The sequence below is a fragment of the Bacillus sp. FSL W8-0102 genome, assembly GCF_038007225.1.
Lineage (GTDB): Bacteria > Bacillota > Bacilli > Bacillales > DSM-4216 > Bacillus_O > Bacillus_O smithii.
The window spans coordinates 3237030-3352372 of record NZ_JBBOWT010000001.1; the positions used below are offsets into that span (position 1 = coordinate 3237030).

Genomic DNA, 115343 nt, shown 5'->3' on the forward strand with positions numbered 1-115343 from the left:
AAGACGCAGTGAAGATGTTCCGATGTCATCGGCTGATCGGCTTTCCAAGCGAGCAGCACCACGGCATCATCGAGACCTTTGAGAGAGCCTTCGTAGCGATAAACCCGATAACGCTCTTCTCCCACCGTGACGAGGTGAGTGTCTTTCGGTTCGATGTAGCGGGCAAACTCCCTCACCTGAACCGCAATGCCTTTTGGATAAAGAAGCCGATTGGCCTTGAGCATTGCGATTACGTGGAATCCCTTTTTCAGACAAGCTTCCACGAGCGTTTGCGATGGATACCAAGAGTCCATCAGCACATAAACAGGACGGTGTACATCCAAAGAAGAAAGCATCTCGATCGCGAGTTCCCCCTTGCTTTTCCCAGCCGCCTTGTCGTAGAGGCGGAACGCAAAGGGAAAAGCCTGGGTCATCGTATGAACCATGAGCCAAACGAGAGAATGTCCCCAGATCGACTTTTTCTCTGTGTGAGAATAGTGCCAATCACACCCTTGAATGGCGTGCGTTGCCTGTGACGAAGGCTTGGTTTTTTGGCAAATCGTATCATCGATCGAAACAAAAAGGGGTTGATTCTCCTGTTTGGCGATGCGTTCGACACGACGAAGCATCCACTGTTGAAGTTTGCGAAGCAGCGTCTCTTCATCCCAAGGGCTTTTCGTGAAAAAATGGCTGAGTGTCGTGCGGTGGTTCGGATGAAAGCTCCAATGATGAAGATCGGTCAATGTTCCCGCAAATCCTTTGGTGGTCAGCGCATCCACGATATGAACGAGATGCTTCATGACAGGTTTTGAAAAATAAAGTGCCAACCCCAACATCGTGAAAAACTTGTGGATTCCTTGATGATGTGCTAATCTATTCATGAGACATGAACCTCCTTGTGAATAGTTTTGGTGACACATCTATTCTAATCAAGGAATCGGGTTCATGTCTCTTTTTTTGTTTGGTTGTAAATTTATGTTAGCGAATTTGCTCATCTATAGCTATTATTTGCATTGGGATGTTGCCGGTTATGTGTTCAATATCATGGTGGTTTTGGCAGCAGGTATTGCACTAATGGGATTTTGCATCGGCTGCTTTATTCGTTATCAATTACATGATGTGGAAACATCGCCGAACAAGCAGAACATAACTTTCCGAATTAAAAAAAGGTCTAACCGCGCCATCACAGCCATTTTTCATAACATTTCTCTCCAAAAAAAAGGCATGTTTTCGCAATTGGAAAACATGCCTTTTTCTTTTACCTCTTTTTTCATGCACTCTTTTCTGTTGGAACACCGCATCCAGCCAGCTTCTAAACTTAGCGATTTCATAAATCATTTATTTCTGTTTGCCAAACAGTCATCAGCAAACTTTATCCCTTTAAAACACAAAAGGGGTCAGGCCCCTTTTATGCACTGGTGTACGACCGGAGCGCATATCGCCAAAACCGGCGAGACAGCCATAAGAACAGTCCGGCAAGGATAATGGATACAATGGTGGTCATCCCGTTCCATTTTCCCAATAAAGACAATGCCGGCGTACTGGTAATAAAAGCGGCAGGCAAAACGTATGTCAACACGATGCGAAGCCAGCTGCGATACATGCTGATGGGAAACCTTGTTGTTTCAAAAAATGAATTAAAAACAAAAGATAAATCATCGATGCGAATGACCCAAAAAGAGGTGGTCATCAACATCATCCATAGCGCGTAAATCAAGACGAGAGCAGCCCCGATACTAACGATAAACATCGCTGCATCCAACACGGACGGCATATAATGTTTCTCTATCAACGCATAGATCATCAAACCGATGCCGAGCAACACATCGATCAAGCGCCAAAAAACTAAATGACGGAAGCTGACATAAAACATACTGTCCACCGGCTTTGTCAATATATGATCAAACGTGCCCGTGCGAATATGCTGCAGCAGCCGGGACATGTTCGGGCGCAAGGCAAAATCGATCAATCCTTGAAGCACATTGAAGATACCAAGAAGCAGCAACACATCTGCGTATCCCCAACCGCCGAGATGGTCTGTTTGGTAAAAAAACACCTTGATCGTCAAAATGGCCATCCCGATGCCAAACAAACTAGACAGGAAATTTCCCATAAATTCGCTTCGATATTCAAGTTCTTCTACTAAGCAAGTTCGAAAAAATTCTCGAAAAACGCGCCAATACCGTCGCACATTATCCCCCCACCGCTTGGTTTTTCCTGAGTCCGGCCTTCCAAAGCAACATTATTGCGAGCATAAAAATCAGGCTCCACGTAACCGCCCATCCGAATCCAAACACGATATCCAGCCCTCGGATATCTCCATTCAATATTTCGATCGGAAACCCGACCATATATCGAAACGGCAAATACAAGCTGAGCGTTTTTACAGACGGCGGCAGCAGCGACAGCGGGGCAATGCGGCCCGATAAAAAGAGAGACACCGCTTCGAACATTCCATACATGGCTGACACTTTTGTGATCCAAAATCCTAAGAGACCGAATATATAACTGAATAAAAAGCGAATCACCGCTCCCAATAACAGCGCACAAAAAAAGAGCAGCCATTGCGTCCCGTTTATTTGCCCCAGCCGCAGCGCCGGAACAAAGATCGCCAGGATACTCCATACCGGAACTAAAATCACGAAAAATAACGCTTTGTACACAATATTCTCAGCAATTGCCCAATGAATGGGGTGAAACGGACGGACAATTTGATAAAAATAGGTTCCCTCCCGAATTTCCCGCTCCATCTCCCAAACATCCCAAGCACTTGTCATCCGTTCAACGAAAATCAATGCCGCAAAATAAAAAATAAACGCATTCTCATGATGAGGATCGATATTCATCCATACCATCATCGTAATCAGCGGCTGAACCATGGCTCCCGTCATCCAGACAATTGTTGCCAGCCGATAAGCAAACATCTCCACATATTTCATCCGAAGAAGAACGACGTATTTACGAAACATGAGACTCCTCCTGAAACGCTCGCGTTATTACTTCTTCCATCGGCGGTTCTTGTATGTTTAAATCACGGACGTCAAACCGCTGCAAAAATTGCGAAGACACCTCCGGAATGCGCTCCCTCGGCACACGAAGCGTGACTTTTCCCTCTTTGGCATCGACCAATTCGCCGTATGCCTCCCATGAAATATCAGGAATGGAGGCAAGACGAACTTCCAGCAATTTGTACGGCGTCAATTTCTCCGTTAACCTATCCAGTCCGCCGTCATACAACAGCTTCCCGTGATTAATAATAAGCACCCGGTCGCATAGTGCAGTCACATCGCCCATATAATGCGACGTCAGCAATACGGTTGTGCCGTGCTGGCGATTATATTCGCCGATAAAGCGGCGAACCTTTTCCTGCGTATGGACATCCAAGCCGATCGTCGGCTCGTCGAGAAATAAAACTTGCGGCCGATGCAAAAGCGCTGCGGCCAATTCGCATTTCATCCGCTGTCCGAGCGATAAACTTCTAGTCGGCTTCGTTAACAGCGGCTCCAACTCCAACAGCTCGACAAGTTCGTCCAATGTTTGCCGAAACACACGGTCTTCTATTTCATAGATCGCTTTATTGACGAGAAACGTCTCCATCGGCGGAATATCCCATATGAGCTGGCTTTTCTGCCCCATCACTAAACTTATGATCTTCTTAAATTCCGGCTTCTGCTCAAACGGAACATATCCCGCCACTTGAATGTGCCCGGCGCTTGGATAAAGCAGCCCGGCCAGCATTTTAATCGTCGTTGTTTTCCCCGCTCCGTTCGGCCCTAAAAATCCGACAATTTCTCCGGAAGGAATGGTAAAGGAAATATCCCGCACCGCTTCCACCGTACGATATTCCCGCTTAAACAAACTGCGTACCGCATCCATCCAACCCGGCTGCCGAACGTGGACGCGAAACCGCTTGTACAAATGCTCTACTTGAATCGACATATGGCCTCCCTCTGTTCCTTCCCGCACCGTCTTGTATGCTGACCCTTTTTTAAATCGCCTCAACCAACTCCAACCGAAAATCGCCAACCTGATTTTCTTTATACAAATTCGTCACAGAGGTGGAATAATTTTGAATCGTCCCCCTAAAATTCAGATCTTTTTCAGGAACCGAAACATCAAATGTTTTCTGATACAGCAACGTCGTAATATCATGATATTCATCGCTTCTCACCTTAAAAGCAAAACGAATTTTATGTAAAGGAACGCCGTTTTGGCGGATCACTTCCTCTTCAAACTCCTCTGCTTGAATAGCAACACCGTTCAACACTACTTTCGTCACCATGCCATCCATTCCTCCTTGTCTGTCGTTTACCCAAAATCATAGCACGAATGCTCCCCCGTCACAAACATTCAGGCTCGAATGCAGCCAGCCCTTTCCGTTTGCCATACTTTAAATTGCCAAAATTTAACGCTTTAAAGCATCATTGGGGTCAGGCCCCTTTATGGAATGAAAGGGGCATTTTGATAAAGAGGTGTCATCGTCGTGCAAGAAATATTGTTTCCATTCATAATTGTCTTCATATCCATATTGGTTTAGGTTTGGATGTGCCGGAATGGAGTCATAGTTTTCCAGTCTTTTACGAATCTTGGACCTTATTTTATTAGCCAATGTTGGGGAAGCATTGAATTCTTTCAGCACCCATCTTGGTGTGACGGCTAACATAAAATAAGGAAAATACCGGCTTTTTCTTCTAGTATGTGATGGGGTGGCACAGTACATAAAATACGGTTCATTGTGAAAACAGAATTCCCATAACGAATCATGAGGATCTTTTGGGATATGGCTAGGCCAATCAAACGGGTCCATATCACTTAAACCGTTCAACAAGTTCCAAAATAGCTGTTCAAATTGTTCCACACTATAAGAACGAATCCATTCCATAGGCGTTTCGAAAAATATAATAAGAGAGGTATATTTTCCAAGCTCTTTAGAAGCTTGGTTGAATTCTGTTAGTAATGAGGCAAGTTCTTGAATAGAAGAAATTTTTCTAGGGTCTCCCACAAACCCGTAGCGCAAATGATTGAGGGAATATCCTTGCGTCGCAGGGATACACGGGAATGGCTTTTATCTTTGCTTCAAATTTCTCCAATGCATCCCTTTTCCATGGCTGCAAAAGAATCCTATTTGTTTTTTCGTCTTTGAATAATCCCATTATATCTCCACCTCCGCATTCCACCACATTGTATTCAGAGTGAAAATATAGGTGAATGTCCTATCTTAAATCAGGACAAAGCAATAAGATATAGATGCTGAATTTAAAAGCGGAGAGAGAGTTGACTTGGGTTCAATGGTTTTCACAATAAAAACAAATTTCCTCTAAAATGCAGCTCCTTTCCAAAAGATTTCTTGTCCATATTAGAATAGCCGCAAGAAGAAAGGAGCAACAGAATTTAAAGAATGACTCACGCATTGACATCCACAGTTTCGCAAAATAAGAAAAGCTCCGTTTTTCGTTTGGTGAAATAAGTTCAGGCAGAAAAGCAGCGTATTTGAGCGCTTTTCATTGTTCTTCCAAAAGTTGAGAATTGAAGGAGTGAAAATTGAGAGGTTCGCTTTCTGACGACGACAGCATAGCGAATTGACGCTCACCATAAAACCATCATGTTGCTCTTCCCGTTATTTTTTACCTAAAAAATAAGAAACCCCTATAATCCGAGCATATTTCTTTTAATTTTTTCCGTCTTTCAGTATTATAAAATCTGAGTCTAACAGGTAAGGAGGCAAGATCATGAGCAAAAAACTATTGATTGTAACAGGAGATGCGGTAGAAGCTCTTGAGGTATATTATCCATACTATCGCTTATTAGAAGAAGGATATGATGTCACGATTGCCGCGCCGAAGAAAAAGAAATTACATACGGTTGCGCATGATTTTACCGGCTGGGATACATTTGAAGAAAAACAAGCCTACCTTCTTGAAGCGCATGCAGCATTTGCTGACATCGATCCAACGCAATACGACGGAATCGTCATTCCAGGAGGACGCGCACCTGAGTATATCCGTCTTGATGCAGACCTTCAACGCATCGTTAGACATTTCTTTGAAGCAAATAAACCAATCGCTGCAATCTGCCATGCGTCTCTCATTTTTGAAACAATGCCAGATTTATTAAAAGGACGCAGCTTGACTGCTTACATCGCTTGCAGACCAGGTGTAGAAGCATTAGGAGCAACGTATGTATCCGACAGCAACGTACATGTCGACCAAAACCTTGTTTCTGCACATGCTTGGCCAGACCTCCCTGGTTTCATGCGCGAATTCATTCGCTTGCTTCAAAAATAAGAAGCCAATCCCCTCAAGTTGACTTGAGGGGATCTTTTATGTGCGCCCGGCATGTACATGAACTATAGGGTGTAAGTCCCGAACCCGAAGTAGAGGTTAGCCAAGAGCAAGGGTGTCCGTGGTGACGCGGAATCTGAAGGAAGCTGGAGGCAAAACACCGGTCCGAGGAACACGAACCTCATATAAGGCTAGGTATGATTGAGTGAGTTTGCATAACAAAACAAAGCTCTTTCTGTCGAAGGTCATATCGAGTAAATGAGGCGGATAGATGGTGTGAAAGTGCATGTACTTACCCGGGGAGGTCTGGCGGATATGTGAAGTACTCTTCATAACCTACTTAGTGATAAGTAGCTGAACCGTCAGAAGTCAGCAGAGGTCATAGTATTAGTTGGTCTAGAACAACTAAGAAGGACCGAACAATTAAGAGAGAATAGCCCTTGGTATTCAGTGAGTCATGATGAACACAGAAAACGTAGTACCTCACTTGAGGGAGGAAGCGGTGAATCCCGTGGGAGACCTCTTGGAGGGTGGAGTGACCACTGGCATAAAGAGAACAGCTATTCACGGAAGTTATAAAGACTTGCGTCAATTATCTTAATTGAACCGCCGTATACGGAACCGTACGTACGGTGGTGTGAGAGGACGGGAGTTAATCGCTCCCTCCTACTCGATTTACTGCTTTTTATTGATTTCTTCATACTTGCCCCATTCGATTGCCGAAATCGCTGTCCATTTGAATTTTGCCTTTTTAACAGAACCCCTTTTATCCCCACATCTTCAAAAAAGTTTCCACCCATTGCTTGCATTCAACGAAACATCACCATCAACCCCCTTACTCTTTCTTTGTTGTGTTGCAGAGCTTACTAATGCCGATTTAAAGGTTGTTGCACCCATTTGGCATATATCAAGGCTTTTGGAATTTCACGAACCACATTTTTTCATATTTTATTAAAAAGTGGTTCTAGGGGGTGTCATTTTGCATAGGGATCCAAGAAGAAAAAGATCACCAGGATTTTGTATTTTCCCGGGATATAGATGGTGCGGGCCGGGATGCAGCGGACCAGGTGCGCCCGTGAACGATGTAGATGCTTGCTGTATGAAGCACGACCTGTGTCTAAGAAGTGGTAAACCTGCTTGCCAGTGCGATTATGAATTTATGGATTGCCTCCGTTCTAAAATGAATCCACATACCCAAAAAGGAAGACATGCCATTCTTATGTATCGATTTATGCAATTAAAAACACTCGGATGCGGCAGAAATGATAGATTCAGAAAGTAGCTTGAACTACTCCCAGTTCGGTATGGGAGTAGTTTTACTATTTGCTGCAAGCATGTCGGTTTTTATCAGGAAGCCCTCATGATTGGATTCATCATACTTGTTGAATGTTTCCTTCAATCTCTGTTCAAAAAATGAATTTGTTCCTTGCATCTTACATAAATGATCAATCCATTAACAAAACTTCTTTCCTCCCTCTCCTATAGTCAAACGACGCTGATCTTCCTCACTTTTTCCGGATACTCATTTATTTTTCTGATACAAAATCTTCACGTTTTTGATCAATCAACAGCTTGCTGATCTTTATATTCAAATAAAAATTCTTTTGCAGAATAACCGGATTCGTCTAAAATATAAGTTGACAAGTTTATTTATATAAAATTAATATAATATGCAAACCTTTTATTGCCAAACACTACATTTCTTAAATGCCTTTAACAATGTGATTCATGACTATATTTTCGAATGTGCCGCTCTTTTTGAACTTTGGGGGCAGAGACCCCGTTCGTAAACAATGATATTTAGGTTTTGTTTTCGTTGTTCACGTAAACTCTTGGCACTCTTTTGCCAATGAGGCAGACTGTTTCATAGTGGATCGTATTCATTTGTTCCGCTACTTCGCCTAATGAAATATAGCCATGATCTGGATCTCCAAAAATAGTGACGATGTCATCTTCATTCACAGCTCCAACACCTGTTACATCAATCATCGACTGGTCCATGCAGATTCTGCCCACAATAGGCGCCCTTTTTCCTTTTACAGTAACATTGCCCTTATTGGATATGGATCTGGATAACCCATCTGCATAGCCGACAGGAATCGTTGCAATCGTTGATACTCTGTTAGTTGTAAATGTACAGCCGTAGCTGATTGATTCACCGGCATTCACCATTTTGACCAGAACCGGCTTTGTTTTAAAACTCATCGCTTGTCTCAAGGAAATTTTGTCTCGCAAATGTTCACTTGGATAAAGCCCATACAGACTGACACCAACCCTGACCATATCCAAATGCTTTTCCGGATATGCGATCGTTGCGGCACTATTGCAGCAATGTTTTATTGGGATATGTACATCATGTTGTTCCAAGTAATCAACAATTGCTTGAAAATGGGAAAATTGTTTTTCTGTAAAGGATGAATCTGGATCATCCGCTTGTGCAAAATGAGTGAATATCCCTTCCACCGTTACAAAAGAAGAAGTATTGGAATGAATCAGTTTCAGAGCTTCTTCTTTATTTTTAATGCCGATCCGGTTCATCCCGCTGTCAATTTTGATATGAATATGGGTGTTTTTTTCAGTTCCTCTGCAGTCTGTATCACTTGATCTAACACATCCTGCGTAAAAACAGTTAGTGTAATATTATGTTGTATTGCAGTTTTTACGGCATTTGGGGAGGTATAACCCAAAATTAAAATTGGAGCCTTAATATTTGCCTCCCTTAGGGAAATTGCTTCATCAAGGATGGCAACCGCTAAATAGTCAGCACCGGCTCCAATTGCAGCTTTTGCCACTTCGATGGCACCGTGTCCATATCCGTCCGCTTTCACGACAGCCATCAGCTTACATTCATTATGAATATGTTCTTTAAAGGACTTTACATTATGCTGGATCGCTCCCAAATCCACTTCAACCCATGTGTCTCGATAACTTCCATGATTCATTGCGTTTTCCCCCTTGGTGAAATGAACAACAATATGCTTTTTAGGATATATACAATTCAAACAGCAAAAAGTTGTTTGCGTAATATCACTGATTATTGGCCAAATCCTAATTATTAACTGTAGTTGAGCAATTTTAATTACAATAATTACCATGTAAAAGAGACAAACAGGGTACCCCTTATGCCACGTGGAGCTGTTTTTTCACGGTATCAATGGGAATATTTTGTTTCGCTGCACGGTAAATGAACTCCACGAGGCTATGTCCTTTTCTCTTGCGCAGAAGATCGAGCCCATCAGAAAAATCGCTGTTCGACTCGAACATGCTGTACACGTAAGCAAGCTGCACCAAGATCCAGTAGCGTTTCACCGCCCGACGTCCGCGAACGCGGTATCCATCGAGTTTCAGCTGGTCTTTCGCTTGACGGAAAAAACATTCGATCGACCAACGCTGGGCATAGTAGCGCAAGATCTCTTCATCGCTTAGATCCCGGTCGGTGCTCAAGACGCAGTGAAGATGTTCCGATGTCATCGGCTGATCGGCTTTCCAAGCGAGCAGCACCACGGCATCATCGAGACCTTTGAGAGAGCCTTCGTAGCGATAAACCCGATAACGCTCTTCTCCCACCGTGACGAGGTGAGTGTCTTTCGGTTCGATGTAGCGGGCAAACTCCCTCACCTGAACCGCAATGCCTTTTGGATAAAGAAGCCGATTGGCCTTGAGCATTGCGATTACGTGGAATCCCTTTTTCAGACAAGCTTCCACGAGCGTTTGCGATGGATACCAAGAGTCCATCAGCACATAAACAGGACGGTGTACATCCAAAGAAGAAAGCATCTCGATCGCGAGTTCCCCCTTGCTTTTCCCAGCCGCCTTGTCGTAGAGGCGGAACGCAAAGGGAAAAGCCTGGGTCATCGTATGAACCATGAGCCAAACGAGAGAATGTCCCCAGATCGACTTTTTCTCTGTGTGAGAATAGTGCCAATCACACCCTTGAATGGCGTGCGTTGCCTGTGACGAAGGCTTGGTTTTTTGGCAAATCGTATCATCGATCGAAACAAAAAGGGGTTGATTCTCCTGTTTGGCGATGCGTTCGACACGACGAAGCATCCACTGTTGAAGTTTGCGAAGCAGCGTCTCTTCATCCCAAGGGCTTTTCGTGAAAAAATGGCTGAGTGTCGTGCGGTGGTTCGGATGAAAGCTCCAATGATGAAGATCGGTCAATGTTCCCGCAAATCCTTTGGTGGTCAGCGCATCCACGATATGAACGAGATGCTTCATGACAGGTTTTGAAAAATAAAGTGCCAACCCCAACATCGTGAAAAACTTGTGGATTCCTTGATGATGTGCTAATCTATTCATGAGACATGAACCTCCTTGTGAATAGTTTTGGTGACACATCTATTCTAATCAAGGAATCGGGTTCATGTCTCTTTTTTTGTTTGGTTGTAAATTTATGTTAGCGAATTTGCTCATCTATAGTTATTAAGTAAAATCTCACATCCAACCCAACGAACCGAACCTAGATTCCGCTTTACACAAAGTTCAGGATTTACTCTTGTATAAAATGCATTTTTATTAACTAATGGATAAACACAAGTTTTTTCCGTCTAAAAAATCATGATAAAATTGCCTTGGTGTCCCAACTATGGAGAAAAGATTACCAGATTACAACAAAATCTTCGATAAGAGTACCTGATAAAATGGTTTTTTCTAAATGAATTCATGCAGGGGACAGCTTGGCAGATTCTCAATTTCTAATCTTGGAACACATAGTTTGAAATATTTTTCAAAAGGCTTTAATCCTTCTAAACTTCATGGAAACAACAATGCAATGTTTCGGCAAAGTCATTTGAGGCATTTTCATTTAAGGATTCTTTAGTTTTTCCATTTAGAAATAGTTTCTGCTATATGAGAGTAAAGATTATTGAACGTATTCACATCAAAAATTTTGCTATGACCACAGTTTCTAATTTCAAGTATTTGTTATAAACCCAGCATTTTTTGAAATGCTGGGTCAAGTGATTCACTTACATAAAAGTTGAGAACCAGTTGCCGAGAATTGTGCCAACATAGTTTCCAATAATATAGCCGAATGTTCCGACTATTAATATCGGTCCAATTAAATTTTTCCAACCTTTCGCAATGGCCAATGCAGCTGCAGTTGTTGGCCCTCCAATATTAGCGTTGCTTGCTAAAAGTATATCTTCAAGATCATATTTAAATATTTTTCCGGCAACTAAAGAAATGATTAAATTAATGATGACAATAATAAAAGCGAACAATAACAACAATGGTGCATTTTGAATAATGAGTGGTATGGACGCCGGGATGCCGATAACAACGAAAAATATATGAACCAAAAATGTTCCAACTTCCTGACTCCCGTTAATATTTTCAAAGTATTTCGGAAATAACGTCAGTGCCATGAACGTCATCGTTGTCAGCATAATATATCCATCACCGAAAAGTCCATTCAGTAAATTCATAAAGAACGAAACATCTTCCCCAGATGGAATCAACTGGTCAAAATATTTGGCGATCTTAAATGATACAATGACAAACAAAAAGGCTGTCCCAACAGAAAGTGCAATATCTTTTAAAGAAATATCCTTTCTTTTCCAAAAGCTTTCCGCCAATGTTTTTCCATCTTCTATTGCACCCTCACGCTCTACTTCCAATATGTGGGGAGTACTGTAACGTCTCTTGAAAAATGAAAGAGTTGGAATAATCATTAGAATAATAAAGAGTATGGCCATCATTAAATTATCGGCAACTACCGCAGAAGAGACTAGTTCACCAGGTGTTTTAAACTTAGCGGCCATTGCGGCAAAATTCACTCCGCCGCCAATATAGCTTGCACTGAACATAGCACCTAGTCTGTCAAGCATTGGAATATAATCTTTTAATAAAAAGAAACTGACAATGGTGCCGGCAATTGTCCCTATCGAGCTTAATAGGAAGATAATAAGCAATCTTCCGGTTTCCTTAAATATTTTTTTAATGTTAACATGGAAAAGCAACAATGGTATCGCTACTGGAACAATAACAGTCCAAACTGCATCATACACTGGAGATGCTGTAGGAATGATTCCAGTATTTGATAAAACGATCGCCCCAATGAGTGCAATGATGGCTCCTGTTATTTTGGATGCCCAAATGTAACGCTGTTCTAGATAAATACTTATCGAAGCCAAAACTACAATAATGCCCCACAAAGTTATATAGTCATCCGCTTGAATAAGTGTCTTCTCCAATTTAATCATCTCCTATCTTTTTCTTTTGAAAATAATTTTTTTATATAATGATCAGCATTGTTGAAGCTGATGGATTCTAACTCTTCAGGTGTGAACCCTCTTTTGCTCATTTTCTCCAAAAGATATGGAATTTTTGTCGCATCCTCCAGATCTCTTGTGTATACATTAAATTCTGTACCTAAATCATAGGATTCTAAGTAATTTACAAAATCAAACCCAAAGGCGACATGCTCCGGACCAACTAGATCAGCTATATAAATCGCATGATCAATGAATTTATCAATCGTTGGATTTTCGTGATCTACAAACAAACCATAAGTATTTAAACCGATGATTCCACCTCTTTCCGCAATCGCTTTTATTTGTTCATCTGTTAAATTTCTCTCATGGGGACAAAGAGCTCTTGCATTGCTATGAGAAGCTATAACTGGAAGTTCGCTGGCATTATACATATCCCAAAAAGATGTTTCATCTAAATGAGAAACATCAAGAATCCAGTTTTTCTTATTTGCCATCTGAACGGCAATTTTCCCATAGTCTGTGAGACCTTTGATCTTAGAATCTTCTGCGCCAGTACCGGTTGCCAAAAAGTTGCGCTCATTCCATGCAAAGATCAAATGAATAAATTTATTTTCATGAAGGAAATTGAATGCATTTTCGATTTTGGCTTCAATTGTTTCCCCTTTCCAATCCTTCATAAAAGTAAGGCCTTCAACCCCAAAAAAGATTTTGATTTTTTCCGAATCAGGGTTATTCCGTTGATCAGACAAAGGATGACCAATCATTGCGTATTTAGAATCCATTAAATCACTCATTACATATTGAAATAATGTTTGAAACCTGTCATATGGATGATTACGGAATTTTGGCTCTACCCAAAACACACAAATGATAGAATCGACTCCGCCTTCTTTCAGTTTAGGATAATGAAATCGATCAAATATATTCTTTTCGCCACGGCTTTTCCGCCATGCAATATCAGTAAACAGGTCAGAATGCAGATCAAAAACTTTCATGATAAACTCCCCCATAACAAACAGATTCAGGTTTTTGTAAGTTGGCGGTATGCATCAGATAATAAATGAATAATTTATTTACTTTCATCATTCTAAAAATAAGATTAAAAATTCAGGAAGTTCAGTCAAAATAGATGATGTATAAAATTTTGTGTCAAGCATTTAGTTAGACCAAAAGAAAAAGGTAGGGTATTCTCTGATTTGGCAAAAATCTTAGAGAAAGGAGTATCCTACCTATGTCTAAAAGTATATCGAATATAGATTGGATGAATCAACTGGAAAACGTTATTCGTGAGTTTGTAAAGGAAAAATTAGAGCTGATCATGAAGGAAGAAATCCAGACTTTCCTCGAAATGGAACAAGAGGGAACGTCGAATAGAAGAAACGGCTATTACCATCGAAACCTAGACACGCAGTATGGTCGTATCGAAGGACTTTCTGTTCCAAGAGACCGAAACGGGGAATTTCAAACGCAGCTGTTTGCCCCTTACCAACGCCATACCGGCTGGCTCGAGGAAGCCGTCATCAAGATGTATCAAAGTGGGATGAGTACGCGTGAAATTGGCAAGTTTATCGAACGAATTTTAGGAAATGCCTACTCACCAACAACGATTAGCCATATCACGGATGTGGTAAGGGAAGACATCGAGAAATGGCATAATCGCCCCCTACCCAAGCGTTATTCGGTCTTATATTTGGATGGGTTGTACGTGAAACTTCGTCGAGATACGGTAGAAAAAGAGGTCATTTATGTCGTGTTAGGTGTAAACGAAGAAGGGTATCGTGAAATTCTCGACTTCTTCGTAGGAGGACAAGAAAGTGCCTATGGGTGGCAAGAGATTCTCCACAATCTCTACAAGAGAGGATTACAGGAAGTACTTCTTGGTGTATTCGATGGCCTTCCGGGACTGGAGGAAGCCTTTAAAGCCGTTTATCCGAAAGCCGATGTGCAGCGCTGTGTCGTTCACAAAGTACGTAATACCTTAAATCGTGTTCGGAAAAAAGATCAATTTGAAGTGGCAGAGGATCTCAAACTGATTTATCGCGCACCGAATAAGGAGATGGCGTTACAGATGTTTCAACAGTTTGAGTCGAAATGGTCGAACAAGTATCCGAGAGAAGTTCAATCTTGGGCCAATGAGTTGGATGTCCTCCTTACATTTATGGATTATCCAAGCAGTATTCGAAGTGTGATTTACACGACCAATGCCATTGAACGAACGATCAAAGAGATTCGGAAACGTCTAAAGCCGATGAACAGTTTGAGTAGTTTAGAAGCCGCTGAAAAAGTCGTGTATTTGACCATCCAAGATTTTAATGAGAAATGGGCAGGGCGAAAGTTGCGAGGATTTGCCGAAGCACATGAAGCCCTTCAACGAATGTTTGAAGAACGTTATAATTAACCAAATAATGTAAATCAATGAGATAAGGGGGATTCTCTCTTTCCATACAGGAGACTGAATATTCAGTCTCCTGTATGGAGGAAACCAGTCTTCCCCTCTATTCTAAATCTATTTCAGAGATACCCTATCTATCTTACATTACACAAAATTCTTGACGGTACCTCAAAATATAATAACGAAGAGATTCTTTCCAAACTTTTAACAAGCTTTTTGGAATTTTTATCTTATTTTGTAGATGAAAGAGTGATTAGATCTCTTTCTTCAAACGAATGTTGAAGTACTTTATCGGCAGCGGAAAATTTGTTTGGAAAGAAAATCTGATAAAAGCTTGCCTTTTCAGTTAATCTGGAAATTTGTTTTAAACAAACTTTTGATTGTCCATTTGATTGATATAAAATTCTGAAAAATAATCGTATTTGCTGGCTCTATTCAAAAAGGTTCTCCTGCGGAGCCAGCGTTTCCTGTTAATCTATTTCGGTTTACGATTTGATATTCAATTGTTCAACTCCCATTTTCATCAAGGCGCTTTCATATTTATTTTTTCCGGTTTTTTCAGAAAGATGAGCAATGAATGCCATTTCTTTATTTAAATCAACCTTTTCCATCTTCAACTTTTTGCGGTTTCGAACTTTTATTAATGTCAATGAAGGTTGTTTAAGGAACCTTTTATTTTAAAACACCCTTCATAGCTAAGCTAGAAGGGTGTTTTTATGATGTTGAATACAATCGTTCGGAGATCACCTCATCAACCGGAACATAGTAATAGCCAAGGTCATCTGCAACTGCTTTAAATGTTACTTTTCCATTCATTACATTCACACCTGTTTTAATCGGTTCACTTTCTTTTATTGCTTTGACAACGCCTTTGGAAGCAATTTGCACAGCATATGGAATCGTGACATTTGTAAGACTTATTGTTGAGGTTCTTGGAACCGCACCGGGAATGTTAGCAACTGCATAATGCAGCACTCCATGCTTTTCGATAATTGGATTGTCATGAGTGGTTGCATGTTCAACCGTTTCAAAATTTCCACCCTGATCAATAGCAACATCGATGATAACCGAACCAGGCTGCATGGATTTTATCATTTCTTCTGTTACAAGTTTAGGCGCTTTTGCGCCAGGGATCAGTACCGAACCGATCACTAAATCGGAGTCTTGGACAGATTCTGCAATATTAAACGGATTCGACATTAATGTCTGCACATTTGAACCAAAAATGTCTTCCAATTGACGCAGGCGCGCAGGATTTAAGTCTATAATCGTTACATCTGCACCAAGACCTTGTGCAATTTTTGCCGCATTGGTTCCAACCACACCACCGCCAATAATCGTTACTTTCCCGCGTTTGACACCAGGAACACCGCTTAGCAGAATCCCTTTCCCTCCTTTAGATTTTTCAAGATATTGCGCACCGAGTTGAACTGCCATTCGACCGGCCACTTCGCTCATTGGTGTCAACAATGGCAATGAATTATTTACGGTAATCGTTTCATATGCAATGGCGGTTACTTCATTTTCCACTAAAGCTTGAGTCAATTCAGGTTCATTTGCCAAATGGAGATAAGTAAATAAAATCAGTCCTTTTCGGAAATAACCATATTCAGACGGGAGTGGTTCTTTTACTTTCAGAATCATTTCTGCTTTTTCCCAAACCTCTGAAGCTCTTTCCAGAATCTCAGCCCCAGCCTGTTTATACTCTTCATCGGTAAAACCACTTCCGATTCCAGCGTTTGCCTCAATAAGAACTTTATGTCCTGCGTTAACTAAATGAATAACCCCTGCAGGTGTGATAGCCACACGATTTTCATTATTTTTAATTTCTTTCGGTACCCCGATGATCATCCTTACCATCTCCTTAAAATAACATCTGCACCATTATCATATATCTTTTATTTGAACCATACTTTATTAAAAAATCAGAAAATATCAAAAGTAATTTGTGTAAATCCACAAATTACTCGACCTTCATGCTCTCAAGTTTTAAATCCAGATATAATATTATCTTCTGGTTTGGATCTTTCAGGTTTACTTCTGTTAATTCTACTACTCTTTTCAAACGGTAATTTAACGTATTCGGATGAATATGTAATAATTGCGATGCTTGATAAACATTGCTGTCACATTCCAAATAAGTTTTAAGGGTAAGCAACAAATCGGTGCGATGCTTGAGGTCATACTCTCTTAATTTTGTAATGGCCTCACTCTGATAGTGATCACGTACTCGGATTTGATAAAGTTCATCTAAAAACTGATAGATGCCGATCTCCTGAAAACTATAAGTTTGCTGTAATTCATCGGGGAATTTTTCTTTAAGTCTTAATACCTTCAATGCTTGTTTATAGCTGTATTGAACATGCTCCGGAGAATTATAAACGGAGCCAAAAGAACCAGTTATTTTCCGAATTTGTAAACGCATACTTATTTTGTGGATAAAATCTTTAATAAAGCTGGAAAGGGCGCTTCTCGACTCTTGTTCTGTTCTGAGCCGGGTGAGCAATATTAATTGATTTTGATCAAATAGCCGGCCGACGACTTGGACATGCTGCAATGTCTCAGCTAAATAATAGGCATGTTTTTCAATAGCTTGCGATATATCATCATCAAATTCAATGATGGCAACAGCAAGCCTTCCATCCAGATTGACTCCGGCCCGTTTAGCCTGGCGTTTAATTTTAGACACATCGTTCAGATGGCCTGTTAATAGCTGCCATAGAAATTCTTGATGACTCTCTTCCTCTTTTCGATTTCTCATTCGCTGAAGAAGGAGATGATTTTTCACAAATTTTGCGGCTTCCTTGAGCAAACGCATTTGATCGTCGCCCATTGTTTTATCATTGATTTGTGCCCATATAAAACCTAAGACCTCATTATGTTTTCGGATCGAGACGGCAACACGGTTGCCAAGTCCAACTTCTTCGATTGCAGGGACAATAACGGGTTCATCGCTTTCAAACAGTTTTGCCATAATACCATTTTTCCAAAGACTATTAATGATTTTATCTGGCACTTTTCTACTTATGATCGTGGCTATTCTTGCTTCATCTACATTTTCTTTATGTCTGCTGTAGGAAATAATCTGGTGAGTGGAATCCTCTATTGTAATTGGACATTCAAGCATTTCACCAATTCGATCTGCCAAAAGATCTAGGGAATTGGAATTGTCTTGGTGTAGTTGCGAAAGTAATTCTGGATAGTCTAGTGAATTCTTCATTAACGCTTCCCCCTTTGCATTCTCCCAAAACTTCCTAAAGCAAGGATCAACCAAAATGAACAAGAATCAGCCATTTCGTTATTTGAATGATCTTCATCTATCTTTAATGAGAAAATTTTCGAACAATTGGAAGAACATAAACAAAATTCGTACTAAAATCTTTTTCAACAGAAGCTTGTATCGCCAAAAATGAACGTAAAGAGTAATATGGCAAATTTTAAATGAATTCCTGAACGGTAAGTCAAAACACCGATTCAAGAAAAAATCAGGCAATATATTATTTGGTGCTGTAAATACAGTCCATTCTCTAAGAATGTTAAGTTAGTAATAGTTTCTTTTTCATTTATGTATTTTGCTAATTCCGTGATCTTAATTTCATAAATAAGGCGTGCCTTTCCTTTTTGGTTGATCAATTCTTTGCCGCTTATTTTTGCAAGATTTTTTTACATAAACCTTTTTAAAATTCCTGTTGCACACCGCACGCTTATGTTTATGCCAATGCTGATGTCTCCAGCAATTACTATTTTTGCATCATAGAAAACCAAGCATAAAATTTATGGAGAGTTAAAGAGCTTTGATTGCCTCCAAACCATTTTTTATTTCATTTCTTTTAAAAAAAGATCATTATGTCTTTAAACAGATTACTTTCTAAAATGCAGCATTCTCAATATTATTGTAAGGAAATCTAACAAATTTTAATAAGAAAACGTTTTAGAAATGTCTATTCGGTGAGCAATGAATAAGTCCTTTGCAAAATACGAAGACACGTTTTCCTATAATTCCCATTCTGCATTAGTCAGCATAAACTTTTGTGTAACAGGTATATGTTGAGATGGTATTCTGTGGCAACAGGACTTATATGTTATTTTAAATCATTTCAATGTGTATGAAGCTAAAAGTATCATCGTAACCACAAATTTACAATTCGAACAATGAACCATATATTGGTGATCTAATATTAACAAAAGCAGTAATTAATAGACTGATACATCACTCCCATTTAATCATTTTTAAAGGCGATAGTCATCGCTATAAAGATTCAATCTCACTCAACCAATAACGGAATTTGGCAAGTTTCATTTTTAATTGCCATTTCATGCATTTTTTACTTGCCAAAAACACCTTTCCCAACAAAAACAGCCAATAATTTTCAAAGACGTATTAGACGAAGTAAAAATATTGTGTAAGCAATTTTTTTGTTAGATAAAAAGAAAAAGGCAGGGTATTTTCAAATTTGCAACAAAACAAAACTGAATGGAAATACCCTACCTCATGAATAACAGTGCACTCAATTCAGATTTCTTTTTAACAGAAAAGGGCAAAAAATTGTTAAAGAGCAAAATTTTAAAGATGCCCTTAATAAAGTTTAAGACAACTCCCGCTTTTTAGTATTTACCATTAATCTTCCAACCACCTACGATGTGCAGGATTTTCTAAGTCTACTTCAACTACACCTTCTGAATTAGCATATACTACTGAAATATTTTCCATGGAGAGTAATTTATCAATATCTATACTCTTACTGCGCTTTTCATTTTCCTTTTGTAATCGACGATAATAAGATATTTTTCGTTTAGTATATTGGTCTCTAAAACCGTAATCAAATCTCCTTTTTGATTTGAATTTGTTTTTATTTTTCATTTTTTCACTTCCTTGTAAAAGCGCCCTACAGTTTAATTTTCATATTTAGTTAAATTCTGAATGAAGGTAGTAAGTTGTTCAAATGAAGCATTTTTAGGATATTCATGTAAGTCAATGAAATTAGCATTGAAAAACATTTCATAATAAGCCTCAATAGATCTTCGAGGAACTTTACAAAGATGCGAGTCCAAGAATGATTTATGTGTTTCATAATGGTGGGAAAAGATAAACTCACTCCACGTATTTGCTAATTCCTCATCATCTTTAATATCAATAATCTCAATCTGCTCCATACTTCTATCTTCAATTTTTCCCCATGCTTTTTTCATTAAATTAACAGCCTCGATATCTGATTTCGGTGCACCATATCCAAAAATAGTTAACGCATATGCTTGATCAATTGCTTGCCCCAAAATATTCCATTGATCTTTGATAAAAGGGTTACTATTATAGTTTTTTTCACTTATGGGATATAGTAATTTAGTTGGAACTAATTGTTCACCACAATAAGAACAATTATTACCTATCTTTCCAATCAATTTACACCTTTCACAAGTAGCAACTCTTACATTTCCATGTAAAAATAATAGATGAGGTAAGTTTGTAGTAATTTTATGACATCTTTCCCAAGCATCACATAATAGAGGATCCCAATTGAATGTTGCAATAACATCCTTCCTCCTCAGCGAGAGAACAAGATAATCATAAATTGTAGGTTCGTCAGGCAATTCCAAGGAGCTAAAATAATCGTACACACTTTTCTCAATGGTCTCTAATACCTCTGTATAATCTCTTTTTGAATACAGTTCACTATATATATCTTCAAAATTATCACTTTTAAAATCTATATCAATTTGGTGTACAAGGTCTTCTATACCTATTACCTTAATAAGATTATTCATTATTGGGAGCCTTTTACCATTTCTATCACCATTTGTTGGTATTGTTGTAGCCAGACTTGCTCCCGCACCCAAAATAACCACATGTCTTTTAATTTCCTTTGGATTTTCAATTAAATTTGCAACCATTTCAACTCTCCTTAGGTAACGTTTTCAAATGTATTAAAGTATTAGGGTTAATTGCTTGCATGAAGAATTCCATCAATTCCATCCGCACCATTAAAAATAAAAATACCATCTTCTTTTTTAAGTTTTGTTTTTCGACCTAATTCTAAAGCCTTATTTACATCTTCTATAAACTTATCTTGTTCTTCCTCAGTCAATTTATAATCTACTATTACAAACCTTTTAAGTGGGATCCCATCTCTTTTTCTGTGTATTTTCAAACGCTCACTAATTGCCTCATTAATATGTTCATCTCTAAAACTGTAACCAATAATGTATAATTCTTCGCAAAGATTTTCTGGGTCCACCATCTTTTCTTTAAACTTCCCATAGTAGAAACTGAATGGTAAACTTTGAATCTTCTTACTCTTAAATCCTCCCGTAATTATGGAAGGGAAGAGCTCGTTTGCATCTAACTTTTTATACAAATCAGATAATCTTATATCCTCAGTTCTTAGTTTAAAAATTCTCCCATCAGAAAGCCGTTTAAATGATGAAAGAGAACCATGTAAATGGTGAAGCCGTATTCTTCTATAACCAAAATCATTTAAAGTCTGCTGTGGATCAAAGTTAAACTTATCATGGCCATCTGGAGTTTTACCACGTTTAACATGAAAATCTGTAAATTCATCAGTTCCAACAATTCTTAGTAAAATAGTTTCTAATAATAAGTCAAAATTCAAAGTAAATAAATCAATTTCATCATTACCTTGAAGCTCTGCTTGTAACCAATTGATGAATCCTGATAGTCTATCACCTATTTGTTCCCAGTGTACATTTCCATCTATAATTTCAACTATTGAAGAAGTATAAGAAATGATTATTTCCTACCCGTGGTGCTAGATAAACTTGAGCAAGCATAAAAATAGCCCTTGCTGGCGAATCTCCTGTAGAATGAAAGTGCGACCTACCATTCGAAAGGAGAATCCCCATGCAAGAGCACTTTCATTTTACTACAGATCGGGCCAAGATTCAAAAGCAATATGCCGCCATTTTCGTTTTTGTTTCTGCTCAACTTTCATGCATTCAGGTGCATCTTCATCGTCGAAATCGCCATTTGGTCAAGCAAGAGGACGCTGTCATCATCGCCATTCATCTTTTAGGAAAGCTGCTCGGTTTTACTTCTGAACGGGCGTGGCATCGTTTTGTCACGGGAAATTTGTTCACAAACGGCTCGTTTCTTGAACGCTCCCGATACAACCGCCGTTGCCGGGCGCTTGGTTTCGCCATCAAATGGATCCGTCATGAGCTGGCAAAACGCGGTCAACATCATGCCTATGCCGTCGTTGACAGCTTGCCGCTCCCGTTGTGCCATACGGCAAGAATGCATCGCGTCAAACGGTTTCAAGAGATCGCCGACATCGGGTATTGCGCTTCCAAAAAGCAATGGTACTACGGGTTGAAGCTGCACCTTCAAGTGACCGATCAAGGGCTGCCAATGGGGTATGTGGTGACGGAAGCATCTTGCCACGATCGAATCGCAGCCGAAAGCGTGATGACTCAAATTCCTCATCCCTATAACTTTGGGGACAAAGGATTCATTAGCCGTGACTTGCAAAAAAGGCTGTACGAAGAATACCAAATGGCGCTTTGGACTCCGTCTCGAAAAAACCAGAAACATCGTGCGTCTGAGACATGGGAGCAGTGGATCCAACAAAAACGCAAAGTGATCGAGACGGTGTTCTCGGTTCTGGTTGACCACTATCGCATCACGGGGATCCGAGCCAATTCGATTATCGGATTTGAAGTGGCACTAGACGGTATATTGTTAGCTTATTCCCTGGTTACACTTGGGCTAGTTGAGCGCTAAAGCTCAACTAGCACCACGGGTTATTTCCTTTATTTTAGTTAGATGACTCTGTAATTCTTCAACGCCAAGGCCTTCCGATTCTAGATATTTTTTACCTTCTTCCTCATTTATTAAAAAATTCACATAGCTATCTATATAAATTGAAATAAAGGTTTTCTCCCGTTCCACGGCGAATAAATACAAAGAGAAAATAAGGGAACGGAGAGAAAATATGATGCCAAATCACAAAGACGAGATCGAAAAGTTGTCCACTGCCATGAAAGAAGCAAAAAGTAAACGAGCATATGAACGCTACCAAGCGATTTATCTTCATTTGCAGGGATATACCAAAGGAGAAATCGCAACGATTATTGGTCGATCCAAGAAAACTATTTATAACTATATTCATGCCTACGCCCAGCGCGGTCTTGATGGACTGGAGATGAAATACTCACCTGGCGCCCCACGTCGATTGACCCCTGAGCAGGAAAAAGAGCTGGCTTTGATCATTGAACATCAGCTCCCCGTAGATGTGGGATTCGAAGCAAAATATAATTGGACGCTTGCGATAATCGCTGAACTCATTCAACAAAAGTGGGGGCCAACATACACGCTTCGCGGAACAATTGACATTCTGCATCGGTTAGGGCTAAGCTATACGAAACCGACCTATACACTAGCCAATGCCGATGAAGAGAAACAAAAAGAATTCGTCGAAATCACCTTCCCTGAAGTAAAAAAAACTGGTAGATGGGAACATCGCCCATGTCCTCTTTCAAGATGAGTCGATGATTCGTGATTACCAAGCGATTCAAAAAACATGGTTTGTCAAAGGAAAACAACGAATCATTCCGACGTTTGGAAAACATCAAGGGCTGAAGCTGATTGGCACGTTGAACTACGAAACAGGGGAAGTGTTTTGCATCGAAGAAGAACGCTATGACGCGGAAACATTTCTTCGATTTCTTCAACTTGTGTTAGAACGCTATCCCACAGGCAAAATAGTGATGATTTTAGATAACGCTCGAATTCACCATGCCAAACTCATTCAGCCATTTTTAAAAGAACACGAAGATCGGTTAGAGCTCGTCTTTTTGCCACCATACAGTCCGCAATTGAACTTGATTGAAGGGCTATGGAAATGGCTGAAATCAGACGTGATTTACAACGTGTTCTATTCGAGTGTGCAAGAAATTAGAAAGAATGTCCAAGCCTTTATTCAGCGAATCAACCAGAAACCAGAACAAACGATCGATCGTTTGTGTGTTCAGTTGTAAATCTTTAATTCAACTTATATAGTGCATCATGAACTTGCTCTATACTTGCAATAGCCTCTTCAAAATCAACTTGAATATACTCATCCTTTTGAATTCTTTCCATGTGATGCTGAATAAACTTTTGATGTTCTGGGGTTAATTTATTGTAAAAAGTCTGAGTAATATTTTGTAATGCAAATGCTCTATTTAAACCAACAGATAAGCCATTACCAGTTAAAACAACTTTTTTCAATTAGAACACTCTCCTCATAATGTAATCTAAAAATTCATGATTAAATGACGGAAAAAGGCAGCTCCATAATTAGTTAATATACGTCGGAACTGCCTTCTGTTGTTATATCTAGTTGTTATTAAACCGAGTAGTTCACTTCTATAAATCTTTCACTATTTCTTCATCCAATATTGCCTTTCTCTTTTCCCAATCGGGCATTAGAGAATACAGCATTTTATAAAAGTTGTCGCTATGGTCGTTGTATTTAAAATGAATCAACTCATGCAGTACAACATAATCGATACAGTATTTTGGAGCTTTTATCAACTCGGTGTTTAATAAAATAATGTTTTTTTCTGTCAAAGCTGAGCCCCATCGTGCTTTCATTGAACGCAAATCAATATTTGGCTTTTCGACTCCATATTTTTGAACCAATGGAAACATTTTATCAAGGGATTCATGGAATATTTTTTGAGCTTTTTCACGATACCATTCATCAATTAGTTTGGCTTTACGATTGACATTTTCTGTGTCTTTAACGTAAAGATAGATAAACCCCCGAAAATATTTCACCTTCTCTTCCTCTTCTTGCATGACCCGTAAGCGATATTGCTTTCCTAAATACTTAAAGGTTTCGCCGCTAACATATTCTCTTTCACTTTGCCTATATGGCTGAACATCTTTAAATGTCTTGACATTCTTTAATATCCATGCGCCCTTTGTTTTAACAAAATCACAAATAAAGTCTAGCGGCACTCTGTCATTTGCAGTGACTTCAATCGTCATATCCGGTTTGATATTAAGATTAACATTTTTCACTTTTTTCCGCTTCACGACGAAGTCAATGATTTTATTGGCGTACTCGATTTGATGCTTTTCCATGCTGTTCCCGCCCTTAGTAACGTCTTAAAGCAACCGTTTTAATTTGTTCAATGATTTTGTCAATCGTATCAAAGTCGATATCCAAATTATGCTTTTCTTTAAAATCAAAGAGTAGATCATCCAACTCTTGGGCAATTCGATTATGAATCTCTACATTATCATGCCAATCGACTTTTTGGTGTTCTTGAATGATTTCATCTATTTTTAAGGCTAAATCTCCGAGAGTATTCGTGTCATAACTTGCAGCAGTTTCTGTTGTTTCACTCAAAATATCTTTCGTTACGCCGTAAAAGGCCTGTGCATTCCGGTTTTCTTTTATTATTTCAGGATATCTTTCTGATGATTCACCCCGACGATAATCATTCATGATGTCCTTCATTCGGTTTAAATACTCTGCTTCCGAAATGCGTTTATCTTTGTATTCTTGAATAGCCTCTTGTATCCGTTCCGAAAACTTTTTATAGTAGGATGGATTTTCATCCCACTTTGCATGAACGCTCTTCGTTAAACGAGTACGAATCGCATCCGCTTTGGCTCTCTTTGACTGTAAACGCTCCAACTCCTCTTCAAAAGCTTTTGCGTTTAAAATATCTACAGGATTCGTAATGCGGATAACTTCCTCGGCAGCGATATAGTTATCCATTAATTTCTGCATTTTCGCTTCATACTCTTTATGGTCAATGGTATCCGAATAACGCAGCTTCACACTTTTCCGCAAATCTTGGAAAAACTTGAAATCCTTTTTGTACTTTTGAAGTTCTTCAGGTGGTAAAGTATTATAGATTTTCTCCGATTCTAACGCAATCCCAAGATTTCTGCCAAAATTGCTTAAAACGCCATAAAACTCTTCTCTACGCTCCTCGTCCTCCAACCATACTTCATACTCTTCTCTATCGTTCTTGTTCTTGATTGGTGCAAAAATTTGCCATAAATCGGAATAATATTGCCGTAATGATCCAATTACGCTTATGACATCGTAAATAGCACCTTTTAAATCTTCCGGATCAAAGTTTTCCAAACCTGCGCCGGAATACATCTGCATGGCTTCATCCAGTTTATCCAATAAACCGCGGTAATCGATGATTAAACCATAATCTTTTCCTTCATAAAGACGATTGACCCGGGCTATGGCTTGTAACAGTGTATGTTCTTTCATTGGCTTATCGACATATAGCACCGTTGCTCTTGGCGCATCGAAACCTGTCAGCAATTTGTCCACGACAATCAGCAAATCCAGTTCGTCGCCGTTTACAAATTCATCTTTGATCGCATCCTCATATTTTTCAGGCGTTCCGTAGCGATCCATCATTCGTTTCCAAAACTGCTGGACTTTATCTTTCGATTCCTGATCTACTACTTCATGTCCTTCCCGTTGATCAGGCGGGGATATGACAACGGCACAGTTCAAATCACCCAGTTCCTCAAAAGCCTCAAGATAGCGTATCGCTTCAATTTTACTATTGGTGGCCAACATCGCTTTGAATTGGCTTCCTTGTGTTTTATAGTTTTCTACAAAATGTTTGTTAATATCTTCCGCAATTAAATAAATTCTCTGTTCCGAAGAAGCAAGTTTTTCATATTTACTCCATCTTTGCTTTACTTCCTCTTTTTGCTTGTCATTCAGATTGCGTGTAATCATTTCTAAACGATGATCGATCGCCTTTTGATTCACCGATTGTTCGACCATTTTTCCTTCATATAAAAGGGGAACAATCGCTTTATCCCGAACACCATCCGCAATTGTGTACTTATGTATAAGTTTGCCAAATTTAATCAATGTGTTTTTTTCTTTTTTCATTAATGGTGTCCCCGTAAAGCCGAGATAACAAGCATTTGGGAATACTTTCTTCATTTTTAGATGAAGCTCGCCATACTGTGTACGATGTGATTCGTCGACTAAAACAAAGATATCCCTTGATTCAATTGGCTTTTGTTTGGAAGACGCCGTATCAAACTTATGAACTAAAGTCGTGACAATATCAGAATGGTTATCATTTATTAAATCTACCAAATGGCTTCCTGAAGTTGCACGACTTGCTTTTAATCTTGTATGGCTGAATGTTTTATGTATTTGTTTATCCAATTCAACCCGATCTGTTACAACAATGACTTTAGGATTGAAACCGCGCAGCTCAGATAAAATATACTTGGCTAACATCACCATAGTTAGTGATTTACCTGAACCTTGTGTATGCCAAATCACGCCGCTTTGACGATTGCCGTTTTCATCTCGTTCTTCAATCGTTTTCATAATTTCTTTAATGGCATAGTATTGTTGATAACGAGCGACTTTTTTCACGTCTTTATCAAATAGAGTAAAGAACTGGGTTAACTCTAGCAAACGCTCAGGATGAAACAGTGAAATGATGTTCTTATCCTGCATGGTTGGCAGTCTGCCTTCCACTGTTTTATCCAGCCAGTTCTGCAGCCATTCCTCTTTTTCTTCCTTCCAAACGGACCAAAACTTCTTCGGAGTATTACATGTTGCATATTTGGTTTCATTTTTATTCGTGGACATCACAATTTGAATAAACTTAAATAAATGCGGAGCGTAATCTTTCCCCTGATTGCGAATCATTTGACTGATTCCTTGATTCATAGAAATCGACGCTTTTTTACATTCAATGACCGCAAAAGGGATCCCGTTCACAAACAGTACAATATCCGGTCGTACAGTTCCACGCCCATCCATTCGTTCCACTTCAAACTCTTCCACTACATGAAAGACATTATTTTCGATGTTGTTCCAGTCGATATATTGAATGGTAAACGATTTTTTCGATCCATCCGGCAAAAACTCCGTATAGCTTCTCCCGTTCATGATGGTCTCATAAATCACTTCATTTGTTTTCACCAATCCATTGGTCAGCGGCTCATCTAAATCACGAATGGCTTGGCGAATATTGGATTCGCTAAATTGATAAATTTGACTTTGATACTCATAAGAATTCAATTCTTTTAGCTTTTCCTCTAAAACGGTTGTCAACAATACATGATGCAGGTTTCCCCTCATTCTTTCTGCTTCTTCCTTTGATAGGTATTGATATCCTAACTTCTGTAATACCTCAATTGCCGGACCCTGGCTTATATAGCGTTCATCATAACTCTTCTCCCTTGCCATCCTCACACCTCCTGTTGAAAAAATAAGGGAAGAGCAAAGGGGTTTATACCTTTACTCGGACTTTCCCTGTAAGAAGTAATTGCATAAGGCCTTTTTTCTGTAATTTCATTTCTACAACTGTAGATGAGCATTTTTCATTACAATAATTTCCATGGTTAGAGAGACAAACAGGGTACCCCTTACGCGATACGGAGCTGTTTTTTGATCACATCAATGGGAATATCTTGCTTTGCAGCGTCATAAATGAACTCGACGACGCTGTGGTCTTTCCGCGACCGAAGAAGCTCCAGCCCGGTGGAGAGGTTTTGTCGGGATTCGGCGATGCTGTACACGCAGGCCAACAGCACCACCGCCCAATACCGTTTCACCGCCCGAATGTGGCGAACGCGGTATCCATCCAGCTTCAGTTGATCTTTCGCCTGCCGGAAAAAGCACTCGATCGTCCAGCGCTGGGCGTAGTAACGCAAGATGTCTTCGTCCCCGAGTTCCCGGTCGGTGCTCAAGATGCAATGAAGATGTTCCGGCGCCATCGGCTGATCCGCCTTCCAAGCCAGTAGCACCACCGCGTCATCGAGGCCATGGATGGCCCCCTCATAGCGATACACGCGATAACGCTCCTGCCCCACCGTGACGAGGCGGGTGTCTTTGGACTCGATATAGCGGGCGAACTGCTTGGCTTGGATGGCGATGCCTTTCGGGTAGAGAATCCGGTTCGTCTTGAGCATCGCGATGACATGGAATCCCTGTTTCAAGCAGGCTTCAATGAGCTTTTTGGACGGATACCACGAATCCATGAGCACATACACCGGCTGAGCCCGCTTCACCTTGAGCGAGGAAAGCATCTCGATCGCCAGGTCGATCTTGCTTTTTCCCGCTTTCTTGTCATACAGGCGGAACGCAAATGGGAACGCCTGCGTGAAGGTGTGCACCATCAGCCAAACGAGCGAATGCCCCCAGACCGATTGATGATCTTTATGCGAGTAGTGCCAGTCGCACCCTTGAATGGCGTGCGCAGCCCGTGACGAAGGCTTCGTTTTTTGGCAAATCGTATCATCAATCGAAACAAAAAGGGGTTGATTCTTCCGTTTGGCCAGTCGTTTGACCTGGGAAAGGATCCACTCTTGAAGCTTCCCAAGCAGCCTTTCCTCGTTCCAAGGGCTTTTCGTGAAAAAGTGACTGAGCGTCGTTCGATGATTCGGATGAAAGCTCCAGTAATGAATATCAGTCAATGTTCCCGAGAATCCCTTGGTGGTCAAGGCATCGACGATATGAATGAGATGCTTGATGACCGGTTTGGAAAGCTGCAGCGTCAACCCCAGCGTGAAGAAAAACTTGTGGATTCCTTGGTGATGTGCTAATCTATTCATGAGACATGAACCTCCTTGTGTGAATGGGTTTTGAGCACATCTATTTTACCCAAGGAGTCCGGTTCATGTCTCCTTTTTTGTTTAGTTGTCAATTTATGTCAGTGAATTTGCTCATCTACAGTCTACAACTTCTTTTTCAAGCAATTTCAACTCTTTATCAAATAAATCAAATAAATCGCAAATATATTTTTGATACTCATAATTATTAAATATTTTTATAGGAATAATAGCCATGATATTGTTCATTAATTTTGGATTTCCATTTCTAACAACGTATTTATCAGTACTTGCTTGTAGTATATACGAAAGATAACGAGCATCAATATTTTCCTTTTTAAGTTTCAATACTCCACACACATTGGTACAATTAAACTTTCCATTACGGTAAAATACTGTCCCTGCATTTACACCATCAGTAGTCCATGTTATATATTCGCCATCAAAATCATATTTATTTATACTACCTATTTTCCCTTCATCTGATGTTTGAGAAGAATATACAGGATAAATTCCTGGATTCTCAGCAATCTCTTTTTTACTAATTACTCTTCCTCTGCCTAATGCACAAATATCTTCTACCTTGTATTCCTCCCACTCCCCTTCAAACCCAGGCAATCTCACTTCACCCGTCAGCAACTTCTGCATTAACCCTTTTTTCTGCTCTTTTTTCTGCTCAATCAGCTTTTCTTTAAGCTCTATTGCCTTGTCCCAAGTAAAAAGAATATCAGCAATCTTATTTAATTCATTCTCATCACCATCAATAATAAAAGAATTAAAAAAGTCTGCTATTGATATGTTTAGTAAACCATGGTTTCTAGCTCCTTCTTGTGCAATAGCATGTATTTCATGATTTAACATTCCAGCTTCAAAATATTGTTCATAAAAATCAGATGACTTATTATTTTTAGAAGGTCTAAAACAAATATAAAGCGAAGAAACTACTCCTTCATCATAATTTTTTAATTTCTTTATTGCACCATATGGATACCCGTTTGAATAGCTCTTATTATAAGCAAAATCGCCCTTTTCTAAGAGAATATAATTAGATAAGTCTTTACTAGCTACACTTTTGTTGAAGAACTCTTCCTGGTTAATTAACCCTTGTTGTGCAGAGATAGTTAAGACATTTGTTACCCCTTTTTTATTTTTTGTAGTAATTCTATCAAATTTGTCTTTTAATCGAACAACAGACCAATCATCAGGAATAATCCCTAAAACTGATTCTTTATATCCTTTTGGTATATCATTAACTACAGTTTTCACCACATTCACCTACAATCCCAGCTCTTTCAAATATTTTTCCATCTGTGCTTCTACTTCTTTAAGCTCTTTCTTAATATTGGCAATATTTTCTTTCACCGCTTCCATATCGACCGGTTCTTCTTCTTCGAAGGTATCGACGTAACGAGGGATGTTTAAGTTATAGTCGTTTTCCCGAATTTCATCAATTGTGGCAAGGTAGGAGTATTTATCAATTGTTTCCCGTTTTTCATAGGTTTCTACAATTTTTTCGATATCTTGTTCTCTTAATTTGTTTTGGTTTTTGCCTTTTTCATAATGTTCTTCACCAGAAGCATCAATAAATAGCACGTCTTTTCGTGTACGGTCTTTTCGAAATACCATAATACAAGCTGGAATTCCGGTACCGTAAAATAAACCTTCCGGAAGCCCGATGACAGCATCCAACAGATTCAACTCAATAATTTGCTTACGAATTTTCGCTTCACTCGCTCCTCTGAAAAGAACACCGTGAGGCAGGATCGTCGCCATTCTTCCGTTTTCCGCTAATGAATACAGCATATGTTGAACGAACGCATAGTCCCCTTTTGAACTTGGCGGAACGCCCCATTCAAATCTTCTATATGGGTCAAGGCTTGCTTCCATTTTAAATTTTTTATCTGTGTTTCCTTCACCGGCAAATCCCATGGCCCATTTGTCTAAAGAAAATGGGGGATTCGCTACAATGACTTGAAACTTCATTAATTTGCCGTCTTCCAAATGTAATGGATTCGCTAATGTATCTCCCCACTCAATTTTTGCATCATCAATGCCATGCAAATACATATTCATTAATGCTAACGAGTGAGTAGCCCCATTCCGTTCCTGGCCGTAAATCGCCACTTTTTTGCTTGGCACTTGTTTGGCCACCTTAATCAGTAATGAACCTGAACCACATGTCGGGTCATAAATACGATCATTTTCTTGCGGTTTTACCAGTCGCGCCAAAAGTTCTGATACTTCGGCAGGTGTGTAAAACTCTCCACCTTTTTTTCCTGCATCTGATGCAAACAGACCAATCATATATTGATAAGCATTCCCTACAATATCTTCATTTCCTAATTGCGATGGTCTTAGTGATAATTGATTAAAATCCTCTAATAATGAACGTAGCATGGCATTCCGCTCTTTTGCTTTCCCGAGAATCGCCTCTGAATTAAAATCAATATTGCGGAAGACGCCACGAAGTTTCCCTGAGTTTTCATTTTCAATTCTTTCCAATGCTTTGTTGATAATCTCTCCAATTTCCGGATCATTTCTTTTGCTATATAAATAATCGAATGTTGATGTTTCGTCCAATACAAAACGTTCTCTCGATAGTGCACGTTGAATGCGTTGTTCATCTCCATTGTAGCGCTTTGTATATTCTTCTAATTTCTCTTTATACGTATCACTCAGATACTTAATAAACAACATGGTTAAAATGTAATCTTTATAAGTTGATGAATCGATTTTTCCTCTAAACGTATCAGCAGCTTGCCATAAAACGCTGTTAATTTTCTCTTGTGTTGTCTGTTCAACCATTCTTTTTCCTCCTAATTTTTATCATTTAAAATTTGTTGAGTAATTCCTTGAAATAGCAGCTCTTTTTCTTCAATCAGCTTCTTATACAATCGTTTTTCTTTTTGATGAAGCTGATATAGTTCTATTAGTGCTTTTTGTTTGGAAAGAGATGCAGCTATAATAGGAATGGTTTTTAAAACATGCTGATTCGTACTCGGTATCCGACTGCCCGCTTGAGAACGCTCCAATTCTTTTTTCACATTCCACGTGTTAAGATACCATGCTATGTATCGGGGCATAACTTTTGACTGATCCACCTTGATAATGGCAAAGTAAGATGGAATCAATAAGCCGCTGTACTCTTTATCGATACAGACTGCTGTATACGGCTGACTTAACCGCATTAATACATCGCCTTCTTTGGTAAAGTAATGATCTTCTAACTCATCATTACTAACAAACTCTTCAAACGAATCATTTTCGATGAATCCATCTTCGCTTATATTTTTAAGGGACAGCAGTTTATACGTAGCCTTTGCCGTATATTCCATTTCTGCTTTTTTCCTACTTAAAACAAGACCCGTCTTTATTTTGGCAATATCACCGAGCTGCATATTGCACCTCCTTTTAAATGTCAAATTCAATATTTAACAACAGTGTTAAATAAAGTATATGACTTTTTGACTAGCGCGTCAATCGTTTTCTTTTATATGTGCAGCAACAACCAAAAATTTTTTCTGTGTACATGAACTATATAAAGGAATAGTACGCATTGAATAAATAAACGTTCTTCACAATGACACTATCAAAATGTCGGTTTTGCCCACGGAGAAAATCTATTTTTCTTGGACCACCGGGCGTTGGAAAAACACATTTAGCCATTTCCTTTTCGATTGAAGCCATTACTCAAGAATACACCGCTTTAGACGATTTAGTGGCAGAACGCCGAAAGGCAAACGAAAAAGGGACTCTCGAACGTTTAGTCAATCATTGGAGTCGCCCAGACATACTTTATAGATGAGGTAGGATATCCCCTTTTGATGAACTAACGGAGAATGTGTTTTTTTAAATCATAATCGAAATGATATGAACAAGGAACGATGATTCTTACATCGAATAAATCCTATCTCAAATGGGGAAAAGTATTCGGCGACGATCATTAGCAACAGCCATTTTAGATCGTCTATTACATCACCCCATTACCTTTAACATCAAAGGCGATTCTTACCGCCTCCGAGAAAAGAAAAAAGCAGGCCTTTTTCCTTCCTAGTTATCGAATTAAACGTTCAAAATGGGGAATTTCATTTTGTTGAAATTGGGGAATTTTCAATCGTTGTTGTCCCCCGCCCCAACCCCGCATTCTTAAGTTCGAGTTAAAATACAGTTTGGCTATAGAAACCTAATTTCGGACAATTTTTGATGCAAAAATGACCGTTTTTTCGCCTCTTTTTTCGCATTAAAAAATAGTTTTGCTTATATTTGGAGAGAAGAGAAAATTGAGAAAAGAATGATGGGACAAGGGATTGGCATGAAAAAAACCGAAATCGCAAATGATTTTTTTAACGAAATCAGAGTCGGAATAGCAAGAGTTTATTTTAACTAGCAATTGTTTATTTTGGGGTTACATAGGAGAAAAAAAAGAGACTAGGAGGTAAGAAGACTAATCTTGCATTTTGCTTACTATACACCTTCTAAATAATTCATTTTGGCTTGTTTTATTTGTTGTTCTACAAGCTCCCATCGTTTATCAAATATATCAATATCATCAAAACTTGCATCCCAAAAATATTTCTTTCTTGCACTTTCCCTTGCATCATTTAGAACTTTTTCTAAGTTTTCACTTTCATACTTAACAATTGTTATTATCCACTCACGTTCAAATCCTTCGTTTTCTATCTTAAAGTATATTTCATCACGTTTCTCCATAAGTTTATCTCTTTTTTCTATCCATTTTCCCCTACTATCCAAACTTGAACTTTCTTTTATAATTACGTCAAGCCTTTTTAATGTTGCCGAAATATCAGTCAATTCCCTGAATTTCCGCTGAAGTAACTTATCTCCCTTCAACTTCTCTAATGTTTCGTTCAATTTTTGTTCTGTTATCTTAATAACTTGTTCTTCAAATACTCTAACCATGTTCAATTAACTTCACCTCTTTGCTTTCCGAATTATTCCAAATAATTTTCATTTATATTACTTATCTTGCTACATACTCTTCATTTTCCATAAAAATAATTTGCTTCCTCGCTAAATTGTATTGGTTTAAAAATTTATTGAACTGTCCATCAATTGAAGTTTTTATATTTGCAACCTACATGTATAAATACGGTGGAAACGATGCTGTTTTTATATCTATGCTTATCTTACCCGTTTCTTTGCCTTCCTCTTTTGCTTTCTTAATAGCTTTAGTTTTTTCACTCTCACTTTTCAGAAAATTCTTATACCATTCATAAGTTTCATGTATTGAATTTAATACTTCAGATATTTGTAGATCAGGACGTCTTTTTAGATAATGTATAATAGTTCCAATTAAAGAATTAATATATTTATTTAAACGGATTGTAAATATATCGATATTATTAAATAAGATGTTGTTATTAGAATGAACTAATTTGTTACGTACTCTATATATGCGCGTTAAATCATGTTCAATCAGTTCATGTAAATTCTCGATATTTCTCAAAAGTTTACTTAAATCTGTTAAAACCTCTCTTATAAAAGCAATCTCTCTATGCATTACTACATCCTTTTCTAAACTTTCAAATAAACTTTTAATATTATCTTCTTCTCCTAAAAAATCTACTAACTTATTTTTATCGTATTTTCCTTCTTCTTTAGAACATTTAAAAAATAATTCTTTTACTATATTTATTTCATGAAATCTCTTATTTGCTAAAAGTCTCTCCCAAAATATATTAAGCCGCTCTTTTACAAGATATAAACTAATCACTTTAGGCACTATATCTATTATTTTACTAATTATACTTTTCCCCTCATAGGAATTTAAAAGATATTCAAGGCTGGACCAATTATTGAGTAATCGATTTTCTGGTGATGTTTCAATAGACTTCTTTAGCATTTCAAGTGAATTATTCAATTGCTTAATACTAGTTGTAATACGGCCATTTTCTTTTCTCACTTTATCTCTTAAAAGTAAAAAATCTTTAATGTCTTCATTTTCTCTGGCACTTATACTATTATTAAAAATTTGTGCGTCAGTATTATCAGTTCTCATTTGTACCCATTCATTATAACCATTCGATAAAAGACATTGTACATTGACCGCAACTTTATCAAAATTATAATAATGTTTATACATTCCAAGATAACTTTCTAAGTTTTTAACTACTTTTTCTATAGCCTTATATTTATCATAAGCAACAACTTCGACTTTTAAATTATGATATTTATCAGATTGTCGAAAATGGAGTTTATCTTTTCTTTCACGAATGATATACTCTTCACTTTCATTCAGTCTACAATACCTATATTTTAAATTAATACATCCTTCCGTTTCCAACTCATTTTTTAATTCATCCGGTAACCAACTATTTATAATTATAGAATACTTAGTAGGTTCTTTAATCAAATCTTTAAACGCTAATAGAGCCTTACTCAATTCTTCTCTATCCAAATCTTTTATGTATTGATATAATTCTTTGTAACTTTGTTTCCATTCACTCAGATATTTAAACGAATATCCTAAATTTAATAACTCACTAATAAAATACTGGACTATTAAATCGATCTCTTTGTAGGATAATGGAACCTCTAAAATTAAATCAATATATTCTTCAATTAAACTTTCAGAATCATATCTTTTTACTAAACTAGAAATTGAAATACGTATAGTATTTAATTTCTCTTGATCTACTTTTTCTTTTTCTCCTTCATTTAAAAATTCCTGAATTCTCTTAACTAGAAAACTTATATCCCTGGCTAACTCTCCCTTTATTAATAAAGGATTCTGTTTACAATGAAATAAAATACTTTTCATTGAACTGATTAAACTATGTTTTAATTTAGTTTTATCACTAGTTCCTTCCCTAATATCTTGCTCAATTTCCAAAAATTCGCTAAACATTAATGTTATGCTATCATATCTCTTTTCCTGTAAGGCTTTTGTAAACATTTGAGATTGTTGGGATTTAGAATAATTAAAATACTCCATGATCTTACTAATAAAATAACGTTGACCACCTAACAACTTTTCTTCTGACACTTCTTTCCCCTCAATCTAATTGATTTTTTTAAAGTATACCATAAATTTCTACAAAAAATTACATTGACAAATACAGATAAAAAATATAGTATTAAAATGAAGAATAAATTTATAAGATGTTGAATAAGATAATATTGCAAATATCGGACATGGCATAATGAAATGGGTCAAAGTTTTGATTCCCTTATTATGCTATGTCCTTTAGTATTATATATTATTTTTATTCACTGAAACCAAATATTAATATATCCTCCTCAACGCCTCCAACTGTTCTTCCTATAATGAGTCAACATATATCACTGTTATTTGAATCTTTCATGTCGTGCAAATTTCCGAATAGTTTCAATCGGCGTTCCGGCATTGGCCAAGTTCTTACAGAAGCTATGTCGAAAGCGGTGTGGAGTATTGTTCTCCATATTGGCAAGACGTGCGTATTTAGTCAGCATTTTTTGAATTCCTAGCTCGGATAAAAATGGGAAACGCTCGGATACAAATAACCGTGTGGATTCTTTATGTATGTACATTTCTAAATTTTTTCGATACTTCAGCCATTTACGTAAATTTCTGGCGTGCTTTTGAACCAGTAATATAGTGGCAAACTTATTCCCCTTGCTTTCCCGAGTGATCACACTTGAACACCTTTATCTTTAGATATGATGTCGTTTATTTCTAATGGAGCAACCTCATTTACCCGAAGTCCTGCATCCAGCATTAAGTCGATCATGGCATTTGCACAGCCGTTTGAATTCGTTTGGCTCCAATTGTACATAACCAATGAATCGGTCTAGTTCTTCTTTTGTAAGCCATTTTATTTGATTAGCCCCATTAGCATATTCCAATTTTTCGATTTTGATACGTGCCATCGGATTGTCTTTAATGATCCCTCTAGAAAGCAAAAATGCAAAGAATACCTTTAATGCGGCAATATATTTATAAATGTTGGAAGGTTTTCGTTTGCATTGAAGTTTTAAATAACCGGTATATTCTATTAGATTTTCCGGTAAAATCGGACATTTTTTGAAATATGCTCATCTCCCTCTCAATATGGATTCATGTACTATACTCTCTGATTCTTTTGTTAAATCCTTTTGAGTAAAGTAGTGGTCAATTTGGTTGATGACTTGAAATACCCGTCCACATTACGAATCCTGTCTTCAAGGTGATCCAATACCAGAGGAAGACCAACATCATTACAATGCGACTTACAGCCCTCGAAAAATCGGGATATATAGCTTAGAGGAAGATCGTGTAGTGAAATGACAATGCCCTTATTGTAAAGGCGAATGTGTCAAACCTAGTCCTGAGATCTGTGCCTGTCACGCCTCAAAATTTGTCGAAGATGGATAGAGATAGAGAAATGCCTTAGCCTTCTGTCTTTTTTGAGAGTTGAAGAAAAACTTCGAAGAGTTCTTATCCTTTAAAGTGCTATCGCTCGCGGTTCATCGACCGAATCGAAATAAAAGCAGATGGAACACCGAAAATCTTTTACTGATTTTCGGCTCCTTCTACTTAATTTCCCCTCAACACTATCTCCGCCTCGGCCTCCACATGCAACGAGCGGGGTGGATTGATGTCTTTTACATTGTCGGTAGTCGGAAACACGTCAAAGGCTCTTTTTGCAATATCGGTAGGCGGGAACATATCCACTCTTATTCAAAACTCCAACTCTCAATTATTTTTGCACCTTTTGTCATTAACTCTGAATGTGATTCATTCGATAACATTTCTTCATGTAGTTTATTAGACATTTCATCACTAATGTTAATGGTATCACTCGAAAATTTATCTTTAATTACTGTATACAAATCATGAATGTTTTTTATTTTTCCATTCGACTGCCCTATGATGAAAAGCATATAAAACATAAAGATAGATTTTTTATTTGTTCCTTTGGGATTTAATCTGATTCCTTGTTCAAAATGTTTCCAGTGTTCTTTTACAAACCGCTTCAATCCTCTTATAGTAATAGCAGATTCTTGCAGTAAACTTTGAATATTATTTAGTATAAGAGTTATTACTTCTTGCGTTGGCTCATCAATAAGATTTAGTTTCTCAAAAAATAATTCATAATTCGTGACATACATCAGTTTATATTTAAGTGTCTTATCTGTCATATCCTTAGGTATCATGGCTGTTAAACCATCACCAATATTTGTAGGTTCAAAACTATTGATAAAGTGTTCCTGTAAATTTTCTATATCCGTATCTGAAAAACAGATATGCTTTGCATCGAGTGTCAATTCTTGGAACAGTACATTATATTTACAGCCATCTAAGGGTTTATCACAAACCCGTACATTATATATAGCAATACCAAATAGATTTATAATTACATTAACTGAGTTATCTTTTGACACATATGACAATAAGGCATGACTTCCATAATTGACCATATTATTGAACAGTGCATATATTTCTGGGTTGCTAACAATCGATACTACTTTTCCCCCGTTACTTCTTGTTATAAAATCGATGATAGGTGTAAAATCATCTATTTTTGACATGACTTTATTCTTTGCACAGTACCATTCAAATCCAATCTTAGCTACCATTCTATACATAGCCATGCTAAAAAATACTGATAAATCTAGTGGTACTCTTTTTTCAATCTCTATCTGATTGACATCAATTTCACTAACGTTTGTATCGTTCGCAGCCTTAATTTTCTTAATTTCATCGATTGGCCCCAACAAATATTTCCCATCAACACTACGCATCTTCTTTTTTCCTCCGAACAATTCAGTTTCAGAGGTTATTTTTGCATTGTAGTCAGTATCACCAACAGTAATTATTGATTCATAAGATGCATAATTTTTTCCTTTACTTGATTTGATATCAAGTTCATTTGTTATCAACGCCAGCTTTTGGATAACCTCAGCTTCAAACATATCACTAAAATCATTATTATGCTTAATTCTACATACATTAGGATTTATCATCTTGGCATTAGTAAGGGCATCTGGGATTATATCAGACTTTGATAAATCCTCCGTAACACCACAATATATACATCCATTTTTCATCAGAATCACCACATTTCTATAATTGCACCTGTTTGATTGTTTCTACTAACAACACAATGCAATTATCCATTTATATTTTACTAACGATCTCATTTCAAATGCCTAAATGCTATCGCTCTTCAATTTTCCAATGAGAGTTGTTTAAAATCTCATATAATATTTGAATTATTCTAGGAGCGTAGCTTTCAAATACTATTGTCCAAGTTCCCGGTTCTGCAAAGGGAAGAGCTTTACCATCAGTACCCTCTAAACAATATTGGTATGCATTTCTATGTGTCATGATATTTCTTATGCCTCTGGTACCAGATTCTTTGCTAGCTAGAAAATGATAATCTTCTTCGGATAGAATATTATTATTTTTTAAATCGGACAAATCCTGTAAAAAGTTTTGATTATAATTTTCTCTTACAGATTTACAGATTAACTCCATCGCATTAAACAAAACTAATATAGCAGCATAGTCTTCTTCATTTTCATGTAAACGCAAAGAAGTAAATAACATATCACCATAATAGTGTGAATATTGCCAAATCTCGCCAATCAATTTATTCACAAAATATCCCCCCTCTTCAATTAAATACTTCAAATCACTATTACGTAATATTTACGACCGTCACTTAAGTCCTGCCAGATAAAATCATATCTGCTTGTTAATGCAATGCTATCTTTGTTTTTTCCTACACCTGTTGGCTTAAAAATACAACCGTAAACAGAATATTCTTCTCTAAAAAACTTATATATACCTTCATTGTTGCACCCTTCATAAAAAGGTCTATCTGAAACAAGAGCAACAGCAGCTGTTTTAGTAAATCCTCGGTTCTTAAGCTCCTCCATAAATTTAATATCCTTCACGAACGAATACATCTGTTCTGGATACTGACCATTTAATGGGCACTTAAGTTCAATTGCATACTTCTCTGATTTATCTTCATTAAAAATAGTAATATCTATTTCTTTTTTTATAGTTTTATTGTCTGGTGTGAAGTATGATACATTTCTTTCAAATTGAATACGATAGTCTGGAAGCTTTTCACGTAGGAATATCCCCAGCTCATGCTGGAGGCTAAACTCATTATAAATTTCAATACTCTTAGACTGAACAAACAAGAAAAAGTCATCTACTAATTGCCTTAAATTAAGCAAAGCATCCACCCCATACACCCTAATATAATTTATAGTTATTTATTGCCCTTCATAATAGTTTTGCTATATCCTCAAACCTTCTGATACCTCTGCTGGTTAGATGACGTCTTTTCAATAGCCTTTATATTACCTTCCATTTTATTTACGTAGTTTAAAAATAAAGTCCCAAGCAGAAGTCGATCCTTTCTGGGTATTCTATTCCATACATAACCCTTGAACAGATCTTTGACAAGAAAGACTTCACCTTCATTCAAGTTTTCAGTTTCCTTAATAGCTTGTTCTAGTAACTCATTAACATCACCCATGTTGTCATCTCCTTATCAATAACAATATTAACAACATTGTTAATAAGATTATATGCCTTTTACCAATTCTAGTCAATAAGAAGAAAAACACCAATCAAGAGAATATATCTCCTGAATGGTGGTCATTCATGAAGGTTATGTTTATACATATACTTCTACACCAGATTTAAATTCAATAGTTAGTTTATCATCATAGACCGTTATTTTCTCTATAAGTCTCCTTACTAGCTGCTCATCATATTCCTCAAGGAGGCTGGATTGTTCATTTAGGAACTTTTCCATATCTTCTAGTCTTTGCTTGGAACCTTTTTTGCCTGCTTCTTCTGCTAAAGCCTTATGCCTTTCTTCTCTGAGCCTATAAATCTCATCAGCAATGTCGTTATAATCCTCTTTGGAATTGGCCAGTCTCAAAAGATCTTTTTGTAATTCCTCTAGCTTTTTATCTATCTCGGCAACAATATTATTGTCCGTTTCACTTATCACTGTTTCTATATTTTCCTTTAAGATAGTTAAAAAGCCATTCTTTTGCCCTATTAGTTTATTAATTGCCTCCACCGTAGCAAGGCCTATCATATCCTCCAGCACGGTTCGGGAATGACAAGTTAACCCTGTATTCTCAAGTCTACTGATGCATCTCCAAACAATCGATTTTTTACCTCGGTTATTCCAATGAACTCTACGGTATATTTCGCCACACTCTCCACAGAAGATAATTTGTGAAAATACATGATTTGAACTAAAGTTTCTTTTCTTTCCACTAGTACTTATATGTCCTCTACTTCTACGAACTAACTCTTCTTGTACCTGCATAAAGATTTCACGCGGAATAATGGCTTCATGGTTATTCTCTACATAATACTGAGGTACGATTCCGTTATTTACAACCCTCTTTTTTGTAAGAAAATCTACCGTATAAGTTTTTTGGAGCAGTGCATCACCAATGTATTTTTCATTGCTTAATATTTTCCTTATAGTACTGGTATGCCACCTTTTTTTCCCGCTCCCGTAAGTATGCCATCAGCTTCAAGTCCTTTTTTGATTTTATCCATACTTGAGCCTCCAAGATACTCTCGGTAAATCCTTTTAACTATTTCAGCTTCCTCCGGCACAATTACTAATCGCTTATTTTCATCTTTGGTATATCCTAAAAACCTAGAACAATTGACCATTACCTCTCCCTGTTGGTATCGGTATTGATAGCCAAGCTTTACATTCTGGCTTAATGACTGGCTCTCTTGTTGCGCTAAGGATGCCATAATGGTAAGCATAATTTCACCTTTGGCATCCAGTGTATTGATATTTTCTTTCTCAAAATATACCGCAACGTTTTTATCTTTAAGTTTTCTGATGTATTGTAGACAGTCCAAGGTATTTCTAGCAAATCGGCTTATTGATTTGGTAATAACCATATCAATTTTCCCAGCCATACACTCATCAATCATTCGATTAAATTCGTCGCGATTTTTTGTATTTGTGCCGCTGATACCATCATCAGCAAAAATCCCTGCAAATTCCCACTCTGAATTCTTCTTGATAAACTCTGTATAGTGTTCAATCTGCACTTCGTAACTACTAGCCTGCTCATCACTATCTGTAGAAACTCGGCAATAAGCAGCGACCCGAAGTTTTGGTGTTTCATCTTCTTTTCGGCTGTTGCCTACACGTTTAATTGCAGGTATAATCATTACATTTTTATTAACTGCCATCTTGCTGCACCTCACTTTCTATTAAGCTGTATACATATTCAGCTTTTGTAAAAGGATTTGTATACTTTTGAATTACTTGTCCTATGGTATCTTTTTAATTATCTATCCTGCCTTCTCAACCCCAATAAAAAATCTAACCTATCAACTCGATCCCTATCACTTTCATGGTAGTTGACATGTTTCCTCAAAGAATAAAAATAAGGGTTTCCCGACATTAACGTCCTCGACAAAGATGTCATGAGAAAAATTCATTGTCAGGAAACCCTTTATCTATAAGTGCTTAAAGTATCTTTATTTCTCAACCCTTGACATCAATACCACGCACTCCACATGCCTTGTTTGCGGAAACTTGTCGACGGGTTGGAGTTTGAGGGGTTTGTATCCGCCGTCTTCGAGGATTCGGAGGTCGCGGGCGAGTGTGGCGGGGTTGCAGGAGACGTAGACGACTTTTTTTGGTTTTATTTGAAGGATGGTTTCTAATAGAACTGGGTCGCATCCTTTTCTAGGGGGATCGACAACTAGAACGTCGGCTTTGATTCCTCTTTTGTACCATTCTGGAATGACTTCTTCTGCTTTTCCTGCCTCAAATTCGGCATTGGTGATGCCGTTTTCAGCGTTTTTCTTTGCGTCTTCGATCGCTTCGGGGACGACTTCAACGCCGTACGCTTTTTTCGCGTTTTTCGCTAAAAACAACGAAATGGTGCCGATGCCGCAATAAGCGTCGATGACCGCTTCATCGCCTTTTAATTCGGCATATTCCAAAGCTTTGTCATACAATACTTTCGTTTGTTCAGGGTTGACTTGGTAAAAGGACCTTGCTGAAATAGCAAATTGGACGTCACCTATAAAGTCGTAAATGACATCCCGTCCCCATAAAACGATCGTTTCGTCGCCGAGAGTGTAGACAATTCATATTGTTACCGATAGAAGTTAATCATAACTTCAGAATGGAAAAACTTTAGCTGAAGGACGGATTTTTTTGGTTTTCATCTTTATCTTATAAAAGTATTCAAAACATGCACTATTTCGTCTAAGATAATGTACTTTTTTACGTTTATTGCGTATAATAATATATAGAAGTATACAAAATGAATACCAAAAGACTTGGAGGTGTGATGATGAGCGAGGCCAAAAAAATAATTGGAGAAAATATAAGGAAATATTTAGATGCGAAAGGTATTAAACATAACTGGGTTATAGATCGATTAGGAATAAGCAAAGGTGCTTTTTACAGATTTCTTAAAGGTGAAGGAAATGTGGATCAATTTGAGGAGAAAATGTTAAAGCTGTTTAGAATTAAAGATCCCTTTTATTTTCATCGTAAAGAAATGGATTTGCCTAAAGGTGTCAATGAAAAAATGGAAGAACAAAATTTTATGGATTTTGCTGCACTTTCTTTAAATGGAGAAGTGAATGAAGCATTTAAAGAAGGGATGAAAGTTTTTAGAGAATTCGTCGAATTGATTGATGTTCTCAAACCTTTGTCTCATCCACCAGTTATGTTTGGAGGAGAACATCGTGATCAATAAAGAGAATATAGAAAAAGTAGTCAATTTTAATCGAGATTATTTGCCTGAAGTGAAATCAAAAATTGAGATGTTAAAGTCTTCCGGTGATCCTCTTATTGCCTCTAAGCCTTTAGAATTCATTAAAACTTATTTATATGAAAATGCACGCGTATTAGAATTTCCCATTAAAAATTCAGATTATGGTGGTTTAGTTTTTTATTACAATCAGGATTTTTATATACAAATCAACACAGCACAGCCTAAAATTTATGAGAACTTTATGTGGGCGCATGAGTTCTATCACTTTTATTTTGATAAAGATAAGGTGAAGAAAAAAGAAGAAAATTTTGTTCAGATAGACAGTATTTTTGATGAAAAGGAGAGACTGCCAAATCTTTTTGCAGGTGAACTTCTGATTAATGATCATATTTTAAATCGGAAATATCTATCTTTAAAAAAGGATAGCAGTCTTAGTTTAACCGACATTGCAGTTCATTTAATTCCTGTTTTTGAAGTTCCTTATAAGGCAATCGTAATAAAACTGGCTCAAAATCAATTCATTACCATTGATGAAGCTAAAGATATTATTGATTATGATTATAAAAATAACCTGCCTGATGAAATAGACCGAACCTTATTTGCAGCTAGCAATAAAATTAAAATTGACGATTATAAAAATTTGATATCAAAAGCGGAAAATAACCTAAATGAAGAAGATTATCAATCCATCATCAATAAATATAAAAAATTATATCATTTAGTGCTAGATTGGCGAAAAGAGTTAGCGGGCGAAAGTGAAAATGAAGGTTATCGAAAATCCTAAGATCCGTCCCATAAAACCTTTTATCCAATTTCATTCGGAAAGCCTAAAAAAATCTTTATACGCTAATCAAGCACTGTATATTATGGATAATATGATGCTGTCAAAGCTAAGGAAGGACGCTGTGTGTAATCCTTTTATTATACAAAAGGGATTTCAACTATCTAAAGTCATTCTCATTCCAGACATCATTCTTGAAGAAGCCTCAAAAAACTTACCCGATGAAAAGGCATTTGAAAAATACTATTATGAATTATTTCGAATTCTATCTACAGAGCATGAAATATACGTAGCAGATTTACAAATCATATTTGAATTATTAAGGGATATGATTGGCACAAAAGAAGCCGCATTCAATATATTGAAAAACATATCTTTAGAAGCTGTAAGAACAAATCAAACAATACGTGATTCCAGTGAACTACCCTCCACTTATCAACCTTACGGTTTGATTGAAGTGGGGGCTTCTCGGGTAATCCCGTCTAATGACAGAAAATTGACCGAGCTAACCCTCTCGTTCCGAAAGTTATTATTCTTTATGCTAATAAGCGTAATCCCTCATTTTTGATATTGATTGCTGAATTGTGATCGCGATCTAATACAAAGCCGCAAGAACATTTATATACACGTTCAGATAATGGCATTTCTTTTTCCTTGCCGCAACATGAACACTTCTTAGTGGAGGGAAACCACTTATCAATTTTCACAAGTTGTTTCCCCTGTTCTTTTAGCTTATACGCTAAGAAAGTAGTGAACATCCCCCAGCCGTTATCATGAACGCTTTTTCCAAAGTTGAGGGCTTGAGACATGCCTTTCATGTCTAAGTCCTCAATAATCACAGCGTCATAGTTTGTTGCTAATTCTTTTGACTTATGATGAAGAAAGTTTCTGCGCTGATTCGCTGTCTTTTCATGTAGCTTAGCCACTTTCAGGTGTTGTTTTTCCCATCTTGCAGAACCTTTCTTTCTTCGAGAAAGAATTCGTTGTGCTTTTGCTAATTTATCTAAGGCTTGCCGATAGTAACGTGGGTAATTGGCTTTCTTACCCTGTTCACTCTCGACATATAGACCATCCATAGCAAAATCCAAACCAACAACTTTCTGTATTTTAACTGGACGAATATCTTTCTCATATTCTGTCAAAATTGAAATGTAGTATTTGCCTGTCTTTGTTTTAGAAATAGTGCAAGATTTGATTTTATAATCAGCAGGTATCTCTCTATGCTGTTTCATTTTTATTGGCTTTTTGATTTTTGGCAGTTTGATATGACCATTTTCTAGCTTAATATTTCCGTTGACCATATTAGTTGTATAGGATTGTTTTGCTTTACGATTTTTGAACTTTGGAAAATCCGCATTTCCTTCAAAGAAATTCTTATAAGCAGTCTGTAAGTTCATTTGTGCATTTGCCAAAGCTAAAGAATCCACTTCTTTTAGGAATGGAAATTCACTTTTATATTTTGCAGGGGTCGGAAACTTTTGCTTTTTAAGCAATTCTTTATCATCCTTGAACTTTTCATACGTTTCTTTGCGTTCAGCTAACATCTTATTGTAGACAAAGCGAACACAACCAAATGTCTTAGCTAATAATGCGGATTGTTCTTTGTTTGGTAACAAACGAAACTTGAAAGCTTTGTTTTGCTTGGCCATATCAATTCACCTCACTTTGTGCGGAAAAATTTCGTATATATTGATTATACCGTAAAAAATCCGTACAATCAATATGAGGTGATAATCATGAGAGAAGAGAAAGAACGTGTAGAAATTCGTATGCCTAAGACGATATTAGAAAAATTGGAGCAATATCAAAAAGAAAATGGGATTCCAACTAGAACAGCCGCAATCTTAGAATTGTTGAGAAAGGGATTGGAAAAATAACTTTGGCTAAAGCCAACCGAAATTCATCTCCCACCTACTCATTGGTGCTATTCACACCTTCACATTCCTAGAGGATGGGAGACTTCTTTCGGAAAGACGTTAAAGAAATCGATTCTCATTCTGAAGCTGCTTTAGAAACATTAATTGGTTGTATTTTGGCCAATGGAAAAAATGCCGGCGAACGTTTTATCACTATTTTTTCCCTTGTATTATTGAGCTTGTATCTCGGTCCTGTTTATATCGTCAGTGAAGATGAAAAGGGAATTTATGGACCCTTTAGGACATTTTTAAACAATGAGAGGTTAATGGAATTAATTAATGTCGAAAATACTTTTGACTTTATTCAATTGTATCAATTCATGTCCTATGAATCCTTAATTCTTTCTCTTTTTCATCAAGCTGATTTAAGTAAAGAAGAGTTGATCGATTTGATTGAAAAAAGTAATCGTAATCAATCAAGAAATATCCTATATAGTTTGAACGGAACCTCTTTCCATACACCAATCTCTAACCAAAATTCGGTTGAATGGATTAGCCAACAAATAATCAAAATACAATTTTAAAAGTTCCTGTCCTTTAAAGAGCTAACGCCAGGTTCATTGACCGAATCGAAATAAAAGCAAATGGGAGTCCGAGAATCTTTTACCGATTCTCGAACCCATCTGCTTATTCTCTAATCCTCTCTATCAACGCACAGCACTCACATGGGATGAGTACTGAGGATAGGAAAATTTAATTAAAATGAGATGTACGTGGGACACTTATCTTTAATCTAAATTTAAATTCAATTAACAAAACAATTTGTCCAGACATTAACATCGGTTTAATTGGATATTTACGAGCATAGATACAGTTCAAGTACATACTCAAGGAGAACAGTCTATTATCGGATCACAATATACGGTCTCATCATCTCATAATCCTCGTGCTCCAAGATATGACAGTGCCATACATACAACCCTGTATAAGGACCAAACTTCATGATTATTCGAGTGACCTGGTTAGGATTAGCTCTTACTGTATCTTTCCATCCTCGTTCTTGTGGTTCGGGAGGCAACGCAGGACCAGTATAATGGATCATTCTCTCCTTTTTAAACTTTTCTACATTGAACTCCCTCCGGTCTAATATTTGAAAATTAATTAAGTGAAGATGAATAGGATGTGTATCCTCCGTTAAGTTAATAAGATACCATATTTCGGTTGATCCCAATTTAGGATTCTCTGTTATAGGGGCATCCCAGTGTTTATTATCCAATAGCATGATTTTACGACCGTACTTATCCGTATTCTCATTTAATGTTAGGGATCGTTTCTTTGAAGCGGACTGTTCTTTTATTTTGGGAAGAGGCATCATATAAGCCGGAATAACACTCGTATCAACACTTGACAGTGGAAGAGTCACTCTAAACTGCATCACAGTACCTGTATTTTCATTTGGTGGATCTCCGGTTGGAAATGGCGCGGGGGCATCATTTGTCATGATCATATTCTTGCCCTCAAGATTGGTAAAATCAATGATCACATCTGCTCGTTCTGCAGGTGCCAACGTGATTTCTTTGACGCCTATCGGGTGTTGCATGAATCCTCCATCCGTCCCGATTTGATAAAAAAGTTGTCCCGAATCAAGCTTTAGCCTATAGAAACGGGTGTTAGATGCATTTAACAGCTTGAATCGATATTTACGGGGTTCCACTTTTAGATACGGCCATACTTTTCCGTTCACCAAGATGGTATCTCCAAAAAATTCAGGAACGATCGACGTTTCTAATTCCGGGACTGGTTTTTCTGGCTGCTTCGGGTAATAAAGAGAACCATCTTTATGAAAAGTCTTGTCTTGTATCATAAGAGGGACCTCATATTTCCCACTTGGTAAATTCAATAAACGTTCCCGATGATCTCTGATAAGATAGAATCCTGCCAATCCAGCATACACATTGAGTCTCGTGATACCAAGCGCATGGTCATGATACCAGAGGGTGCAAGCTTGATCGTCATTATCATATTGATATATTTGCTTTCTAAAATAGGGACCGACTTGTTTGAATCCTTGTGTAAACCAAGCCTCCGGGTAGCCATCGCTTTCCCATTCAACACTAGCGCCATGTACGTGTACCACCGTTCGTACTTCCGGTACATCCACATGGGCACCATGCACCGTATGGTCTACCAGCAAAAGATGCTTATCTGGAAGATTGTTCATCCATTTAATAAACACTTTTTCTCCGCTCTCTACTTCAATTGTAGGTCCTGGATAACTTCCTTCATAGCCCCATACAGTTGTATCATTTAATTCGCTATGGAGCGACTGTTTAAATTCCGTCATATTCACTTCATAATAAGTATGAAACGGATCTTTCGTAAGCGTCAAATCTTGGACACCTTCTTGATGTGCTAATTTCATGAGATAATCTCCTCAAGATGAAATTGAAGGAGGTTTTTTTATGCCTAAGAATCCTGAATTACGAAAGGTTTGGGAACAACGAATCGCTGACTATCGTAAAAGCGGTCAAACTCAAGTAAACTGGTGCAAGGAAAATCAATGGAGTATTCACCAGTTTAAATACTGGTTAAGAAAAATTGAAAATCCAATAAAAAATCAAGGAAAGTCTACAAAATGGGCATCCGTTACCCTAGAAGATCATTCACAAACAGTTGAAAATTCATTACGGATTGAAATTAGTGGGATTTCAATTGAAGTAAAACCTGGTTTCGATCCGGCCTTTCTTTCAGAAGTGGTTAGGACGTTGAAATCAACATGTTAGTTGGTACAAGAGCTGAACGAGTTTACTTGGCAAAAGGAAGTACTGATTTGAGAAAATCCATTGATGGATTAGCTGCTTTGGTGAAAGAGGGATTTGATTTAGATCCCTTTTCATCAAGCTATTTTGTGTTCTGTAATCGAAAGCGAGATAAATTAAAAATTCTTCACTGGGACTATAATGGTTTTTGGCTTTATTATCGTCGATTGGAAAAAGGAAAATTTCAATGGCCAAATGAAAATGACACTGGAACGATACAAATTAGTTATCGGCAATTACGCTGGTTATTGGATGGTCTTGCAATGGAGCAAAAGAAAGCACACCCAGAAGTAAAGGCTAGAACAGTTATATGAATTTTTTACTTTTAACAAAAACCTTGGAGGAAAATAGCTAAAACCGTCGAATTATTACTACATGATGAAAAATTTAAAGAATCCTACCCAAAACCCATTTGAATTAATTGAAAAACTTCAACAGCAAATCGTTGAATTGACGGCGAAATTACGATGGTATGAAGAACAGTATCGTCTTAGTCAAAAACGAAAATTTGGCTCTTCAAGCGAAAAAACAAATCCTAATCAATTAGAACTACCTTTATTCAATGAAGCAGAGGTAGAGTCTAATGTAAAAGCCGAAGAGCCAACTGTTGAAACAATTACATATCGTCGTAAAAAGAAACGTGGTCAACGTCAAGCTACGTTTGAAAACCTGCCTATGGAAACGATTGAATATCGTTTACCCGAAGAAGAGCAGGTCTGTTCGTGTTGCGGTGAAAAAACACACGAAATGAGCACAGAAGTACGACAAGAATTAGTGATTATTCCGGCTCAAGTCAAAGTTTTAAAACACGTTCGATATGTCTATGGATGCCGTCATTGTGAGCGTAATGAAATAGAGACACCAATCGTTACAGCACCTGCCCCAAAATCTGTGTATCCAAAAAGTTTAGCTTCACCGTCAAGCATGGCATATATTATGAATCAAAAATATGTAGAGGGGCTACCTCTATATCGCCAAGAACAACAGTTCAAACGATTAGGTGTGATCTTATCCAGGCAAACCATGGCCAATTGGATGCTTTATGGTGCCGAAAAATGGCTTGCGCCAATTTATCAACGAATGAAAGAGCATCTCCTCTCTAAAGACATTCTACATGCGGATGAAACAACTGTTCAGGTTTTACATGAACCTGGAAGGTCAAGTACATCGAAATCTTACATGTGGCTTTATCGGACTGGAAGAGAGGATCCACCACTTGTCCTTTATGACTATCAGGAAACTAGAGCAGGAGAACATGCCAAAGAATTCCTAAAAGGGTTTAAAGGATACCTGCATGTCGATGGATATGCAGGATACCATAAGGTATCCGGCGTAACATTAGTTGGATGTTGGGCTCATGCCCGCAGAAAGTTCGATGAGGCTTTAAACGTACTTCCTGAATCCAAACGTCATTCAGCAGTCACAGTTCGGGAAGGACTCAATTTCTGTAATCAGCTATTTGCCATCGAGCGTGATTTGAAAGAATGTACACCAGAAGAACGATATAAAAAACGACTTAAACACAGCCAACCATTGTTGGAGGCTTTTTCAGCATGGCTAAAAACAGAGAAAAGCAATGTTTTACCAAAGAGTCTATTAGGTCAAGCCATTACATACTGCCTCAACCAATGGGAAAAACTCGTGGCATTTTTAGAGGATGGACGTTTAGAAATCGATAATAATCGAAGTGAACGATCCATTAAACCATTTGTGATCGGTAGGAAGAACTGGATTTTTAGCAATACTCCGAAAGGAGCTAAGGCCAGCTCAATCATTTACAGTATTGTGGAGACAGCAAAAGAGAATAAATTAAATCCATTTTATTATCTTCGCTACTTATTTGAAAGGCTTCCCAATATGGATATAAGCAATATGGATGAGCTTGATCAACTACTTCCTTGGTCCAAAACAATTCCTTTGAATTGTCGGGTTTTTAATAACTTATCACAATAATAGTATTTAATCCCTATCATTAAAAGGTGGGGATTATTTTACGCTTACGATCTTTCCACCGAGGTTTTAAAATAGGGAGAATGGGGAGCTCATCTATAAATTTAGAGAGAATCATATTTCCACTCCTTTATAACCTGCTGATTATAATCCACCTTCTTTCTAAAGGTTATAAATATTTCAAGCCCTGTATGACAAATTCAAATGGTTATTGCGGTTGACAAATAATGCGATTGCACGAGAAAATCAAAGAAAACAAAAGAGAAGTTCGTCGTTTTACACATAGTACGTACTATTTTGAATCATTGGAATAGGCGCTTGTACAACTAACGGGGGCACTGCTTCAATAAGTGATGCCGCCTTTTTTATTGTGCTAACAGGGGTTTAATTGAACAAGACATACAAAAAAGACCGATTTATTTCGGTCTTTCAGACTGTCGACAAATCCGAAAAAACCGGATTTGCCGACAGTCTTTTTTTGTATAATTAAGATACCGTAATGAATTGAGGTGGATGAAGTGCTAACAAAAAATACACAGATGAATCGTGATCAAATAGAAATGATAGCTTTAGACCAACTTGTACCTGCAGATCATTTGGTTCGTAAAATCGACGCTGCTATTGATTTTTCATTTATCTATTCGCTTGTTCAAGACATGTATTCATCGGAAAGAGGTCGACCAAGTATTGATCCAGTTGTATTGATTAAAATGGCTTTCATCCAATATACCTTCGGTATTCGTTCCATGCGAAAAACTATAGAGGAAATCGAAACGAATCTGGCTTACCGTTGGTTTCTTGGATTTGGTTTTTATGATAAGGTACCTCACTTTTCAACGTTTGGGAAAAACTACGAGCGACGCTTTAAGGATACAGACTTATTTGAACAGATATTCTATCGCATTTTGAAAGAAGCTGCAGATAAGAAGCTGATAAGCAGTGAGCATGTCTTTATTGATTCTACTCATGTCAAAGCGAGTGCGAATAAGCATAAATTTGAGAAGAAAGTGGTTCGAAAAGAAACGAAAGCCTATCAAGCACGTCTACAAGATGAGATAAATGCTGATCGAGAAGCACATGGAAAAAAGCCATTTCCTCCAGATAAATTTGGGAAAGAAGAATATAAAGAAATAAAAGAAAGTACCACTGATCCGGAAAGTGGTTACTACGTAAAAGACGAGCGAACAAAACAGTTTGCTTACTCATTCCATGCTGCTGCGGATCGAAATGGCTTTGTTTTGGGGGCTATTGTAACGCCAGGGAATATTCATGACAGTTCCGTATTGGAGCCACTTCTTGAAAAAGTCATCGAAAAACATGGAAAACCGGTTGTAGTTGCTGCTGACGCTGGATATAAAACTCCCGCCGTTGCCCAATACATATTTGAAAATGATATGACCCCTGCTTTACCTTATACTCGCCCTCGTACAAAGGATGGTTATTTCAAAAAACATGAGTATGTTTACGATGAATACTACGATTGTTATCTTTGTCCGCAAGGACAAGTGTTAAAATATGCAACTACGACGAAGGAAGGCTATCGTCAATATTTTTCTGATCCAGTCCAGTGTAAAGATTGTCCATTCCTTTCGAAGTGCACCCAAAGTAAGGAGCATAAAAAACTGATTCAGCGACATGTATGGGAATTTTATTTAGAGGAAGCTGATCATCTTCGGCATACACAAGAGAATAAGAGCATTTATGCAAGACGGAAAGAAACCATTGAACGTGTTTTTGCTGATGCAAAGGAAAAGCATGGTATGCGTTGGACAACTTTAAGAGGTTTAAAAAAATTGTCCATGCAGGCGATGCTAACTTTTGCTGCAATGAATTTGAAAAAGATGGCCTGCTGGGCATGGAAAAGTCCAATAATGGCATAAAATAGACCCCTTAGAGGGGTCTAATCCCAACCTTTAAAGTATAAAAATGTCAAAAGGCATCCGAAAGCGCACATTCGGATGCCTTTTGTCTACACTCTGAAAGACCGATTTATTTCGGTCTTTTTCTATCGTCTAAAAATCAACATAAAAATTTAAAAGATCCTTTCTTTTATATCCCACCTAGTGCCGAACAAATCACTTTCCTATTTCATATGGGCAGCATCCCCTTCAAACAACACATGATGAACTTGCCATTGAGGAATTAAAACAGTTACTGGAAGCCTTTATGGATTTCAAAGAATTGGCTCCTGAAATCCTACATCGATGATATTGAGCGAATTGAAAAAAAGCAGATGGAACACCGAAAATCTTTTTCAGATTTCCGGCTTCCTCTGCTTATTTCTCCTTCAACACCATCTGCGCCACTGCTTCCACATGCGTAGAGTGCTGAATGTAGACAACCTGTAACAAGAGTAGTGGAATTCACCTAAACCTTCAAATTTAATCCATTACACTCTTTTGTTTTCCCCGTATATGTTTTATGTACATTCTCGCAAGTTTTATGGGTATATACCCTATCATTCCGCCAATGGTATTTAAAATCAAATCATCGACATCAAAACTTCCAAATCTAAAAATAAGTTGAAGCAGTTCGAATGTCATACTTAAACAAAACGTTGCAATCGCAACCTTTTTAAAACTATGAAACTTGCTTGACAATAAAGGAAGAATAAATCCAAATGGAACAAACCCAATAATATTTCCAGTTAGATTTTCAACCCGTATATTGAAATTTATATCATTCGCCAAAAACAAATAATACGTAATCGTCTTAAACGGAATAAAATTGTGGCTATTCCAGTACGGTCCCTCGTAACTGAATGTAAAGTGACCGATGATGTCTGGAATCGTAAGGTATTTGAACAGAATTAACTTTGAAAGGATTAACAGATAAAAGCATAATGCAATTGTTAATCCTAATTTCATTACAATTTTCATAAACGCTAACTCCCCGTTTTTTAATCTATCTATAAATCCTCTCCAAATGGACTTTTAAAAGAATCAATTTGTAATCCTTCGGAAGAAACTTTCTTTCGGTAAAGTTATGACACTTTTTATTATCTTTAAAAGTAAGAACCCAAGGATACTGCCAATTGTATTCAGAATGACATCATCAATATCAAATTGCCCGATTTTTAAAATGATCTGTAATGTTTCGATTGTAAAGCTGATAACAATTGAAGCAACAACTACCTTCGAAAATCTACTGTATCTTTTAAATAGCAAAGGAAGAAAGATTCCCAATGGCAAGAAAATTAAAATGTTACCTAATGTGTTATTGATGATTATGTCCATATTGAAACGATCAGATCCAGTTAGGTATTCAATCGTATTTTTAAACGGAATGATATTCGAATTGAACTTCAAAAAATCAAAATATCCATTCGAGTCCATTGGAGTAAAAACATATCTGTTAAATGTATCTTCATTTATGTAATAATCAGTGAATCGAATGATGATACGTTGAAATAGTAAATTAAATAGTATAATAAATGAGTATAGACCAAATAAAACCCATGTGCCTATCTTAAATAGATGATGTATAAAATTTTGTGTCAAGCATTTAGTTAGACCAAAAGAAAAAGGTAGGGTATTCTCTGATTTGGCAAAAATCTTAGAGAAAGGAGTACCCTACCTATGTCTAAAAGTATATCGAATATAGATTGGATGAATCAACTGGAAAACGTTATTCGTGAGTTTGTAAAGGAAAAATTAGAGCTGATCATGAAGGAAGAAATCCAGACTTTCCTCGAAATGGAACAAGAGGGAACGTCGAATAGAAGAAACGTCTATTACTCTCGAAAACTAGACAAAGCAGTATGGTCGTATGGAAGATCTTTCTGTCCCAAGAGATCGGAAGGAAAAAAACAAGGTCATACGTTAGAACAAGATGTCGATTGGTCGAAATATCCCAAAAAAGTGGTGATTGCGACCGGTTATACAGCTGGAAAAGAAATAAAGCAGATGAGAGCCGAAAATCTTTTAAAGATTGATTTCCGGCTCCTTCTGCTTAATTCCCCCTCAACACTATCTGCGCCACTGTTTCCACATGCCCTGTCTGTGGGAACATGTCGACGGGTTGGACTTTGGTTGTTTTGTATCCGCCGTCTTCGAGGATGCGGAGGTCGCGGGCGAGTGTGGCGGGGTTGCAGGAGACGTAGACGACTTTTTTTGGTTTCATTTGCAGGATGGTGTCCAATAGAGCCGGGTCGCATCCTTTGCGAGGGGGATCGACGACTAGAACGTCGGCTTTGACTCCTCTTTTGTACCATTCCGGTATGACTTCTTCCGCTTTTCCGGCCGCAAATTCGGCATTGGTGATGCCGTTGAGTTCGGCATTTTTCTTCGCATCCTCAATCGCTTCGGGGACGATTTCGACACCGTACACTTTTTTCGCTTTTTTGGCTAGAAACAACGAAATGGTGCCGATGCCGCAATAAGCGTCGATGACCGTTTCATCGCTTTTTAATTCGGCATATTCCAAAGCCTTGTCATACAATACTTTCGTTTGTTCAGGGTTCACTTGGTAAAAGGACTTGGCCGAAATGGCAAATTGAACATCGCCGATCGAGTCATAAATGACATCCCGTCCCCATAAAACGATCGTTTCCTCGCCGAGAATGACATTCGTTCGCTTGCTGTTGACGTTTTGAATAATCGAACGGATCCCGGGCACACGTGCTTTGATTTCTTGTACGATCTTCCTTTTATGCGGCAAGTCTTTTGTCCGTGTAATCAAGACGACCATGATCTCACCGCTCGTCCGGCCATAGCGGACCATAATATGACGGAGTATGCCTTTATGCTGTTTCTCATCGTAAGGACGAATGCGATAGCGGGCGCAAATGTCTTTTACGACTTGAATCGTTTCGTCGGTTTGCTTTTGCTGAATGATGCAAGCGTCCATTTCCATGATCTCGTGGCTGCGTTTTTTGTAAAAACCGGCAATGAGCTTGCCGTTTCTTTGACCGACCGGCACTTGCGCCTTGTTGCGGTAATGCCACGGTGTTTCCATTCCTAATGCCGGAAGGACTTCCGCATCCGTTATTTTTCCGATTCGCACAAGGCAATCTTGCACATGCTTTTCTTTTATTTTCAATTGCCCCTCATAGCTTACATGCTGAAGCTGGCAGCCGCCGCATTCATGGTAAAGCGGGCACGGAGGATTCATGCGTTCCGGGCTTTCTTCATAAATGTCGAGGATTTTGCCAAAACCATAGCTTTTATTGATTTTGGTTACTTGAATCGTTCCCTTTTCTCCTTGCAGAGCTCCGGGAACAAACAACGGATAGCTGTCTACCTTGGCCACTCCTTGCCCTTCATGCGTGACATCATCGAAGACAACCTCGATCTTTTCATTTAATTGAACCGGTGCCTGTACTTTCGCCAAACCTATCACCTTCTTTGGTATCTCCTATAAAATCAGTATCTCAATTTCCCATTCGCAATATCCGATTAGATTTGTGCACATAACAAAAGGGCGGACTTTGCTTCCTAAGCCTGCCCCAATATCTAAAAATGGATTCGCATTTTAAATGAGATTTTTTTCGCCAACCTCAATCCACTCGATCTTGCGGACGAACTTTTTCAATAGGTACAAATACGTCCAAGTGGCGATAAAGATTTTCAAATTCTGCCGGTGCTTCTCCGCCCAGTTCTCCATCTAAGTTAATTAATACTTTTTCAGAGGAACGAACTTTTACTCGGTTGGCCGTTGTATAAATGACGTGATCGTCGGATAAATGTTCTCCCCGCAGCGCCAGCGTGGCAATTCGCAAAAATTCGGCTAAATTCGTTTTCTTTAAAATTAAAAGAGTAAAGAGACCGTCATTGATGGACGCATCGGGAGCCAGTTTTTCGAAGCCGCCGACTGAGTTGGTCAGGGCAATTAAAAACAGCATGGCTTCGCCTTCAAACAATTTTCCATCATATTCAATCGTCAATTCCGTCGCCTTTATCGACGGAAGCATTTCAATTCCTTTGATATAATAAGCAAGCTGGCCCATCATCGTCTTTAGTTTGCTGGGCACTTCATATGTCAGTTCTGTCAGCCGGCCCCCGCCGGCAATATTAATAAAATAGCGGTCATTCATCCGTCCGATATCAACCGGAAGCGTATCGCCTTTCACAATGATATCGACGGCTTTTTCAATATCACGCGGTATTTGAAGAGCTCTGGCAAAGTCATTGGTCGTTCCCATGGGAATAACTCCAAGTTTTGGCCGATATTCCTGCTCTGCTAACCCGTTTACGACTTCATTGAGTGTCCCGTCTCCTCCTGCGGCCACCACAATGTCATAACGTCGTTCCACCGCGATTTTGGCAGCTCTGATCGCATCGCCTTCACCGGTGGTCGCATGAGCGGATGTTTCATAACCGGCATTTTCCAACTTCTGCAAGACTTGCGGCAAATGTTTTTTAAACAATTCGCGTCCTGATGTCGGATTATAAATAATTCTCGCTCTTTTCATAACTCCCCATCCTAATCTGTTAAAGTCGTATGTGTTTGCATTTACCCTCTAACATCATAGCCTATCAAGACGAAGGAATCAATTTTGTAACCCCCTTCATTTTCACCCCCATCCCTTTCAACTGGCAGCTCTAAGTGCAAATGCTTATCCACTTTCTTCAAACATCGAAGGAATATTTAGAAACCTTTCACTTCTCTGGACGACGCAAAAAATTCTTCTCACATAAAATAGATTTTCCTTAACATACGCCTGCGCTCGCTCATCCTACCATCTCTATCTGCGTAAACTGCCTGTATATCTTTTGCAAAACCATATTCAAATAAAGACTGTTGATGATAAAAGCGGCAGCATATCAAATGCGGGCCACTGCGGATAAAAATAAAAGGATAAACGAGTTGAAGCACGAAAAATACAATATCAAAAAAGGCGTTCGTCTATCGTTCAAGAAAAACAGTACATCAGAGCGACAAATAAATCTCTTCCTATTTTCCGGTGGATCAAACAACGATGGATTTGCAATGGATGAAAGGGTTGCATTGGGGACAAAAAAAGGGATGATTTCAAAACAAGATGCCTACGAGTTAGCCCGGCTATCTTACCGTTCACTCTCTTCATATTCCTTCATTGATTGGAGGAAGAATAATAGAACAATAATGTTCAACACGGCACGGATTTCTTTTTATTTACAAAAATGTTACACATTCTGTGGCAATCAATGGTATTATGGTGAAGGGTTCTACTTTCTTTGCTCGCGGGAAACCTTTCCGTTGAAAGGTGTTTCATATATGAAGAAACGAGCCAAGCGGATCGTTTTGCCTATTTACTTGCTGTTGTTTTCGCTTCTCTTATTTGGACATACGCAAAGCGATCGAGCCAGCAACGAAAGTCCGGAAACTACTATGCTTTCTTTAATAGAAAAAAAAGATCAAAATTCCGTTTACGTCGATTTTAATAAAGACTTACATATGCATTTCGACCACGTCTTTCTTTTCCCGCCCTATACGGTTGAAAAGGAACAGAAAAAAGTGCTCGGCCAGGAATGGAAAAAGATCCAAAATATTGGTATAGCAAACCGGGACGATATTAATTTATTAATATTTGTCCAAAACGGAAAGATTTCCAATACCATTCTCTTGCCGCGCGAATACAAAATAAAAATGCCCCGTCCCATGAATAAAGACTACGAAATACCGTCGGCCGTCGTGATCGAAAAAAATGCTGACAAGTGACGGGTGATTCAAAAGCCAAAGAAATCCCTTTCATGTATCGGCATGGTCAAGAAAACAGAACCCTTAGCTCTCTTACCGGCCCTTTTTTTCTGCTTTAAAACAATCGTTCAGCCAACCTTGTTTTCAGGCTGTCAAAAACTTCATACCAATATTCTTCAGTTTCCAAATAGCTGTTTTTTAATTGTTGGTGCATTTCTTCATGCTTTTTCTCAAAGTCCGGATGATCCATTGGCGGAAGCGCCGAACGTTTTTCGATCACAAGCTGCTGAATTTCTGACGCTCTAGGTCCCCAAACAGCTTCCTCTTCTCCATCTTGGTTCAAAAAAATGAAAATGGGGATCGACCTTGTTGTGCCGTTTGTTAAATATTGATCCATCAGTTCAAGATTTTCATCCCGATACAAAAACCGTACGTCCATCTCTGCGGCTTCCGCCAACTTTAACAAGATCGGAACATTCAGCATCGAATCACCGCACCAGTCTTCCGTCAACACAATCACGCGCAGTTTTTTTTCTTTTAAACCATTAATAAAATCCTCTTCCCCTTCCGGAATGGTAAATTGGTTGTATATGAAAAGCAGGTTTTCTTTGTTGACGTCCATCTGTTTGACATATTGCTCTGCTGTAATGCCTTTTTCAAACCATTTCTCTAAATTCATCGACACTCCTCCGTTTCTTCTTTAACCGGAAACATGAATGATGCATATTGACTTTCCCTTTATTTTAGCACAACTTCAAGCTATACTCATAAGTTTCTCTTATAAAGCAGATGAAATAATCTGAATATTTTATCAAAATGATTAATAAATATACAATCATATCCGTAAAACAAGTCATAAGGTGAAATAAGCGTTGGCCGTGCAATCAAGCAAAAAATACGTCTTAAACAGAAAAGATTGGAGTATTAGCTGCTTAAATGAACCGAAATTTTATTTTTGTCATGCGCCTGATTTTTCTCATCCAAGAAAAAAACAGTTGATTTATGCTTCATACAATTCTATAATTATAAAAAATTACTTATAATTATGAGATTTTATAAATAAAAATACAATCCAGGAGGTTTCTGATGAAAGCTGCCGTTGTCGGTGCTTCCGGCTATGGAGGAGCCGAGTTGATACGCTTATTAATCCATCATCCCCATTTGAAATTGAATAAAATGTATTCTTCAAGCAAAGACCACGTTCCGATTTCTGCAGAATATCCGCATTTATCTGATATATGTGATCTAGAGCTTACGAAATTAGATCCTGACCAGATCGCAGAAGAAGCAGACGTTGTCTTTTTAGCTGTTCCTTCGGGAGCATCAGCAAAACTGGTCCCCGAACTATTGAAGAATGATGTAAAAGTAGTCGATTTATCGGGCGATTTGCGCTTGAAAAATCCTGAAGATTATAAAAATTGGTATAAGAAAACACCGGCGGATTCTTTCTATTTGGAACAAGCGGTTTACGGATTGACCGAATGGAACCGAGAAGCCATCAAAAAGGCGAAACTTTTGTCCAATCCGGGCTGTTATCCGACCGCCACGCTGCTGGGGCTTGCTCCCGTCGTAAAAGAACATTGGATTGATGTGCAGCAAATTATTGTTGACGCGAAATCCGGCGTCTCCGGCGCGGGCAGAGGGCTTTCCTTGAACGTTCATTTCGCGGAAATGAATGAAAACTTTCGCATTTATAAAGTCAATGCTCATCAACACATACCGGAAATCGAACAGCAGCTCGAACTTTGGAACAAGGCTAGTGGACCTATCACCTTTTCAACCCATTTGCTGCCGATTACAAGAGGCATTATGGCCACGATATACGCTCCGTTAGCCAAAGAAGCGACATCCGAACAAGTATATGAATTGTACAAAGAAACATACAAGAACGAAAAGTTTGTCCGCGTTCGTCCTCTTGGTACGTTCCCAAGTGTGAAAGAAACAGCTGGTTCCAACTTTTGTGACATCGGGGTCGCCGTGGATGAACGAACGAACCGACTCACCATCGTCTCGGTTATTGACAATTTAATGAAAGGAGCCGCGGGTCAAGCGGTTCAAAATGCAAATTTGATGTTTGGATTTGACGAAACAAGCGGATTGAAAGGCTTTCCTTTATACCCGTGAAAATGAACAGGAGGAGTTTTACATGCAAGCATTGAAAAAACCGTACGATATCCATCAGCTGGAAGACGGATCTATCATCTCCCCGAAAGGGTTCGCCGCTGACGGAGTACATGCCGGGCTGCGTTATGCCAAAAAAGACCTTGGTATTATCTTTAGCGAAGTGCCTGCCCAATCTGCAGCTGTCTACACAACGAACGTGTTTCAAGCTGCTCCGTTAAAGGTTACTCAGGAAAGCCTTGCCCAGGAACATAAACTGCAAGCCGTTCTCGTCAACAGCGCCTGCGCTAACGCATGCACCGGAAACAGAGGGCTGCTGGATGCCTATCAAACGCGCGAATGGGTAGCCAAAAAATTCGGCATTCCCGATCACTATGTAGCCGTAGCGTCCACCGGCGTCATTGGGGAATATTTAGAAATGGAAAAAATGAAAAAAGGAATTCAGATGTTGAAACCGGCTGCCTCTAAAGAGCATTCGAATTCGTTTGAAACCTCTATTTTGACGACGGATCTCGTCACAAAAAGCTGCGGGGTCGAAACGACCATTGACGGAAAAAAAGTCACGATCGGAGGCGCAGCGAAAGGATCGGGCATGATCAAGCCGAACATGGCCACCATGCTCGCTTTTGTCACGACTGATGCCGCCGTTGAAGACGGATATGTGAAGCAGGCGCTGAAAGAAATTACGGATGATACTTTTAACCAAATTACCGTAGACGGCGATACCTCCACCAATGATATGGTCCTTGTCTTAGCCAACGGACTGGCAGGAAATAACCCGCTTTCCCCAAAACATCCGGAATGGCAGAAGTTTTTAGCCGCATTCAAAATGGTGTGCGAAGATTTGGCGAAAAAAATTGCCCGCGATGGCGAGGGAGCAACAAAACTGGTGGAAGTCAACGTCGAAGGAGCAGCCAATGACGAAGAAGCCAGAAAGATCGCCAAAACGGTAGTTGGGTCCAGTTTGGTGAAAACCGCCGTCTATGGCAACGATGCGAACTGGGGAAGAGTGGTTTGCGCCGTCGGCTATAGCGAAGCCACCGTTCTTCCGGATCAGATAGACATTGCAATCGGTCCTTATTGGATACTGAAAAATAGCGAAGTTCAAGCCTACAGCGAAGAAGACATCACGGAGTATTTAAAAAATGAAACGGTTGTGATCCACATCCGTCTGAATGTTGGAAATGGGACAGGAACAGCTTGGGGCTGCGATTTAACTTATGATTACGTGAAGATCAATGCCAGTTATCGAACATAATGAAAGGTATGACAAAGGGGGATCCCAATGAAAACGGCAGTAGTGAAATGCGGCGGAAGTGTGGTGGACCATTTATCAGAAGATTTTTTTCAAAGCATGAAAGAAATGGAAAAAGACGGCTACCGCCTTGTATTCGTGCACGGCGGCGGTCCGGAAATCAGCGCCATGCTCGATCTGTTCAAGATCAAATCTGAATTTAAAAACGGTTTAAGGGTAACCGACGAAAAAGTGCTGGAAACAGCCGAGCTGGTGCTTTCAGGCAAGACCAATCGAAAATTGGTCCACCTGCTGCAGCAGCACGGCTTCCAAGCGATCGGTTTAAATTCGAGCGACGCTTACTTGCTTGAAGCGGATTATATCAATCGTGAAGAATACGGACTAGTTGGAGACGTAACAAACGTCAAGGCCGATTTTCTGTCCAGCCTCACCGAACAAGGACTTTTGCCTGTTTTAACGCCGATTGCTTCCGGTCCGGATGGCCGGATTTTAAATGTCAATGCCGATCATGCGGCTTGTGCGGTGGCTGCGGCTCTCAACGCGGACCATTTTTTAATGGTGACGGACGTCGATGGGGTCTACCAAAACGGCCGATTGATCGACCGTTTGACAGAAGAAAAAGCCCATCAACTTATGGAAAGCGGAGTCATTACAGGAGGAATGATTCCAAAAGTCCAATCGGCATTAAAAGCGGCTTCCCAAAATACGGGCCATGTGCATATTGTATCAGGGAAAAAGCGTTTTTATAAAAGCGGCCATTGGTATGGAACACAATTTGCAAAAGAGAAGGTGACAATATGAGTTACTTATTTCCCACATACGCGCGCTGGGAAGTGCAGCCCGTAAAAGCGAAAGGATCGCGGCTGACCGATCAAAACGGCGATGAGTATCTCGATTTTACAGCCGGTATTGGGGTGACCAATCTCGGACATGTACCATCCACTGTTAAAGAAGAGGTAATCGACCAGCTCAACCTGTTTTGGCACACTTCCAATCTGTTTCAAAGCAAACTTCAAGAAGAAACCGCCAAACTTTTAGCAGAAGCATCCGGTCTTGATCTTGTATTCTTTTGCAATAGCGGAGCGGAAGCAAACGAAGCGGCGATCAAATTAGCCAGAAAGGCAACCGGCCGCTCGAAAATCATCACGTTCTTACATTCGTTTCACGGACGGACTTTTGCCGGAATGGCCGCAACCGGGCAGGAAAAAGTCAAAATCGGCTTTGGTCCGATGCTGGAAACATTTGAATACGTTCCTTTCAACGATATCGAAGCTTTAAAAGCAGCGCTTGATGAAAACACAGCGGCGGTGATGACCGAAATTATCCAAGGAGAAGGTGGCATAAATCCGGCCACGCCGGAATTTTTACAGTCATTGGAAACGTTATGCCATGAAAACGGTTCTCTCCTCATCATCGATGAAATCCAAACCGGCATCGGTAGGACGGGTAAACCGTTTGCCTTCCAACATTATGGCCTGCATCCCGACATTGTCTCGGTCGCAAAAGGAATCGCCAGCGGACTGCCTTTAGGTGCCATCATCGGCAAAAAAGAACTAGGCCAAGCTTTTTCTCCGGGCTCTCACGGTTCCACTTTTGGCGGCAATCCGGTTTCAGTCCGAGCCGCAAAAGCCACATTGGAAATTATCTTCCAAAACGATTTTCTAAATGAAGTAGAGAGAAAAGGAGCTTATTTCCAAAACTTGTTGAAAACAAAATTATCCGATGCAAAAGTAGTTAAATCTATTAGAGGAAAAGGATTAATGATTGGCATAGAGCTTACAGACAATGCAGAGCCTTTCCTCGTTCAAGCAAGAAAAGAAAAACTGCTGATTTTAACGGCCGGATCTCATGTCCTCCGCCTCCTTCCTCCATTGACGGTCTCAGATTCAGAAATCGAAAAAGCCGTCAACATCTTGTCAAAAGTTCTGGGATCGTAAATGAATATTCCACATCATTTTCCCCTTGTCTCTTTGAACAAAGACGAGGGGATTTCTTTTTTTGCACTTCTTCACTCAGGTTCTCTTCTTTCTTTATCACTATCGATAAAGAGCTCTGCCCTCTTGACAATTCTTTGCGCAAAGTTTATCATCACAATATATAGATCGACAACTCCATACAATTTCAATATATTGTTTCGCTGCAAGCGATGGTGTCGTTGGACTTAAAAGGGAATCCGGTGAAATTCCGGAGCTGTCCCCGCAACTGTAAGTGAGACGAACGGGAATACCACTGTATCAGTTTGCTGTTCGGTGCTGATATGGGAAGGTCCCTAGTAGGATGACCACAAGCCAGGAGACCTGCCATCCTTGTCAAGTTTCAATTCTCCGGGGATTTGGGAAGATGAAACGATAGTGAAAAAAGGTTACCTCTGCCTTTTTTGTCTATCGTTTGATCCGCTCATATTTCCGGGCGGATTTTTTTGTTCTTTCAAACGATAAGGAGGACCAAACCATGATCTCAACCAATTCAAAAGAACAAGTTTTTCAGCTTTTATTTGAAAAACTATCTCACCAATATCCACAGCTTGATTTTTCGATATTATCCTTAAAAGCCAAACAGATGGCGGAACAAAAACCTTGGCTTTCTACCAAAGCGTTAACCGAGGAATTGATTTTGGAATGTCTCGGTTTTATCTCTGTAGAAGAACCTGATTGGACGTTTGTAGCCGCCAAGCTGTTCGCCGGCCTATTGTATACAGAAGCAGCAGCCAACAGAGGCTATGATCCGGGCGAGACAGGCTACGGGCCTTTTTATCCGTTGATTCAACATCTGACGGAGATTGGAATTTACGACTCTGTTCTGCTTGAAACCTACACCAAACAAGAAATAGAAGAGTTGGAATCTATTATTGATCCGAAAAAAGACGAGCTATTTACATACATCGGGCTGCGTACATTAAATGACCGGTATTTAGCAAAAGATTACGAAAAAAGAACGATGGAATTGCCGCAAGAACGTTGGATGATCATCGCTATGACGTTGATGCAAAAAGAACCGAAAGAAAAACGTCTAACGCTTGTGAAAGAAGCCTACTGGGCGTTAAGCAATCTCTATATGACGGTAGCCACTCCGACTTTGGCCAACGCCGGCAAAAAATACGGTCAATTATCCAGCTGCTTTATTGATACAGTAGACGACAGCCTTCAAGGTATTTACGACAGCAACACCGATGCGGCCAATTTATCGAAACATGGCGGCGGAATCGGTTTGTATCTTGGAAAAATCCGCAGCCGCGGCAGCGCCATTCGCGGCCATCAAGGCGCTTCATCAGGAGTCATTCCGTGGATGAAACAATTGAACAATACCGCTGTCAGCGTCGATCAGCTCGGACAACGCAAAGGAGCGATTGCCGTCTATCTGGACGTTTGGCATAAAGATATTTTTGCATTTCTAGACGCGAAACTGAATAACGGCGACGAACGGTTCCGTACCCATGATATCTTCACGGGTGTGTGCATACCCGATCTCTTTATGGAAGCCGTCGAAAACCGGGATGATTGGTATTTGTTTGATCCTCATGAGGTCAGAACCGTCATGGGCTTCTCATTGGAAGATTATTATGACGAAGAAAAAGGCCGGGGAAGCTTCCGTGAAAAATATCAAGAATGTGTCAACCATCCACAGCTTTCCAAAGAAAAAGTGCCTGCGATTGAAATTATGAAATCCATTATGAGAAGCCAGCTCGAAACGGGAACGCCGTTTATGTTCTACCGTGATGAGGCCAATCGCATGAATCCGAACAAGCATAAAGGAATGATCTACGCGACGAATTTGTGCACCGAGATTGCCCAAAATATGAGCCCGACCGTCATGACCCAACAATATATCCAAGACGGCCGCATTCACGTGGAGAAAGTTCCGGGAGATTTTGTCGTTTGTAATTTGTCGTCCATCCATTTAGCAAGGGCCGTTCAAGATGGATGCTTGGAACGTCTCATCCGGATTCAAGTCCGAATGCTCGACAATGTGATCGACATCAACCATCTTCCTGTTTTGCAGGCTCAAATCACGAACCAAAAATACCGAGCCGTCGGATTAGGCACGTTCGGCTGGCATCATTTGCTCGCTTTGAAACATATCCGCTGGGAAAGTGATAAAGCCGTTCAATACGCGGATGAATTATATGAAACTATCGCTTACTATGCCATTCAAGCCAGCATGGAATTAGCGAAAGAAAAAGGAGCCTATCCTTACTTTGAAGGCTCCGATTGGGAAAGCGGACGCTATTTTGAAGTACGCGGCTATCTGAAAGATGAAAAATGGAAACAGCTGGCCCGCAGCATTCAAGAACACGGAATTCGAAACGGCTATTTAATGGCGATCGCTCCGAATTCATCCACCTCCTTGATAGCCGGAAGCACACCGAGCATTGATCCGGTTTTCCAAAAATTTTATGCCGAAGAAAAGAAAGATTACAAGATACCGGTGACAGCGCCCGACTTGAACGCCGACACGACATGGTATTATAAATCGGCCTATCTTCTCGACCAACATTGGAGCATCCGTCAAAACGCCGTTCGTCAGCGCCATATTGATCAATCGATTTCCTTTAACATGTACGTACAAAACACGATTAAAGCGAAACAGCTGCTGGATCTTCATTTGCAAGCATGGAAATCCGGACTGAAATCTACGTATTATTTGCGGTCCACTTCGTCGGAAATCATGGAAGAATGCGAATCGTGCTCAAGCTGACATTGGATATTCAAGGAGGATATGAAAATGGAAGGATTAAAAAAGAGAGAACTAATCAATCGTGAAGCTCCCAACCGTTCGACGAAAATTGTCAACGGTGAAAGCTCCAATATTTTAAACTGGGATGATGTCCGCTTTTCTTGGGCTTATCCGAAGTATAAAAGAATGCTGGCTAATTTTTGGACGCCATTTGAAATCAATATGTCCCAAGACATTAAACAATTTCCTGAGCTGCCTCCTGCTGAACAGGACAGCTTTTTGAAAATCATCGGCCTTCTCGCTTTGCTTGACAGCATCCAAACCGATTATGCCGGAAAAGTGGCCGATTATTTGACCGATTCCAGCTTAAACGCGCTGATGATTATATTGGCTCAGCAGGAAGTGATTCATAATCATTCTTATTCTTATATATTATCCAGCCTCGTTCCGAAACAAAAACAAGATGAAGTTTTTGAGTTTTGGCGGACCGAACCTACTTTGCAGCGAAGAAATGAGTTTGTCACCGATGGGTATAAACATTTCGTGGAACAGCCTACCGTGGAGCACTTATTGAAATCCTGCGTGTTTGACGTCATTTTGGAAGGACTGTTCTTTTATTCAGGGTTCGCTTTCTTTTACCATCTTGCTCGCCATCAAAAAATGGTCGCGACAAGCACGATGATTAATTACATTAACCGGGACGAACAAATTCATGTCGATTTGTTTGTGAAAATCTTTAAAGAAGTATTAAAAGAATATCCGGAATATGATAATGAAGAAATGGAACACTTTGTGAAAGAAACTTTTAAACAAGCGGCAGAACTCGAGATTGATTGGGCACGAGAAGTGATCGGCAATAAAATAAATGGCATTTTCATTGAAGATGTAGAAGCCTATGTCAAGTTTTATTCCAACTTCCGCGTCAAACAGCTTGGATACCCGGATTCAAAACCGTTTCCGGGCTATCAAACCAACCCGCTTCCGTGGATTAAAGCGTATGAAGAAGTAGACTTAGGAAAATCGGATTTCTTTGAACAAAAGTCGCGTCAATATACAAAAGTCAATGTGATTGACAACGGATTTGATGAATTATAAACCCCTCAAGCTTAATCGAGTAGGAGGGGGTGATTAACCCCCGTCCTCTCACACCACCGTACGTACGGTTCCGTATACGGCGGTTCAATCAAGATAAATGACGCAAGAATTCATAACGTTTCTGTAGACTTTTAAGGAGGCTGACCCAAAAGGTCGATAAAATCGACTTTTTAGGGCTCAGCCTTTTTCTTTAGAATGATTTATTGGATATTATTGGTTGTAATTCGTGCACAGAAGATCATTCCCCTGTTTTATTCCCTCACTTTTTGTTGTTTTTCAGTGTATGTTGCCCACTTTTTCAAATTGTGGGCAACACAAATAAGACCCCATTCCACCGTTGTTTTGGAAAGGCCTCTTAATGTAAATCGTTGGAAGTGGCTGTTGTGCTTAATTTGAGCAAATACTGGCTCCACTTCTATTTTTCGTTGTCTATACTTCTTTTTCGCTTCCTCCGAGGTTAATCTTTCACGGACTTCTTGGCGCTGCTTCTGATTCTTCATGGAAACACTGATGCTTTTTGTGTTCTTTCCTTTTGCACAAGAAGATTGAAAAGGGCATCCATAGCAGTCTGTGCACATGTAAGTTCGTTTCACCGATTCATACCCATTTTCTGATTTCCGTTTTCTTTCGTAACTAAAGGTAAGTCGTTTATTATTTGCACAGATCCATTCGTCTAATTCCTCGTCATAAGTCATGTTCTCCAATTTACCGATTTGATTTTTCCAAGCTTTTGTTTGTTCCTTATCGAATGTGTTGTATTTAACCAGTGCTTCCATTTCTTCCTTTTCACAATAATCATAGTTTTCTTCGCTACCATAACCAGAATCGGCAATGAGTGTCTTTGGTTTTGGCCGATTATACTTTTTCATTAATTCAAAGTGAGGAATTAGGCAGCCGGGATCTCCGGCACGTTGATGTAGACTGAACCCTGTGATAAATTGTCCTTCCGTTCCGATTTGTACATTGTAACCAGCCTTTAATTGACCGTTCTTCATGTGGTCTTCTTTCATGCGCATGAAAGTGGCATCTTTATCCGTTTTTGAATAGCTGTTTCGGTCGCCAAATGTTGCTTTTTGTTCTTCATATTTTTGCTTTCTGGGCAAAAGATCCTTTTCCAATTGTCGTTTTGCTTTTTTCAGGGTTCGATTTGTAGGTTCCTGTTCTAATTTTTTCTCTACCTTTTTGATGGTCTCTTGGATTTTCTCGGAGGTAACAGGAGCTGCCTCCAATTTTTCTTGAAAATCCATTTCTTTTTCAGCTTGCTCATCTTCTTTCATTACTTCCTCAATCGATAAGACGATCTGTTTGTATTTCTCATCCAGCTTTGTATCGAACTTTTCGGTCGCCTTCCTCCAAACAAAAGTATATCGATTAGCGTTAGCTTCAATTTTCGTTCCATCAAAATAATAATCTTCAAGCTTTACTAACCCCTCCTGGCATAAAAGATCCACAATTCCGAAGAAGGTTTCATAAATGACATCCTTCATACGATTGGAGCGAAATCGATTGATTGTACGAAAATCAGGTTTTTGGTTTCCCGAAAGCCACATAAAATAAATGTTTTCTCCCAGTTGTTTAGCAATTTGCCGGGAAGAATAAATTCGATTGACGTAGGCATAAAGGATAATTTTTAACATCATTTTGGGATGGTAAGGCGGGCGGCCGCCACCAGGATGAAGAGAAAGAAGGATGTTTGGATTCATCTTTTCTACTGCCAAATCCACAATTCGGCAAAGATGATGTTCGGGGATTAGAACTTCTATATCCATTGGTAGAACTAATTGTCCTGTCGTGGTATAATTTATGTACATAAGAAAATCGTTCCTTTCCGGTAGATTGGTTGTAGTGACTAAATTATACCAAAAAAGAACGATTTTCTTTATTTTTTTGTACAGAGTTTCAAGATTAATTTTTCACTCTGTTGATTGGAGTGGAAGGCGCGAAGACTCCTGCGGGAGTACGGGACAGGGGAGACCCCGCAGGAGCGTAAGCGACGAGGAGGCTCCCCGGCACGCCCGCGGAAAGCGAAGCGCCTGGAACGGAAATCAACAGACCAGGTTCAAAGAACCATTCACAAAAAATGGGTGTCCCTAAAAGCTATACTTTTGGGACACCCTCTTCTGTGTAATATGGGACTTTTTGAGATTCGCCAATAACCTTTACGACTGTTCCCCCATTCATAAGCTTTCCATTCAGGAACTCCTAGTTTTATGAGGTTGCGTATCCTGGTCTTTGAGGTCTTCCAGTTTTTCCATAAACACATCCGGAGTCTTCGTCGAATCCAGCCATCCAAATCTTCAAAGATACTCTTTGTGTCTGCTAATGCAAAATATCCACACCATCCAAGTAGATATTGGTTAAGTTTCTTAATCCGATATTCCATTGGGTATGGTATTTTTCTTGACGTGATTTCTCGCACCTTTTTCTTCATTCGTTTTAGACTTTGCTTGGCAATCCGAACTTTTGGCTCTTTTGAAGGTGTAAAACTAAATCCTAGAAACTTTCGTTTCCATGGTCGGTCAACCGCAGATTTCTTCTCGTTGACTTTTAGACGAAGTTTTCCCTCAATAAATCGTTTGACACTAGCCATGGTTCTTTCACCAGCCCGTTTTGACTTCACGTAAATATTACAGTCATCGGCATAACGAACAAATTTATGCCCTCTTTTCTCTAATTCTTTGTCTAGTTCATCTAGTACAATATTCGAAAGTAAAGGGCTTAGGGGGCCACCTTGCGGCGTCCCTTCTTCTGTCCTAGATACCACACCATTAATCATGACACCAGCTTGTAGATATTTGCGGATTAGCTTCAATAGTGGCTTTTCTTTAATAGTCTTGGCTAATGTACTCATCAGCCTGTCATGATTCACTCGATCGAAGAACTTTTCTAAATCCATGTCTACTACCCATCTATAACCATCTCTGATATAGCCTTTTGCTTTCCTAACTGCGTCATGAGCACTTCGATTTGAACGAAACCCATAACTATGTTCGGAGAACATAGGGTCATATATCCTCGATAATACTTGGGCAATTGCTTGTTGAATCAAACGGTCTGTTACGGTTGGAATACCTAGTAACCGAACACCGCCATCAGGTTTCGGGATTTCGACTCTTCGAACAGGCATTGGTTCATAGGTACCCTTTGAGAATTGCTTCTTTAATGGATATCCAGTTTTCGACTATGTGCTGACGTAGGTTTTGTACGGGCATCATATCTACTCCATGGCTACCTTTGTTCTTTTCTACTCTTTGTAAAGCTAAAAGCATATTCTCCCGTGACAGGATTTGATTCAAAAGCATTGTTATTCTTCCTTCCGTGAATAGCTTATCTTCTTATGCCAGTGGTCACTCCACCCTCCAAGAGGTCCCCCACGGAATTCACCGTTTCCTTCCTCAAGTGAGGTACTACGTTTTCTGTGTTCAACATGACACACTGAATGCAAAGGGCTATTCTCTCTTAATTGTTCAGTCCTTCCGAATTGTTCTAGACCAATTCGTACTATGACCTCTGCTGACTTCTGATGGCTCAGCTACTTATCACTAAGTAGGTTATGAAGGGTACTTCACGTATCCATCAGACCTCCCCGGGTAAGAGTGTAATCTTTCCTTCCATCCATCTGCTTCATTTACTCTGTATCACCTTCGGCAGAAAGGGCTTTGTTTTGTTGTGCAAACTCACCCAGTGTGACCTAGCCTCATATGAAGTTCGTGTTCCTCAGATCGGAAGTTTGCCGCCCGCTTCCTTCAGATTCCGCGTCACCACGGACACCCTTGCGTTAAGCTAACTGCTACTTCTGCCTTCGCAGCTCGGGACTTTCACCCTATAGATTACACCCATGCCGGGCGCACACAAAAAAGGAGGCCGGCTCTTAAACGGAGCCGCCTCCTTTTTATTATAAAGCATGTTAACGTTTATTGATTTCTTCAAGCAATAACTTATTCACCATCGGCGGATTAGCTTGTCCTTTAGTCGCTTTCATAATTTGACCGACAAGGAATCCAAGCGCCCGATCTTTTCCGTTTTTAAAGTCTTCAATCGATTGCGGATTGGCGTCGAGCACTTCCAGCACATATTTGCGCAGTTCATTTTCATCAGAAATTTGGACAAGCCCTTTCTCTTTGACGATTTTTTCCGGATCTCCGCCTTTTTCGACCAACTCTTTAAATACTTTCTTGGCAATTTTAGAAGAAATAGTGCCATTTTCAATCAAGCGAATCATGCCTGCCAAACTTTCAGGCGTCAAGGCGATTTCATGCAATTCTTTTCCTTGCGCATTTAAATAAGCAGACACTTCTCCCATCATCCAGTTGGAGGCGAGCTTAGCATCGGCTCCAGCTTTTACGGTTGCTTCAAAGAAATCGGACATTTCTTTTGTAAGGGTCAGAACTTTGGCGTCATAAGCTGGAAGACCCCATTCTTCCACATATCGTTTTTGCCTTTGATCCGGAAGTTCCGGGATTTCAGCGCGCACCCGTTCTTTCCATTCGTCGTCAATATACAGTTCTACTAAGTCCGGTTCCGGGAAGTAGCGGTAATCATCCGATCCTTCTTTCACGCGCATCAAGATCGTTTGTCCGGTCGCTTCATCAAAACGGCGAGTTTCTTGTTCAATGACTCCGCCGGACAACAAGATCTTTTCTTGCCGTTTTTGTTCGAATTCCAGCCCTTTGCGAACAAAGTTGAACGAGTTCAAGTTTTTAAGCTCCGTTTTCGTTCCAAATTCTTTTTGACCGTATGGACGGAGTGAAATATTGGCATCGCAGCGAAGCGATCCTTCTTCCATTTTACAATCCGACACGCCTGTATATTGGATAATCGATTTCAATTTTTCCAGATAGGCATATGCTTCTTCCGGGCTGCGAATATCCGGTTCAGAAACGATTTCAATCAGAGGTGTCCCTTGACGGTTAAAGTCAACCAATGAATAACCGTTTCCGGCATGGGTCAATTTCCCGGCATCTTCCTCTAAATGCAGGCGAGTAATGCCGATTTTTTTCTTTTTGCCGTTCACTTCAATTTCAATCCAGCCATTTTGGCCAATTGGCTGATCGTATTGGGAAATTTGATAGGCTTTCGGATTGTCCGGATAAAAATAGTTTTTGCGGTCAAACTTCGTTTCAGTCGCAATTTGGCAATTTAACGCCATCGCCGCTTTCATCGCAAATTCTACCGCCCGTTTATTCAACACTGGCAGCACACCCGGATATCCAAGGTCGATCACGTTCGTATTGGTGTTCGGTTCAGCTCCGAAATGAGCAGGTGCAGGCGAAAAGATTTTCGACTCCGTTTTGAGTTCTACGTGCACTTCTAATCCGATCACAGTTTCAAAATTCATTCGCTTTTTCACCCCTTACAGTTGCGGTTTTTGTTTATGGAAGTCCGTTGCCTGTTCAAATGCATGCGCCACGCGGTAAACAGTGCTTTCGTCAAAGTGCTTTCCGATAATTTGAAGCCCTAACGGCAATCCGTCCGCAGAAAATCCGCATGGAACAGAGATTCCCGGCACACCTGCAAGATTCACAGGGATCGTTAAAATATCATTTGCATACATCGTCAACGGATCGTCTATATTTTCGCCGATTTTGAATGCCGGTGTCGGAGTCGTTGGCCCGATGATGACATCATAAGTTTCAAAAATATCTTCAAAGTCTTTTTTGATCAGCGTACGCACTTGTTGTGCCTTCTTGTAATAAGCATCATAGTAACCGGAGCTTAACGCAAATGTTCCAAGCATAATGCGGCGCTTTACTTCGTCGCCGAAGCCTTCTGCTCTCGTTTTCTTATAAAGTTCAATCAAGTTTTCGGCATTTTCCGTCCGATAACCGTAGCGGATGCCGTCAAAGCGAGCCAAATTGGACGATGCTTCAGAAGAAGCCAACAGATAATACGTGGCCACTCCGTATTTTGAATGCGGGAGCGATACTTCTTCCCAAGTGGCTCCTAGTTTTTCGAGCACTTTCAAAGCATTCAATACGGATTGTCGAACTTCTTCTTGAACTCCTTCGCCAAGATACTCTTTTGGAACGGCGATCTTTAATCCCTTCACATCTCCGGTTAGTGCAGCCGCATAATTCGGCACTTCCACATTGGCCGATGTAGAGTCATGCGGATCCAATCCGGCGATCACTTGTAGAAGATAAGCGTTATCTTCTACATTGCGTGTAATGGGACCGATTTGATCCAAAGAAGAAGCAAAAGCTACTAATCCAAAACGAGAAACCCGTCCATAGGTCGGCTTTAATCCTACGACTCCGCAAAAGGCTGCAGGCTGGCGAATCGATCCACCCGTGTCAGATCCTAAAGCAAAAGGAACTTGTCCCGCTGCCACTGCCGCAGCCGAGCCTCCTGAAGAACCGCCCGGAACCCGTTCCGTATTCCATGGGTTGCGAGTCAGCTGGAAGCCGGAATTTTCAGTGGAGGATCCCATCGCAAATTCATCCATATTCAATTTTCCGATCGTAATGGCTTCTGCTTCCCGAAGTTTTTCGATTACGGTCGCATCATAAATAGGATCGAAGTTTTCTAATATTTTGCTTGCGCAAGTTGTGCGAAGACCTTTTGTAACGATGTTGTCTTTAATTCCAATCGGCATTCCGAATAAAAGGCCTTTTTCTTCGTCGCTGCCCAGCTTTTCGTCCAGTTTTTGCGCTTTTTTACGAGCGTTTTCTTCATCTAAAGTTAAGAAAGCTTGTATTTTTTCATCCGTTTCACTGATTCTTTTATAAGCTTCATCGACTAAGTCCGAGACGCTTACTTCTTTGTTATGTAAAAGATCGTGCAATTCTGTCAGCTTATGGTCAAACAGTGCCATTCATACCCCTCCTCTACTCAATAATGGCCGGAACACGAATTTGCCCATCTTGGTGGTCAGGCGCATTCTTTAGAACTTCTTCGCGAGGAAGCCCTTTTTCCGGAGTATCTTCTCTCAGCACGTTTTTCATTTCCAGCACGTGCGAAGTTGGTTTTACATTCGTCGTATCTAATTCATTCAGCTGTTCCGCAAACGAAATAATGGCATCCAGCTGTGTAGCGAATTTTTCAGCTTCTTCTTCCGTAATCGCCAATCGCGCTAAATCAGCAACGTGCTTTACTTGTTCAATGGAAATTCGTGACATTTCCTTCACCTCCAGAATATTCTCGTGCCATTGCAATAATATTGATGATATCAAAATAAAAGATGGAAAAGCAACAAATTAGCGTAATTTCTCACTCAATGTTTATTGTACCACGAACATTGTCGACGGAGTAGAGAACAAATCTCCGTCTATTTCTTTTCCAAAATCTTTTTTATATGACTTGTTTTCTTAAAATATCAAATTATATAATATTTTTCTATAAGACCTTTTTCTCAAGGACGAAATGGCCGATCTACAGAAGCTGGCCACCGTATAATCGGCTCTATGGTTCATAAAATAATAGAAAGATTTAAATTTGAAAATTCAAAAAAATATTACAAGAGGAGGATTTTATGGAGAGCGGCGTTTATATTTCAATATCGATTTATTTTTTGGCCATGCTGGCTATCGGATGGTACTCTTACAGGAAAACGTCGAATTTATCGGATTATATGCTTGGCGGCCGATCGCTCGGACCTGCTGTCACCGCTCTTTCCGCTGGCGCCTCGGATATGAGCGGGTGGCTATTGATGGGGCTTCCCGGCGCCTTGTACACAACCGGAATTTCCGGTTCATGGATCGCCATCGGACTGGTCATCGGGGCGTATTCCAATTATTTATTTTTGGCGCCGCGATTGCGAATGTACACATATGTCGCCAATGATTCCATTACGATTCCAAACTACTTAGAAAATCGGTTTATCGACCGTTCTAGGCTGCTGCGCCTTGTTTCTTCGCTGGTCATTATTATTTTCTTTACCTTATATACATCCGCCGGGATCGTTTCCGGAGGAAAACTGTTTGAATCGGCCTTTCACCTCAACTATCATTTAGGGGCCTTTCTCACAGCAGGAGTCGTCATTTTTTATACTTTGTTAGGTGGATTTTTAGCTGTCAGTTTAACCGATTTTGTCCAAGGAACGATTATGTTTTTTGCTCTTATTCTCGTACCGCTTGTCGTTTTTCTGGATTTGGGCGGCCCCGTCTCCGTTTTCAGCGAGATTCATTCGGTGGATCCGAAACTGCTGGACATGTTTAGAGGTACATCGATCATGGGCATTATCTCCTTTCTGGCTTGGGGGCTAGGCTACTTTGGACAGCCGCACATCATTGTCCGCTTTATGGCGATTCATTCTGTCAAGGAAATGAAAACGGCGCGTCGGATCGGAATAGGCTGGATGATCATGACGGTCGGCGGCGCTGTTCTTGTCGGACTTACAGGGATTGCCTATATGTCCGTCAAACATTATCCTCTTCACGATCCGGAAACTGTCTTTATCGTGTTCTCCAGGATCTTATTCCACCCGTTGATCACCGGCTTTTTATTAGCGGCTATATTAGCGGCCATCATGAGCACGATATCGTCACAGCTTTTGGTCACATCCAGCGCTTTGACCGAAGACGTTTATAAAGCGTTTGTGAAGCGGAATGTTTCTGACAAGGAATTGGTGTTGATCGGACGGCTTTCGGTTCTTTTAGTAGCCGTTGTCGCGATTATTTTATCGTATTCGCCGAATGATACGATTTTAGCTTTAGTAGGCAATGCTTGGGCAGGATTTGGCGCCTCTTTCGGTCCGGCGATCTTACTGAGCTTGTATTGGAAACGAATGAATAAATGGGGGGCGCTTGCAGGCATGATAGTCGGAGCTGTAACGGTGATCATCTGGATCAGCATTCCTGCCCTGAAACACTTTATGTACGAAATGATTCCAGGCTTTTTCTTAAGCACATTGGCGATTTTGATAGTTAGCCTCCTTACATCCAAACCAGAAAATGAAATTGAACAAACGTTTGAATTAATGGAAGAAACGTTGGCAAAAGAATTGAAAAAAGGGGTCAGACCCCTTTAGTTGAGTAAAGGGGCTTGGAAGCGGAAGATTAAGTGACGGCTACATGAAGAACAAGAGCTTCGGAATGAGATCCGAAGCTCTTTTCTTTATTATCTTTGAGGTTGAGTTTGGAATTGTTCCACTTCCGTAGAGCCTTTAAGGGCAACGGTAGATGCATTTCCACCTGTAACCACCATGGACACTTCGTCAAAATAGCCGGTGCCGACTTCGCGTTGATGGCGAGTAGCCGTGTATCCATATTTTTCGCTGGCAAACTCTTTTTGCTGCAATTCAGAGTAAGCAGCCATTCCACGGTCTTTATAGCCTCTTGCCAATTCGAACATGCTGTAGTTAAGCGTATGGAATCCGGCAAGTGTAACAAATTGGAATTTATAGCCCATTTTAGCCAATTCTTTTTGGAAGTTGAGAATCGTTTTATCATCCAATTTTGCCTTCCAGTTAAACGATGGCGAGCAGTTGTATGCCAATAGCTTGCCTGGGAATTTCTCATGGATGGCTTCCGCAAATTGGCGAGCTTCTTCCACGTTCGGTTCAGAAGTTTCACACCAGATAAGGTCAGCATAAGGCGCATAAGCAAGTCCGCGAGCAATCGCTTGTTCAATTCCTTTTTTCGTGCGATAAAATCCTTCTTCCGTGCGTTCCCCTGTAATAAATGGAGCATCATATGGGTCAATATCGCTAGTGATCAAATCAGCTGCTTGAGCATCCGTTCTGCCTACCAGAATAGTTGGTACGCCCATTACATCAGCCGCCAAACGAGCAGCGATCAAATTGCGTACAGCTGTTTGAGTCGGCAGCAGCACTTTTCCGCCTAAGTGCCCGCATTTTTTCTCAGAAGAAAGCTGGTCTTCGAAATGGACACCGGCAGCCCCTGCTTCGATCATCGCTTTCATTAATTCGAATACATTCAATTGTCCTCCGAAACCGGCTTCTGCGTCTGCCACAATCGGAGCAAACCAATCAATGGAGTCGTCTCCTTCTAAATGGTGGATTTGGTCGGCGCGTTGCAAAGCTTGATTAATCCGTTTGACCACATGCGGTACGCTGTTGGCCGGGTACAAACTTTGGTCAGGATACATTTGGCCGGCGAGGTTGGCGTCGGCTGCCACTTGCCATCCGCTCAAATAGATGGCTTTCAATCCGGCTTTTACTTGCTGCACGGCTTGGTTTCCGGTCAACGCTCCTAATGCATTGATATAGTCTTCCGTATGAAGCAGTTTCCAAAGCTTTTCAGCACCGCGGCGAGCCAGTGTATATTCAATATCAATCGAACCGCGAAGTTTGATCACTTCTTCCGCTGTATACGGACGAGTAATCCCTTTCCATCTTTCATCATTTTCCCATGATTCTTTTAATTTTTGTACACGTGGATCTGTCATTGTCAATTCCTCCCATTTTCATAGATTCGTATTTATAAAATTTGATAACCAGGAATGGTTAAGAAATCCTCAAATTCATCGTTTAACGTCAGTCTGTCAAACAATTCGACGGCTTCATCGAATCTCCCGGAAGCATAGGCTTCTTCGCCGATTTCTTGCTTGATTTTTTCAAGCTCTTCTTGCTTGAATTGTTCATACATTTCTTTCGTCACCTTTCGCCCGTCGTCCAAAATTCCTTTTGGATGGCGAATCCATTGCCATAATTGAGCGCGGGAAATTTCAGCAGTTGCCGCATCTTCCATTAAATTGTGAATCGGCGCAGCACCCCGACCGCTTAACCAAGAAGCAATATATTGAATCCCGACATTGATATTCATACGGACGCCTTCTTCGGTGATTTTCCCTTCCGGAACTTCGACGAGATCTTGTTCCGTTACATGGACATCCTCCAATTTCTTGCTTTCAATTTGATTCGGTTCTTTCATTTCCCGGTCAAACACTTCCATTGCCACCGGCACAAGACCAGGATGAGCCACCCATGTGCCATCGTGTCCGTCTCTTGCTTCCCGTTCTTTATCTGCCCGCACTTTGGCAAAGGCTTCTTCATTTTTCTTCTCATCATCTTTGACTGGTATTTGCGCAGCCATCCCGCCAATGGCCGGTGCTTTTCGGCGATGGCATGTTTTGATCGTCAAAAGCGAGTAGGAGCGCATAAACGGAACGGTCATGGTGACAGTAGAACGATCCGGCAAAATAACATCTTTATGATTCCTGAACTTTTTAATGTAGCTGAAAATATAATCCCAACGCCCGCAATTCAAACCGGCGGAATGTTCGCGCAATTCGTATAAAATTTCATCCATTTCAAAAGCTGCCGTGATCGTTTCAATAAGAACCGTTGCTTTAATCGTTCCTCTAGGGATGCCGACATATTTTTGCGCATAAACAAAGACATCATTCCAAAGCCTTGCTTCCAAATGGCTTTCTATTTTCGGAAGGTAGAAGTAAGGTCCTGTACCGTTCTCCACTAATCGCACGGCATTATGAAAGAAAAACAGCCCGAAATCAAACAGTGCCCCGGAGATAGGTTGTCCATCCACCAACACATGCTTTTCTTCCAAATGCCAACCACGCGGGCGCACAATTAATACAGCGGTTTTGTCCTTCAATTCGTATGTCTTTCCGTTAGGATTTTTGAAAGTGATCGTGCGGTTTACAGCGTCCCTTAAATTGATCTGTCCCTCGATGATATTCTCCCAAGTGGGCGATGTAGCATCTTCAAAACAGGCCATAAAACATTTGGCGCCCGAGTTTAACGCATTAATGACCATTTTGCGATCAACAGGCCCGGTAATTTCCACTCTGCGATCCTTCAAGTCTTCAGGAAGGGGAGAAATTTCCCAATCACTATTCCGAATAGATTCGGTTTCTTTCAAGAACGTCGGAAATTTTCCTTGATCGAACTCTCGTTGACGTTCTTCTCTCTTTTTCAGAAGTTCCACTCGACGCTGCCCAAATCTTCTTTCTAGCTGTTCAATAAATTGCAAAGCATCCGGAGTCAGAATTTCTTCATATCCAGGCCGCATCGGACCAGTTACTTGAATCCCAGCTATTTGAGTGGCCATCTTCTTTATCACCTCTTTGTTATATTACAGTTATAAACTGTTATTTGTATTATATAACAGATAACCCAGAAAAGGAAGTGGAATTTTCTAATTATTTATAAATTTTTGACTGATATTTTTCGACATAAGAAAAGAGCCTCCCTCCAAGCTTACCAGCTCGAAAACAGACTCTTTTTTTCTCTTGAGCAACACTGAAAAAGCCAACGTGAAAAAAATTGAGTTTCTCCGTTCCTTTCGTTCATTCCCTTTTACCGGACATCAAAAAATCCCCGCCTCTTTATAAAAGGCGGGGATCAAGCAAAGCTGCAGCAACGCTCTCGGAAGGCTTTACTGCCCATAAATATGAACGAACGGTTCTTTGGCTTTTGCTTTCTTCACAATTAATGCTTCCGGTCCTTCTACGGAACTGATATTGACTTCAATCGGGTAATAATCCGGGAAATGGTTGAGAATCAAGCCGGAAACATATTGCGTAAAACCTATCGCCTCGGCTTCGCCATTAAATTGAATACTGATGTCAATTTGCAAATTGTTCAGCTGGCCATCTTTATAAAAAGCACGGCCAACAATACCTGTCGTATTGTCAAAATATTTTTGGACGTCTTCTTTAAAATTCAAAAAGTAGGTATTATCATCGCGATGGTCTGCATCTGCTTGGTCTGACGGGAAGAGATAATACTTTTCATCAAGCCCTTCCCAATGGCTGATCGTCGATTCTCCTTTTCCTAACGTAGTGTAGGCAAAGAAGTGTCCGGGCACGACAGAATCTTTGCTTGCTTGTTCAAAAAGGGCGATGACGACCGGAACATTTTCCAAGCCTTTTATTTTGCGAATTCGTTTGGCTACTTCATCCGCTATTTTCTTTCCTTGCTCTTCCACTTGTTTATGCGGAATTTTCAAGTCATACGTAGCACCGTATTCTTCTTTCTGATAGTAGTGGACCGAGTTAAGAGCGAGACCGATCACGACTCCTCCCAGTTGTACCGTGTTATCATCCATTTGCTTTAAATAATCTTGTTCCGAAATGTGTGCCAAATAAATGGGGCTTTTTTTATTCCGTTCATCGATCGAACCTTTTTCATCATCAATCGGATTTAATCCTAGATTTTCAGATGGTTTAAGTCCATGCTCTTTCAGCTGCTTCTTCGTGTATTTTCGCTCAAGCCAGGCAGCAATCGTTTTTTTACTCAAATATTGCCCTTCTTGGAACAAATATTTTTCCGGCGAAAACTCTTGTTTTGCAATTCGCATTAATCCCGTTTCAAACTCATCGATGTCATAGCGAGTGTTTAAATTTTGAACGACCATTCCTTGTGCTTTTCCCGGTTTAAAAGGCAAAATCGTTTTATAATATTGATCCGAAATTTGGTAATTAGGAATGATCGCTTTTTCTTTTTTATCATTCTTTTTCTGAACGACCTGATTTTGTTTATCAATGGACGACGGTGCACAGCCGCTTATACTTGCCAAAAGGCAGGCCGCTAAGGCAACCGTTAACCACTTTTTCATCGAACGCACCTCTTATTTATTTAGTTCTTCCAACAGTTTCTCTTCATCCCAGATTTCAATATCGAATTCTCGAGCTTTAGCCAATTTCGAGCCAGCATCAGCACCGGCAATGACTAAATCCGTCTTTTTGCTGACACTTCCGGAAACTTTTCCTCCGAGTGCCTCGATCTTTTCTTTCGCTTCATTTCTTGTCAAAGCTTCCAGTTTTCCTGTCAGTACGATCGTTTTTCCGGCAAAATAAGAGCTGGATTGATCTCCGGAAACAGGCTTCGGCCCTTTATACTCCATATTGACTCCCGCTTCTTTCAGCTCCTGAATCAGTTCCAGTACTTCCGGTTGATGAAAATACGTGACAACGGCGTCCGCCATCTTCTCCCCAACTTCCGGAATCGCCGTCAGTTCCTCCACGTCTGCCTTCATTAATCGATCCAGTGTTTCAAAATGAACAGCCAGCGTTTTCGCCGCTTTGGCCCCCACATGACGAATACCGAGGCCGAACAATAATCTTTCCAAAGAGTTTTCTTTCGAATCTTCAATGGCTTTTAATAAGTTCGATACAGATTTTTCGCCCATTCGATCCAGCTGCAGCAGTTGATCTTTCGTCAATTGATAAATATCCGCTACGTCTTTCACTAATTGCTCCCGGAAAAGTTGAGCAATCACTTTTTCACCAAGTCCCTCAATATTCATGGCATTTCGGGAGACAAAATGGATCAGTCCTTCACGAATTTGTGCCGGACATTTTGGATTGATGCAGCGAAGAGCTACTTCCCCATCGAGACGAACCAGTTCGCTGCCGCATTCCGGGCAATGGCCAGGCATGTGAAACTCTTTTTCCTCCCCTTTTCGTCGCTCTTTGATCGGCCGCACGACTTCAGGGATGATATCACCGGCTTTTTTGATGACGACTTCGTCTCCAATTTTGATGTCCTTTTCCCGAATATAATCTTCATTATGAAGGGAAGCTCTTTGCACGGTTGTTCCGGCAACACGGACCGGTTCTAAAACGGCAGTCGGTGTCACAACGCCTGTCCGTCCTACGCTTAATTCAATGTCTAAAAGCTTAGTGACCACCTCTTCTGCAGGAAATTTGTAGGCAATGGCCCAGCGAGGGCTTTTGGCGGTACTCCCCAATTTTTCCTGTTGGGCTAATGAGTCGACTTTGATCACAATCCCGTCGATCTCATAAGGAAGAGTCGATCGTTTTTCCGTATATTCTTTGATATATTGGATGACTTCTTCAATGTCTTTGCATTTTCTCCGCTCTTTGTTCGTTTTAAAGCCGAGCCTGTCCAAATAGTCCAATCCTTCGCTATGGGATTGAATATTGACATTTCCACTGTTGCCGATGCCGTAAAGAAAAATATCTAAATTTCGGGAAGCGGCGATTTTGGGATCCAGTTGCCGAAGCGATCCGGCAGCGGCATTGCGAGGATTGGCAAACAGCGTTTCCCCTCTCTCTTCCCGTTCACGATTCAGCTTTTCAAACGATTTTTTAGGCATGAACGCTTCGCCGCGAACTTCGATTGAAACCGGCTCTTTCAACCTCAGAGGAATCGAATGGATGGTTCGCAAGTTCATCGTAATGTCTTCGCCGATTGCACCATCGCCGCGAGTAGAGCCTTGGATGAACACTCCGTTTTCATAGGAAAGGGAAACAGCCAATCCGTCGATTTTCAACTCGCATACGTACGAATATTCTTCGTTTAAAGATTCCCGAACTCTGCGATCGAAATCCCTCAAATCGCCTTCTCCAAACGCATTCGCCAAGCTTAGCATCGGAATATCATGACGAACTTTTTGAAAAGCTTCCAACGGCTGGCCGCCGACGCGCTGAGTCGGAGAATCAGGCGTTCTCAATTCAGGAAAAGCATTTTCTATTTCGATCAATTCTTGCATGAGCCGATCATATTCCGCATCCGGAACAGTCGGCTGATCCAACACATAATATTCGTAGCTGTATTGATTTAAACGTTCATGGAGTTCTCTTACTCGTTTTTCTGCCGTATGTCGCTCCATTTTGCCAGCCCTTTCTTTGTCTTACTTTTGCTACTTATCCAAAACCAAGCGTTTATCGATTCGCCAAAGGCGAATCGATGATTCATCAACGAAAATGCGCTTTCGCTTGCGAGTCTTTTCTTTTCCTCCAAAAAGAAAAGAGTTCAAAAAAGCTTCATATGTTCATATTCACGATAGATGAGTCTATTCTATTTTTCCCCATTCATACTTTTTGAATGGGGGCGAATTTCGCCAACAGTCTCTTTACTCCTGTCGGGCTTGGAAACGCAATATCGAGTTCCATATTTTCCTTTTCGCCTTTTACACTAACTACGGTTCCGATGCCCCACTTTTTATGTTCGGCTTTATCCCCGACTTTCCATGGAATTTCTTCTCCTCCCGTGGAAACCGCCATTGGCCGAATAGAGGCTTTTTGAGAAGAAGTCGAAGGATTGGATTGAAAACGAGTAAAAGTTTTTTTCTCGATGACCACTTCGTCCAATAGATCTTCGGGTATTTCTTGAATAAATCGGGAAACAGGATTCAAATTGGTTCTACCGTATAACGTTCTCATTTGAGCGTTCGTCAAATACAGCTCCTCTTCCGCTCTTGTAATCCCCACATAAGCGAGCCTCCGCTCTTCTTCCATTTCTTCTTCATCCATAAGCGAGCGGCTGTGAGGAAAAACGCCTTCTTCCATACCGATTAAAAAGACAACCGGAAACTCAAGCCCTTTCGCGGAATGGAGCGTCATTAATACAACCGATTGCTGATTGTTGTCCTCTTCATCTAATCGGTCAATATCCGCCACAAGAGCAAGATCCGTTAAAAAGGCGATCAAGCTTTTATCTTCGCTGTTTTCCTCGAATCCTTTTGTAACAGATAAAAATTCATCGATATTTTCCAAACGGCTTTGGGCGTCAAGCGTTTTTTCCGCTTTCAGCATATCCCTGTATCCGGACTTGTCCAACACTTCTTCCACCAGTTCCGTGACAGACAAGTATTCTTGCATTTGGGTATAGCCCTTAATTAAATCACGGAATTCAAGTACCGCTTTGGTGATTTTCGGGCTTAAACCGATAAAATCCGCTTCTTCCAATGCCTGAAATAGAGAAAGATCATTTTCTTGAGCATAGCGGGCGATTTTGTCCATTGAAGTGGAACCGATTCCCCGCTTTGGTACATTGATGACACGAAGCAAGCTGATATCATCGTCCGGATTGGCGATCAGTCTTAAATAAGCCAATATATCTTTAATTTCTTTTCGGTCATAGAACTTAATGCCCCCGACAATCGTATAGTCGATATTGGATTTCATCAGCACTTCTTCGACTACACGGGATTGTGCGTTCGTTCGATACAAAATGGCAAAGTCGGATAATCGTCTTTTTCCGCTTTCGACCAGCTCTTTAATTTTACCGGCGACAAACTGAGCTTCCGCCTGTTCATTTTCCGCCCGAAAGTACACAATCTTCTTCCCTTCCGGATTTTCCGTCCACAGCTTTTTCGGTTTGCGGTTGTAATTGTTTTTAATCACTTCATTCGCTGCCTGCAAAATTCTTTTAGTGGAGCGATAATTTTGCTCAAGCAGGATGACATGGGCATTCGGATAGTCTTTTTCAAACGATAAAATGTTGGAAATATCCGCCCCGCGCCAACGATAAATCGACTGATCGCTGTCTCCGACCACGCATAAATTTTGAAAACGCGATGCCAAAAGCTTTACGAGCAAGTATTGGGCTTTATTTGTGTCTTGATATTCATCCACATGTATATATTGAAATTTGCGTTGATAATACTCGAGAACGTCCGGCACTCGTTGGAACAGATGAATCGTCGTCATAATGAGGTCATCAAAGTCGAGCGATTGATTTTTCCGCAATCGTTTTTGATATTCTTCATATACTTCGCTGACAATCCGTTCATAATAGCTGCCCGCTTGTTTGCTGTAAGATTCCGGATCGATCAATTCATTCTTTAAAGAACTGATCGTACCGAGAATGGATCTGGGATCAAATTTCTTAGGGTCCAAATTTTTATCTTTTAAAATGCCTTTGATTACGGACTGCTGATCGGTTGTGTCCAAAATCGTAAAATTCCGGTTAAAGCCAATCCGGTCTATATCTCTTCTTAAAATGCGAACACACATGGAGTGGAAGGTTGAGATCCATACTTCTTCCGCCGCGCCGCCCATCAATTGGCTAACACGTTCTTTCATTTCGCGCGCTGCCTTATTGGTGAAAGTAATCGCCAGAATATTATATGGATTGACTGCTTTTTCCACCATTAAATAGGCAATTCGGTGGGTCAGTACTCTCGTTTTTCCGGAACCTGCTCCGGCCATAATAAGAAGCGGCCCTTCCGTTGTTTTCACCGCTTCCTGCTGCTCTTTATTCAATCCGCTTAACAGCTTTTCCGTTAAAAATTGCATGTTTTCACCACCGTTAGAACATTTGTTCTTATTATAACCGATTTTTCTCTACCGGCGCGGAATCTTTTTCACCATTTCAACGGTTTTTAAAGCACTTTCCAAATCGGTATAAAGGACGTTTCCTACTACAATAACATCGGCAACCGCCCCCATCTCGGCTGCTTCTTCAGGAGATTGTATGCCGCCGCCGTAAAAAACAACCGTATCGGTCAATGTTTCTTTTACTTTTTTCACAAGCCGGGGATCCCCATATGTGCCGCTGTATTCCAAATAAAAGATTGGCAAATGCAGCATCTTTTCCGCCAAACGCGCATAAGCAACAGCATCTTCTATATCTAATTCCGTATTTGCCTCGGTTAATTGCGCTGCTTTGGAATCGCCATTTAAAATGCAGTAGCCTTCCGCGAGCACTTCATCCCAATTCATTAATTCGCCGTATTCTTTTAACGCTTGATGATGAAGCCCCAGCACCCAATCGACTTTGGAGCTGTTTAATACCATGGGAATAAAATAAAGATCAAACCCCGGCGTGATCGCTTCAAGCGTAGAAACTTCCAATACACAAGGAACCGTGTAGCGGCGGATTCTCGACATTAAATGAAGCACTTGGTCGAGTGTGACTCCATCCGTGCCGCCGACGATCACCGCATCCGTTCCCGATTCGCAAATTTTCTCTAAACTATCATCATCTATTTCTTTATTTGGGTCCAGTTTGAACACATGGCGCCACTCGCGCACATCATACATCCAAATGCCCTCCATTTCATGATTTCATCTAACCATTATAGCATTTGTTTTGCTCTGCTAAAACCGGAAAAGAAGGAAATGAAGCGTTTCTATTTTTTGTTATAAATCCCTAAAAATATAAAACACCAGTTTTCTTTTTGGTGACAAAAACCACCCACACAGGTCATCGAACGATTCTCCTTTGATTTGTGAACGCCTTTTTCCTATCCGGACAGCGAAAAATATTGAAGATTTATACTCATTTATTGGATAATAAAAGTATTTTTTTCAAAAATATCAGAATATAAAAATTGCGGTGAAATCGCTTTGTACCCAATACGAATTTGTTAGCGTAAAAATCAACGCCTTGACGGGAAAAGCCAAGGAAGGTTATAAGGAGATTAGTGAACTACCCTCCACTTACCACCCTTTCGGGTCGCTTGAAGTGGGGGCTTCTCGGGTAATCCTATCTAACGATAAGAAATTGACCGAGCTTACCCTCTCGTTCCGAAAGTTATTATTCTTTATGCTAATATGCGTAATCCTTCATTTTTGATATTGATTGCTGAATTGTGATCACGATCTAATACAAAACCGCAAGAACATTCATATACACGTTTAGATAATGGCATTTCTTTTTCCTTGCCACAACAAGAACATTTCTTAGTAGAAGGGAACCACTTATCGATTTTTACAAGTTGTTTCCCTTGTTCTTTTAGCTTGTATTCTAAGAAAGTAGTGAACATACCCCAGCCATTATCATGAACACTTTTTCCAAAATTGAGGGCTTGAGACATTCCTTTCATGTCTAAGTCCTCAATGATAACTGCGTCATAGGTTGATGCTAATTCTTTTGATTTATGGTGAAGAAAATTCTTGCGTTGATTGGCAATTTTCTCTTGTAACTTTGCTACTTTCAAACGTTGTTTTTCCCAACGTGCAGAACCTTTTTTTCTGCGAGAAAGAATTCGTTGTGCTTTTGCCAGTTTGTCTAATGCTTGTCGATAGTACCGTGGGTAATTGGCTTTCTCACCCTGTTCACTCTCGACATATAGACCGTCCATAGCAAAATCTAAGCCAACTACTTTTTGAATCTTTACTGACTGAATATCTTTCTCGTATTCTGTCAAAATCGAAATATAATATTTACCTGTCTTTGTTTTAGAAATAGTACAAGATTTGATTTTATAATCAGCAGGTATTTCTCTATGTCGGTTCATTTTCATTGGCTTTTTGATTTTTGGTAGTTTGATATGACCATTTTCTAGCTTAATATTGCCGTTGACCATATTGGTTGTGTAAGATTGTTTATTTTTCTTGCTTTTGAATTTAGGAAACTCCGCACGACCTTCAAAAAAGTTCTTATAAGCATTTTGCAAATTGATCTGTGCGTTTGCTAAAGCTAAAGAATCCACTTCTTTTAGGAATGGAAATTCATCTTTGTATTTCGCTGGTGTCGGGAATGCTTGTTGTTTAAGCGTTTCTTTATCGTTTTTGAATTTCTCATACGTTTCCTTACGTTCTTCCAGCATCTTATTGTAGACAAAGCGAACACAACCAAATGTTTTGGCTAATTGGATTTTCTGTTCTTTATTCGGATACAAACGAAATTTGAAGGCTTTGTTTTGTTTGGCCATATCAAATCACCTCACTTCTGACCTTGATTTTCAATGTATTTTTTTATGACTTCTATTGGTGCACCGCCTGTTGTAAGCAGGCAAAAGCTTCTTGACCAAAACATCTCTTTCCATAGTCTTTTTCGGATATGAGGAAAGTTTTTCTTTATCAGTCGAGAACTTGCACTCTTATACGTATTGATGAACTTCGATAATTCAGAATTAGGATGTGCTTTGAATAGGATGTGGATATGATCCTTATCATGATTCCACTCTGTCAAAGTAATGTTGTATTTTTTTCCGATCTCAATGAACATATCTTTTGCAAAATCAGATATTTTATCGGTGAACACTTCTCTGCGATACTTTACAACTAATACAAGATGATAATGTAATAGGAACACTGAATGATTATTACTATCCAATTTCATTGATATATCAATCCTTTTTTATATATAAGACTGGTTATATCAAAACCTTTGGCTAAAGCCAACCGAAATTCATCTCCCTCCTACTCATTGGGCTACGCCCTGCACATTCCTTGAGGATGGGAGACTTCTTTCGGAAATCCGTTAAAGTTCTTACATGCTTTATAAGTTTTTACATGAATCAGAACGTTCTACATTAGCGGATATGAAAAAACATTTTAAAGCTGTACCGAAAACTAGTTTATATTACTATTATAGATCTCTTGTGATGATAAAATATTTAGAGAACGATTTAGAGACAACCATGAAATACTTAAAAAAAGCAGAAGAAGAATTACGTTATTATGAAAAAAGCGGGTTAGGTTTTTGGAAGCTGGAACGCACATTATTTCAATCTCTCCAAGAAAAAATAGCTTCGCCAAATAAAATGACGGAATTGTCAATATAGCCGATTGTCTTTTTAAGTGGATTGGAGTCAATATTTCGGGTATAAAAGTTAATCTCTTTTCCTGATTTAATCTTCAATTGGATGATGAGTTTGATACTCTAGAACCATGAGAAATAGAAGTCCAAAAGATCAAAGAAGTCAAAAATGTATTGTGGTATAGAGACAAATGTTGCACCGCGATAGAAAGAGTAAACGCATATCTAAAGAAGTAATCCAACTAAACAACGTACGTTACAAGACAAGAAAAAATATAAGTTCACTTTGACATCAAACATACTGATTTGTAATGCTTCAAAATGAGCCATAGACCGCTAAAAGCCAAAAACGGCAATTTATAGGAAGACTTCTGATGATCATACAATGAAAGTCATCTTAAAGATAATGAGGTGGTGAAACTTTTTTTATAAAGAAAATACCGTCCAACTGCTGCGCTGGAGTAATTAATTTTTGCATTGTTCCTGATTCTAATATAAGAGTTTTGTTAAAAATCCATTTGTTCAATTCGTTGGGTGATACATCTGAAAAATCAATGAAAGATATCGATGATTTATTATGGCTCATATAATCTTCAAGACTCTTTTTGGGAGGTTTAACTAAATCATATATTGTTTTATTATTTAAGGCCGCCTTCCCTTCATACATAAACAGTCCGAGATAATAGGATTTACTAACCATCTCTGGACTCATTAATGATCCCATAGGTTTGTATTTGATTAAATTTTCATAATTTTTATAAATATGGGAGTTGTGTGCCCATACTATAATTTTTTCATTCGGGTATAATTTTTCACAAATCCATTCTAGATTGTGTGCCATAATTTGATCTCTAATTTTCTGATAAGTACGATGTCCAGTGGCAAGGTTTGATAATAAAAGGCGTCTATTTTCTATGACTCTTTGAATTAATTGAAAATATATATGCATATCTTTGCTAATAAACTCTTTTTCCAACTCCTCTAATGTCTTATGTAGCGAGGAGAACAATTCTGTTAATTCTTTTTGGGTTTCCAAATACTCTTGCATAATATGTTTTGGTATTTTCTTCCCTTCTCCCTTTAACTTACCAATACGCATATACCAATCCATTGTTGCTTTATCCAAAGCTTTTATACTTAATTTGAATTTTAAGGGTAAATCAATATCCAGTTTGTCCAACAGATCTACAAATAAGTTTTGTTTGGATGAAGGTTGAAAATCAAATCCTATAAGATTCAAATCAGTTTCTTTTATTAATTCAAACAAAGGTAGCGTTTCTTCTGTTTTCCATAAAGAAAATATTGATTTATCCATAAGTTCATTTACAGAAATAGCATCTTTAAAGTAGTTAGCGCTATAGCATTCACTTAGGCCGCTTTCAAATGCTATTACCTTGAATCCCATTTTGTGATATAAGAATTCAATAAGTTTGGATTTTAAAAGATTATGCTCTGCAATTCCATGTCCATTTTCACCCAACCAAACGATTTGCTTATCCTTTAATATATTTTCTAAAAAATCAAAATCATTAATCCCACATTTTTCCAGGGATTCTATACCGTAACTGTGTTCTCTAACCCATTCCACAGCCTTTTTATATTTTCTATTCGTTAATTGAAAGATTGACATAATTGCCACCCGCTTCTTTTTTTATAATTAAGTCTTTCTTTTCAATAACTTCATACTTGGTAGCAAGGCTACTCAAGGGCAATCCTTATCGCTTCAAACTCCAATAAGCCATGCTAGAAGCAAGAAAACGGAGGAAAATCCCCCGTCATCATTCGCCGCTTTGCTCTTTTTCATTTTTGATTCTATCTAATACCATTCGATAAGCATCATTTCCATAATTCAAACAGCGCTTCACGCGGGAAATGGTAGCGGTGCTGGCGCCGGTTTCATTCTCAATTTTGTGGTACGTTTTCCCTTCCTGGAGCATTCTGGCCACTTCAAGGCGCTGCGCAAGAGATTGAATTTCATTAACCGTGCACAAATCATCAAAAAAACGATAGCATTCTTCTAAATCTTTTAACGATAAAACTGCCTGAAAAAGCTGATCCAACTCTTTGCCGCGCAATTTATCAATTTGCATCAACGATTCATACTCCTTTTCCCGATATTTTTGAAAATGGAATTGATATGTCTGTATTTCATTATTTTAACGCATTATAGTGGGAAAGAGTATAGTTTTTTTCATGACATCATAGATGCCGCGCGAAGTAACACGAATATACGGCAAATGGGTAGCTGACAGAAAAAGCAGTGTGTAAAAAGGATCAGAAAAAGAATAGCCGCGGTCGATTAACAATTTTTTCATCCTTTTTTCTTCTTTGATCAACTCTTCCATGCTCTGATCTGACATCATGCCGGAAAGCTTAAGGGAGATTTCATGAATGACTTTGCCGTTTTCCGCAAGAACAATTCCTCCCCCGATCTCTTTCATTCTTTGAAAAGCTCGACGCATTTCTTCTTTGCGTTTTCCGATCAATACAATATCGCCAGTGCTTGAAAAGGATGAAGCAAGACCTTGCACTCGATTGTCAAAACCTTTTAACACTGTGCTCACCCGCCATTGTCCGTTTCGGTCCAATAACAGCAAAAAGCTTTCATCATCCTCCGGAAGTTGATCCAATGAAATATCCCTTGTTAGTGAATATGGCTTCGTAATAACATCGTTGACCATCTGGATGCCAAACGGCATTGAAAACTGCAGATCTTCTTTTTTTAAATCCCAATGGAACGATATTGGTTTCAATCCCCAATTTTCCCATTTGATCGGATGGCCATGATACACCTTCGTTCCGTTCTTTTTGACCCACTGTCCTTTCGACAAAATGGAAACAGGCGTCGGATTGTTTTCGTTTTCCAGAAAATTAATATTGGCTACTCGTCCAGGAGCAATCATACCGTAATAATGATCGATTCGATAATGCTTTGCGACATTATAGCTGGCCATTTGGTAAGCATCCATCGTCGGAACGCCAAATTCCAACGCTTTGGCGATCATACGGTCGATCACCCCGTCTTCATAGAAAGAGGGAAAAGAGCCATCCGTTGTAAACGTCATTTGATCATACTGATCCAAACCCATTTCCCGAATTTCTCTTAAAAGGATTTCTAAATCTGGACGTATGGAAGAATGGCGCAAAGCTACCGTATATCCTTGCATCAGTCGTTTGTACACATCTTTTCCGGTCATCGATTCATGGTCGCCATCTGCTCCTAAAAGCGTCATTTTCGTAAGCGTTTTCTCCGAAGCTCCCGGAAAATGTCCTTCAATTCTTTTTCCAAGCCTCTTTGTTTCCTGTATCCAGTGAAGAATCATATCATCTCCGTCCAACAATTTTGGCCAGCCAGTCAGTTCTCCCCCTTGGATAACAAATCCGCTTTCAATCCATGATTTGACATCTCTATGCGAAAATTTTTCATCCTCTTGATTCAGTTCTGTCATCGGATCATACCGGCACCACCAAAACAAAGAGAACGGAAGCTTATTTAATTCATTCATCAAAGAAAACGCTTTCTTATTTTTCAAAAACAAGAACAACACAAGATTATCGCTGACGAAACTCGTTGTTCCTGATTGAGATGCATATTCGGCAAATGACTGGGGATTATAAAGTTGAAAAGGATGAACATGCGGCTCAATGTAACCAGGCACAAGCGTAAAATTTTCACAGTTTACTACTTCACATCCGTCTAGCTTTTGCGGCAGTTTCTCCCCGACATAAACGATGCGGTCGTTTGCGATCCAAATATTGGCTTCCACCCATCTTCGCATTGTGGAATGCAAAAATCGCGCGTTTTTCAGCAATATATTCGGAGGCTTTTCTCCGTCAATCACTGCCACATGATCTCTGAGCTGTCTGTTTTTCCACCGATAATGCTGTTCTAACATAATTAAGGGCCCTCCTAATTGTATTAAAACTTTCTACTATGGATTCTTCCCGTTCTCCTCTTTAAATATATGGGCTTATGCTGAACGGATGAATCATACACAAAAAGCTCTTTTGCTGAATGAAAAAAAGCTGTCATTGAAAAAACTGTCCTTTGCTGAAAAGATGAAGTGAATAGCTAAACATTCCGCCTGCTTCATTCGGTACTATGTCAAAAACGGAATCATCCTTTTTCCGCTTTTTGCAGTGGCGATGTTTACTGATATTCAAGGAAAAATGGTAATTTTAATAGTACCATATTTTGACGACAAACTCAGGGTAAAAAGAATGTAAAGTTTGAAAATTTAGTGAAAAGAGGCGATCCCTTTGAAAGTAAAACAAAATATCGGTCTTTTGAATGCTTTGATTCGAATAACCTGCGGACTCACAATGCTTGCATGGGGGACAGCTAAGCTTTCCAAAAAGCCTTGGCGGCAATCGTATTTGTTCATCGCTTTCCTAGGGGCCATGCGGGTTGGAGAAGGAATTTTACAATATTGTCCGCTGACCGACCTATGGGAAAACGGTTCTTTCATGAACCAGCAGAATAACCAAAACCGGCAAAATCAGCAAAACCAACAGAATCAACAAAATCAGGCGAACCGTAAGGAAGACATCGACATTCCTTACAATCCGTCATAAATATCTAAATCCTCGAGAAGTTTTTTTCAAAATCAGCTTTCACGAGATTGATGACAGTCTAAATAACATTAAATTGCGTCAGAACGTTTTTTTCAAATAGGAGGGCGCAGTCTACAAACAAGAAGGCACTTAAACAGAAAGCGAATAGCCTGAACAATCTTGAAATGCCGCCTGAATGTTTCAAAAGAAACTATCAGGCGGTTGATGACAAGAGTTAAGCATTAAGCACTATGAAAGGCAATTTCAACTGACCAAAAGGAGTGAACGAAAAATGTACAATCGGACGTTTATGGAATATATCACACACTCGTCATTTGCACTTATTCTTCTCATTGGAAGTATTGCTGCTCTCATCTATATTTTTTTCCGCATGTCTAAGAGGAGAAACGAGCAATAGCCCTTGCACCGATATCTTTTCGGTAAAAAAATCCGGGCTGATCCAATTTTTTCATTTCCCGGTAGACTTGCTGCTGGGCTGCTTCTACCGATGCACCGCTAGCCGCAACCAACAGAACGCGGCCGCCGTCGGAACAAATGGCTCCTTTCTCACTTCGAATCGTTCCCGCATGATAAACCGTCGCCTGCTCAATTTCATCTAATCCCTTGATGGGGACTCCTTTTTGATACGATTCCGGGTAGCCTTCTGAAGCCAATACAACCCCAAGAACCGCTTCCTCTTTCCATTTGAGTTGTGGATCTTTTCCGGCCAGCACATCTAAAAACACCTGCGCCAAATCGGATTCCAATCGCGGCAAAACTACTTGAGTTTCAGGGTCTCCAAAACGGGCATTAAATTCGATCGTTTTAGGACCTTGTATTGTCATCATCAAGCCGGCAAAGATAACCCCTGTGAACGGACATCCTTCTTTCACCATTGCCTTTGCACATGGCTCCAAAATTTCGCGGACGGATTGTTCGACGATGTCAGTCGGCAAATGTGGGACCGGTGAATAAGCCCCCATCCCGCCTGTGTTCGGTCCTTTATCGCCGTCATACGCCCGCTTATGGTCTTGAGCAGCGACCATAGGATATACTTTTTCGCCATGAACAAAGGCCATCAAAGAATATTCTTCCCCTTGCAGATATTCTTCAATCACCAATTTGGACGACGCTTCGCCGAATTTCTGATTCAAAAGCATTTCTTCCAGGGCCGATAACGCTTCTTCCAACGTCATGGCAACGGTAACCCCTTTTCCGGCTGCAAGCCCATCTGCTTTTAGCACGATAGGAGCCCCGTGTTGGACAATATAAGCTTTTGCTTCCTCGAACTCTTCAAATACGGCATAGGATGCTGTAGGGATCTGATACTTCTTCATCAATTCTTTTGCAAATGATTTGCTGCTTTCTAACTGAGCTGCCTTTCGATTTGGTCCGAAAACCGCTAATCCCCGCTGTTGAAAATAATCCACAATTCCGGCAGCCAATGGATTTTCCGGACCGATTACCGTTAATTCGATGCCTTCTCTTTCCGCAAAATCGGCTAAACCGGCAAAATCCATTTCGTCTATATTCACTAACTCCGCATCTTCAGCAATACCGGCATTGCCTGGAGCACAAAATACTTTTTCAACAAGCACGCTTTCATTCAGCTTTTTGCAGATCGCATGCTCCCGTCCGCCTCTGCCGACCACAAGGATCTTCAAACCAGCCACCTCTTTTCTCATATTCTCATTCGCCCTCAAAGATTAGGGGAGGTAAAAAGCCCTGTCAAAACAAGACTGTCGATCGTCGGGCCTTTTCATACTTCCCCAAACCGTTTAATGTTTAAAATGACGAACGTCTGTAAACACCATTGCGATTCCGTATTCATCCGCCTTTTTAATGGAATCCTCATCACGGATCGATCCTCCCGGCTGGATGATAGCGGTGATTCCTGCTTTGGCTGCAGCTTCTACCGTGTCGTCCATCGGGAAAAAGGCATCTGAAGCAAGGCAAGCTCCTTTTGCCAAGTCGCCGGCTTGTTCAAGAGCAATTTTGGCAGCGCCGACGCGATTCATTTGTCCTGCTCCGATTCCTAACGTTCTTTCTTTGTTGGTCACTACGATGGCATTGGACTTCACATGCTTGACTACCTTCCATCCAAGCTTCAAAGCTTCCCATTCTTCTGCAGTAGGCTCTCTCTTCGTCACCGTCTTCAGCTCAGCTTCATCCAGCGAGAACGTATCTGGATCTTGGACTAAGAGGCCGCCTTCAACCGATGTCAATACTTCTTCTTTTTTCTTCTCACCCGTAAAAGGAAGGACTAACAGCCGAATATTTTTCTTCTTGGTTAAAATGTCCAGTGCTTCCTCTGTAAATTCAGGAGCCACCACAATCTCAAGGAAAATTTCATGCAGTTTTTCCGCCAGCTCTTTTCCGACCGGCCGATTAAGCGCCACAATCCCTCCAAAAATAGAAACTGGATCCGCTTCGTAAGCTTTTGCGTAGGCTTCTTCTATTGAATTCCCGATGCCCACTCCACACGGATTCATATGTTTGACCGCAACGGCAGCCGGTTCTTGAAAATCTTTAATGATTTGCAAAGCAGCGTCCGCATCGCGAATGTTATTATAAGAAAGTTCTTTGCCGTGCAGTTGCTTGGCTCTGGCAATGGAAAAATCCGAACCGAGCGGTTTTTGATAAAAAGCCGCCTTTTGGTGCGGGTTTTCACCATAGCGAAGCGTTTGTTTCAATTCATATGTATAAGTGACTCTCTCCGGATTCTCTTCGCCGGCAAGACGGGTCATATATTGCGAAATTAAAGCATCGTAAGCAGCCGTATGCCTAAATACTTTGGCAGCCAGTTTTCTCTTAGTTTCTTTGCTGACCTTCCCGTTTTCTTTCAGCTCGTCCAGCACTTTTCCGTAATCAGCCGCATCGACCAGCACCGTGACATACTCATGGTTTTTCGCTGCGGATCGAAGCATAGTCGGCCCGCCGATATCAATATTTTCAATGGCTTCTTCCGGCGTAACATCCGCTTTTTCAATCGTTTGTTGGAAAGGATACAAATTGACGCAAACGATTTCGATGGGCTCAATTCCTTGTTCGTTCATTTGCCGTTGATGCAGTTCGTGATCCCATTTCGCCAGCAGCCCGCCATGAATAAGAGGATGAAGAGTCTTCACACGGCCTTCCAATATTTCCGGAAATCCAGTTATTTCTTCGACGGCTGTGACCGGGATTCCGTTTTCCGCCAAGATCGTTTTGGTGCCGCCGGTTGAAAGAATCTCAAATCCTAAAGAAACCAGCCCTTTTGCAAACTCCACGATCCCTTCTTTATTGGAAACACTGATTAATGCCCGTCTTTTCATAGTTGATCTCCCTTTCTATTCATCCAATAATTCATTGATGGTTTTCGGATATAACTCATGTTCAACAGCCTGTATTTTTTTCTGAAGCGTTTCTCTTGTATCCTCAGCCAAAATGTTGACGCTTTGTTGAGCGATGATCGGCCCGGTATCCATTCCTTCATCGACAAAATGGATGGTAACCCCCGTCACTTTTACCCCGGCGTCCAAAGCTTGTCCAATGGCATCTTTTCCCGGAAACGCCGGCAAAAGCGAAGGATGAATATTCACGATTCGGTTGCGATAACGATTTAAGAGCGTAGAGCCGATCAAACGCATGTAGCCGGCAAGGATGATCCATTCGACGCCCCTTTTGGCTAACACTAATGCAATTTCGTTCTCAAACGCCTCTTTGGAAGGATACTCTTTTGCTCGAAAGGAAAACACAGGAATCCCCAAATGGCGTGCCCGTTTGACTACGTAAGCTTCCGGCTGATCGCATACAAGCAAGCAGATGTCCGCGTTTAGTTCCTTTCTTAAACTTGCTTCTGCCAGCGCCTGAAAATTGCTGCCGTTTCCAGACGCGAATATCGCCACTTTTTTCATTAGTATCCAACCTCTCCAATCAGGAAATGCGGATTCCCTCTTGAGGAACCACCTGGCCGATTTTGAACGCTTTTTCTCCTATTTTTTCAAGATCATTTAAAACAGACTCCGCATCCGCTGCTGCGACGATCAAGACCAGCCCAATTCCCATGTTAAAAATATTATACATTTCTTTCCGATCCAGTTTTCCATATTCTTTTAGCACTTCGAAAATGGCTGGTATTTCCCATGTGCCTTCTGCAATTTCCGCACCGTATACGGCCGGCAGAGCACGAGGTATATTTTCAATAAAGCCTCCGCCTGTAATATGGGCCATCCCTTTAATTGTACCTTTTTTATGAATACTTTGGATTTGTTTGACATAAATTCGTGTCGGTTCAATCAATACTTCTCCCAGTGTCCCCTTCAAACCGTCCAATTGAGAGTCGATGTGCAATCGATGCTCTTCAAAGAAGATTTTTCTCACCAAAGAATAGCCATTACTATGAATTCCGCTTGATGGAAGACCGATCAAAACATCACCTGGCCTAATTGCACTTCCCGAAATGAGCTCGCTTTTTTCGCACGCCCCTACCGCAAAGCCGGCCAGATCATATTCCCCGGGAGCGTACATGCCCGGCATTTCTGCTGTCTCTCCTCCGATTAAGGCGCACTCTGCTTGTTCGCAGCCGTCAGCAATTCCTTTCACAATTTGTTCTATTTTCTCCGGCTCATTTTTCCCGCAAGCGAGATAATCGAGAAAAAAGATCGGACTGGCTCCTTGAACGAGGATGTCATTGACACACATGGCAACGCAATCGATGCCGATCGTATCGTGCTTATCCATCATAAAAGCAATTTTTAATTTGGTCCCCACACCATCTGTACCTGATACGAGAACAGGTTCTTTAAGCTGGAGGACGGATAAATCAAACAAACCGCCGAAACTTCCAAGTGCTCCCATAACCCCAAGTCTTTTCGTCCGTTCGACATGTTTTTTGATTCGTTCAACTGCTTCATACCCTGCTTCTATATCCACTCCAGCCGACTTATATGATTTTGCCATTCCCGGTCCTCCTCCATTTGCGTCCTTCTAACAATGTATTGGGAAACCATTTCGACTAAGATAAAGTCACCATCTGTTCCTTTCCTGCCGGATATATCTCCGTCGGATATTTTCCGGTAAAACAGGCTAAGCATTGCCCGCAATGATTTCCGTCTTTTGCATGGCCAATGGCCTCGATCATTCCTTCAAGGCTTAAAAAGGTTAAAGAATCCGCGCCAATTAATTGTTTGATTTCTTCTACAGAATGAGAAGAAGCAATTAATTCTTCTTTCGTTGATGTGTCAATCCCATAGAAACACGGATGGGTAATGGGAGGCGAACTGATGGCGACATGAACTTCTTTGGCGCCTGCTTCTCTCAAAAGCTGGACAATTCGTTTGCTGGTCGTACCACGGACAATCGAATCATCCACCATAATCACTCTTTTCCCATTGACGACACCGCGAACGGCAGAAAGCTTCATTTTCACTCCTTGTTCGCGCAGCGACTGGGATGGCTGGATAAACGTGCGTCCGACGTAGCGATTTTTGATGAGGCCCAGTTCATATGGAATACCGGAAGCTTCTGCATAGCCGATGGCAGCGGAAATGCTGGAATCCGGCACTCCCGTGACGACATCCGCTTCGATGCCCGCTTCTTCGGCTAATTTTTTCCCCATGCTCTTTCTGGCGCTATGCACATTAATCCCGTGAAGATTGCTGTCAGGGCGGGAAAAATAAACGTATTCCATTGTACAAATCGCTTGATTGCTTTTTAACGCAAACGGCTCCGAATACATTCCTTCATTGTTGATGATGATCAATTCCCCCGGCTCCACCTCCCGGACGAATTGAGCACCGACAACATCAAATGCACATGTTTCCGAAGCGATGCACACCGCATCCCCGAGCCTTCCAACGGAAAGCGGTCTTAATCCGTTCGGATCGAGGGCAACCATCAACTCCGTTTCCGTCATGATCAGAAATGCGTATGCGCCTTTTAGCATGGTTAACGCGTTTTTGACCTGATCTTTCAAATGGACAAAACCACTTCTTTTAATTAAGTGAGCAAGTACTTCTGTATCCGAACTGGTTTGAAAAATGCTTCCTTGAGCTTCCAGCTGATATTTGAGCATGGTGGCATTGACCAAATTGCCATTGTGAGCGAGGGCCAAACTCCCGGTCTGGGAATGGAAGAGAAGGGGCTGAACGTTTTCATACCCTCCTCCGCCTGCTGTCGCGTAACGGACATGGCCGATTGCACCGTATCCATGCAAATTGTGGATGGCTTCACGGCTGAAAACCTCTGTCACTAACCCTTCCCCTTTTAGCCCCTTTAATTCGCAGCCGTCCGTTACGACAATTCCGGCTCCTTCTTGACCGCGGTGCTGTAAACTATGAAGGCCGTAATACGTGATCTGAGCAGCATTTTCATGTCCCCAAACGCCAAACACTCCGCATTCTTCGTTTAATCCTTTTATTTCAGCAAGCATGGGATAGCTCCTTTCCAGGCTTGTTCAAGCTCACTCACTTGCGCCTGCAAAATCGATTCATTTTCAGCAGATCGAATCGTTAAAAGCGGTTCGTCGACAACGCGGCCTACGCACACCGCGTCCGTCACAATCGTTTCAAAAAGGCTGCGATGTTCCGGTTTCACCGATAGCACATAACGTGATTGCGTTTCGCTAAACAGTTCGCAAACGGCCTCTCCTTCAATTTTTATATCCGCTCCTAAACCAGTGCCAAACAAACACTCTGACAATGCGACAGCCAATCCCCCTTCGGAAATATCATGAGCAGATTGTACGGTTCCCCTTTTAATGGCTTGCAGAATAGCTTGCTGCCTTTTTTGTTCTACCGCTAAATCGATTTCCGGCGCTTTACCGAAAATACGACCTTCCAGCATTTTTTGAAGTTCGCTGCCGCCGAAATCATTGTTCGCTTTCCCCACGACGTAAATATAATCGCCCGCTTGTTCAAACGTTTGTTTAGTAATGTGAGCCACGTCTTCAATCAGTCCAACCATGCCAACGACAGGAGTCGGATATATTGCCGTACCGTTTGTTTCATTGTAAAGCGATACGTTTCCTCCGATGACCGGAGTTTGAAGCGTCTTACAGGCTTCGCTCATTCCATCCACCGCTTTTTCCAGCTGCCAAAAGATTTCCGGCTTTTCCGGGCTGCCAAAATTCAAGCAGTCCGTAATAGCGAGAGGTTTACCGCCTGCACAAACAATATTGCGAGCGGCTTCAGCGACTGCGATTTTTCCTCCTGTTTCCGGGTCAAGATAGAGATAGCGGGAATTGCAGTCTGTTGTCATCGCCAGCGCTTTTTTCGTTCCGCGGATTCGAATGACCGCCGCATCTGAGCCAGGCGCTACGACTGTATTCGTTTGAACTTGATAGTCATACTGCTGGTACACCCATTCTTTGCTCGCAATGGTCGGCTGCGAAAGCAGTTTGATCAGCGTTTCTTTAAAATCTTTCACTTCAGGTGCCGGTGCATCGATTTGCTGAAATTCACGGAAATAGTCCGGTTCTTTAGAAGGTTTATGGTAAACCGGAGCATTTTCCGCCAATGCATCGACCGGAACTTCCGCTACGACTTCGCCGCGATGAGTCAGTCTCAACATGGAATCATCCGTTACTTTTCCGACGACGACTGCTTCCAATCCATACTTTTGAAAAAGAGAAACGACTTCTTCCTCTCTTCCTTTTTTGACAACGATCAGCATTCTCTCCTGCGATTCAGACAGCATCATTTCATAAGGAGTCATGCCCGTTTCCCGTTGAGGCACAAGATCGAGGTTCATTTCGATTCCCGATCCGGCTTTGCTTGCCATTTCGGCCGCTGAACTGGTCAATCCGGCTGCTCCCATATCTTGAATTCCGACAAGTGCATCTGATTTCACCAATTCAAGACAGGCTTCTAGCAGCAGCTTTTCCATAAAGGGATCCCCCACTTGAACAGCCGGGCGCTTTTCTTCAGATAGCTCACTTAATTCCTCCGAAGCAAAAGTGGCCCCGTGAATTCCGTCGCGACCTGTTTTCGCACCGACATACATGACGGAATTGCCTACCCCTACCGCTTGGCCTTTCTGAATATCTTGATGATCGATCAAGCCGACACACATTGCGTTCACCAGCGGATTCCCTTCATAAGAAGGATCAAATTGCACCTCGCCCCCAACCGTTGGAATGCCGATGCAATTTCCATAGCCGGCGATGCCTGCCACTACTTCTTGAAATAAATATCGGACTCTGGAAGACTCCAATTCTCCAAATCTTAAAGAATTCAACAAAGCTACCGGCCTTGCCCCCATGGAAAACACATCGCGGATAATTCCCCCCACACCGGTTGCCGCACCTTGATACGGTTCAATGGCGGAAGGATGGTTATGGCTTTCGATTTTAAAAACGACTGCCTGGCCATCACCGATATCGACAATGCCGGCTCCTTCCCCCGGTCCTTGCAAAACTCCTTCTCCCTCTGTGGGGAATTTTTTTAGCACTACTTTTGAATTTTTATAGCTGCAGTGTTCCGACCACATAACAGAAAAAAGACCGGTTTCCGTGTAGTTGGGAAGCCTTCCCAAAATCGATTCAATTTGCGCAAATTCTTCGTCACTAAGACCCATTTGCCGATACAATTTATTTTCTTTTATCTCATCCGGTTTTGGTTCAGTGCGTAGTAGCATACGATTCCCTCCACTGTTTGACAATCGATTGGAAAAGCTTAAGGCCATCACTGCTGCCCAGCAGTTCGCTCACCGCTCTTTCAGGATGCGGCATCATCCCAAGTACATTCCCTTTTTCATTGATAATCCCGGCAATGTCGGCAACAGAACCGTTCGGATTATTCTGATACGTAAAGACAATTTGCTTGTTAAGCTTTAACGTTTCAAGCGTCTTGTCATCGCAATAGTAGTTGCCTTCGCCATGAGCGATAGGGATTCGGATCGTCTCCCCTAATTCATAACCGTTTGTAAACATCGTTTCATTATTTTCTACAGTCAGTTCTACCGTTTTGCAAATAAACTTTAATTGATCGTTTTTTCTCATGGCGCCAGGTAAAAGCCCTGATTCCAGCAAAATCTGAAATCCATTGCAAACGCCAAGAATCGGTTTCCCTTCTTCTGCCGCTTCGACCACTTTTTCCATCACTTTAGAAAAGCGGGCAATGGCGCCTGACCGCAAATAATCGCCGTATGAAAAGCCTCCCGGGAGCAAAATACCGTCGTATCCGCTCAGATCATCAGCATCGTGCCAAACGAATTCCGCTTCTTCCCCCAATTCATCTTTGACGGCGTGGTACATATCGGCATCGCAATTGGAACCGGGAAAGACAATCACCGCAAATTTCACTGGATGACACCCTCCTCTATCTCATAACGAAATTCCTCTATCACCGGGTTGGCCAATAATTTCTCACACATTTCTCTGACCACGACATCGATGTCTTGATCGCTCTCCTTCACTGTCAGCTCCATATATTTCCCTATACGGACATCCTCCACCTGTCCGAATCCAAGGCTGTGAAGGGAACGCTGTACAGCTCCCCCTTGAGGATCCAATACGCTTTCACGGAGTGTCACAAAAACTTTCACTTTATACATGTGTTTTCCCTCCTAATCTCGTAAGCACTTCGGTATAGGCATCGATTAAATTGCCAAGATTGCGGCGAAACACGTCTTTATCCAGCTTCCGATTCGTTTCTTTTTCCCAAAGCCTGCATGTATCAGGCGAAATTTCATCCGCAAGCAAAATTTGTCCTTGAGGATCTTTGCCAAATTCCAATTTGAAATCGATCAAACGAATATTTAAGGAATCAAATAAGGAAATCAAAAACTGGTTGACTTTCAACGCCATCTTTTTGATTTGTTCCATTTCTTCAGAAGAAGCGATTTTTAAGAAGCGAATATGGTCTTCTATGATCAAAGGATCCCCAAGTTCGTCGTCCTTTAAGTAGAATTCTATGATAGGCTCTTCTAACGGGATCCCTTCTTCTATCCCCAGCCTTTTCGCCATGCTTCCTGCAGAAACGTTTCGAACCACGACTTCAAGCGGGATAATCTTCACTCGTTTGATCAGCTGCTCATGATCTGAAACTTGTTGGATAAAATGAGTCGGAAGATCCAACTCTTCTTTCATTTTCGTAAAAATAAAACTGCTAATTTGGTTGTTGAGGCTTCCTTTTCCGGCAATTTCCGCTTTTTTCTCTCCGTTAAAAGCGGTCGCGGAATCTTTATATTCCACGAATAGAATATCTTCTTGGTCGGTTGCATAAATCTTTTTCGCTTTTCCTTCATACAAAAGCTCGCCTTTTTTCAAGTTGTCCACCTCATTTTGGAATATTGATAATCTTCCGAATACAGCGGTTTTAAGAGAGGCCGACCGCTTTTAAGCCCTCTTGCCTTTTTCGCAAACGCAAGAAACAGCCTAAAAGTCAGCCTCTTTTGCTTAGTCGTTCAAACCGAGACGATCAAAAATCGTATCGACATGTTTTAAATGATAGTGGTAATCGAAGCAATCATCGATTTCTTCTTTTGTCAACTTCGAGGTAATTTTTTCATCGCTTTCTACTAGTTGACGGAATGGCACTTGTTTTTCCCAAGCCTCCATGGCCCGCGGCTGAACGGTGTCATATGCCTCTTCACGTGTAAGGCCTTTTTCAATCAGGGCGAGCAAAACGCGTTGTGAATAAATAAGACCAAGCGTTTTCTCCATATTTCGTTTCATATTTTCCGGATAGACGGTCAAATTTTTCACGATATTGCCGAAGCGATTGAGCATATAATTAAGGGCAATCGTCGCATCGGGCAAAATAATGCGTTCCGCAGAAGAATGAGAAATATCCCGTTCATGCCAAAGCGGTACGTTTTCATATGCAGTTTGCATATACCCTCTTACCACACGGGCCATTCCTGTCATGTTTTCCGATCCGATCGGATTCCGTTTATGAGGCATGGCCGATGATCCTTTTTGGCCTTTCGCGAAAAACTCTTCTACTTCTCTCGTTTCGCTCTTTTGAAGTCCGCGAATTTCCACGGCAAATTTTTCGATCGACGTCGCGATTAAAGCGAGCGTGCTCATGTAGTATGCGTGACGGTCGCGCTGAAGCGTTTGAGTGGAAATAGGCGCCGGTTTGAGGCCTAATTTTTGGCATACATATTGTTCAACAAATGGATCGATATTCGCATAAGTGCCAACGGCTCCGGAGATTTTTCCGTACTGCACTCCTTCAGCCGCTCGTTTGAACCGTTCCAAATTCCGCTTCATTTCTTCGTGCCAAAGCGCCATCTTTAACCCAAAAGTAGTTGGTTCCGCATGGACTCCATGAGTTCTTCCCATCATCACGGTATATTTATGTTCTTTCGCTTTTTGGCGAAGAATTTCAATAAAGTTCTCCAAATCTTTAAGCAAAATCTCATTTGCCTGCTTAAGCAAGTACGATAGGGCTGTATCGACAACGTCAGTAGACGTCAATCCATAATGAACCCATTTTCGCTCTTCGCCAAGCGTCTCCGATACGGCTCTTGTAAAGGCCACTACATCATGGCGAGTTTCTTCTTCAATTTCTTTAATGCGGCGAATATCAAAGCCGGCATTCTCCCGAATTTTTTTTACATCTTCTTTCGGGATGACTCCCAGTTCCGCCCACGCCTCGCAAGCAAGAATTTCCACTTCCAGCCAAGCGTTGAAGCGGTTTTCCTCCGTCCAAATCGCCCCCATCTCCGGGCGGGTGTAACGATCGATCATCTTATACTGCCTCCGATCTTTTCTTCTTTTGCGCTCCAAATCCTGCTATCGTCTATTTCTTGCAATGTTTTCTCAAGATCGTCGGTCAAGACGGTGATATGCCCCATTTTTCTTTTCTCTTTCGCTTCTTTTTTTCCGTATAAATGAAACGACCAGTCCGGGTGGCGATGGAATTCATTCAACGCCCCCTCTAAATGCTTGCCTAGAACATTGACCATAACAGCCGGTTTTAACAACTCCGTTTTCTGGAAAGGCCAATTGCAAATCGCTCGTATATGCTGTTCAAATTGAGACGCCTCGCAAGCTTCGATCGAATAATGGCCGGAATTGTGCGGTCTGGGGGCCAGTTCGTTTATATAAATCTCACCGTTTGAGCACACGAACATCTCCACCGCCAGCGTTCCGATCAGTTCCAAATAGTCGGCGATCTTGAGCGCCAATTTCACCGCTTTTTGTTTGACATCCCCGTCCACTCTTGCCGGAACAATGGTTTGATGCAAAATATTGTCGACATGAATATTTTCGCCAACGGGCAAAAAGCTGACTTCGCGATCCGGATTGCGAAATACAATCACTGAAATTTCCGTCGTAAACGGAATCCATTTTTCCAATACACACGGACCTGATTGCAGCAATTCGGCTGCCTTTTCGATCTCGCTTTCGCGGCGAATCACATACTGGCCTTTTCCGTCATAACCGCCTCTTGAGGTTTTTAAAACAGCAGGATAACCAAGCTTTTTTATCTTATCATATAGTTCGTTTTCTTCGTAAATCACTTCATAAGGGGCCACCGGCACACCCGCTTTTGTGATCGCATCTTTCTCTAAAATCCGATCCTGAGTAATGCGAATCAATTCGGCTCCTTGCGGAAGATAGGCTCTTTTCTCAAGCCACCGCAATGACTCATAATCGATATTTTCAAATTCGTACGTGATCACATCGCTTATTTGAGCAAGCCGCGCCAAAGCGTTTTGGTCATCGTAGGCCGCCGTAATTTCCACATCAGCCACTTGACCGCACGGCGAATCTTCCGCAGGATCCAATACAGCGATTCGAAACCCTTTTTCTTTTGCTGCCAGTGCCATCATTCTGCCCAGCTGGCCGCCGCCAATAATTCCAATCGTTTTTCCTGGCATAATGACTGGATTAGTCAAGTTGATCACTGCTTTCTAGTACTTTTTCTTTCAGCTCAATTCGTCGGTTTTCCAATTTGCGGGCAATGTCGGGATTCTCAATCGATAATATTTGCGCTGCCAGCAAACCGGCGTTCGTGGCGCCGGCACGCCCAATCGCTACTGTAGCCACCGGGATGCCGCCGGGCATTTGTACGATCGATAACAGGGAATCTAAACCATTTAATGCTTTGGATTGAACCGGAACTCCGATCACGGGAAGAGTCGTTTTAGCCGCTACCATCCCTGGCAAATGCGCGGCTCCACCCGCTCCTGCGATAATCACTTTGATCCCTCGATCTCTGGCACTTTCGGCATAATCAAACATCAAATCAGGAGTGCGATGTGCCGAAACGACTTTTTTCTCATATTCAATTTCTAATTCATCCAATACTTCACAGGCGTTTTTCATCGTTTCCCAATCCGATGCGCTTCCCATAATCACTCCTACTTCCGCCGGCATTTCCATCCCTCCACATGATGCAGTCTTATATAACAAAAAAACCCGGCTTCACATACTTTCTTTGAGAGAAAGCAGTGAATCCGGGTAAGAAAAGACCAATTAAAAGCCTTTTATGGCAGGACTCATCGAAGAAAGATTTCTTCTTCCAATGGCGCTGCACATGGAATGAACGGCTTTCAGAACATAGTGCAATCGCCATCCTGAAGATGCCTCTTTCATTCACAGTTTTCCAGATAGCTACTTTCCCTCATAGTCCGATTATTTACGGTAATCGGGTAGAGACTTACGAGCCATATTCTCGTGATTATATGAGGGCTATTGAGTTGACAACTCCATCTTAACAATGAAAACAAGCCATTGTCAACAAAATTTTTCGAACAATAAAAACAGTCTCAATAGAAAACGTTCGGGTTTAACCTTCTTTTTTCCCTTCAAACTTTATAATTCGCCCAACAGGAACATATTCTATCTTTCCGTTTATGTTCTTTTCTTGAAAGATGGGTTCTTCCGTTCTTCTAACGGGTTTATATCCTTCTTCGGACATTCGTGCCAATAGTTGATCAATGGTTTCATTTTCTTTCATCTCAAATATCTTCTTTTTACTCATCAGAGCAGCTTCCTTTTTCCATCATTCGACCATATCGATTGATACCTGTACAATTTATGGATAGAGTATTTTTACTGTTGCGTTTTATTTTAAATCATACAGCCTCTCTGTCAAGATGCTATAACGATTTGTTCTTCTCTGTCCTATAGCAGTAACAGCCGATCCACATAGATTTGTAAAAATTTTATAAACATCTGCTGCACCTGCCTCTCGGCTTTGTGAACCATTTCAAATTCCCAACTCCTGTATCAAATGCTGAAATGTATAAAACGCCGGTTTCGGAGTATAATCATCCCGCATGATGCCAAATTGGTGAAAGAGATCATCTTTGGAACTGTCTGCATCCCTGAGACCAAAAAGCTCATAATGTGTGATATTGAGTTCTTGACGCAGATTATAAACGGTCCGTATGATCGTCTCTAGTACTTCAGATTGATGTTCGTAAGATCTGTCTTTGCCTACAAAAGGGTTTTTGCCCGTAGGCCATCCGTTTTCTGTAATACGAATAGGGATGCAATCAGGTATACCGGCTGTCTTCAGATTCACTTCACGAAAACGCCGCAGCAAGTCCTCAACGGAAGCCGGGACTTTTTCCAATGAGAGCGGCTGTTCAAATACATCTACATAAAAATTATGCGCGACATAATCCAAAGAATCTATGAAAACCTCTCCGCCAATTTCAGCAAGGTTTTCCCAGAAATGCGGAACCACTTTCGGACCGTTATCCGGCACAGATCCAAATCCGATATCCACACGAACGTTCGCTGCTTCTGCTTCTTCTTTTGCTGCAATAACCCCCTGCACCAACAATGGCAGGATGTTAGGGTTTGATCCGTCCATAAAGCTCAAATTAGGTTCATTCGTTATTTGCAGCGAATCAATATAAGAACCATACTCTCTAATGATTTTCCTAATAAGCGCGAGCCAGTGATTCATTTCTATGTTTGGAGCCAAAGAACCTACTACCAAGTCCCCCATTAATCCCAAACGAACATATTTCTCCACGATCGACAAAAGCTTCTCTTCCGAATCAGCAGGTCCTGTATAAACGAGATAAATTCTTGGCGACAGCGATTTAGATTCTCCTCGAAGACGTTTTAAGGCCATTTGAATTTGCTCATAGTTGTCTTGAGGTCCTACAGCTAAACGGCAGGCGTACCGGCTACACTAAGCGGATAGATTCCAAACTGCAACCCGGATGAAAGCATAAAAAACGCTCCTTTTTCTTGTATTGGATAAAGCAAATAGTAAATAAATATTTATTATTTATACGAAACAATAAATATATATTTAATTCCCACACTAAAATATCCATAAAAACAGGTAGAAAAGTAAATTATTTTTACCTATCACTCGTGTTAATAATAAATAATTATTTACTTTATTTTCAACAGGATTTTGGAATACAGTAGAGACGTACAGTACATTTTTACAAAAAAATCCATTTTAGAAGGACCGGGAAAAGTCAGAGAAATCATGCGCCGAGCTAATCCAGATTAATCCGTGAAAACGTCATTCATCTTTTGAGGAGGTTCCCGTACTCAGGTATTTTTGGATCTTATGATGCAATAATCAACAAAATCATTCTCGAAATCCATCAAGCAAAAAATTTCTCTCTCCTTACAAAATCACTACCTTGCAACAAAAAAATCCACCTTCCTTACCTGCTCCAATTTCAACTCCCAGAAAATAGCTTGAATCGATAAGCTCCTTTTCTCCTCTTCATTCCTTGGCTTAATATCAAAAATACGTTGCCAGCTATCCACAATTTTCTGATGATAATAAGGGTCCGGAAGCGGTTTTTGCTGATAATAATCCAACCCTCTTTTCTTTATTTCTTTGTCGAATAATTCCCCGTCTTCTTCATTTTCTTCGAGGTACCAATAATTCAGTACGTAATGCCATTTATCAAAATCGCTCAAAACAACCTGTTCATCAGGTATGTCTATTTCGAGACGTACACCTCTCGTTCCTTTCTCCAGAAAACTCGAAAAACGGAGGTCCGGACGAATATGCACGCCATTCCATTGTTTCCATGCCCACACAGGGTACGATTCTTTTTCCGGTCTTGGCCCCAATCGTTTCTCCATTTCAATGATAAACCAGTCGTATGAATCGAGGAAATCTTCATAAACAAGCTCCTTCGCACCACGATAAAAACCTTGCTGCTGCAACCATTCCCACACTTCAACAGGATGGATAGTCCATAGTTTCATCTTCATACCCCCTTAAAAGGATCATGATGTAAAAAAGCTTTCCTGTACAGCCAAAAGGAAGGAGATCATTCGTCTACTATCATCAGGATGAATATAAAAACCAACCAAAAACCGCATAATAAAAGAGGACCTTCATGCCGAATGACAAAATCGTCTGCCCATGAACAAAGTTTAAAGCGTTATTTCTTCCTCCACTTTACTTATTCTAAATTCTTACCGAATGGCAATTTGTGTTTATAGAATATTTGAGCTCCTTTTGATCCTGACGATTTGAAACAAAAAAGCCGTTCACGCAAAAAGCATGAACGGCCTTCTTTACCCGGATATTTCATCTTTATCAATGAAGCGGACGTTAAGCAATGCAATCATCGCTTTCTGTCCTGATGGGCTATTTTTGAATCGAAATGATGTTTTCTTCTTTCAAATCGACTTTACCTTGCTTTTCAATTACAACTTGTTCCCCTTCTTGAAGGTTTGTAAAGATAATTGGAGTAATCACAGACGGTGCCTTGCTTTTCACTAAGTCAAGATCCACTTTCAACAATGGCTGTCCGGCTTCAACATGGTCGTCTTGGTTTACAAGCGCCTCAAAACCTTCGCCATTCAGTTTCACTGTATCAATACCCACGTGAATCAAAATTTCTCTTCCGCCGTCGGACAAAATACCGATTGCGTGCTTAGTCGGGAACAGGTTCACAATTTTTCCGTTAACCGGCGATACAACAGTTCCTTCTTCCGGCAATATAGCAAAGCCGTCTCCCATCATTTTTTCTGCAAAGACTGGATCAGGAACTTCTGCAAGCGGCTTAATTTCCCCTTTTAATGGAGAAATAATCGCTTCATTTCGGTCAATTTCATTTTGAAGAGGCGTTGGATTCACTTCTTCTACTTGCTGTTTAACTTCCTGATTCATATCAGGAGTTGTTGCTTTGCGCGGCGCTTTGCCTTTCATAATATCTTGCATTTGCGTTTTAATCGTGTCGGAACGTGGTCCGAAAATAGCTTGAATATTGTTTCCAACTTCCAATACTCCGGAAGCGCCCAGTTTTTTCAAACGTTCCTTATCCACTTCTTTAGGATCATTTACTTGAACGCGCAGACGAGTGATACAAGCATCCAGCGAAGCAATATTGCTTTGTCCACCCATTGCTTCCAAAATATTGTAGGCAAGGTCTCCAGATCCGCTATCTGCTGTTTCTTTTCCATCGTTCGATTCTTCATCATCTTCGCGACCAGGCGTTTTTAAATTGAACTTGCGGATGGCAAATCGGAAACCGAAATAATAGATGACGGAAAAGACTAATCCGACCGGTATCACGAGCCACCAATGAGTTTGTGGATTCAAAACACCAAAGAGAATAAAGTCAATTAATCCCCCTGAGAACGTCATCCCGATTTTTACATTTAAAATATGCATAATCATAAATGACAGTCCGGCAAAAACAGCGTGAATCGCAAACAACACAGGTGCTACGAATAAGAAGGAGAATTCAATCGGCTCTGTAATCCCTGTCAAGAAAGAAGTCAAAGCCGCTGAAGCCATTAAACCTCCAACCACTTTTTTCTTTTCAGGTTTAGCTTCGTGGTAAATAGCCAGCGCAGCAGCAGGAAGACCAAACATCATAAACGGATATTTACCCGTCATAAATGTACCAGCCGTCAAATTCTTGACTCCATCTTTAATTTGAGCCATAAAGATCGCTTGGTCTCCGTGAACCACTTCTCCTGCTTTGTTCGTATATTGTCCAAACTCAAACCAGAACGGAGCATAGAAGATATGATGCAATCCAAATGGAATCAGCGAACGTTCAATGACACCGAAAATAAAGGCAGACAACGTCAAGTTTGCATTCAACAAGTTATTGGAGAAAGCGTTTAAACCTGATTGGATAGGCGGCCAAATAACAATCATGATCAATCCAAGAATTAAAGAAGATACAGCCGTCACAATCGGAACAAAACGTTTTCCCGCAAAAAATCCTAAATAAGATGGAAGCTCAATATTAAAGTATTTATTGTAGAGAATTGAAGCTAATATACCAACAATAATCCCGCCGAATACACCGGTTTGCAGCGTAGGAATGCCGAGAACGGTTGCATAGGAAGGATCATGGGCAGCCATTTTAGGAGTGACACCAAGCACAACTCCCATCGTAACATTCATGATCAGGAAGCCGACGATTGCAGCAAGTCCAGCTACCCCTTCTCCTCCGGCCAAACCAATGGCAACCCCGACGGCAAATAGAAGGGCTAGATTCGAAAAGATAATTCCACCGGCTTCTTCCATTACTTTTGCTACCATTTCCACCCAACCGGTATGCAGAAACGGAGCAATATCGACTAGCGTCGGGTTTTGTAAAGCGTTTCCAAGAGCAAGCAAAATTCCGGCAGCCGGTAAAATGGCGACTGGAAGCATCAAAGCTTTACCCACTTTTTGGAGAACGCCAAAGAATTTCTTAAACATATACGTTACCTCCATTCTATTATTGCATAAACAAAAAAGCATGAGTGAAGAAGCAATAAAAACAAGCACTACAAAGGTAGTGTTCCCTTGTGTTCTTGTTTCTATCAACTTCTTTACTCATGCCTGATCGAATCAGTAACACGTAAAGAATTGCTATTCTTTTGTTTCGCACGTAAACGCTGCAAATGCATCGTTAAATAAGTGGCTTCCGCTTCATAAACCGGTTTCTTCAGCGTCTGCTGCATAATTTTGATTAGCTTCCATGAAAGATTGTAGCATAGAGGGTATTCTTTTTTCAATAGTTCTTTTATTTTTTTTGATTCTTCCAATGTTTCCCCTTTTTGCACCCTGTCAATGGTATAGCGAAGATGGCGGATGAGCCGCATATATTCCACACTATTTCTATCGATTTCCATTCCAAGATTTTCTTCCATTGTGCGGACAAGAGTGGACAATAACTGGGAATATTGATTAATCTCCGAAAGTTGTTTATCTGTTAAGGCACTGTGAATATGCAAAGCAATAAAGCCTACTTCCCCTTCCGGCAGCTTGATGTTGGCCGCTTCATGAATATAATCCACTACTTCTTCAGCGATTTCATATTCAAAAGGATACATGGCTTTTGTTTCATTTAGAAAAGGATTTTTAATAACCATTCCTTTCATAAGCCTGTTCATCGCGAAAAGCAGGTGATCCGTGAGCGCAACGTGGATATGCTCATTTAAAGTGCCGCGTGTTCGTTTTTTAATGATTTCTAAAGAGGAAATAATTACATTCAGCGTTTTTTCATCGAGGTAGGGCAATAATTTTTTGTAGTGTTCTTGTTCATTTTCATTTTTGAGGACAAATATTTTTTCGATAATATCTTGATGGATCACATCTCCTTTTTTCCTTTGAAAACCGATTCCTTTCCCAATCAGTACGACTTCGTTGTTCTTGTCATCAGCAGCGATCAAAACATTATTATTAAGGACTTTTTTCACTACATATTTAACCATTTGAAATCTCCTCTTGTGATTCACCGCTGCAATAAGCAACAGCTTCGTCCTCCTTATATTAGTCTACCCATATTGTAATCAAGGATTTGCCTTTATACAATGAAAACCTTTTTACAAAAAAACGTCCCCCATTTGGAGGACGTCCTTCCTACTATTTCAAGAAAATAAAATATAATAAGAAAACAACAAACAAGAAATACATAAGCGGATGAATTTCTTTGGCTCTTCCTTTTACAATCATCGTAATAGGATAGAAAATAAATCCGATCGCGATTCCTGTCGCGATACTGTATGTCAAAGGCATACAAATAACGGTCAAGAAAGCCGGAACAGCAATTTCGAATTTCTTCCAGTCAATTTCCCCCAGAGACGATACCATCAACACACCGACAATAATCAAAGCAGGCGCCGTTACGTGTGAGGTAATAACCGAAAGCAACGGGTAGAAAAAGAGCGACAGCAAAAACAACACACCTGTGACAACAGCAGCAAATCCGGTTCTGGCCCCGGCAGCTACCCCCGCTGTTGATTCCACAAAAGAAGTCGTCGTGGACGTTCCGAGCACCGCACCAATCGCTCCTGCCATAGCATCTGAAAACAGCGCTTTTCCGGCTCGAGGCAATTGATTGTTTTTCATCAATCCGGCTTGATGAGCAACCGCCAAAAGAGTCCCTGCCGTATCAAAAAAGGCTACAAATAAAAAGGTCAAAACCACCATCAACATTTGCATCGTAAAAATTTGATCCGGCATATGGAAAATCGAAGTCACCGCAACGCCAAACACCGGTTTAATGCTTGGAATGCTGCCGATCACATGTTTCGGAAGAGGGATTAAACCGGTCAACATCCCGACAATAGCCGTAATGACCATTCCGATAAACACAGCGCTGTTAATGCCTCTCGTCATGAGAATGACCGTAATGATGATGCCGAAAATGGCCAAAAGCGTATTGCCGTTTGTCAAATCGCCAAGCCCAACTAAAACCGCATCATTATTCACGATGATTCCAGCATTTTGAAAACCAATAAAAGTAATAAAAAGTCCAATTCCTGCTCCTACTGCGTGTTTTAATTGAGCCGGGATAGCATTAATAATTTTTTCCCGAATTCCGGTAAGCGTGAGCAAAATAAATATGAGGCTTGCCAAAAATACTCCTGTCAGCGCAACTTGCCAAGAAATGCCGTAATTCAAAACAACCGTATAGGCAAAAAAGGCGTTCAAACCCAATCCCGGCGCGAGAGCCACCGGATATTTCGCCCATAATCCCATCAACAAGGAACCGAAAGCAGCAGATAAAGCCGTCGCAACAAACACCGCTCCGTGGTCCATTCGCATGGAATCCGGAAGATTCTTCACTGATGCAAGCGAAAGAGTGAGCGGATTCACGACCAAAATATAGGCCATAGCAAGAAAGGTCGTAATACCACCGATAATTTCCCTACGGTAATTCGTCCCCAATTCATCAAAATGAAAATAATTTTTCATAATTCCCCTCCGCCATTATCACAAATACGTCACGAGGCAACCACACCGGCCAACAGGATGCCGCCGGGTGAAATCACCATTCGGGTGATAAAGCTATTCACCAAGCAAAATAAAAATACCCCAAACATTCGTTCGGGGCATGGCTTGAGGATAGAAAGATAAAAGGATGGGAATCCAATCCTGTTTACATTCCATTACCTCGTAGTCAAGCTATTTACGGCAGCTTGGTAGAGACTTCCGGGCCATATCCCCGTAATTATACG

Annotated in this window: 99 protein-coding genes, 6 pseudogenes and 3 riboswitches (2 of these 108 cut by a window edge); of the genes and pseudogenes, 29 read left to right on the forward strand and 76 right to left on the reverse strand. The window is 40.3% G+C overall.

Translation table 11 applies throughout. The annotated features are described in order from the left end of the window. A protein-coding gene (locus tag N1I87_RS15345; RefSeq protein WP_040037972.1) for an IS701 family transposase crosses the window boundary here: on the reverse strand, positions 1-860 show its 5' portion. Its footprint begins 322 nt before the window's first position; 860 of the gene's 1182 nt are visible here — the first part of the coding sequence; it begins with the start codon at positions 858-860; its stop codon lies off the left edge, out of view. Between the two features lie 94 nt (positions 861-954). Here N1I87_RS15345 and N1I87_RS15350 point away from each other — a divergent pair, with 94 nt between their 5' ends. Continuing rightward, positions 955-1464, forward strand: a complete 510-nt coding sequence (locus N1I87_RS15350) for a DUF4395 family protein (protein ID WP_341103443.1) — start codon at positions 955-957, stop codon at positions 1462-1464. Here the strand turns inward: N1I87_RS15350 and N1I87_RS15355 are convergent. The 5 genes from N1I87_RS15355 to N1I87_RS15375 form a co-directional block, all read right to left on the reverse strand. Beyond that, on the reverse strand, positions 1388-2170 hold the full coding sequence (locus N1I87_RS15355) for an ABC transporter permease (protein WP_341102736.1): 783 nt from the start codon (positions 2168-2170) through the stop codon (positions 1388-1390). The two genes, N1I87_RS15350 and N1I87_RS15355, sit on opposite strands and share 77 nt — an antisense overlap. A gap of 1 nt (position 2171) precedes the next feature. After that, positions 2172-2948 (reverse strand): ABC transporter permease, encoded by a 777-nt coding sequence (locus N1I87_RS15360; protein WP_341102738.1) that lies wholly within the window; start codon positions 2946-2948, stop codon positions 2172-2174. Then, a complete protein-coding gene (locus N1I87_RS15365) occupies positions 2938-3918 on the reverse strand; it encodes an ABC transporter ATP-binding protein (protein WP_341102739.1) in 981 nt (326 codons plus the stop codon). The genes N1I87_RS15360 and N1I87_RS15365 overlap by 11 nt, the downstream gene beginning before the upstream one ends. A gap of 49 nt (positions 3919-3967) precedes the next feature. Beyond that, complete coding sequence (locus N1I87_RS15370) at positions 3968-4261, reverse strand: DUF3219 family protein (RefSeq protein ID WP_341102743.1); 294 nt, start codon at positions 4259-4261, stop codon at positions 3968-3970. 123 nt (positions 4262-4384) lie between these two features. Next, complete coding sequence (locus N1I87_RS15375; protein WP_341102744.1) at positions 4385-4996, reverse strand: YqcI/YcgG family protein; 612 nt, start codon at positions 4994-4996, stop codon at positions 4385-4387. A gap of 712 nt (positions 4997-5708) precedes the next feature. On the opposite strand from N1I87_RS15375, the gene N1I87_RS15380 reads away from it, so the two are divergent. Together N1I87_RS15380 and N1I87_RS15385 are read left to right on the forward strand one after the other, a co-directional pair. Further along, positions 5709-6263: a DJ-1/PfpI family protein gene (locus N1I87_RS15380; protein ID WP_003354172.1), complete on the forward strand. Its 555-nt coding sequence runs from the start codon at positions 5709-5711 to the stop codon at positions 6261-6263. 955 nt (positions 6264-7218) lie between these two features. Beyond that, the gene (locus N1I87_RS15385) at positions 7219-7542 is read left to right on the forward strand and encodes a phospholipase (protein ID WP_327825109.1); all 324 of its coding nucleotides are present in this window, start codon (positions 7219-7221) and stop codon (positions 7540-7542) included. A gap of 518 nt (positions 7543-8060) precedes the next feature. On the opposite strand, the gene alr is transcribed toward N1I87_RS15385, so the two are convergent. From alr to N1I87_RS15410, 5 genes are all read right to left on the reverse strand, one after another. Further along, on the reverse strand, positions 8061-8798 hold the full coding sequence (gene alr / locus N1I87_RS15390) for an alanine racemase (RefSeq protein ID WP_328205166.1): 738 nt from the start codon (positions 8796-8798) through the stop codon (positions 8061-8063). Next, positions 8795-9202: an alanine racemase gene (locus N1I87_RS15395; RefSeq protein WP_341102747.1), complete on the reverse strand. Its 408-nt coding sequence runs from the start codon at positions 9200-9202 to the stop codon at positions 8795-8797. Before N1I87_RS15395 ends, alr begins: the two co-directional genes overlap by 4 nt. Positions 9203-9380: 178 nt before the next feature. Further along, on the reverse strand, positions 9381-10562 hold the full coding sequence (locus tag N1I87_RS15400; RefSeq protein ID WP_040037972.1) for an IS701 family transposase: 1182 nt from the start codon (positions 10560-10562) through the stop codon (positions 9381-9383). A gap of 668 nt (positions 10563-11230) precedes the next feature. Continuing rightward, positions 11231-12457, reverse strand: coding sequence for a DUF819 family protein (locus N1I87_RS15405; protein WP_340734257.1), 1227 nt, complete (start codon positions 12455-12457; stop codon positions 11231-11233). A 5-nt stretch (positions 12458-12462) separates the two neighbouring features. After that, positions 12463-13473 carry a dipeptidase gene (locus tag N1I87_RS15410; protein WP_341102749.1) on the reverse strand — a complete coding sequence of 337 codons (1011 nt, stop codon included), beginning with the start codon at positions 13471-13473 and terminating at the stop codon, positions 12463-12465. Between the two features lie 236 nt (positions 13474-13709). Between N1I87_RS15410 and N1I87_RS15415 the strand changes: the two genes are divergently transcribed. Further along, positions 13710-14876, forward strand: a complete 1167-nt coding sequence (locus N1I87_RS15415; protein WP_341100373.1) for an IS256 family transposase — start codon at positions 13710-13712, stop codon at positions 14874-14876. Between the two features lie 708 nt (positions 14877-15584). Here N1I87_RS15415 and ald read toward each other — a convergent pair. Next, positions 15585-16721 carry an alanine dehydrogenase gene (ald, locus tag N1I87_RS15420; RefSeq protein WP_341102751.1) on the reverse strand — a complete coding sequence of 379 codons (1137 nt, stop codon included), beginning with the start codon at positions 16719-16721 and terminating at the stop codon, positions 15585-15587. Positions 16722-16833: 112 nt separating this feature from the next. Continuing rightward, positions 16834-18090: a PucR family transcriptional regulator gene (locus tag N1I87_RS15425; protein ID WP_270584526.1), complete on the reverse strand. Its 1257-nt coding sequence runs from the start codon at positions 18088-18090 to the stop codon at positions 16834-16836. A gap of 885 nt (positions 18091-18975) precedes the next feature. On the opposite strand from N1I87_RS15425, the pseudogene N1I87_RS18120 reads away from it, so the two are divergent. Beyond that, positions 18976-19150 (forward strand): annotated as a pseudogene (locus N1I87_RS18120) (ATP-binding protein); the annotation flags it as partial. A 338-nt stretch (positions 19151-19488) separates the two neighbouring features. Here N1I87_RS18120 and N1I87_RS15435 read toward each other — a convergent pair. From N1I87_RS15435 to N1I87_RS15445, 3 genes are read right to left on the reverse strand one after another with little or no spacing between them, the layout of a single operon-like run. Continuing rightward, a complete protein-coding gene (locus N1I87_RS15435; protein ID WP_270584527.1) occupies positions 19489-19731 on the reverse strand; it encodes a hypothetical protein in 243 nt (80 codons plus the stop codon). Positions 19732-19763: 32 nt separating this feature from the next. Further along, on the reverse strand, positions 19764-20759 hold the full coding sequence (locus tag N1I87_RS15440; RefSeq protein WP_270584528.1) for a hypothetical protein: 996 nt from the start codon (positions 20757-20759) through the stop codon (positions 19764-19766). A 47-nt stretch (positions 20760-20806) separates the two neighbouring features. After that, positions 20807-21619, reverse strand: a complete 813-nt coding sequence (locus N1I87_RS15445) for an SIR2 family protein (RefSeq protein ID WP_445285718.1) — start codon at positions 21617-21619, stop codon at positions 20807-20809. A gap of 107 nt (positions 21620-21726) precedes the next feature. On the opposite strand from N1I87_RS15445, the gene N1I87_RS15450 reads away from it, so the two are divergent. Together N1I87_RS15450 and N1I87_RS15455 are read left to right on the forward strand one after the other, a co-directional pair. Continuing rightward, complete coding sequence (locus N1I87_RS15450) at positions 21727-22605, forward strand: IS982 family transposase (protein ID WP_011230510.1); 879 nt, start codon at positions 21727-21729, stop codon at positions 22603-22605. Between the two features lie 211 nt (positions 22606-22816). Further along, positions 22817-23861 (forward strand): IS630-like element ISBs2 family transposase gene (locus tag N1I87_RS15455; protein WP_341101344.1). Its coding sequence is split into 2 segments (ribosomal slippage): positions 22817-23320 and positions 23322-23861, totalling 1044 coding nucleotides; the frame shifts between segments, so codons are not numbered across the junction. 4 nt (positions 23862-23865) lie between these two features. On the opposite strand, the gene N1I87_RS15460 is transcribed toward N1I87_RS15455, so the two are convergent. From N1I87_RS15460 to N1I87_RS15490, 7 genes are all read right to left on the reverse strand, one after another. Beyond that, positions 23866-24093, reverse strand: coding sequence for a hypothetical protein (locus N1I87_RS15460; RefSeq protein ID WP_341102757.1), 228 nt, complete (start codon positions 24091-24093; stop codon positions 23866-23868). Between the two features lie 138 nt (positions 24094-24231). Further along, positions 24232-24954: a YgjP family zinc-dependent metalloprotease gene (locus N1I87_RS15465; protein ID WP_341102759.1), complete on the reverse strand. Its 723-nt coding sequence runs from the start codon at positions 24952-24954 to the stop codon at positions 24232-24234. Between the two features lie 13 nt (positions 24955-24967). Then, positions 24968-28075: a type I restriction endonuclease subunit R gene (locus N1I87_RS15470; RefSeq protein WP_341102761.1), complete on the reverse strand. Its 3108-nt coding sequence runs from the start codon at positions 28073-28075 to the stop codon at positions 24968-24970. A 179-nt stretch (positions 28076-28254) separates the two neighbouring features. Next, a complete protein-coding gene (locus N1I87_RS15475; protein ID WP_341101118.1) occupies positions 28255-29442 on the reverse strand; it encodes an IS701 family transposase in 1188 nt (395 codons plus the stop codon). 111 nt (positions 29443-29553) lie between these two features. After that, the gene (locus N1I87_RS15480; protein WP_341102763.1) at positions 29554-30705 is read right to left on the reverse strand and encodes a restriction endonuclease subunit S; all 1152 of its coding nucleotides are present in this window, start codon (positions 30703-30705) and stop codon (positions 29554-29556) included. A gap of 9 nt (positions 30706-30714) precedes the next feature. Further along, positions 30715-32244 (reverse strand): type I restriction-modification system subunit M, encoded by a 1530-nt coding sequence (locus tag N1I87_RS15485; protein ID WP_341102765.1) that lies wholly within the window; start codon positions 32242-32244, stop codon positions 30715-30717. A gap of 11 nt (positions 32245-32255) precedes the next feature. Further along, a complete protein-coding gene (locus N1I87_RS15490) occupies positions 32256-32837 on the reverse strand; it encodes a restriction endonuclease subunit S (RefSeq protein WP_341102768.1) in 582 nt (193 codons plus the stop codon). A gap of 182 nt (positions 32838-33019) precedes the next feature. Here N1I87_RS15490 and N1I87_RS18125 point away from each other — a divergent pair. Next, positions 33020-33493: pseudogene (locus N1I87_RS18125) on the forward strand (ATP-binding protein). A gap of 410 nt (positions 33494-33903) precedes the next feature. Here the strand turns inward: N1I87_RS18125 and N1I87_RS15495 are convergent. From N1I87_RS15495 to rlmD (N1I87_RS15540), 12 genes and pseudogenes are all read right to left on the reverse strand, one after another. Next, positions 33904-34365 (reverse strand): hypothetical protein, encoded by a 462-nt coding sequence (locus N1I87_RS15495; protein WP_048624081.1) that lies wholly within the window; start codon positions 34363-34365, stop codon positions 33904-33906. 169 nt (positions 34366-34534) lie between these two features. Beyond that, complete coding sequence (locus N1I87_RS15500; protein WP_048624082.1) at positions 34535-36445, reverse strand: hypothetical protein; 1911 nt, start codon at positions 36443-36445, stop codon at positions 34535-34537. A 302-nt stretch (positions 36446-36747) separates the two neighbouring features. After that, positions 36748-37074, reverse strand: coding sequence for a tyrosine-type recombinase/integrase (locus N1I87_RS15505; RefSeq protein WP_341102770.1), 327 nt, complete (start codon positions 37072-37074; stop codon positions 36748-36750). Continuing rightward, positions 37071-37214, reverse strand: a complete 144-nt coding sequence (locus tag N1I87_RS15510; protein ID WP_327804658.1) for a hypothetical protein — start codon at positions 37212-37214, stop codon at positions 37071-37073. The genes N1I87_RS15505 and N1I87_RS15510 overlap by 4 nt, the downstream gene beginning before the upstream one ends. Before the next feature lie 880 nt (positions 37215-38094). Beyond that, positions 38095-39468, reverse strand: coding sequence for a hypothetical protein (locus tag N1I87_RS15515; protein WP_341102772.1), 1374 nt, complete (start codon positions 39466-39468; stop codon positions 38095-38097). Positions 39469-39577: 109 nt separating this feature from the next. After that, on the reverse strand, positions 39578-40021 hold the full coding sequence (locus N1I87_RS15520; protein ID WP_341102773.1) for a hypothetical protein: 444 nt from the start codon (positions 40019-40021) through the stop codon (positions 39578-39580). Between the two features lie 29 nt (positions 40022-40050). Beyond that, entirely contained in the window at positions 40051-40620 is a 570-nt protein-coding gene (locus N1I87_RS15525; protein ID WP_341102774.1) for a hypothetical protein, read from the reverse strand. 62 nt (positions 40621-40682) lie between these two features. Then, complete coding sequence (locus tag N1I87_RS15530) at positions 40683-40916, reverse strand: single-stranded DNA-binding protein (RefSeq protein WP_036175045.1); 234 nt, start codon at positions 40914-40916, stop codon at positions 40683-40685. 141 nt (positions 40917-41057) lie between these two features. Next, entirely contained in the window at positions 41058-41726 is a 669-nt protein-coding gene (locus N1I87_RS18130; protein WP_445285699.1) for a recombinase zinc beta ribbon domain-containing protein, read from the reverse strand. Positions 41727-41759: 33 nt separating this feature from the next. Further along, positions 41760-41888: pseudogene (locus N1I87_RS18135) on the reverse strand (hypothetical protein); the annotation flags it as partial. Continuing rightward, complete coding sequence (locus tag N1I87_RS18140) at positions 41885-42622, reverse strand: recombinase family protein (protein ID WP_445285700.1); 738 nt, start codon at positions 42620-42622, stop codon at positions 41885-41887. The pseudogene N1I87_RS18135 and the gene N1I87_RS18140, both read right to left, overlap by 4 nt. 291 nt (positions 42623-42913) lie before the next feature. Then, positions 42914-43516: pseudogene (gene rlmD, locus N1I87_RS15540) on the reverse strand (23S rRNA (uracil(1939)-C(5))-methyltransferase RlmD); the annotation flags it as partial. A gap of 224 nt (positions 43517-43740) precedes the next feature. Between rlmD (N1I87_RS15540) and N1I87_RS15545 the strand changes: the two are divergent. The 3 genes from N1I87_RS15545 to N1I87_RS15555 all read left to right on the forward strand — a co-directional run bounded on the left by N1I87_RS15545 (position 43741) and on the right by N1I87_RS15555 (position 45518). Further along, positions 43741-44151 (forward strand): hypothetical protein, encoded by a 411-nt coding sequence (locus N1I87_RS15545; protein WP_341102784.1) that lies wholly within the window; start codon positions 43741-43743, stop codon positions 44149-44151. Next, entirely contained in the window at positions 44141-44953 is an 813-nt protein-coding gene (locus N1I87_RS15550; protein ID WP_341102785.1) for an ImmA/IrrE family metallo-endopeptidase, read from the forward strand. Before N1I87_RS15545 ends, N1I87_RS15550 begins: the two co-directional genes overlap by 11 nt. An 82-nt stretch (positions 44954-45035) precedes the next feature. Beyond that, positions 45036-45518 (forward strand): hypothetical protein, encoded by a 483-nt coding sequence (locus tag N1I87_RS15555; RefSeq protein ID WP_341102788.1) that lies wholly within the window; start codon positions 45036-45038, stop codon positions 45516-45518. Here the strand turns inward: N1I87_RS15555 and N1I87_RS15560 are convergent. Continuing rightward, positions 45487-46599 carry an RNA-guided endonuclease TnpB family protein gene (locus tag N1I87_RS15560; protein WP_003353982.1) on the reverse strand — a complete coding sequence of 371 codons (1113 nt, stop codon included), beginning with the start codon at positions 46597-46599 and terminating at the stop codon, positions 45487-45489. The two genes, N1I87_RS15555 and N1I87_RS15560, sit on opposite strands and share 32 nt — an antisense overlap. Before the next feature lie 87 nt (positions 46600-46686). Between N1I87_RS15560 and N1I87_RS15565 the strand changes: the two genes are divergently transcribed. Further along, the gene (locus N1I87_RS15565) at positions 46687-46827 is read left to right on the forward strand and encodes a ribbon-helix-helix protein, CopG family (protein ID WP_003352379.1); all 141 of its coding nucleotides are present in this window, start codon (positions 46687-46689) and stop codon (positions 46825-46827) included. Positions 46828-46901: 74 nt separating this feature from the next. Then, positions 46902-47390 carry a hypothetical protein gene (locus N1I87_RS15570; protein ID WP_341102790.1) on the forward strand — a complete coding sequence of 163 codons (489 nt, stop codon included), beginning with the start codon at positions 46902-46904 and terminating at the stop codon, positions 47388-47390. Positions 47391-47710: 320 nt separating this feature from the next. Here the strand turns inward: N1I87_RS15570 and N1I87_RS15575 are convergent, their stop codons facing one another. Beyond that, positions 47711-49228, reverse strand: coding sequence for a multicopper oxidase family protein (locus N1I87_RS15575; RefSeq protein ID WP_341102792.1), 1518 nt, complete (start codon positions 49226-49228; stop codon positions 47711-47713). Positions 49229-49268: 40 nt separating this feature from the next. Between N1I87_RS15575 and tnpA (N1I87_RS15580) the strand changes: the two genes are divergently transcribed. The 4 genes from tnpA (N1I87_RS15580) (at position 49269) to N1I87_RS15595 (ending at position 53455) form a co-directional block, all read left to right on the forward strand. Beyond that, complete coding sequence (tnpA, locus tag N1I87_RS15580) at positions 49269-49589, forward strand: IS66 family insertion sequence element accessory protein TnpA (RefSeq protein ID WP_003352856.1); 321 nt, start codon at positions 49269-49271, stop codon at positions 49587-49589. Then, positions 49583-49939 carry an IS66 family insertion sequence element accessory protein TnpB gene (tnpB, locus tag N1I87_RS15585; protein ID WP_003352857.1) on the forward strand — a complete coding sequence of 119 codons (357 nt, stop codon included), beginning with the start codon at positions 49583-49585 and terminating at the stop codon, positions 49937-49939. The genes tnpA (N1I87_RS15580) and tnpB overlap by 7 nt, the downstream gene beginning before the upstream one ends. 61 nt (positions 49940-50000) lie before the next feature. Next, positions 50001-51578: an IS66 family transposase gene (gene tnpC / locus N1I87_RS15590; protein WP_048623352.1), complete on the forward strand. Its 1578-nt coding sequence runs from the start codon at positions 50001-50003 to the stop codon at positions 51576-51578. A 515-nt stretch (positions 51579-52093) separates the two neighbouring features. Continuing rightward, positions 52094-53455, forward strand: coding sequence for an IS1182 family transposase (locus tag N1I87_RS15595; RefSeq protein WP_341102794.1), 1362 nt, complete (start codon positions 52094-52096; stop codon positions 53453-53455). Positions 53456-53956: 501 nt separating this feature from the next. Here the strand turns inward: N1I87_RS15595 and N1I87_RS15600 are convergent. Together N1I87_RS15600 and N1I87_RS15605 are read right to left on the reverse strand one after the other, a co-directional pair. After that, a complete protein-coding gene (locus N1I87_RS15600) occupies positions 53957-54454 on the reverse strand; it encodes a VanZ family protein (protein ID WP_341102796.1) in 498 nt (165 codons plus the stop codon). A gap of 63 nt (positions 54455-54517) precedes the next feature. Continuing rightward, positions 54518-54910, reverse strand: a complete 393-nt coding sequence (locus N1I87_RS15605; protein WP_341102798.1) for a VanZ family protein — start codon at positions 54908-54910, stop codon at positions 54518-54520. Between the two features lie 243 nt (positions 54911-55153). Here N1I87_RS15605 and N1I87_RS15610 point away from each other — a divergent pair. Further along, positions 55154-55373: pseudogene (locus N1I87_RS15610) on the forward strand (transposase); the annotation flags it as partial. Between the two features lie 153 nt (positions 55374-55526). Here the strand turns inward: N1I87_RS15610 and rlmD (N1I87_RS15615) are convergent. Together rlmD (N1I87_RS15615) and N1I87_RS15620 are read right to left on the reverse strand one after the other, a co-directional pair. Beyond that, positions 55527-56915 (reverse strand): 23S rRNA (uracil(1939)-C(5))-methyltransferase RlmD, encoded by a 1389-nt coding sequence (gene rlmD, locus N1I87_RS15615; RefSeq protein WP_341102800.1) that lies wholly within the window; start codon positions 56913-56915, stop codon positions 55527-55529. A gap of 157 nt (positions 56916-57072) precedes the next feature. After that, entirely contained in the window at positions 57073-57987 is a 915-nt protein-coding gene (locus tag N1I87_RS15620) for a diacylglycerol kinase (RefSeq protein ID WP_003354134.1), read from the reverse strand. A 785-nt stretch (positions 57988-58772) separates the two neighbouring features. Between N1I87_RS15620 and N1I87_RS15625 the strand changes: the two genes are divergently transcribed. Continuing rightward, entirely contained in the window at positions 58773-59216 is a 444-nt protein-coding gene (locus N1I87_RS15625) for a hypothetical protein (RefSeq protein WP_327797146.1), read from the forward strand. A 94-nt stretch (positions 59217-59310) separates the two neighbouring features. Here the strand turns inward: N1I87_RS15625 and N1I87_RS15630 are convergent, their stop codons facing one another. Next, on the reverse strand, positions 59311-59874 hold the full coding sequence (locus tag N1I87_RS15630; RefSeq protein ID WP_003354132.1) for a thioredoxin family protein: 564 nt from the start codon (positions 59872-59874) through the stop codon (positions 59311-59313). Positions 59875-60281: 407 nt separating this feature from the next. On the opposite strand from N1I87_RS15630, the gene argC reads away from it, so the two are divergent. The 6 genes from argC (at position 60282) to N1I87_RS15660 (ending at position 68340) form a co-directional block, all read left to right on the forward strand. Next, positions 60282-61319, forward strand: a complete 1038-nt coding sequence (gene argC, locus N1I87_RS15635) for an N-acetyl-gamma-glutamyl-phosphate reductase (protein ID WP_341102804.1) — start codon at positions 60282-60284, stop codon at positions 61317-61319. 22 nt (positions 61320-61341) lie between these two features. Then, a complete protein-coding gene (argJ, locus tag N1I87_RS15640; protein WP_341102806.1) occupies positions 61342-62574 on the forward strand; it encodes a bifunctional glutamate N-acetyltransferase/amino-acid acetyltransferase ArgJ in 1233 nt (410 codons plus the stop codon). A gap of 27 nt (positions 62575-62601) precedes the next feature. Then, complete coding sequence (argB, locus tag N1I87_RS15645; protein ID WP_341102808.1) at positions 62602-63372, forward strand: acetylglutamate kinase; 771 nt, start codon at positions 62602-62604, stop codon at positions 63370-63372. After that, entirely contained in the window at positions 63369-64508 is a 1140-nt protein-coding gene (locus N1I87_RS15650) for an acetylornithine transaminase (protein ID WP_048624096.1), read from the forward strand. The genes argB and N1I87_RS15650 overlap by 4 nt, the downstream gene beginning before the upstream one ends. A gap of 193 nt (positions 64509-64701) precedes the next feature. Next, positions 64702-64890: riboswitch (cobalamin riboswitch) on the forward strand. A gap of 132 nt (positions 64891-65022) precedes the next feature. Next, on the forward strand, positions 65023-67266 hold the full coding sequence (locus tag N1I87_RS15655; protein WP_341102810.1) for a ribonucleoside-diphosphate reductase subunit alpha: 2244 nt from the start codon (positions 65023-65025) through the stop codon (positions 67264-67266). 27 nt (positions 67267-67293) lie between these two features. Then, complete coding sequence (locus N1I87_RS15660) at positions 67294-68340, forward strand: ribonucleotide-diphosphate reductase subunit beta (protein WP_340397382.1); 1047 nt, start codon at positions 67294-67296, stop codon at positions 68338-68340. A gap of 251 nt (positions 68341-68591) precedes the next feature. On the opposite strand, the gene N1I87_RS15665 is transcribed toward N1I87_RS15660, so the two are convergent. The 5 genes and pseudogenes from N1I87_RS15665 to gatC all read right to left on the reverse strand — a co-directional run bounded on the left by N1I87_RS15665 (position 68592) and on the right by gatC (position 75458). Next, positions 68592-70151 (reverse strand): IS1182 family transposase, encoded by a 1560-nt coding sequence (locus tag N1I87_RS15665; RefSeq protein WP_270584763.1) that lies wholly within the window; start codon positions 70149-70151, stop codon positions 68592-68594. A gap of 308 nt (positions 70152-70459) precedes the next feature. Continuing rightward, a pseudogene (ltrA, locus tag N1I87_RS15670) lies at positions 70460-71642 on the reverse strand (group II intron reverse transcriptase/maturase); the annotation flags it as partial. 605 nt (positions 71643-72247) lie between these two features. Then, positions 72248-73678 (reverse strand): Asp-tRNA(Asn)/Glu-tRNA(Gln) amidotransferase subunit GatB, encoded by a 1431-nt coding sequence (gene gatB, locus N1I87_RS15675; RefSeq protein WP_048624098.1) that lies wholly within the window; start codon positions 73676-73678, stop codon positions 72248-72250. A 15-nt stretch (positions 73679-73693) separates the two neighbouring features. Next, entirely contained in the window at positions 73694-75154 is a 1461-nt protein-coding gene (gene gatA, locus N1I87_RS15680) for an Asp-tRNA(Asn)/Glu-tRNA(Gln) amidotransferase subunit GatA (RefSeq protein ID WP_341102812.1), read from the reverse strand. A 13-nt stretch (positions 75155-75167) separates the two neighbouring features. Then, a complete protein-coding gene (gene gatC / locus N1I87_RS15685) occupies positions 75168-75458 on the reverse strand; it encodes an Asp-tRNA(Asn)/Glu-tRNA(Gln) amidotransferase subunit GatC (protein WP_003354105.1) in 291 nt (96 codons plus the stop codon). A gap of 353 nt (positions 75459-75811) precedes the next feature. Between gatC and putP the strand changes: the two genes are divergently transcribed. Next, positions 75812-77308: a sodium/proline symporter PutP gene (gene putP / locus N1I87_RS15690; protein WP_341102814.1), complete on the forward strand. Its 1497-nt coding sequence runs from the start codon at positions 75812-75814 to the stop codon at positions 77306-77308. An 89-nt stretch (positions 77309-77397) separates the two neighbouring features. Here putP and aceA read toward each other — a convergent pair whose 3' ends face one another. The 8 genes from aceA to tnpA (N1I87_RS15730) form a co-directional block, all read right to left on the reverse strand. Further along, on the reverse strand, positions 77398-78687 hold the full coding sequence (aceA, locus tag N1I87_RS15695) for an isocitrate lyase (protein WP_327804632.1): 1290 nt from the start codon (positions 78685-78687) through the stop codon (positions 77398-77400). Positions 78688-78719: 32 nt separating this feature from the next. Further along, entirely contained in the window at positions 78720-80312 is a 1593-nt protein-coding gene (gene aceB, locus N1I87_RS15700; protein WP_003354102.1) for a malate synthase A, read from the reverse strand. Positions 80313-80639: 327 nt separating this feature from the next. Continuing rightward, on the reverse strand, positions 80640-81821 hold the full coding sequence (locus tag N1I87_RS15705) for a CamS family sex pheromone protein (protein ID WP_003354101.1): 1182 nt from the start codon (positions 81819-81821) through the stop codon (positions 80640-80642). A gap of 12 nt (positions 81822-81833) precedes the next feature. Continuing rightward, a complete protein-coding gene (gene ligA / locus N1I87_RS15710) occupies positions 81834-83840 on the reverse strand; it encodes an NAD-dependent DNA ligase LigA (RefSeq protein ID WP_327804629.1) in 2007 nt (668 codons plus the stop codon). Positions 83841-84042: 202 nt separating this feature from the next. Beyond that, on the reverse strand, positions 84043-86250 hold the full coding sequence (gene pcrA / locus N1I87_RS15715; RefSeq protein ID WP_341102817.1) for a DNA helicase PcrA: 2208 nt from the start codon (positions 86248-86250) through the stop codon (positions 84043-84045). 48 nt (positions 86251-86298) lie between these two features. Then, a complete protein-coding gene (locus N1I87_RS15720; RefSeq protein ID WP_341102819.1) occupies positions 86299-86997 on the reverse strand; it encodes a heptaprenylglyceryl phosphate synthase in 699 nt (232 codons plus the stop codon). A 503-nt stretch (positions 86998-87500) separates the two neighbouring features. After that, positions 87501-88613 (reverse strand): RNA-guided endonuclease InsQ/TnpB family protein, encoded by a 1113-nt coding sequence (locus tag N1I87_RS15725; RefSeq protein ID WP_003353586.1) that lies wholly within the window; start codon positions 88611-88613, stop codon positions 87501-87503. Between the two features lie 11 nt (positions 88614-88624). Then, positions 88625-89023: an IS200/IS605 family transposase gene (gene tnpA / locus N1I87_RS15730; RefSeq protein WP_003352529.1), complete on the reverse strand. Its 399-nt coding sequence runs from the start codon at positions 89021-89023 to the stop codon at positions 88625-88627. A 154-nt stretch (positions 89024-89177) separates the two neighbouring features. Between tnpA (N1I87_RS15730) and N1I87_RS15735 the strand changes: the two genes are divergently transcribed. Then, complete coding sequence (locus N1I87_RS15735; protein ID WP_003354094.1) at positions 89178-89468, forward strand: hypothetical protein; 291 nt, start codon at positions 89178-89180, stop codon at positions 89466-89468. A gap of 372 nt (positions 89469-89840) precedes the next feature. Here the strand turns inward: N1I87_RS15735 and N1I87_RS15740 are convergent, their stop codons facing one another. The 3 genes from N1I87_RS15740 to N1I87_RS15750 all read right to left on the reverse strand — a co-directional run bounded on the left by N1I87_RS15740 (position 89841) and on the right by N1I87_RS15750 (position 93339). After that, positions 89841-91073 carry an erythromycin esterase family protein gene (locus tag N1I87_RS15740; protein WP_341102821.1) on the reverse strand — a complete coding sequence of 411 codons (1233 nt, stop codon included), beginning with the start codon at positions 91071-91073 and terminating at the stop codon, positions 89841-89843. Positions 91074-91221: 148 nt separating this feature from the next. Continuing rightward, positions 91222-91533: a YerC/YecD family TrpR-related protein gene (locus N1I87_RS15745; RefSeq protein ID WP_003354092.1), complete on the reverse strand. Its 312-nt coding sequence runs from the start codon at positions 91531-91533 to the stop codon at positions 91222-91224. 66 nt (positions 91534-91599) lie between these two features. Continuing rightward, positions 91600-93339: an adenine deaminase C-terminal domain-containing protein gene (locus N1I87_RS15750; protein WP_341102823.1), complete on the reverse strand. Its 1740-nt coding sequence runs from the start codon at positions 93337-93339 to the stop codon at positions 91600-91602. A gap of 364 nt (positions 93340-93703) precedes the next feature. On the opposite strand from N1I87_RS15750, the gene N1I87_RS15755 reads away from it, so the two are divergent. Together N1I87_RS15755 and N1I87_RS18145 are read left to right on the forward strand one after the other, a co-directional pair. Next, positions 93704-94018, forward strand: coding sequence for a YgaP family membrane protein (locus tag N1I87_RS15755; protein WP_341101696.1), 315 nt, complete (start codon positions 93704-93706; stop codon positions 94016-94018). Between the two features lie 289 nt (positions 94019-94307). Next, the gene (locus tag N1I87_RS18145; RefSeq protein WP_412677267.1) at positions 94308-94415 is read left to right on the forward strand and encodes an EYxxD motif small membrane protein; all 108 of its coding nucleotides are present in this window, start codon (positions 94308-94310) and stop codon (positions 94413-94415) included. On the opposite strand, the gene purD is transcribed toward N1I87_RS18145, so the two are convergent. From purD to N1I87_RS15845, 18 genes are all read right to left on the reverse strand, one after another. After that, a complete protein-coding gene (gene purD / locus N1I87_RS15760) occupies positions 94393-95661 on the reverse strand; it encodes a phosphoribosylamine--glycine ligase (protein ID WP_341103449.1) in 1269 nt (422 codons plus the stop codon). The two genes, N1I87_RS18145 and purD, sit on opposite strands and share 23 nt — an antisense overlap. A gap of 114 nt (positions 95662-95775) precedes the next feature. Continuing rightward, positions 95776-97311 (reverse strand): bifunctional phosphoribosylaminoimidazolecarboxamide formyltransferase/IMP cyclohydrolase, encoded by a 1536-nt coding sequence (purH, locus tag N1I87_RS15765; protein WP_341102825.1) that lies wholly within the window; start codon positions 97309-97311, stop codon positions 95776-95778. A 15-nt stretch (positions 97312-97326) separates the two neighbouring features. Then, positions 97327-97893, reverse strand: a complete 567-nt coding sequence (gene purN, locus N1I87_RS15770; RefSeq protein WP_341102826.1) for a phosphoribosylglycinamide formyltransferase — start codon at positions 97891-97893, stop codon at positions 97327-97329. A 19-nt stretch (positions 97894-97912) separates the two neighbouring features. Then, positions 97913-98938, reverse strand: coding sequence for a phosphoribosylformylglycinamidine cyclo-ligase (gene purM / locus N1I87_RS15775; protein WP_341102827.1), 1026 nt, complete (start codon positions 98936-98938; stop codon positions 97913-97915). A gap of 55 nt (positions 98939-98993) precedes the next feature. Next, the gene (purF, locus tag N1I87_RS15780) at positions 98994-100409 is read right to left on the reverse strand and encodes an amidophosphoribosyltransferase (RefSeq protein WP_003354082.1); all 1416 of its coding nucleotides are present in this window, start codon (positions 100407-100409) and stop codon (positions 98994-98996) included. Further along, the gene (purL, locus tag N1I87_RS15785) at positions 100394-102613 is read right to left on the reverse strand and encodes a phosphoribosylformylglycinamidine synthase subunit PurL (RefSeq protein ID WP_341102829.1); all 2220 of its coding nucleotides are present in this window, start codon (positions 102611-102613) and stop codon (positions 100394-100396) included. The genes purF and purL overlap by 16 nt, the downstream gene beginning before the upstream one ends. After that, on the reverse strand, positions 102597-103280 hold the full coding sequence (gene purQ, locus N1I87_RS15790; RefSeq protein WP_341102831.1) for a phosphoribosylformylglycinamidine synthase subunit PurQ: 684 nt from the start codon (positions 103278-103280) through the stop codon (positions 102597-102599). Before purQ ends, purL begins: the two co-directional genes overlap by 17 nt. After that, positions 103277-103531, reverse strand: a complete 255-nt coding sequence (gene purS / locus N1I87_RS15795) for a phosphoribosylformylglycinamidine synthase subunit PurS (RefSeq protein ID WP_003354079.1) — start codon at positions 103529-103531, stop codon at positions 103277-103279. Before purS ends, purQ begins: the two co-directional genes overlap by 4 nt. Beyond that, positions 103524-104246, reverse strand: coding sequence for a phosphoribosylaminoimidazolesuccinocarboxamide synthase (gene purC, locus N1I87_RS15800; protein WP_341102833.1), 723 nt, complete (start codon positions 104244-104246; stop codon positions 103524-103526). Before purC ends, purS begins: the two co-directional genes overlap by 8 nt. A gap of 129 nt (positions 104247-104375) precedes the next feature. Continuing rightward, positions 104376-105674, reverse strand: a complete 1299-nt coding sequence (gene purB, locus N1I87_RS15805; RefSeq protein ID WP_003354077.1) for an adenylosuccinate lyase — start codon at positions 105672-105674, stop codon at positions 104376-104378. Then, positions 105671-106828 carry a 5-(carboxyamino)imidazole ribonucleotide synthase gene (gene purK, locus N1I87_RS15810; RefSeq protein WP_341102835.1) on the reverse strand — a complete coding sequence of 386 codons (1158 nt, stop codon included), beginning with the start codon at positions 106826-106828 and terminating at the stop codon, positions 105671-105673. Before purK ends, purB begins: the two co-directional genes overlap by 4 nt. Beyond that, the gene (gene purE / locus N1I87_RS15815) at positions 106821-107309 is read right to left on the reverse strand and encodes a 5-(carboxyamino)imidazole ribonucleotide mutase (protein WP_040341288.1); all 489 of its coding nucleotides are present in this window, start codon (positions 107307-107309) and stop codon (positions 106821-106823) included. Before purE ends, purK begins: the two co-directional genes overlap by 8 nt. Before the next feature lie 230 nt (positions 107310-107539). Further along, positions 107540-107641: riboswitch (purine riboswitch) on the reverse strand. A gap of 80 nt (positions 107642-107721) precedes the next feature. Further along, positions 107722-107916 (reverse strand): NETI motif-containing protein, encoded by a 195-nt coding sequence (locus N1I87_RS15820; protein ID WP_048624115.1) that lies wholly within the window; start codon positions 107914-107916, stop codon positions 107722-107724. 228 nt (positions 107917-108144) lie between these two features. Beyond that, positions 108145-109023 carry a hypothetical protein gene (locus N1I87_RS15825; RefSeq protein WP_341102836.1) on the reverse strand — a complete coding sequence of 293 codons (879 nt, stop codon included), beginning with the start codon at positions 109021-109023 and terminating at the stop codon, positions 108145-108147. 524 nt (positions 109024-109547) lie between these two features. After that, the gene (locus tag N1I87_RS15830; RefSeq protein WP_341102838.1) at positions 109548-110132 is read right to left on the reverse strand and encodes a DUF3841 domain-containing protein; all 585 of its coding nucleotides are present in this window, start codon (positions 110130-110132) and stop codon (positions 109548-109550) included. Positions 110133-110520: 388 nt separating this feature from the next. Further along, on the reverse strand, positions 110521-112596 hold the full coding sequence (gene ptsG / locus N1I87_RS15835) for a glucose-specific PTS transporter subunit IIBC (protein WP_003354069.1): 2076 nt from the start codon (positions 112594-112596) through the stop codon (positions 110521-110523). Between the two features lie 113 nt (positions 112597-112709). Then, a complete protein-coding gene (gene glcT / locus N1I87_RS15840) occupies positions 112710-113594 on the reverse strand; it encodes a glucose PTS transporter transcription antiterminator GlcT (protein ID WP_341102840.1) in 885 nt (294 codons plus the stop codon). A 151-nt stretch (positions 113595-113745) separates the two neighbouring features. Next, a complete protein-coding gene (locus N1I87_RS15845) occupies positions 113746-115080 on the reverse strand; it encodes an NCS2 family permease (RefSeq protein ID WP_048624120.1) in 1335 nt (444 codons plus the stop codon). 182 nt (positions 115081-115262) lie between these two features. After that, a riboswitch (purine riboswitch) is annotated at positions 115263-115343 on the reverse strand; it runs 21 nt beyond the window's last position.

Excerpts from the sequence above, each read along its gene's own strand:
- N1I87_RS15350 (WP_341103443.1), top strand. The coding sequence starts at position 955 with ATGTTAGCGAATTTGCTCATCTATAGCTATTATTTGCATTGGGATGTT.
- N1I87_RS15360 (WP_341102738.1), bottom strand. The coding sequence starts at position 2,948 with ATGTTTCGTAAATACGTCGTTCTTCTTCGGATGAAATATGTGGAGATG.
- N1I87_RS15365 (WP_341102739.1), bottom strand. The coding sequence starts at position 3,918 with ATGTCGATTCAAGTAGAGCATTTGTACAAGCGGTTTCGCGTCCACGTT.
- N1I87_RS15370 (WP_341102743.1), bottom strand. The coding sequence starts at position 4,261 with ATGGTGACGAAAGTAGTGTTGAACGGTGTTGCTATTCAAGCAGAGGAG.
- N1I87_RS15380 (WP_003354172.1), top strand. The coding sequence starts at position 5,709 with ATGAGCAAAAAACTATTGATTGTAACAGGAGATGCGGTAGAAGCTCTT.
- alr (WP_328205166.1), bottom strand. The coding sequence starts at position 8,798 with ATGAACCGGATCGGCATTAAAAATAAAGAAGAAGCTCTGAAACTGATT.
- N1I87_RS15395 (WP_341102747.1), bottom strand. The coding sequence starts at position 9,202 with ATGAATCATGGAAGTTATCGAGACACATGGGTTGAAGTGGATTTGGGA.
- N1I87_RS15400 (WP_040037972.1), bottom strand. The coding sequence starts at position 10,562 with ATGAATAGATTAGCACATCATCAAGGAATCCACAAGTTTTTCACGATG.
- N1I87_RS15410 (WP_341102749.1), bottom strand. The coding sequence starts at position 13,473 with ATGAAAGTTTTTGATCTGCATTCTGACCTGTTTACTGATATTGCATGG.
- N1I87_RS15415 (WP_341100373.1), top strand. The coding sequence starts at position 13,710 with ATGTCTAAAAGTATATCGAATATAGATTGGATGAATCAACTGGAAAAC.
- ald (WP_341102751.1), bottom strand. The coding sequence starts at position 16,721 with ATGATCATCGGGGTACCGAAAGAAATTAAAAATAATGAAAATCGTGTG.
- N1I87_RS15425 (WP_270584526.1), bottom strand. The coding sequence starts at position 18,090 with ATGAAGAATTCACTAGACTATCCAGAATTACTTTCGCAACTACACCAA.
- N1I87_RS15435 (WP_270584527.1), bottom strand. The coding sequence starts at position 19,731 with ATGAAAAATAAAAACAAATTCAAATCAAAAAGGAGATTTGATTACGGT.
- N1I87_RS15440 (WP_270584528.1), bottom strand. The coding sequence starts at position 20,759 with ATGGTTGCAAATTTAATTGAAAATCCAAAGGAAATTAAAAGACATGTG.
- N1I87_RS15450 (WP_011230510.1), top strand. The coding sequence starts at position 21,727 with ATGCAAGAGCACTTTCATTTTACTACAGATCGGGCCAAGATTCAAAAG.
- N1I87_RS15465 (WP_341102759.1), bottom strand. The coding sequence starts at position 24,954 with ATGGAAAAGCATCAAATCGAGTACGCCAATAAAATCATTGACTTCGTC.
- N1I87_RS15470 (WP_341102761.1), bottom strand. The coding sequence starts at position 28,075 with ATGGCAAGGGAGAAGAGTTATGATGAACGCTATATAAGCCAGGGTCCG.
- N1I87_RS15475 (WP_341101118.1), bottom strand. The coding sequence starts at position 29,442 with ATGAATAGATTAGCACATCACCAAGGAATCCACAAGTTTTTCTTCACG.
- N1I87_RS15485 (WP_341102765.1), bottom strand. The coding sequence starts at position 32,244 with ATGGTTGAACAGACAACACAAGAGAAAATTAACAGCGTTTTATGGCAA.
- N1I87_RS15490 (WP_341102768.1), bottom strand. The coding sequence starts at position 32,837 with ATGCAGCTCGGTGATATTGCCAAAATAAAGACGGGTCTTGTTTTAAGT.
- N1I87_RS15510 (WP_327804658.1), bottom strand. The coding sequence starts at position 37,214 with ATGTACAATTGGAGCCAAACGAATTCAAACGGCTGTGCAAATGCCATG.
- N1I87_RS15515 (WP_341102772.1), bottom strand. The coding sequence starts at position 39,468 with ATGAAAAATGGATGTATATATTGTGGTGTTACGGAGGATTTATCAAAG.
- N1I87_RS15530 (WP_036175045.1), bottom strand. The coding sequence starts at position 40,916 with ATGGGTGATGTTAATGAGTTACTAGAACAAGCTATTAAGGAAACTGAA.
- N1I87_RS18130 (WP_445285699.1), bottom strand. The coding sequence starts at position 41,726 with ATGCAGGTACAAGAAGAGTTAGTTCGTAGAAGTAGAGGACATATAAGT.
- N1I87_RS18140 (WP_445285700.1), bottom strand. The coding sequence starts at position 42,622 with ATGGCAGTTAATAAAAATGTAATGATTATACCTGCAATTAAACGTGTA.
- N1I87_RS15545 (WP_341102784.1), top strand. The coding sequence starts at position 43,741 with ATGAGCGAGGCCAAAAAAATAATTGGAGAAAATATAAGGAAATATTTA.
- N1I87_RS15555 (WP_341102788.1), top strand. The coding sequence starts at position 45,036 with ATGGATAATATGATGCTGTCAAAGCTAAGGAAGGACGCTGTGTGTAAT.
- N1I87_RS15560 (WP_003353982.1), bottom strand. The coding sequence starts at position 46,599 with ATGGCCAAGCAAAACAAAGCTTTCAAGTTTCGTTTGTTACCAAACAAA.
- N1I87_RS15565 (WP_003352379.1), top strand. The coding sequence starts at position 46,687 with ATGAGAGAAGAGAAAGAACGTGTAGAAATTCGTATGCCTAAGACGATA.
- N1I87_RS15570 (WP_341102790.1), top strand. The coding sequence starts at position 46,902 with ATGGGAGACTTCTTTCGGAAAGACGTTAAAGAAATCGATTCTCATTCT.
- N1I87_RS15575 (WP_341102792.1), bottom strand. The coding sequence starts at position 49,228 with ATGAAATTAGCACATCAAGAAGGTGTCCAAGATTTGACGCTTACGAAA.
- tnpA (WP_003352856.1), top strand. The coding sequence starts at position 49,269 with ATGCCTAAGAATCCTGAATTACGAAAGGTTTGGGAACAACGAATCGCT.
- tnpB (WP_003352857.1), top strand. The coding sequence starts at position 49,583 with ATGTTAGTTGGTACAAGAGCTGAACGAGTTTACTTGGCAAAAGGAAGT.
- tnpC (WP_048623352.1), top strand. The coding sequence starts at position 50,001 with ATGATGAAAAATTTAAAGAATCCTACCCAAAACCCATTTGAATTAATT.
- N1I87_RS15600 (WP_341102796.1), bottom strand. The coding sequence starts at position 54,454 with ATGAAAATTGTAATGAAATTAGGATTAACAATTGCATTATGCTTTTAT.
- N1I87_RS15605 (WP_341102798.1), bottom strand. The coding sequence starts at position 54,910 with ATGGACTCGAATGGATATTTTGATTTTTTGAAGTTCAATTCGAATATC.
- N1I87_RS15620 (WP_003354134.1), bottom strand. The coding sequence starts at position 57,987 with ATGAAAAGAGCGAGAATTATTTATAATCCGACATCAGGACGCGAATTG.
- N1I87_RS15625 (WP_327797146.1), top strand. The coding sequence starts at position 58,773 with ATGAAGAAACGAGCCAAGCGGATCGTTTTGCCTATTTACTTGCTGTTG.
- N1I87_RS15630 (WP_003354132.1), bottom strand. The coding sequence starts at position 59,874 with ATGAATTTAGAGAAATGGTTTGAAAAAGGCATTACAGCAGAGCAATAT.
- argC (WP_341102804.1), top strand. The coding sequence starts at position 60,282 with ATGAAAGCTGCCGTTGTCGGTGCTTCCGGCTATGGAGGAGCCGAGTTG.
- argJ (WP_341102806.1), top strand. The coding sequence starts at position 61,342 with ATGCAAGCATTGAAAAAACCGTACGATATCCATCAGCTGGAAGACGGA.
- argB (WP_341102808.1), top strand. The coding sequence starts at position 62,602 with ATGAAAACGGCAGTAGTGAAATGCGGCGGAAGTGTGGTGGACCATTTA.
- N1I87_RS15650 (WP_048624096.1), top strand. The coding sequence starts at position 63,369 with ATGAGTTACTTATTTCCCACATACGCGCGCTGGGAAGTGCAGCCCGTA.
- N1I87_RS15655 (WP_341102810.1), top strand. The coding sequence starts at position 65,023 with ATGATCTCAACCAATTCAAAAGAACAAGTTTTTCAGCTTTTATTTGAA.
- N1I87_RS15660 (WP_340397382.1), top strand. The coding sequence starts at position 67,294 with ATGGAAGGATTAAAAAAGAGAGAACTAATCAATCGTGAAGCTCCCAAC.
- N1I87_RS15665 (WP_270584763.1), bottom strand. The coding sequence starts at position 70,151 with ATGTACATAAATTATACCACGACAGGACAATTAGTTCTACCAATGGAT.
- gatB (WP_048624098.1), bottom strand. The coding sequence starts at position 73,678 with ATGAATTTTGAAACTGTGATCGGATTAGAAGTGCACGTAGAACTCAAA.
- gatA (WP_341102812.1), bottom strand. The coding sequence starts at position 75,154 with ATGGCACTGTTTGACCATAAGCTGACAGAATTGCACGATCTTTTACAT.
- gatC (WP_003354105.1), bottom strand. The coding sequence starts at position 75,458 with ATGTCACGAATTTCCATTGAACAAGTAAAGCACGTTGCTGATTTAGCG.
- putP (WP_341102814.1), top strand. The coding sequence starts at position 75,812 with ATGGAGAGCGGCGTTTATATTTCAATATCGATTTATTTTTTGGCCATG.
- aceA (WP_327804632.1), bottom strand. The coding sequence starts at position 78,687 with ATGACAGATCCACGTGTACAAAAATTAAAAGAATCATGGGAAAATGAT.
- aceB (WP_003354102.1), bottom strand. The coding sequence starts at position 80,312 with ATGGCCACTCAAATAGCTGGGATTCAAGTAACTGGTCCGATGCGGCCT.
- N1I87_RS15705 (WP_003354101.1), bottom strand. The coding sequence starts at position 81,821 with ATGAAAAAGTGGTTAACGGTTGCCTTAGCGGCCTGCCTTTTGGCAAGT.
- ligA (WP_327804629.1), bottom strand. The coding sequence starts at position 83,840 with ATGGAGCGACATACGGCAGAAAAACGAGTAAGAGAACTCCATGAACGT.
- pcrA (WP_341102817.1), bottom strand. The coding sequence starts at position 86,250 with ATGCAATTTTTAACGGAAAAGCTGTTAAGCGGATTGAATAAAGAGCAG.
- N1I87_RS15720 (WP_341102819.1), bottom strand. The coding sequence starts at position 86,997 with ATGTATGATGTGCGCGAGTGGCGCCATGTGTTCAAACTGGACCCAAAT.
- N1I87_RS15725 (WP_003353586.1), bottom strand. The coding sequence starts at position 88,613 with ATGGCCAAACAAAACAAAGCCTTCAAATTTCGTTTGTATCCGAATAAA.
- tnpA (WP_003352529.1), bottom strand. The coding sequence starts at position 89,023 with ATGAAATTGGATAGTAATAATCATTCAGTGTTCCTATTACATTATCAT.
- N1I87_RS15735 (WP_003354094.1), top strand. The coding sequence starts at position 89,178 with ATGCTTTATAAGTTTTTACATGAATCAGAACGTTCTACATTAGCGGAT.
- N1I87_RS15740 (WP_341102821.1), bottom strand. The coding sequence starts at position 91,073 with ATGTCAATCTTTCAATTAACGAATAGAAAATATAAAAAGGCTGTGGAA.
- N1I87_RS15745 (WP_003354092.1), bottom strand. The coding sequence starts at position 91,533 with ATGCAAATTGATAAATTGCGCGGCAAAGAGTTGGATCAGCTTTTTCAG.
- N1I87_RS15750 (WP_341102823.1), bottom strand. The coding sequence starts at position 93,339 with ATGTTAGAACAGCATTATCGGTGGAAAAACAGACAGCTCAGAGATCAT.
- N1I87_RS18145 (WP_412677267.1), top strand. The coding sequence starts at position 94,308 with ATGGAATATATCACACACTCGTCATTTGCACTTATTCTTCTCATTGGA.
- purH (WP_341102825.1), bottom strand. The coding sequence starts at position 97,311 with ATGAAAAGACGGGCATTAATCAGTGTTTCCAATAAAGAAGGGATCGTG.
- purN (WP_341102826.1), bottom strand. The coding sequence starts at position 97,893 with ATGAAAAAAGTGGCGATATTCGCGTCTGGAAACGGCAGCAATTTTCAG.
- purM (WP_341102827.1), bottom strand. The coding sequence starts at position 98,938 with ATGGCAAAATCATATAAGTCGGCTGGAGTGGATATAGAAGCAGGGTAT.
- purF (WP_003354082.1), bottom strand. The coding sequence starts at position 100,409 with ATGCTTGCTGAAATAAAAGGATTAAACGAAGAATGCGGAGTGTTTGGC.
- purL (WP_341102829.1), bottom strand. The coding sequence starts at position 102,613 with ATGCTACTACGCACTGAACCAAAACCGGATGAGATAAAAGAAAATAAA.
- purS (WP_003354079.1), bottom strand. The coding sequence starts at position 103,531 with ATGTATAAAGTGAAAGTTTTTGTGACACTCCGTGAAAGCGTATTGGAT.
- purB (WP_003354077.1), bottom strand. The coding sequence starts at position 105,674 with ATGATCGATCGTTACACCCGCCCGGAGATGGGGGCGATTTGGACGGAG.
- purE (WP_040341288.1), bottom strand. The coding sequence starts at position 107,309 with ATGCCGGCGGAAGTAGGAGTGATTATGGGAAGCGCATCGGATTGGGAA.
- N1I87_RS15820 (WP_048624115.1), bottom strand. The coding sequence starts at position 107,916 with ATGAGTAAAAAGAAGATATTTGAGATGAAAGAAAATGAAACCATTGAT.
- N1I87_RS15825 (WP_341102836.1), bottom strand. The coding sequence starts at position 109,023 with ATGGCCTTAAAACGTCTTCGAGGAGAATCTAAATCGCTGTCGCCAAGA.
- N1I87_RS15830 (WP_341102838.1), bottom strand. The coding sequence starts at position 110,132 with ATGAAACTATGGACTATCCATCCTGTTGAAGTGTGGGAATGGTTGCAG.
- ptsG (WP_003354069.1), bottom strand. The coding sequence starts at position 112,596 with ATGTTTAAGAAATTCTTTGGCGTTCTCCAAAAAGTGGGTAAAGCTTTG.
- glcT (WP_341102840.1), bottom strand. The coding sequence starts at position 113,594 with ATGGTTAAATATGTAGTGAAAAAAGTCCTTAATAATAATGTTTTGATC.
- N1I87_RS15845 (WP_048624120.1), bottom strand. The coding sequence starts at position 115,080 with ATGAAAAATTATTTTCATTTTGATGAATTGGGGACGAATTACCGTAGG.